General features: G+C 68.3%; 77 protein-coding genes and 1 pseudogene. 35 read left to right on the top strand and 43 right to left on the bottom strand.

Translation table 11 applies throughout. The annotated features are described in order from the left end of the window. The 5 genes and pseudogenes from ACFV2O_RS35315 to ACFV2O_RS35335 form a co-directional block, all read right to left on the bottom strand. Window positions 1-1,796 (bottom strand): annotated as a pseudogene (locus tag ACFV2O_RS35315) (DNA-directed RNA polymerase subunit beta); the annotation flags it as partial. 332 nt (window positions 1,797-2,128) lie between these two features. Beyond that, the gene (locus tag ACFV2O_RS35320; protein WP_379256037.1) at window positions 2,129-3,328 is read right to left on the bottom strand and encodes a Cmx/CmrA family chloramphenicol efflux MFS transporter; all 1,200 of its coding nucleotides are present in this window, start codon (window positions 3,326-3,328) and stop codon (window positions 2,129-2,131) included. A gap of 252 nt (window positions 3,329-3,580) precedes the next feature. Next, window positions 3,581-4,213 (bottom strand): hypothetical protein, encoded by a 633-nt coding sequence (locus ACFV2O_RS35325; protein ID WP_379256038.1) that lies wholly within the window; start codon window positions 4,211-4,213, stop codon window positions 3,581-3,583. 30 nt (window positions 4,214-4,243) lie between these two features. Continuing rightward, window positions 4,244-4,585 carry a hypothetical protein gene (locus ACFV2O_RS35330; RefSeq protein WP_379256039.1) on the bottom strand — a complete coding sequence of 114 codons (342 nt, stop codon included), beginning with the start codon at window positions 4,583-4,585 and terminating at the stop codon, window positions 4,244-4,246. After that, a complete protein-coding gene (locus ACFV2O_RS35335; protein WP_379256041.1) occupies window positions 4,582-5,025 on the bottom strand; it encodes a hypothetical protein in 444 nt (147 codons plus the stop codon). The genes ACFV2O_RS35330 and ACFV2O_RS35335 overlap by 4 nt, the downstream gene beginning before the upstream one ends. Before the next feature lie 161 nt (window positions 5,026-5,186). Between ACFV2O_RS35335 and ACFV2O_RS35340 the strand changes: the two genes are divergently transcribed. Both ACFV2O_RS35340 and ACFV2O_RS35345 read left to right on the top strand, forming a co-directional pair. Beyond that, window positions 5,187-6,059, top strand: a complete 873-nt coding sequence (locus tag ACFV2O_RS35340; RefSeq protein ID WP_379256043.1) for a helix-turn-helix domain-containing protein — start codon at window positions 5,187-5,189, stop codon at window positions 6,057-6,059. Further along, window positions 6,056-6,271, top strand: coding sequence for a DUF397 domain-containing protein (locus ACFV2O_RS35345; RefSeq protein ID WP_379256045.1), 216 nt, complete (start codon window positions 6,056-6,058; stop codon window positions 6,269-6,271). The genes ACFV2O_RS35340 and ACFV2O_RS35345 overlap by 4 nt, the downstream gene beginning before the upstream one ends. Before the next feature lie 98 nt (window positions 6,272-6,369). Here ACFV2O_RS35345 and ACFV2O_RS35350 read toward each other — a convergent pair whose 3' ends face one another. Beyond that, window positions 6,370-6,789: a hypothetical protein gene (locus ACFV2O_RS35350; RefSeq protein ID WP_379256046.1), complete on the bottom strand. Its 420-nt coding sequence runs from the start codon at window positions 6,787-6,789 to the stop codon at window positions 6,370-6,372. A gap of 284 nt (window positions 6,790-7,073) precedes the next feature. On the opposite strand from ACFV2O_RS35350, the gene ACFV2O_RS35355 reads away from it, so the two are divergent. From ACFV2O_RS35355 to ACFV2O_RS35370, 4 genes are read left to right on the top strand one after another with little or no spacing between them, the layout of a single operon-like run. Then, complete coding sequence (locus ACFV2O_RS35355; protein WP_379256048.1) at window positions 7,074-7,586, top strand: DUF3558 domain-containing protein; 513 nt, start codon at window positions 7,074-7,076, stop codon at window positions 7,584-7,586. A 15-nt stretch (window positions 7,587-7,601) separates the two neighbouring features. Next, window positions 7,602-7,985, top strand: coding sequence for a hypothetical protein (locus ACFV2O_RS35360; RefSeq protein ID WP_379256049.1), 384 nt, complete (start codon window positions 7,602-7,604; stop codon window positions 7,983-7,985). Beyond that, window positions 7,985-9,322: a hypothetical protein gene (locus tag ACFV2O_RS35365; protein ID WP_379256050.1), complete on the top strand. Its 1,338-nt coding sequence runs from the start codon at window positions 7,985-7,987 to the stop codon at window positions 9,320-9,322. Before ACFV2O_RS35360 ends, ACFV2O_RS35365 begins: the two co-directional genes overlap by 1 nt. A gap of 11 nt (window positions 9,323-9,333) precedes the next feature. Further along, window positions 9,334-10,107: an ESX secretion-associated protein EspG gene (locus tag ACFV2O_RS35370; protein ID WP_379256052.1), complete on the top strand. Its 774-nt coding sequence runs from the start codon at window positions 9,334-9,336 to the stop codon at window positions 10,105-10,107. A gap of 193 nt (window positions 10,108-10,300) precedes the next feature. Here ACFV2O_RS35370 and ACFV2O_RS35375 read toward each other — a convergent pair whose 3' ends face one another. Next, the gene (locus ACFV2O_RS35375; protein WP_355079817.1) at window positions 10,301-11,782 is read right to left on the bottom strand and encodes a nitrate/nitrite transporter; all 1,482 of its coding nucleotides are present in this window, start codon (window positions 11,780-11,782) and stop codon (window positions 10,301-10,303) included. A 194-nt stretch (window positions 11,783-11,976) separates the two neighbouring features. Then, a complete protein-coding gene (locus ACFV2O_RS35380) occupies window positions 11,977-12,648 on the bottom strand; it encodes a FadR/GntR family transcriptional regulator (protein ID WP_355079815.1) in 672 nt (223 codons plus the stop codon). Between the two features lie 65 nt (window positions 12,649-12,713). On the opposite strand from ACFV2O_RS35380, the gene ACFV2O_RS35385 reads away from it, so the two are divergent. Further along, a complete protein-coding gene (locus tag ACFV2O_RS35385) occupies window positions 12,714-13,970 on the top strand; it encodes an MFS transporter (RefSeq protein ID WP_355079813.1) in 1,257 nt (418 codons plus the stop codon). 105 nt (window positions 13,971-14,075) lie between these two features. On the opposite strand, the gene ACFV2O_RS35390 is transcribed toward ACFV2O_RS35385, so the two are convergent. Beyond that, window positions 14,076-14,234, bottom strand: a complete 159-nt coding sequence (locus ACFV2O_RS35390; RefSeq protein ID WP_355079811.1) for a hypothetical protein — start codon at window positions 14,232-14,234, stop codon at window positions 14,076-14,078. 85 nt (window positions 14,235-14,319) lie between these two features. Between ACFV2O_RS35390 and ACFV2O_RS35395 the strand changes: the two genes are divergently transcribed. The 11 genes from ACFV2O_RS35395 to ACFV2O_RS35445 all read left to right on the top strand — a co-directional run bounded on the left by ACFV2O_RS35395 (window position 14,320) and on the right by ACFV2O_RS35445 (window position 26,516). Further along, window positions 14,320-15,777 (top strand): nitrate/nitrite transporter, encoded by a 1,458-nt coding sequence (locus ACFV2O_RS35395; RefSeq protein ID WP_379256124.1) that lies wholly within the window; start codon window positions 14,320-14,322, stop codon window positions 15,775-15,777. Window positions 15,778-15,806: 29 nt separating this feature from the next. After that, entirely contained in the window at window positions 15,807-18,332 is a 2,526-nt protein-coding gene (nirB, locus tag ACFV2O_RS35400) for a nitrite reductase large subunit NirB (RefSeq protein WP_379256055.1), read from the top strand. 64 nt (window positions 18,333-18,396) lie between these two features. Further along, window positions 18,397-18,798 carry a nitrite reductase small subunit NirD gene (gene nirD, locus ACFV2O_RS35405; RefSeq protein ID WP_379256057.1) on the top strand — a complete coding sequence of 134 codons (402 nt, stop codon included), beginning with the start codon at window positions 18,397-18,399 and terminating at the stop codon, window positions 18,796-18,798. Between the two features lie 5 nt (window positions 18,799-18,803). Further along, complete coding sequence (locus tag ACFV2O_RS35410; protein ID WP_355079805.1) at window positions 18,804-20,045, top strand: uroporphyrinogen-III synthase; 1,242 nt, start codon at window positions 18,804-18,806, stop codon at window positions 20,043-20,045. Next, the gene (locus tag ACFV2O_RS35415; protein ID WP_379256058.1) at window positions 20,042-20,791 is read left to right on the top strand and encodes a sirohydrochlorin chelatase; all 750 of its coding nucleotides are present in this window, start codon (window positions 20,042-20,044) and stop codon (window positions 20,789-20,791) included. The genes ACFV2O_RS35410 and ACFV2O_RS35415 overlap by 4 nt, the downstream gene beginning before the upstream one ends. A 675-nt stretch (window positions 20,792-21,466) precedes the next feature. Further along, complete coding sequence (locus tag ACFV2O_RS35420; RefSeq protein ID WP_379256060.1) at window positions 21,467-21,964, top strand: pyridoxamine 5'-phosphate oxidase family protein; 498 nt, start codon at window positions 21,467-21,469, stop codon at window positions 21,962-21,964. A 45-nt stretch (window positions 21,965-22,009) separates the two neighbouring features. Continuing rightward, window positions 22,010-22,417: a YciI family protein gene (locus tag ACFV2O_RS35425; protein WP_379256061.1), complete on the top strand. Its 408-nt coding sequence runs from the start codon at window positions 22,010-22,012 to the stop codon at window positions 22,415-22,417. After that, window positions 22,414-23,559 (top strand): RNA polymerase sigma factor, encoded by a 1,146-nt coding sequence (locus ACFV2O_RS35430; protein ID WP_379256063.1) that lies wholly within the window; start codon window positions 22,414-22,416, stop codon window positions 23,557-23,559. Before ACFV2O_RS35425 ends, ACFV2O_RS35430 begins: the two co-directional genes overlap by 4 nt. Before the next feature lie 199 nt (window positions 23,560-23,758). Next, window positions 23,759-25,951 carry an MMPL family transporter gene (locus ACFV2O_RS35435; protein ID WP_379256125.1) on the top strand — a complete coding sequence of 731 codons (2,193 nt, stop codon included), beginning with the start codon at window positions 23,759-23,761 and terminating at the stop codon, window positions 25,949-25,951. Between the two features lie 16 nt (window positions 25,952-25,967). Next, window positions 25,968-26,237 carry a metal-sensitive transcriptional regulator gene (locus ACFV2O_RS35440; protein WP_379256065.1) on the top strand — a complete coding sequence of 90 codons (270 nt, stop codon included), beginning with the start codon at window positions 25,968-25,970 and terminating at the stop codon, window positions 26,235-26,237. Between the two features lie 42 nt (window positions 26,238-26,279). Further along, on the top strand, window positions 26,280-26,516 hold the full coding sequence (locus ACFV2O_RS35445) for a DUF2892 domain-containing protein (RefSeq protein ID WP_379256066.1): 237 nt from the start codon (window positions 26,280-26,282) through the stop codon (window positions 26,514-26,516). 171 nt (window positions 26,517-26,687) lie between these two features. Here the strand turns inward: ACFV2O_RS35445 and ACFV2O_RS35450 are convergent, their stop codons facing one another. Continuing rightward, entirely contained in the window at window positions 26,688-27,464 is a 777-nt protein-coding gene (locus ACFV2O_RS35450; RefSeq protein WP_379256068.1) for an SDR family oxidoreductase, read from the bottom strand. A 297-nt stretch (window positions 27,465-27,761) separates the two neighbouring features. Between ACFV2O_RS35450 and ACFV2O_RS35455 the strand changes: the two genes are divergently transcribed. Beyond that, the gene (locus tag ACFV2O_RS35455; protein ID WP_379256070.1) at window positions 27,762-30,641 is read left to right on the top strand and encodes a hypothetical protein; all 2,880 of its coding nucleotides are present in this window, start codon (window positions 27,762-27,764) and stop codon (window positions 30,639-30,641) included. A 50-nt stretch (window positions 30,642-30,691) separates the two neighbouring features. Here ACFV2O_RS35455 and ACFV2O_RS35460 read toward each other — a convergent pair whose 3' ends face one another. Then, window positions 30,692-31,693, bottom strand: coding sequence for a GlxA family transcriptional regulator (locus tag ACFV2O_RS35460; RefSeq protein ID WP_379256071.1), 1,002 nt, complete (start codon window positions 31,691-31,693; stop codon window positions 30,692-30,694). Window positions 31,694-31,834: 141 nt separating this feature from the next. Between ACFV2O_RS35460 and ACFV2O_RS35465 the strand changes: the two genes are divergently transcribed. Continuing rightward, window positions 31,835-32,752: an NAD-dependent epimerase gene (locus tag ACFV2O_RS35465; protein WP_379256072.1), complete on the top strand. Its 918-nt coding sequence runs from the start codon at window positions 31,835-31,837 to the stop codon at window positions 32,750-32,752. A 234-nt stretch (window positions 32,753-32,986) separates the two neighbouring features. Here the strand turns inward: ACFV2O_RS35465 and ACFV2O_RS35470 are convergent, their stop codons facing one another. After that, window positions 32,987-35,212 (bottom strand): hypothetical protein, encoded by a 2,226-nt coding sequence (locus tag ACFV2O_RS35470; protein ID WP_379256074.1) that lies wholly within the window; start codon window positions 35,210-35,212, stop codon window positions 32,987-32,989. Window positions 35,213-35,668: 456 nt separating this feature from the next. On the opposite strand from ACFV2O_RS35470, the gene ACFV2O_RS35475 reads away from it, so the two are divergent. After that, window positions 35,669-36,001 (top strand): TfoX/Sxy family protein, encoded by a 333-nt coding sequence (locus tag ACFV2O_RS35475; RefSeq protein WP_355079783.1) that lies wholly within the window; start codon window positions 35,669-35,671, stop codon window positions 35,999-36,001. Between the two features lie 6 nt (window positions 36,002-36,007). Here the strand turns inward: ACFV2O_RS35475 and ACFV2O_RS35480 are convergent, their stop codons facing one another. Next, a complete protein-coding gene (locus tag ACFV2O_RS35480) occupies window positions 36,008-37,711 on the bottom strand; it encodes a metallophosphoesterase (RefSeq protein ID WP_379256075.1) in 1,704 nt (567 codons plus the stop codon). Between the two features lie 226 nt (window positions 37,712-37,937). After that, window positions 37,938-38,108, bottom strand: coding sequence for a hypothetical protein (locus ACFV2O_RS35485; RefSeq protein ID WP_379256077.1), 171 nt, complete (start codon window positions 38,106-38,108; stop codon window positions 37,938-37,940). 120 nt (window positions 38,109-38,228) lie between these two features. On the opposite strand from ACFV2O_RS35485, the gene ACFV2O_RS35490 reads away from it, so the two are divergent. After that, window positions 38,229-38,675 (top strand): cupin domain-containing protein, encoded by a 447-nt coding sequence (locus ACFV2O_RS35490; RefSeq protein WP_379256079.1) that lies wholly within the window; start codon window positions 38,229-38,231, stop codon window positions 38,673-38,675. 139 nt (window positions 38,676-38,814) lie between these two features. Here ACFV2O_RS35490 and ACFV2O_RS35495 read toward each other — a convergent pair whose 3' ends face one another. The 4 genes from ACFV2O_RS35495 to ACFV2O_RS35510 all read right to left on the bottom strand — a co-directional run bounded on the left by ACFV2O_RS35495 (window position 38,815) and on the right by ACFV2O_RS35510 (window position 41,079). Further along, on the bottom strand, window positions 38,815-39,213 hold the full coding sequence (locus ACFV2O_RS35495; RefSeq protein ID WP_379256081.1) for a hypothetical protein: 399 nt from the start codon (window positions 39,211-39,213) through the stop codon (window positions 38,815-38,817). A gap of 423 nt (window positions 39,214-39,636) precedes the next feature. Next, entirely contained in the window at window positions 39,637-40,359 is a 723-nt protein-coding gene (locus tag ACFV2O_RS35500; protein WP_379256083.1) for a TVP38/TMEM64 family protein, read from the bottom strand. 271 nt (window positions 40,360-40,630) lie between these two features. Further along, window positions 40,631-40,840: a hypothetical protein gene (locus tag ACFV2O_RS35505; RefSeq protein WP_355079772.1), complete on the bottom strand. Its 210-nt coding sequence runs from the start codon at window positions 40,838-40,840 to the stop codon at window positions 40,631-40,633. After that, window positions 40,837-41,079, bottom strand: coding sequence for a hypothetical protein (locus ACFV2O_RS35510; protein ID WP_379256084.1), 243 nt, complete (start codon window positions 41,077-41,079; stop codon window positions 40,837-40,839). The genes ACFV2O_RS35505 and ACFV2O_RS35510 overlap by 4 nt, the downstream gene beginning before the upstream one ends. Window positions 41,080-41,670: 591 nt before the next feature. Between ACFV2O_RS35510 and ACFV2O_RS35515 the strand changes: the two genes are divergently transcribed. Together ACFV2O_RS35515 and ACFV2O_RS35520 are read left to right on the top strand one after the other, a co-directional pair. Then, on the top strand, window positions 41,671-42,690 hold the full coding sequence (locus ACFV2O_RS35515) for a helix-turn-helix domain-containing protein (RefSeq protein WP_379256086.1): 1,020 nt from the start codon (window positions 41,671-41,673) through the stop codon (window positions 42,688-42,690). Next, window positions 42,680-42,886 (top strand): DUF397 domain-containing protein, encoded by a 207-nt coding sequence (locus tag ACFV2O_RS35520; RefSeq protein ID WP_379256088.1) that lies wholly within the window; start codon window positions 42,680-42,682, stop codon window positions 42,884-42,886. Before ACFV2O_RS35515 ends, ACFV2O_RS35520 begins: the two co-directional genes overlap by 11 nt. Window positions 42,887-42,996: 110 nt before the next feature. On the opposite strand, the gene ACFV2O_RS35525 is transcribed toward ACFV2O_RS35520, so the two are convergent. From ACFV2O_RS35525 to ACFV2O_RS35570, 10 genes are read right to left on the bottom strand one after another with little or no spacing between them, the layout of a single operon-like run. Beyond that, entirely contained in the window at window positions 42,997-43,296 is a 300-nt protein-coding gene (locus ACFV2O_RS35525) for a gas vesicle protein K (RefSeq protein WP_355079762.1), read from the bottom strand. Continuing rightward, window positions 43,289-43,504 (bottom strand): gas vesicle protein, encoded by a 216-nt coding sequence (locus ACFV2O_RS35530; RefSeq protein ID WP_379256090.1) that lies wholly within the window; start codon window positions 43,502-43,504, stop codon window positions 43,289-43,291. Before ACFV2O_RS35530 ends, ACFV2O_RS35525 begins: the two co-directional genes overlap by 8 nt. Next, entirely contained in the window at window positions 43,501-44,286 is a 786-nt protein-coding gene (locus ACFV2O_RS35535; protein WP_379256092.1) for a GvpL/GvpF family gas vesicle protein, read from the bottom strand. Before ACFV2O_RS35535 ends, ACFV2O_RS35530 begins: the two co-directional genes overlap by 4 nt. Further along, window positions 44,283-44,669: a gas vesicle protein gene (locus ACFV2O_RS35540; protein ID WP_379256094.1), complete on the bottom strand. Its 387-nt coding sequence runs from the start codon at window positions 44,667-44,669 to the stop codon at window positions 44,283-44,285. The genes ACFV2O_RS35535 and ACFV2O_RS35540 overlap by 4 nt, the downstream gene beginning before the upstream one ends. After that, window positions 44,666-44,989: a gas vesicle protein gene (locus tag ACFV2O_RS35545; RefSeq protein WP_379256095.1), complete on the bottom strand. Its 324-nt coding sequence runs from the start codon at window positions 44,987-44,989 to the stop codon at window positions 44,666-44,668. The genes ACFV2O_RS35540 and ACFV2O_RS35545 overlap by 4 nt, the downstream gene beginning before the upstream one ends. A gap of 19 nt (window positions 44,990-45,008) precedes the next feature. Continuing rightward, window positions 45,009-45,242: a gas vesicle protein GvpG gene (locus ACFV2O_RS35550; RefSeq protein ID WP_355079752.1), complete on the bottom strand. Its 234-nt coding sequence runs from the start codon at window positions 45,240-45,242 to the stop codon at window positions 45,009-45,011. 3 nt (window positions 45,243-45,245) lie between these two features. After that, window positions 45,246-46,007 (bottom strand): GvpL/GvpF family gas vesicle protein, encoded by a 762-nt coding sequence (locus tag ACFV2O_RS35555; RefSeq protein WP_379256097.1) that lies wholly within the window; start codon window positions 46,005-46,007, stop codon window positions 45,246-45,248. Further along, entirely contained in the window at window positions 46,007-46,414 is a 408-nt protein-coding gene (gvpJ, locus tag ACFV2O_RS35560) for a gas vesicle protein GvpJ (RefSeq protein WP_355079748.1), read from the bottom strand. The genes ACFV2O_RS35555 and gvpJ overlap by 1 nt, the downstream gene beginning before the upstream one ends. Next, the gene (locus tag ACFV2O_RS35565) at window positions 46,411-47,613 is read right to left on the bottom strand and encodes an SRPBCC family protein (RefSeq protein WP_355079744.1); all 1,203 of its coding nucleotides are present in this window, start codon (window positions 47,611-47,613) and stop codon (window positions 46,411-46,413) included. The genes gvpJ and ACFV2O_RS35565 overlap by 4 nt, the downstream gene beginning before the upstream one ends. 6 nt (window positions 47,614-47,619) lie before the next feature. Beyond that, window positions 47,620-48,375, bottom strand: coding sequence for a hypothetical protein (locus tag ACFV2O_RS35570; protein WP_379256099.1), 756 nt, complete (start codon window positions 48,373-48,375; stop codon window positions 47,620-47,622). A 311-nt stretch (window positions 48,376-48,686) separates the two neighbouring features. On the opposite strand from ACFV2O_RS35570, the gene ACFV2O_RS35575 reads away from it, so the two are divergent. Further along, entirely contained in the window at window positions 48,687-49,142 is a 456-nt protein-coding gene (locus tag ACFV2O_RS35575; protein WP_379256101.1) for a VOC family protein, read from the top strand. Between the two features lie 71 nt (window positions 49,143-49,213). On the opposite strand, the gene narI is transcribed toward ACFV2O_RS35575, so the two are convergent. The 13 genes from narI to ACFV2O_RS35640 form a co-directional block, all read right to left on the bottom strand. Then, on the bottom strand, window positions 49,214-49,972 hold the full coding sequence (gene narI, locus ACFV2O_RS35580; protein ID WP_355079740.1) for a respiratory nitrate reductase subunit gamma: 759 nt from the start codon (window positions 49,970-49,972) through the stop codon (window positions 49,214-49,216). Beyond that, window positions 49,969-50,649 carry a nitrate reductase molybdenum cofactor assembly chaperone gene (narJ, locus tag ACFV2O_RS35585; RefSeq protein WP_379256102.1) on the bottom strand — a complete coding sequence of 227 codons (681 nt, stop codon included), beginning with the start codon at window positions 50,647-50,649 and terminating at the stop codon, window positions 49,969-49,971. Before narJ ends, narI begins: the two co-directional genes overlap by 4 nt. Further along, window positions 50,646-52,400, bottom strand: coding sequence for a nitrate reductase subunit beta (gene narH / locus ACFV2O_RS35590; RefSeq protein WP_379256127.1), 1,755 nt, complete (start codon window positions 52,398-52,400; stop codon window positions 50,646-50,648). Before narH ends, narJ begins: the two co-directional genes overlap by 4 nt. A 65-nt stretch (window positions 52,401-52,465) precedes the next feature. Then, the gene (locus ACFV2O_RS35595) at window positions 52,466-56,176 is read right to left on the bottom strand and encodes a nitrate reductase subunit alpha (protein ID WP_379256103.1); all 3,711 of its coding nucleotides are present in this window, start codon (window positions 56,174-56,176) and stop codon (window positions 52,466-52,468) included. 688 nt (window positions 56,177-56,864) lie between these two features. Next, the gene (gene mtnC, locus ACFV2O_RS35600; RefSeq protein WP_379256104.1) at window positions 56,865-57,557 is read right to left on the bottom strand and encodes an acireductone synthase; all 693 of its coding nucleotides are present in this window, start codon (window positions 57,555-57,557) and stop codon (window positions 56,865-56,867) included. Next, window positions 57,554-58,129 (bottom strand): acireductone dioxygenase, encoded by a 576-nt coding sequence (locus ACFV2O_RS35605; RefSeq protein ID WP_379256105.1) that lies wholly within the window; start codon window positions 58,127-58,129, stop codon window positions 57,554-57,556. The genes mtnC and ACFV2O_RS35605 overlap by 4 nt, the downstream gene beginning before the upstream one ends. Then, the gene (mtnA, locus tag ACFV2O_RS35610) at window positions 58,126-59,772 is read right to left on the bottom strand and encodes an S-methyl-5-thioribose-1-phosphate isomerase (RefSeq protein WP_379256107.1); all 1,647 of its coding nucleotides are present in this window, start codon (window positions 59,770-59,772) and stop codon (window positions 58,126-58,128) included. Before mtnA ends, ACFV2O_RS35605 begins: the two co-directional genes overlap by 4 nt. 76 nt (window positions 59,773-59,848) lie before the next feature. After that, on the bottom strand, window positions 59,849-60,190 hold the full coding sequence (locus tag ACFV2O_RS35615) for a DUF1330 domain-containing protein (RefSeq protein WP_356960774.1): 342 nt from the start codon (window positions 60,188-60,190) through the stop codon (window positions 59,849-59,851). 170 nt (window positions 60,191-60,360) lie between these two features. Next, window positions 60,361-60,531 (bottom strand): hypothetical protein, encoded by a 171-nt coding sequence (locus ACFV2O_RS35620; RefSeq protein WP_356960775.1) that lies wholly within the window; start codon window positions 60,529-60,531, stop codon window positions 60,361-60,363. A gap of 472 nt (window positions 60,532-61,003) precedes the next feature. Beyond that, window positions 61,004-62,743: an NTP transferase domain-containing protein gene (locus ACFV2O_RS35625; protein WP_379256108.1), complete on the bottom strand. Its 1,740-nt coding sequence runs from the start codon at window positions 62,741-62,743 to the stop codon at window positions 61,004-61,006. 82 nt (window positions 62,744-62,825) lie between these two features. Further along, window positions 62,826-63,581, bottom strand: coding sequence for a VOC family protein (locus ACFV2O_RS35630; protein WP_379256110.1), 756 nt, complete (start codon window positions 63,579-63,581; stop codon window positions 62,826-62,828). A 54-nt stretch (window positions 63,582-63,635) separates the two neighbouring features. Next, entirely contained in the window at window positions 63,636-63,947 is a 312-nt protein-coding gene (locus ACFV2O_RS35635; RefSeq protein WP_355079720.1) for an MGMT family protein, read from the bottom strand. Window positions 63,948-63,951: 4 nt separating this feature from the next. Further along, window positions 63,952-64,728, bottom strand: coding sequence for an alpha/beta hydrolase (locus ACFV2O_RS35640; RefSeq protein WP_379256112.1), 777 nt, complete (start codon window positions 64,726-64,728; stop codon window positions 63,952-63,954). A gap of 72 nt (window positions 64,729-64,800) precedes the next feature. On the opposite strand from ACFV2O_RS35640, the gene ACFV2O_RS35645 reads away from it, so the two are divergent. Both ACFV2O_RS35645 and ACFV2O_RS35650 read left to right on the top strand, forming a co-directional pair. Then, window positions 64,801-68,232, top strand: coding sequence for an ATP-dependent helicase (locus ACFV2O_RS35645; RefSeq protein WP_379256114.1), 3,432 nt, complete (start codon window positions 64,801-64,803; stop codon window positions 68,230-68,232). A gap of 43 nt (window positions 68,233-68,275) precedes the next feature. Next, complete coding sequence (locus ACFV2O_RS35650; RefSeq protein ID WP_379256115.1) at window positions 68,276-72,736, top strand: ATP-dependent helicase; 4,461 nt, start codon at window positions 68,276-68,278, stop codon at window positions 72,734-72,736. Here ACFV2O_RS35650 and ACFV2O_RS35655 read toward each other — a convergent pair. Then, complete coding sequence (locus ACFV2O_RS35655) at window positions 72,693-73,106, bottom strand: hypothetical protein (protein WP_379256116.1); 414 nt, start codon at window positions 73,104-73,106, stop codon at window positions 72,693-72,695. The two genes, ACFV2O_RS35650 and ACFV2O_RS35655, sit on opposite strands and share 44 nt — an antisense overlap. A 647-nt stretch (window positions 73,107-73,753) precedes the next feature. Between ACFV2O_RS35655 and ACFV2O_RS35660 the strand changes: the two genes are divergently transcribed. Next, entirely contained in the window at window positions 73,754-74,809 is a 1,056-nt protein-coding gene (locus ACFV2O_RS35660; RefSeq protein WP_355079967.1) for an NAD-binding protein, read from the top strand. A gap of 45 nt (window positions 74,810-74,854) precedes the next feature. Further along, window positions 74,855-75,760: an NAD(+) diphosphatase gene (gene nudC / locus ACFV2O_RS35665; RefSeq protein ID WP_379256117.1), complete on the top strand. Its 906-nt coding sequence runs from the start codon at window positions 74,855-74,857 to the stop codon at window positions 75,758-75,760. 37 nt (window positions 75,761-75,797) lie between these two features. On the opposite strand, the gene ACFV2O_RS35670 is transcribed toward nudC, so the two are convergent. Beyond that, a complete protein-coding gene (locus tag ACFV2O_RS35670) occupies window positions 75,798-76,028 on the bottom strand; it encodes a mycoredoxin (RefSeq protein WP_379256129.1) in 231 nt (76 codons plus the stop codon). Between the two features lie 117 nt (window positions 76,029-76,145). Here ACFV2O_RS35670 and ACFV2O_RS35675 point away from each other — a divergent pair, with 117 nt between their 5' ends. The 6 genes from ACFV2O_RS35675 (at window position 76,146) to ACFV2O_RS35700 (ending at window position 80,705) form a co-directional block, all read left to right on the top strand. Next, window positions 76,146-76,568: an SRPBCC family protein gene (locus ACFV2O_RS35675; RefSeq protein ID WP_379256118.1), complete on the top strand. Its 423-nt coding sequence runs from the start codon at window positions 76,146-76,148 to the stop codon at window positions 76,566-76,568. Then, on the top strand, window positions 76,565-77,008 hold the full coding sequence (locus tag ACFV2O_RS35680; RefSeq protein ID WP_356960789.1) for an EVE domain-containing protein: 444 nt from the start codon (window positions 76,565-76,567) through the stop codon (window positions 77,006-77,008). The genes ACFV2O_RS35675 and ACFV2O_RS35680 overlap by 4 nt, the downstream gene beginning before the upstream one ends. A gap of 9 nt (window positions 77,009-77,017) precedes the next feature. Continuing rightward, window positions 77,018-77,485, top strand: coding sequence for a MarR family winged helix-turn-helix transcriptional regulator (locus ACFV2O_RS35685; protein WP_379256119.1), 468 nt, complete (start codon window positions 77,018-77,020; stop codon window positions 77,483-77,485). A 160-nt stretch (window positions 77,486-77,645) separates the two neighbouring features. Next, window positions 77,646-79,793, top strand: coding sequence for an ATP-dependent DNA helicase UvrD2 (locus tag ACFV2O_RS35690; protein ID WP_379256120.1), 2,148 nt, complete (start codon window positions 77,646-77,648; stop codon window positions 79,791-79,793). Between the two features lie 113 nt (window positions 79,794-79,906). Beyond that, the gene (locus ACFV2O_RS35695; protein WP_379256122.1) at window positions 79,907-80,245 is read left to right on the top strand and encodes a hypothetical protein; all 339 of its coding nucleotides are present in this window, start codon (window positions 79,907-79,909) and stop codon (window positions 80,243-80,245) included. Window positions 80,246-80,381: 136 nt separating this feature from the next. After that, window positions 80,382-80,705, top strand: coding sequence for a WhiB family transcriptional regulator (locus tag ACFV2O_RS35700; protein ID WP_379256123.1), 324 nt, complete (start codon window positions 80,382-80,384; stop codon window positions 80,703-80,705). Window positions 80,706-80,917 lie beyond the last annotated feature (212 nt).

Raw genomic sequence — 80,917 nt, forward strand, 5'->3', positions numbered from 1 at the left:
TTCGCGCCCATCAGGGCGCGGTTGGCGTCGTCGTGCTCGAGGAACGGGATCATCGCCGTCGCGACCGACACCATCTGGCGCGGCGAGACGTCCATATAGTCGATCTCGGCGGATCCGACGAGCTCTACCTCGGAATTCTTGCGGCGCACCGCGATTCGCGCGTTCACGAAACGCCCCGCGGCATCGAGCGGCTCGTTCGCCTGCGCCACGACATGCAGGTCTTCCTGGTCGGCGGTCAGGTAGTCCACCTCGTCGGTGACCCTGCCGTCGACCACTTTTCGGTACGGCGTCTCGATGAAGCCGAACGGATTCACCCGCGCGTACACCGACATATAGCCGATCAGGCCGATATTCGGCCCTTCCGGAGTCTCGATCGGGCACATGCGGCCGTAATGGCTGTAGTGCACATCGCGGACTTCCAGACCGGCGCGCTCCCGGGACAGACCACCCGGGCCCAGCGCCGAGAGACGGCGTTTCTGGGTCAAGCTCGCCAGCGGGTTGCGCTCATCCAAGAATACGGACAGCTGCGAGGTTCCGAAGAACTCCTTGAGCACCGCGACGACGGGACGAATGTTCATCAGGGTCTGCGGCGTGATCGCCTCGACGTCCTGAGTGGTCATCCGTTCGCGGACCACGCGCTCCATCCGTGACAGCCCCAGCCGGACCTGGGACTGGATCAACTCGCCGACGGTGCGCAGCCGACGGTTGCCGAAATGGTCGATATCGTCGACCTCGACCCGCACCTCGACGCCGCCGGGAGCGGTCATGGTCTTCTCGCCCGCGTGCAGGCGCAGCAGGTATTCGATGATCGTGACGATGTCGTCCTCGGTGAGCGCCGGCGAGCCGCCGCTGCGGATGCCGAGTTTCTTGTCGACCTTGTACCGGCCCACGCGCGCCAAGTCGTAGCGCTTCTCCTTGAAGAACAGGTTCTCCAACAGGGTCTGCGCGGACTCCTTCGTCGGCGGCTCGCCCGGACGCAGCTTGCGATGGATGTCGAGCAGCGCCTCATCGGTGCCCGATGTGCTGTCCTTCTCCAGGGACGTCATCATCACTTCGGAGAAGCCGAAGCGCTCGACGATCCGCTCACTCGTCCAGCCGAGGGCCTTGAGCAGCACCGTCACGGGTTGGCGGCGTTTGCGGTCGATGCGCACACCCACGGTGTCGCGCTTGTCCACATCGAACTCCAGCCACGCGCCACGGCTCGGGATGACCCGCACACTGTGCAAGTCCTTCTCCGTGCCCTTGTCGACACTGTGGTCGAAATAGACACCCGGCGAACGCACCAACTGCGACACCACGACCCGCTCGGTGCCGTTGATGATGAACGTGCCCTTATCGGTCATCATCGGGAAATCACCCATGAAGACCGTCTGGCTCTTGATCTCACCGGTGTTGTTGTTGATGAACTCCGCCGTCACGAACAACGGAGCCGCATACGTCATGTCCTTGTCCTTGCACTCATCGATCGAGGCCTTGACCTCTTCGAAGCGCGGATCGGAGAGCGTCAGCGCCATGGAGCCGGAGAAGTCCTCGATCGGGCTGATCTCCGCGAGCACCTCCGCCAATCCACCGGCGCCGGATTCGCCGCGCGCGGTTGCCCGTTCGCGCCAGGCGGGCGTGCCGATCAACCATTCGAACGAATCGGTCTGGACTTCCAGCAAGCCCGGCACTTCGAGGGGCTCACGGATCTTCGCGAACGAGAGCCGTTTCGGCGAGGGGGAGACTCCGGAATCGGCGGGCGTTGCGGCATAGACGTCGGTCTGACTCGAGACTGTCAAGATGCGTCCTTCCAGCACCTCGTGACGCCCATACGTTCGCGTGGGCGTCACGGTATCTGCTTGTCCTGTGGGCGGTAATTCACATGGCGCACCGTGCTGGACCGTGTCCGAACATGACTCGACAACAACGGGTAGAAGGTGGCACGCAGACTGTGCCACTTTCCACGGTCAATTCGTATTTCGAGAGTTGGACAGCACGCGACCCGGCGCGAAGCCCTAAATTACACCCGATTTCGACCGATGTCGAGAGACAACAAGAAAGAAGACACGCCATTTCCTGTGTCTTCCCATATTTATAGTGACATCTCGATCCTCCGTTCGTCAAGTCTATTAGCGGTAATTCGCCAGCATTACTCGAGCGGGTCGCCTGCCGCGGCGGTCGCCGCCGGTGATGCGACCGGTCGCCTCGTCGCCCGCACGACCGTGGCCGCGGCGAGTGTGAGAACCGTGCCACACCACAACGCCTTCGCGGGCTGACCGGTGTGGTCGACGACCACGGCGGCGGTGAGGGGGCCGAGCACGGCGCCGATATTGAACGCCGTGGTGGCCAGCGCGCCCGCGATCCGGGGCGCGGCGGGCGCCGCGGTCTGCACGATCGTCGTGATCAGTGTCGATCCCACTCCGAACGCGACCGCCCCGGACACTGTCGCCATGATCGCGACGCCGGGCAGTACGTGCGCGGTCAGAGCGGCCAGTAACCACACTCCGACGAGACCACTCGTTCCCACAGTGACGATCCGCTCGCGATGACGGTCGCTGTGGCGGCCGCAGACCGTCACGCCGACGAACGAACCGATGCCGAACAGGGCCAGCACGATCGGAACCCAGCGGCTGTCCGCTGTGGAGAGCCCTGCGGTGATCGAACCGAGGAACGTGAATCCCGCGAACGTCGCAGCGTTGACCAGCACCGCGACCAGCACCGAGGTGAGTACCGGCCGTTCGCCGAGTACCGCCCACTCCCGCAGCAAAGAGGACTCACCTATGGCCGGGCGATCACCGGTGCGAGCCGTACGGGGCACCATCGCCCACACCGGAATCACCGCTGCCCCGCTGACGATCGCGACAGCCCAGAACGCGATACGCCAATCCCAGACCTGCCCCAGCACCGTGCCGGCCGGTACCCCCGCGATACACGCCACGGTCACCCCGGACACCACCACCGAGGTCGCGCGACCCACCATGGACGAGCCGACCAAGTGCGGCAGAGCGGCCAGCGCGATTGCCAGGAATCCCGCGTTGGCGACCGCCGCGACGACCCGCGTCATCAGCAGCACCGTGAACTCGCTGGTCACGGCGCCGACGACATGAGCAGCGCAGAACACCGCCAAGAACGTCGCTATCGAGTGCCGGACCGGCAACCTGCCCGCCGCCATCGCCATCACCGGCGCGCCGAGCACCATGCCCGCCGCGAACAGGGAGGTCAGCAGACCGGCGGTGCCGAGCGTGACTCCGACATCGACGGCGATCGCCTCCAGCAACCCCGACACCATGAACTCGGACGTGCCCTGCGCGAACACCGCGACAGCCAGCACGAACACCACAATGGGCATAAAAGGAACTCCCCGGATACAGGGCGCGACAAAGCGCCCGAGATGGTCGCGGAAATCGGGTGAACCGTCACCCTCCGCGGAGAGACCAGCTTTGTCCGGCGTTGCGAAATAACCACTCGGTCGCGCTACGACCAGCGGTTTCGCATTCACAACGCCGCCCGGCGCGTATGCCGGGCGGCTACCGTCTGGACGACTCCGGGGAATTCACGACCACACCATAACAACGCGTGCAGGCGGGGCCAACGCGATTTTTCAGTGACCCCGTAGGCGGGCTATGGCGGCGTGGTTCGCGGACGGATCGAGCGTTATGGCCGCCGCCCACACATGCGCCGCTACGGCGCGCTGGTCGAAGAGGGCTATCCAGGCGTCGGTGCACTGGCGGGTATCGCCCACCGAGGTGGGCGTCGGTCCGAGTTCGGGCAGGTGGGTGTACGTCAGCGACGTATAGGTGCGTCCTCGGGCGTCGAATATCGTTGCCGCGCAGATGGGATCGGCGGTGGCGCGTTCACTCGATCGGCCCGCGGCCGCGGCCTGCATCGCCTCGTGCGGGCTGGTGAATATCTCGCCCACCGTCAGGTAGGCGAGCCCGAACGCCCACAGGCGGCCGGTGAATCGTCGGATCAGCCATTCGGCCGAATCCAGGACGGGAGAGCGTTCGGCGTCGGGATCGAGGACTATCGGGGTGTGGGCCGCGTCGTGCGCGGTGGCGCTTCCGGTGCGGGCGAATCCCCAGAAATGCACGGTGTCGCTGTCGGCGGCGTCTGCGCGACGCTCGGCCAGCATGGCCGCGAGTAGCGAATCGATCGTGGCGCTGGGCGGGTATCGGATGGCGGAACTCGTCGGCTTGCGCGACTTGTCCTGTGGTCGATTTCGTCGATCGGGCATTTTCGCTCTCTGGAGGGGGCGTGGAATCGGTCAGGCGAACTCACCCGGCTGGGGCGGTCGGGGAGGATCCGTGGTGCGTGCTCCGTGTGCGGGCAGCAGAATGTCCCAGAACTCGATGCGCACCGCGTCCCACAGCCGGAAGTGGCGCGGGAACCATTCGCGGACCTGTGCCAGATCCGGCAGCGCGCGCTCATCGAAGGCGACGAATCCGTTCTCGCCCAGCGGGATCGGCACGGTGTCGCCGTTGTTGCGCAGCCGGTAGGCGGGTGTGGGATCGGCTTCGTCACGCAAGAACGCGATTTCGATGCGACTGCCCACCATCCGCCAGCCGGCCTGTGCGGTTCCCGTTGTGGTCCGATGCAATCGGCTCACCCCCGGAAGGATTCCGGTGGGGCCGCCAACGCCGACAATTGCTCCAGCACAGCCTGAATCGTGCGCACGTCGAGAGCGCGGTCGGCGTTGTCGTGTCCGTCATGGGACGGGAACCGGAGTCCTCGGGCGGCGGCGCGTTCCCGGTGGCTCACCGCCTGCGGTATCAGCCGACCGGTGATGACGAGTGTGCGGTACGCCGCCGCCTTCCACGCACACCGCCCGATCCGGCAAGTCAGGTGCGCCCGCATCTGCTCGTGCGCCAACTGCACATCGGCGCGACGGCAGATTCCGGGCGGAACGAGGAGGCCGTCCGTGGCCTCGTGACGCCCAGGCCGGTGCGGCCCGATGCCGTGACTCGTCGGCTGTTGATCGCACGTAACCGGCGCCGGTGCGCGGGAATTCGTGACGAATTCGAGTTCTGTTCCGTGTTCTTCGGCCATGTGCATATGCTGCGAACGTGCTCACGACGGGGAGCTCGAATCGACCGGTGCCCGGCAATCGGCGCATTCGCGCTGAGCGCTTCCCGAGTGCGCGGATGTCGATTCTCGCCGTGGGAAAAAGCAGGTCACACCGTGGGACAGCAGGGGAGGACGCAACGGAAATGGTCGGTACCAAGTCGGACGTCGGCCGGACGACGCTGCCGCGTCGCCAGTTGGGCCGCGCACTGCGCGACGCACGTCAGGCCAACGGCTATACCCTCGAGCAGGTAGCCGAGGTCCTGGAGATCAGCCGATCCGCGCTCGGACGGCTGGAACTGGGGCAGAACGAGAAGATCAAGGTTCGGGACATCGAGTTCATCTGCGAGTACTACGGGCTGACGGAGGAGCGGACGGAGTACCTGAAATCGCTTGTGGACCAGACCAATACGAAGATCTGGTGGCAAGACTATCGGAGCCTGATCCGGCCGGGGTTCAACACTTATCTTCATCTGGAGGTGGCGGCAGCTGAACTTCACTTTTTCCAGTCGCTTATCGTGCCCGGGCTGTTGCAGACCGCCGATTATGCGCGGAATGTGGAATCGCACCCACCGAGGGTCACCTTGGAAGATGTGGAGAGGCGTGTAGCTCTGCGAATGAAGCGATCCGCGATACTAACGCGCCGCCATATGCCGATGCGAGCGGAGTTCTTACTGCACGAGGCGGTGTTGCATACCGTGGTGGGCTCCAGGCGGACTATGGCGGGACAGCATCGACATATTGCGGATATGAGCGTGCGAGACAATATTTCGATCCGAATCGTGCCCTTCGCCGCAGGCTTGCCTTCGGGAGCGGCGATACCGCCGTACATAATCCTGGACTTCCTGCGCGAGCCATCGGTCGTTTACACCGAAGGAGCCGTAGGAACAATGATTTTCGAGCAGCATGACGATGTAGCGAGATTTCAAACTATCATGGACGCCCTTCGTGGCGCTGCTCTGCACGAGCAGCCTTCGAGAGACCTGTTGCGTACCATGGCGAGGAGATACGATCAGTGACTTCTGAGCTATCCAGTGCGCAATGGTTCAAGTCGAGCTACAGCGATGGTGGCGAAGCGTGTGTGGAGATCGCTTGGTTCGACGCCGGTCGGGTTGGCGTCCGTGATTCGAAGAACCCGACCGGCGCGGCGTTGATCCTCAGGCCGGGACAATGGGACGCCTTCATCGCATGCGTCACGACTGGCGCGTTCGGTCCGCACTCTGATGGGTGAAATCGGAAGAGGCGACAAACAGTCCGGACCTCGGCCCGATGTCCGGGCCGTATCTGTCACGACACTGACGGAAGCAGCACGCTACTGGCCCGTCCGGTTCAACGGCGGTTGAGCCATACTGCTGCCAGCGGGTACGGGGCAACAATCGGAGTCCCGGCGATATTCACCGTTCCGCTCCAAAGCCCCTGTCGGGGGTCGATGTCATGCAGATCGAGCCCAACGGGCACGAAGTCGAACGAAACATACGTCTCGTCCGGGCCGACCGGCATCTGATGCCCTCCCCGGGTGGAGGTCCCGCACACCAGAACCACCGTCCTACCATCCACAAAAACTTGCAGGTCGCAGTTCTCGATCGGCGACCCGATCACATTGGAGGGACCCCGCCCGATGTGATAAGTGCCGGGCGGGATAACACCGTTGCGCGGAAACTCCGGATCGTCAGCGGAGGCGACGGCGGGAGCAACAGAGACTGCGGCGGCAGCGAGCGCAAACCCGGCCACGATCTTGCCAAACTTCATCGTTCCAGCTCCTTGAACAATTCGTCGAACTCAGTCGTATGTCCTAGCTTTCGTCGAACTCGTTACTGCCTTGCCACCATAGATTGGGCCCCAAACTCTGTACGTCCCAACAGGGAGAGGACCCCGCCGCTTCCCGGCACCAGTCTCCCGGCCGCATCACACCTGGCACGCGCAGAACGCCTCTGGACCAGCGCGACCAAGGAGCGCCGCGCTGCTCGTCTGCTACTGTTGGCCAACTTGAGTCGTCACGGGTCGAGAGGGTGGGGATGAGTCATCGAATCCTGTTGGCACTGCTCATCGGAGCGCTGGCGACCGGTGCCGCGGGATGTGAAGACACCACGAGCGGATCGCCTGCGACGGGTTCCAGCACCACAGCGACACAGGCTCTGTTCAATCCCTGCACTGGGATTCCCGACGATGCGCTGCGGGCTGCGGGCGTCGATCCGAAAACCGAGGAGTCCGGTATCGCGGGAGTGCATCAGTCCGGCTGGGAGATCTGTAGTTGGAAGGGTTCGAAGTACTCCATCACGGTGTACTCGACCGGTCGCACTGTGGCGGAATTCGAGCGCAAGCCTGGAAACGTCGATTTCAAGGACGTCACTGTGGCCGGTCGTCAAGGCCGTCAATTCCGGGTCGAGGGCGCCTCGAAGAATTTCGACTGCGATGTGCTTTTTCCGGCAGCTCAGGGCGTCATGCAGGTAGCTACCATGAACAGGGCTGGCCAGGACAACCTCGAAGACCCGTGCGTGGTCCTGAACCGCGTCGGGGAGTCGATCGTACCGGTACTACCGCGTTGATCAGGGAGGGGCGATATGAGCGAGGACAACGCATCGGTTTGGAGTCGACTCGTCAGTCAAGCGCGGGGAGGGGAACTGTATCTCGACGACGAGAATGCTGCATATCTCTGCGCGAAGGCGTGTGACCAGCGAATCGCCGATCTAGAAGGTATTCGCGACCTGTCACGCAGAGTGCAGAATGTCAGCGGTTTCGGTGATTTCGATATGGCCCGGGGTCTTGAAACCAAATTCTTGAAACAGGGTACTGGGGACGGTAATTCGATCGACCAGATCATCCTGGAACACATCGAGACCGTGAAGAACATGCGTGAGGTCATGGCGATCTCGTTCAAGCGCATCACCGGGAAGGACATCGAGAACGCGACGCAGTTCACGAACACCACCGAGCAGGTGCGCTGATGGGCAACCCGTTCGACTCTCTGCGAGTCTTCGATATGGGGGAACTCGGTTCGACGATGCTTCGCAACGTCACCAATTGGATATCGGGTGAGGAGTTGCAGCCGGACGTCGATGTGGCCGGGGTGCAGGACAAGTACAACCGGCAGCGCGACGGTGTGCGAGGCCGGGCCTCCGATGTCGGGTTCCAGGGCGAATTCCGGCCGAGGGAGGTCCTCGACGCGGACGAGTTCGAGCGGCACGATATCGCGACGCTGCGTGGCAAGGTCGATCAGATCGATTTGAAAGCGGTCGGCGACCTGGTGACCGCGTGGAACACCATCGCCGATCGGCACCAAACCTCTTTGGACACCTTTACGAAAGCCATGGCGCGGGCTACCGACGACAGTGTGTGGCGGGGTGAGGCGCGCAATGCCGCAGCGAGTGCGGTCGGTGACTATGCCGCACAAGGTGCCCAGGTTTCGAACGCGGCCCGGCTGACCGGCAACAAGCTGGCCGAATTGCTGACCGGGCTGGAGCCGACCAAGCAATTGGTCCCGCACGCGCCGGAACATCGCAGCGGAATCGGCAACGCTCTCGCCTTCGTCGCCGGGCGGGGATGGCGCAATGACGATGTCGCCGAGTACAACACGAAGACCGAGGCAGTTCGCGTGTTGAGAACCGTCTACGCTCCGGTCGTGATGGAGTCCGATACCAATGTGCCGGTGATTCCCCGTCCGGCGACCACCGCGAATCCAGGTGGCATCGGTGACGGCAGCGGCCCGCGAGGCACGAACACTGGCACCGGTAACCCGTCGGGAACTTCGTCGCCCAGCTCGGATCCCTCCGGTACGAACTCCACCGAGGACCCGACGACTCAGTCGAGCAACCAACCCTCGGACGACGCCTCGAAAACATCGGAGTCGACAAGTACCGACCCGGCGTCGACTACGCAGGACACGACCACACCAGCTTCCACCACGCCCTCTTCGACAACGCCTGCCTCGACGACTCCTACGAGCACATCGCCGAGCAGTCCCGGCAGTCCGCACTCGAGCACACCCGGCAGTCCGGGAAGTCCGACCGGTCCCGGTGCACTCGGTGTCTCGGTGCCGTCGAAAGGCACACCGAACAGCACCAACGCGGTTCCGGCCGCCGCGCGGACCGGCACCTCTCCCGGCCGCGCCGGTGCGAGCGGTATGGGCGGAATGGCTCCGGGTGCGCGCGGCGGCAAGTCGGATGAGGAATCCACCAAGGGCATTCCGGATTACCTGATCACTCAGGAGCACGGCAATGAGCTCATGGGATTGGACGAGTTGCCCGGGACGGTGCCGCCGGTCATCGGGGACAACCCGCGATAAGGACGTCGCTGATGCCCGAGGTGCAGAACTGGCGGTTCACCGCGCTCGAATTCCGGACACTGTGGGAGTCCACCGGCCGGGATGTGCTGCCGTATCCCTTGCAGCACCAGTACATGACGGAATTTCGGTCGGAGAGTCTGCGGTTGCGGCAGGCGGCGGCGCAGTCGCTGCGCCCGCGCATCGATGACGAGTTGTTGCGTGCGGTGGAAGTGCTGCTGGCGCCGGAGGCCCGGGTGGAAGTGGCCGGTTTCGCCGGTAAGCGTCGCAATCGCAGGCTGCGGGCCCATGCGGGGGTGCACTACGAGCACGGCGCGGTCGCGGTGCAGGAACCGGGACCGGACCCCGAACACGGCGGTGACGTGGTGCTGACGTTGTTACCCGCCGGTGCGGTGGCGCGGGCAGTGGTCGACGTTTTCCCCGTCTGCGGCCCGGGGCAGGGGAAACAGTTGCAGGCTTCCGCAGAGGAGTTGGCGCGGCCGAGGCCGCCGGTCCGCGACGCTTGGCGACCGACGCCGCGGGAGGAGTTCGAGCGGTTCTTCACCCGGGCAATGACGTTGATCGGTCACGTCGGCGTTTACGCGATGGGTAGCGTCGACAACCGGCATACCTACGGCCGCAAGGATTTCCAGCTGAACGACGTCGAAAACGACGGTCGCTACGTCACGTTCGGCGCAGATCTGCTGACGATCAAACCCACCACCCCCGAGCGCATCGCCGCCACCCTGCAACAGATGATCACCAGAACGGTCAAGGAAGTGCGCGACGGGGTCCATTTACCGTACTGACCCGAACTCTTCTCGGACATAACCGAACGTCCGCGCGTCGTCCCGGTGCAGGCCGGGACCCGTTGCCGGACCCGGGATCTGGCCCCGGGCGACGAGCGGACGTTCGGTTGTGGGGTGGGCGGCTCCGCCGGAGGGGGCGGCGGATGTGACGCCCGTGTCCCGCGGGGTCCGGACCGCGGGACAGGCGGAGCGGTCAGACGTTCGCGTAGGCCAGCGAGGGGACGCGCTGGATGGCGAACGAGGACCGCAGGTAGAACCACCAGGTGATGGCCGCCATCACCAGGAACGCACCGGCGTAGGCCCAGAACGCGGGGGCCATGCTGTGCAGGTGGGTGTTGGACAACCGCAGCGCCTGCTGCAACAGCCAGCCGCCGGAGGCGCCGACCGCGCCGATGACGCCGATCGCCGCGCCCGCTTGACGTTTGGCCGAGGCCGCGGCTTCGGTGAGGTCGAGGCCGTGCTCGGCGGCGTACTTCTTGGACTCCGCGCTGAAGATGGTCGGGATCATCCGGTAGGTCGAGCCGTTGCCGATGCCGGTGAGCACGAACAGCAGCAGGAACGCGATCAGGTACAGCGGGAAGCTCTTCAGTTCCAGCCCGGCCATGATCAGCGCGACCGCGACCGCCATGCCGCCGAAGACGTACAGGGTGATCTTCGCGCCGCCTACCTTGTCCGACACCCAGCCGCCGAACGGACGGCTGAACGACCCGACCAGTGCGCCGAGGAACGCGAGGTTACCGAGCGTGGTGATCCAGCCGATCTTCGCCAGGTCCGGGAAGTTGGCCTTGATGAGGGTCGGGAAGGCGAAGGAGAAGCCGATGAACGATCCGAAGGTGCCGATGTAGAGGATCGCCATCACCCAGGTGTGCCGGTTGGTGAGCGCCCGCCGGTAGGACTTCCCATCGGACTTGGCGGTGCCGATGCTGTCCATGTAACGCAGCGCGCCGAACGCGGCGGCCAGGATGAACGGCACCCAGACCAGCACCGAGAGCGTGATGCCGAAGCGATAGCCGCCCGGATCCTTGGCCATGATGTGCGTGCCGAGGGTGATCAGCAACGGCAGCACCAGCTGGGTCTGGGCGACGCCCAGGTTGCCGCCCGCCGCGTTGATGCCCAGCGCCGCACCCTTCTTGCCCTCGGGGAAGAAGAAGTTGATGTTGGCCATCGAGGAGGAGAAGTTGCCGCCTCCGACGCCCGCGAGCGCCGCGAGCAGCAGGAACACCCACATCGGAGTGCCCGGCTGGTTGACGAAGTAGGCCAGGCCGAGCGTGGGAAACAGCAGCATCCCCGCACTGAAGACGGTGAACGCCCGGCCGCCGAATCGGGGAACGGCGAAGGTGTACGGAATGCGCAGCGCGGCGCCGACCAGGGTGGGGGTGGAGGTCAGCAGCAGCGCGTTGCTCACCGCGGTGGGGTTGCCCTTGCCGAGCCCGGCGAGGAAGTCGAATCCGGCGGCGCCCATGCTGGTCACCACGGTGCCCCAGATGACCCAGATGCTGAAGCCGAGATTCTCGGCGAACACGGAGAAGATCAGATTCTTCCGCGCGGTTTTCGCACCGCCGGATGCCCAGAACGTCGGATTGTCGGGATCCCAGTGGTCGAGCCACCGGCCACGTTTCTGATATTCGAAAGTCGTTGGCTGCGACTGCTGGCCGGTGGCTGCTACGGCGGTCATCGGCTTCCTCTCGATTCGGCTCGACCGGCCCTCATCGCGGCGCAGTGCCGCCGGCGGCTGTCGAGTGCCTAGCTACGGTCGAGACAAAGGTATGAGCCGCTTGTTGCGTCCCCGTGGCCCTCGATGACGTTCCCGGCAAATCCGACTCACATTGCGCGGCCGGGAATGGTGACCACTTGGTTACCTGACGCCGTTTATCGCGCGTCCGGATATTCCGCGATGAGAGAGTTGAGGAAGCAGCGTGTCGCGGAGGCGGCCCGTTCGGGATCGCCGTCGATCACGGCGTGCACGAGCGCGGCGTGTTCGTCGGTATAGGAGTCATCCGATTTGGCGGTCCGCGCGCGGATGACCTGTTCGATGATGGGCAGCAGCGAATCGTAGAACTCGAGATACACCGCGTTGTGGCTGGCGACGACGATCGCGCGGTGCAACTGGACGTCCGCCTCGATCGCGGAGGCGGGGTCGTCTTCCCATTTCTTGTCGCGTTCGGCCAGCAGGCGCAGCAGGTTCGCGATGTCGGAGTCGTCGCGGCGGCGCGCGGCCAGGCCCGCGGCGGTGACGTCCAGCGCGAGGCGCAGCTCCAGCACGTCGCGTTCCTCGGCGTCGGCGAAATATTTGCCGAGAGTTCCGCCGAGGTCCGATGCGGCGATCACGTACGTTCCGGAACCTTGGCGACGCTCCAGCATGCCGGCGTGCACGAGGGCCTGGACGGCCTCGCGCACCGTGTTGCGGCCGGTGCCGGTGAGCTCGGTGAGCTCCGGCTCCGTGGGAATGCGGGAGCCGATCGGCCAACGGCCGGAACGGATTTCGGCACGCAGCTGCTCGGTGACCTGGGCGATGAGGCTGGTGCGCCGGACGGGTTGCACCTCGACAGAGTACCGCCCATCACAAATCGTTGCCGCACTTCATCCGGTCATCCTATGATTTCTCGGTGTCTGCGACCCTTCCCGAAACCGAGGCTCGCCAGGAATCCGTCCTGGTCGAGCGCCGTCGACGTGCGCTGATCGAGGGCCGGGCGCTGGTCCTGGCAGCCATCGTGATGTCGGCGCTCACCCTACGAGTCGCGGTCACCGCGTTCAGCCCGCTCGCCGAGCGGATCGGCGCCGAAATCGGTTACGGCACCGCCGTTGTCGGCGTCTTCGGGATGCTCCCCACCGCCATGTTCGCGCTGTCCGGGCTGCTCACCCCGGTCTTGGCGGTCCGGCTCGGGCTGGAGCGCACCGCGCTGACGGCCATGCTGATGGCGGGCGCGGGCATGTCGATCCGGGTGCTGATGTCGGGCACCGCCGAACTGCTGGTGTTCTCCGCGCTCGCCCTCGCGGGCATGGGTATCGGCAACGTGGTGATTCCGCCGCTGGTGAAGCGGTACTTCCCGGATCGCCTGGCCGGGATCAGCTCGCTCTACATAGTGATGGTGCAACTCGGCACGGTCGTGCCCGCCGTCACCGCGGTCCCGGTGGCGGACGCGCACGGCTGGCGCGTCTCGCTCGGCGTGTGGGGTCTGCTCGGCTTCGCCGCGGCGGTGCCGTGGGTGGCGGTGCTGCGCGGCCGTCGCGGGCACGACGGCGCGGACCGCACGGCCGTGCCGGTGCGGGAGCCGCACAGCGGGCGGGTGTGGCGTTCGCCGATCGCCTGGGGCATGGCGGGCATGTTCGGCATGACCTCGCTCACCACCTACGCGATGTTCGCCTGGTTGCCGAAGATCCTGAGCGAGGCCGGTGCGAGCGCGGCGTACGGCGGAGCCATGGTCGGTCTGTTCGCCGTGGTCGGCCTGGTCGCCGCGCTCAGCGCGCCGACCGTGGTGGCACGATTCCGCAATCCGTTCCCCGTGGTGGTGGGTTGCGCGGCGCTGTTCTTCATCGCGTTCGCCGGGCTGCTGGTCGCGCCGATGGCGGCACCGATCCTGTGGGTGGTCGTGCTCGGCCTCGGTCCGAGCACCTTCCCGATGGCGCTGACGCTGATCAACCTGCGCACCCGCACGCCTGCCGGGTCGGCCGCGCTGTCCGGCTTCACCCAGGGCGTCGGCTACGCGGTGGCCTGCGTGGGTCCGCTGTTGTTCGGCGTGCTGCACACGGCCACGGGCGGCTGGCTGGCTCCGTTCGCGATGCTCGGCGTCGCCGTGCTGGTGCTGCTGGCCGGTGCGTGGCAGGCATGCAAGCCGCGCGTGCTCGAGGACACCTGGAATTGACGCGCGCGGCCGTCGGCCGGAAATCTCACAGTTCGGGTTGCGCGGCTGTGCGAACAGGGTCAGGATGGGCGCATTCGAATTGCACGGAGTAGCGCGCGTCACACCTCACCGGTCGGCGAATTCGAGATAAGCCTTTTCGTGACGCACGGAAACTGTTGCGTCACATGCCTGAAACATTTGGTCGAAACTCACCTCCCGGAACCGGTAATCGTGAGCAACCGTTGATTTGACGGTCATTTCGCGCAGCATTTCGGCAATACCCATTTCCTACCGTGGGGCCAACCGACTTTGGGAGGCCCCGTTGAGCACGCTGACGCGCAACCGTCTGGAAGCGCTGGGACGGACGAAGATCCGCAGGCCGCATCTCGATCATTGGGATGCGGAGGACGTCGCCGCTTGGGAAGCGGGCGGCAAGGACATCGCCCGCCGCAACCTGATCTGGTCGGTCTTCGCCGAGCACGTCGGCTTCTCGGTCTGGTCGATCTGGTCGGTGATGGTGCTGTTCATGCCGACCGACAAGTTCGGCATCGACCCGGCGGGCAAGTTCTTCCTGGTCGCCATGCCCACGCTGGTCGGCGCGTTCCTGCGGATTCCCTACACCGTGGCGACCGCGCGCTTCGGCGGGCGCAACTGGACCGTCTTCAGCGCGGCGATGCTGCTGGTGCCGACGCTGCTCGCGCTGTACTTCATCAACCAGCCGGGCACCTCGTACACGACGTTCCTGGTGATCGCCGCGTTCGCGGGCTTCGGCGGCGGCAACTTCGCCTCCTCGATGACCAACATCAACGCCTTTTATCCCCAGCGGCTCAAGGGCTGGGCGCTGGGCCTGAACGCGGGCGGCGGCAATATCGGCGTCCCGGTGATCCAGCTGATCGGCCTGCTGGTCATCGCGACCCTCGGCAATGGCTACGCCTCGCTGATCTGCGCGGTCTACCTGGTGCTGATCGCGATCGCCGGCCTGGGCGCCGCACTGTTCATGGACAACCTGCCCAACCAGAAGGCCGACCTGTCCTACATGCTCACGGCGCTGAAGGTGCCGCAGTCCTGGGCCATCGCGTTCCTCTACATCGGCACCTTCGGCTCGTTCATCGGCTACAGCTTCGCCTTCGGCCAGATCCTGCAGATCAGCTTCCGCGCGGGCGGCGACACCGTGGCGCAGGCCACGCTGCACGCCGCGCAGATCGCGTTCATCGGTCCGCTGCTCGGCTCGCTGGCCCGGCCCTACGGCGGCAAGTGGGCCGACCGCATCGGCGGTAGCCGGGTCACCCTCTATGTCTTCGGCGCCATGATGGCGGCGGCCGTGCTGGTCACCGTGGCCAGCACGGCCGCCGACAACAACAACGGCGTGGCGGGCGGCGGTGTGATGACCGCCCTGGTCGTCGGCTTCATCGCCTTGTTCGTGCTCTCCGGCATCGGCAACGGGTCGGTCACCAAGATCATCCCGTCGGTGTTCGAGGCGAAATCAAAAAGCCTGGACGCCACGCCCGCCGCACGGGCGGCCTGGTCGCAGAACACCTCCGGCGCGCTCATCGGTTTCGTCGGCGCCATCGGCGCACTCGGCGGCGTGGGCATCAACCTGGTGCTGCGCACCTCCTACGCGTCCACCAAGTCCGCGACCACCGCGTTCTGGGTGTTCATGGCCTTCTACGTGGTCTGCGCCCTGGTGGTCTGGGCGGTGTTCCTGCGCCGTCCCAGCCTGCGCGGCCTGCCCGCCGATTCCGAGGTCGTGACCGAAGCCGAGACCTTCGTCCTCGAAGCCGAGGCCGGTCAGTCCCAGTCCCCGTCCGCCGGCTCGGCCCGCGCCTGACACCCGATCCAGTCCAGGAGGACCCACAGATGAACCCCACAGTCGCTCCCAAGACCGCGGTGGTCGTCGGCCACGGGATGGTCGGGCACCGGTTCGTCGAGGCGCTGCGCTCGCGCGACACCGAAGGCCAGTGGCAGGTGATCATCCTCAGCGAGGAGCAGCTGCCCGCCTACGACCGCGTCGGCCTCTCGTCCTACGTCGGCGCCTGGGACCCGAGCGCGCTCGCGCTGCCCGGCAACGAGTACGCCGGTGACGAACTGGTCGAGCTGCGGCTGGGCCAGAGCGCCGAGTCCATCGACCGGGCCGCGCGCAAGGTGACCACGTCCTCGGGCGACATCCTCGCCTACGACGCGCTCGTGCTGGCCACCGGTTCCTACCCGTTCGTGCCGCCGGTGCCCGGCCACGACAGCCCCGAGTGCTTCGTCTACCGCACTCTCGACGACCTCGACGGTATCCGCGCGGCCGCCGAAGCCGCCGGTCCCGGCGCGGTGGGCGTGGTGGTCGGCGGCGGCTTGCTCGGCCTGGAGGCCGCGAACGCGCTTCGCCTGCTCGGGCTCACGCCGCACGTGGTCGAATACAACACCCGGCTGATGCCCGCCCAGGTAGACGAGGGCGGCGGCGCCATCCTGGAACGCCTGGTCACCGACCTCGGCTTGCACGTGCACACCGGTGTGGGCACCTCCTCGATCGAGGCGGCCGACAAGGGAGTCAAGGTCACCCTGTCCGACGAGACGGTGATCGACGCCGGGCTGGTCGTGTTCTCCGCCGGTGTCCGCCCGCGCGACCAGATCGCCCGGGACGCGGGCCTGGAGGTTGGTCCCCGCGGCGGCATCGTCACCGACCTGGGCCTGCAGACCTCCGACCCGAACATCTGGGCCATCGGCGAATGCGCCGCGGTGGAGGGCGTGTGCTACGGCCTCGTCGCGCCGGGCTACACCACCGCGGAGATCGTGGCCGACCGCCTGTTGGGCGGCGCGGGCGAGTTCCCCGGTGCGGACATGTCGACCAAGCTCAAGCTGCTCGGTGTCGACGTGGCCAGTTTCGGTGACGCGCACGGCGTCACCGAGGGCGCGCTGTCGGTGGTGCTGCACGACGCGGCCAAGGGCACCTACGCCAAGCTGGTCGTCTCCGATGACGCGAAGACCCTGCTCGGCGGCATCCTGGTCGGCGACGCCACCGCCTACTCGGCGCTGCGTCCGCTGGTCGGCCGCCCGCTGCCCGCCGAACCGGCCGCGCTGATCTCGCCCGCGGGCGCCGAACTCGGGGCCGACGCGCTGCCGGACGACGCGCAGATCTGCTCCTGCAACAACGTGTCGAAGGGCGCGATCTGCGGGGCGATCGCAGAAGGCGCCTGCGACATCCCCGGGATCAAGAGCTGCACCAGCGCCGGAACCTCTTGCGGCGGTTGCGTTCCCATGCTCAAGAAGCTGCTCGAGCAGTCCGGCGTGGAGATGTCCAAGGCGCTGTGTGAGCACTTCGAGCAGTCGCGTGCGGAGTTGTTCCAGATCGTCCAGGTCACCGGCATCCGCACCTTCTCCGGCCTGATCACCAAGTACGGCAAGGGAACCGGCTGCGACATCTGCAAGCCGACCGTGGCGTCCATCCTCGCCTCCACCTCGAGCGACCACATCCTCGACGGCGAGCAGGCCGGGCTGCAGGACACCAACGACCACTTCCTGGCCAACCTGCAGAAGAACGGCACCTACTCGGTGGTGCCAAGGATGCCCGGTGGTGAGGTCACCGCCGAACAGCTGATCACCATCGGCGAGGTGGCCAAGGAATTCGGCCTGTACGTGAAGGTCACCGGCGGTCAGCGCATCGACCTGTTCGGCGCGCGCGTCGAGCAGTTGCCGCTGATCTGGAAGCGGCTGGTCGACGCGGGCATGGAATCCGGTCACGCGTACGGCAAGTCGCTGCGCACGGTGAAGAGCTGCGTCGGCTCCACCTGGTGCCGCTACGGTCAGCAGGACTCGGTCGGCATGGCCGTGCTGCTGGAGAAGCGTTACCGCGGGCTGCGTTCGCCGCACAAGCTGAAGCTGGCGGTCTCCGGTTGCGCCCGCGAATGCGCAGAGGCGCGCGGCAAGGACGTCGGCGTGATCGCCACGGAGAACGGCTGGAACCTCTATGTCGGCGGCAACGGCGGTCTCACCCCGAAGCACGCCGTCCTGCTGGCCGGTGAACTCGACGACGAGACGCTGATCAAGTACATCGACCGGTACCTGATGTTCTACATCCGCACCGCTGATCGTTTGCAGCGCACCGCTCCGTGGCAGGAGGCGCTGGAAGGCGGCATCGATTACCTCAAGCAGGTCGTCTGCGAGGACAGCCTCGGCATCGCCGAGGATTTGGAGGCGGCGATGGCTCAGCACGTCGCCGGCTACCGCGACGAATGGGCCGCGGTGTTGGAAGACGAAGAGAAGCTGTCTCGCTTCGTGTCGTTCGTCAACGCCCCGGAGGAAGCCGATCCGACGATTTCCTTCGACGAATCCGGGGAGCGGAAAGTTCCCGTCCTGCTCGGACTGCCGGAAGTTCCGGTCGCCACGCAGGGGAAATGACCGCTTAACCGCATGGAAACAGAACGTCGGTACCAATGAGTAAGGCGTTTGGAGGATGACACCGATGACCGTGATCGATACCCCCGGCATCGCCGCAGCTACCACCACTGGGTGGACGCAGGCCTGCCGACTCGACTACCTGATTCCCGGCCGCGGCGTTGCGGTGTTGCTCAAAGGTGGCCGACAGGCCGCCCTCTTCCTGCTGGAGAACGGCATGCTGTACGCCGTCGGCAATATCGATCCGATCGGCCGGGCGGCGGTCATGTCGCGCGGGATCGTCGGCGACCGCGGCGGGGCGCCCGTCGTGGCCTCGCCGCTGCTGAAGCAGGCTTTCTCCCTGGTCGACGGGCATTGCCTGGACGACGAATCGGCGATGCTGCCGGTGTACGCGGTGCGCGTGGACGACGGCATCGTCTCGATTTCCAACGAGCCGGTGGCCACCGCGCTCGCGTCCTCGGATGGATGAACCCAATGACAACAGTTGACGCGGGCGCGAGCCTGGCCGGATTCACGGTGGGCATCACGGCGGCCCGCCGGGCGGAGGAATTCGCCACGCTGCTGGAACGCCGGGGCGCGAACATCGTTTCCGCACCGGCCATCCGCATCATCCCGCTCGCCGACGACAACGAGCTGGAGCGGGTGACCCGACAGCTGGTCGCCGATCCACCGCAGATCACCGTGGCCACCACGGGAATCGGCTTCCGCGGGTGGATGGAGGCCGCCGAGGGCTGGGGTCTCGCCGAGGACCTGCGCGCGACGCTGGGGACCACCCGGATGCTCGCCCGCGGCCCGAAGGCCAAGGGCGCCATCCGCGCCGCGGAACTGCGCGAAGAGTGGTCGCCGGCCTCCGAGTCGTCCGCCGAAGTGCTCGATCACCTGCTCGCCGAGGGCGTGGAAGGTGTTCGGATCGCCGTGCAGTTGCACGGGGCTACCACCGAGTGGGAGCCGGTGCCCGACTTCTGCGAGGTATTGCGTTGCGCGGGAGCGGATGTCGTTCCGGTGCCGGTGTACCGCTGGGTGCCGCCGGATGATCAGGGGCCGATGGACCACCTGATCGAGGCCATCGTCACTTCGGGCATGGACTGCGTCACCTTCACCAGCGCCCCCGCCGTGGCGTCGATGTTGATGCGCGCCAAGGAGACCGGGCTGCTGGAAGGGCTGCTGTACGCGCTGCGCGGCCGGGTGCTGCCCGCCTGCGTCGGCCCCATCACGGCCGCCCCGCTGGAGGAACTCGGGGTGCCCACCTCGATGCCGGGCCGAGCCAGGCTGGGCGCGCTGGCCCGCCACGTCGCCGAGGAACTGCCCAGGCGGGCCAACCGGATTCACGCCGCAGGCCACATCATCAGCGTGCGCGGCGCGTGCGTAGTGGTCGACGGTGAGGTGCGTCAGCTGGCGCCAGCGCCGATGGCGTTGATGCGTTCGCTGGCCCGCCAGCCCGGTCGGGTCGTCTCGCGCGAGGACCTGTTGGCCGCGCTGCCCGGCGGCGGGGACGACACGCACGCGGTGGAGACCGCCATCGCCAGGCTGCGCGCCGGACTCGGCACGCCGAAAGCGATCCAGACCGTGGTCAAACGTGGGTATCGGCTCGCGCTGGACCCGGCGGAATGTATCGACAACAACCCACGGCCCACCGCGACAGGAGGACCGCAGGTGCCCGGTGTCGGAATTCCGACCCGGGCACCTCGGTACATCCAGACTGCGGGGAGCTGGTGACCGCGCCCGCCCTGGTGCTCGTGGCCCACGGGACCCGCAGCACCAAGGGCGTGCAGATGATCGCGGCGCTCGCCGAGGCCGTGACGAAGGAGCTCGGTGCCGGGATTTCGGGGCCCGGCACCGAGACGCCCTGGGTGCGTACGGCATTCGTGGACGTCCTCGGTCCTTCGCCTTCGGAAGTGCTGCGCGATCTGGTGACCCCGGCCGGGGAATCCGTGCCCGCCGTGGTGGTTCCGGCGTTCCTGGCCTCGGGTTATCACGTCTACCAGGACGTGCCGCGCGAGGTCGCCGAGAGCGACCATCCCGCGGTGACGGTCACGCCCGCCATGGGGCCGGATCCCGCGCTCGCGCGGATCATGGCGATGCGCCTGCGTGCCGCGGGTTGGCGCCAGGGTGACGCGGTGGTCTTCGCCGCCGCGGGCTCCTCGGACGCCCGGGCCCGCCAGGATGTCCGGCGCGCGGCCGCGCTGCTGGCCGAACGCCTCGGCGTTCCGGTACGTATCGGCTACGTCGCGACCGGTGCGCCGCGAGTGCCGGAGGTCGTCGCGGAACTGCGCGCGGCGGGGGCGGACCGGGTGTTCGTCGCCTCCTATCTGCTGGCGCACGGACTGTTCCAGCAGCGTCTGCACGAGGCGGGCGCGGACGGCGTCGCCGAACCCATCGGCGTGCACCCGGCAGTGGTCCGGTTGATCGCCGAGCGCTACCGGGTCGCCGCTGGCGAGTCGGTGCGGGCGCGGGTTCGCTGAGCATCGGCCTTCCACCGCCGCGGAATCGGTGGCGCGAGGACGCGAACTGGCGCGATCGATGCCGTTCGATCGATTCGAGTACCGGTAGTTGCCGCGCCGAAAAATAGCGATGTTCGGCCTATCTCCTGGTAGCGGGTGATTCGTCGGGTCGGGCCAGCTGGAGTTCGCGGAACTGGACGTTTCCTGCTGGCGCGGGCGGTTCGCCGACGTTTCTGTTCCGGCTGGCGTGTGAGTACCCGAGCGTGGCGCGGGTGATCCGGCCGAGACCGGAGACGGTGGTGCGCCAGGTCGCACACCCATGCCCAGCAGGAACCCGTGACCGTCGGCGCACAAGGTCACGCCGAAGCAATTCGGCGAGCTGAACGCGCTGCCAACCGTTCCTCGCCACGATGGGCTGCCGCGTGAACCGGCAGTTGCCGCCACTCTCCTCCACCGATCCGCAGACCTCGGGCGACCGGATCGGCACCCTGTTCCGCGGCGAGCGCATAGGGCGGGCGCGGCTGCGGATGACGATCGCGCCGGTCAAGCCTAGTTGTGCGGTGTCGTGGCGATCGAGCCCAGAAATTTTCGGAATTGGTGCGCTCCGGATGTCGAGAACGTCCGGTCGGCTCCGTCCCAGGGATACGAGCGGCTACGGACATGTCGCTCGACGACCCCGACGTAGGAGCGATCACCATGCGACCGACCGAGATCACCGAGATCCTGAACCGCCCGATCAGCCAGGAGCTGCTGGCCCGCGACCTGACCCGCCTGGCCTATGTCGCCACGGACGGCACACCGCGCAGCATCCCGATCGCCTTCACTTGGAACGGCTCGGAGATCGTTCTGTGCACCAGCAAGAACGCTCCGAAATTATTCGCACTGCGCAAGAACCCGATGGTTGCCCTGACCATCGACACCGAGGTCCACCCGCCCAAGATGCTGCTCGTCCGCGGGCGCGCCGATCTGGACGTCGTCGACGGCATCCCGGACGAGTATCTCCAGATGAACGGCAGCTACGAGATGACACCCGAGCAGCGCGTCGAGTGGGAGGCCGAGGTCCGCTCGCTCTACGACGGCATGGTCCGGATCGTCGTCACCCCGACTTGGGCGAAACTCATCGACTTCGAAACCACCCTGCCCAGCCCGGTAGAGGAGTTGATCCGGCGACGGGCCGAACGTCAGCACGCCTGAGAGCGACGCGGCAAGAATGGGCACTACCGATCCGAGGAGAAGATGATGGCCAAGTATCTGCTGCTCAAGCACTACCGAGGCGCACCGGCACCGGTCAACGACGTGCGGATGGACCAGTGGACCCCGGAGGAACTCGCGGCCCACGTGCAGTACATGCAGGACTTCGCCGCGCGGCTCGAGGCCACCGGCGAGTTCGTCGACAGTCAAGCGCTTTCCCCGCAGGGCGCGTTCGTCCGCTCGGACGGCGAGGGCCGCCCGCCGGTCACCGATGGACCATTCGCCGAGACGAAGGACCTGATCGCGGGCTGGATGGTCATCGACGTCGAGACCTACGAGCGCGCACTCGAGCTGGCCGCAGAGCTGTCCGCGGCACCCGGTGCGGGCGGTAAGCCGATCCAGGAGTGGCTGGAGGTGCGGCCGTTCCTCACTGCGTTGCCCACGGTGACCGAGTGAACGAGTCTCTGCTGCGGGAGCTCGTGCCCGCGGTGATCGGTGTCCTCGTCCGGCGCGGGGCCGACTTCGCGTCGGCCGAGGATGCCGTGCAGGAGGCTCTGATCCGCGCGCTGCAAAGCTGGCCGGACGATCCACCGCGCGATGCGAAAGCCTGGCTCGTCGCGGCCGCCTGGCACAAGTTCCTCGATGTCGCCCGGGCCGAAACCTCGCGGCGCGGGCGGGAACTCGCCGTGGAGGTCGAGCCGCCGACCGGTCCGGTGCCGGGCACGGACGACTCGCTGTGGCTCTATTTCCTGTGCGCGCACCCGTCGCTGTCGCCCGGCTCGGCCGTCGCGTTGACGCTGCGCGCGGTCGGCGGCCTGACGACGCGGCAGATCGCGACGGCATACCTCGTGCCCGAAGCGACCATGGCACAACGGATCAGCCGGGCAAAGCGGCGTATCGCGGGGCTGCCGCTCGATCGTCCCGGCGATCTGGCGACGGTGCTGCGCGTCCTCTACCTCGTCTTCAACGAGGGCTACAGCGGGGACGTCGATCTGGCAGCCGAAGCGATCCGCCTCACCCGCCAGTTGGCGGGCTCCACCGACGAGCCCGAGGTCGCGGGCCTTTTGGCGCTCATGCTGCTGCACCATGCCCGCCGCGCGTCTCGCCTCGGCCCTGGCGGTCGCCTGGTGCCGCTCGGTGCACAGGACCGAACTCGTTGGGACACCGGCCTGATCGCCGAAGGAGTGACGATTCTGCAAGCCGCGCTGGCTCGTGACCGCTTGGGCGAATACCAAGCGCAGGCCGCGATCGCCGCCCTGCACGCGGATGCGCCGAGCGCCGCCGAGACGGACTGGGTGCAGATCGTGGAGTGGTACGACGAGCTACTGCACCTCACGGGTAGCCCGGTGGTGCGACTCAACCGCGCGGTCGCCGTCGGCGAGGCCGACGGACCGCAAGCCGGCTTGGCAGAGCTGAGCGAGGTGGATTCCGATCTACCCCGGTACACCGCCGTTCGCGCCTATCTCCTCGAACGCGCCGGCGACCTCGAGCAGGCCGCCGAGCTGTACGCCGAGGCATCCCGAGCAGCCACCAGCGCGCCGGAACGCGACCACCTCACCCGTGAGGCGGCGCGGGTGAGGCAGTCACTGCGTTCGTGAGCACGGGTTGCTCACCCACACGGAGTCTGCTCCCCTCGCTGCTGTCATCGGGAATCTCCGAACCCTGTGGGGTAAGCCACTACGCCTTAAATACCCCCATGGGTATAGTCGGATATGCCCCCAGGGGTATGCCAGAGCAGGTTGAGTGCTGCGATTCGTACAGCAGGGAAAGGGAGCGTCGATGCGGCCGACGACATTCATGGGGCAGGACCGGGTCGACGCAGGCAAGGCGGTGCGACCCGGCGGCCTGCTGGCGCGATGGGGCGCGATGATGGCAGGGCGGGCCCGGATCGTGTTCGCGGTGTGGCTGTTGTCGCTGGTGGCGCTCGGGGCGGCGGCGCCCGGCGTGTTCACCTCGCTGGCCGGAGCCGGATGGCAGGCCGATGGTTCGGAGTCGGTGCGGGTCCGTGAGCTGGCCCAGCAACACTTCGGCGGGAATTCGTCGGCGGCGGTGCAGGTAGTGGTGCATTCCGACACCGAGACCGTCGCCGATCCGACGATGCGGCAGACATTGGGCCGGATCTCGGCGATCTTCGCGGACGATTCCCGCTTCGGCGCCGTCGTCCCGCCGCAGCCGGGCATGACGATCAGCCCGGACGGCCACACCGGCATCCTGATCGCGGGTGCGAACGCCTCCACCGACGACATGGTGAAGGCCGTCGACGAGCACAAGGCGGCGCTGACCGCGCTGTCCGGGGACGGAGTCGAGGTCTATCCCACCGGTGCGTCGGCGTTGTGGAGCGATTTCAACAAGGCCAACCACGAGGCGATGCTCGAGGCCGAGCTGTTCTCCTGGCCGGTCACGCTGGCGATCATGGTGCTGGCCTTCGGCTCGCTGGTCGCTGCCGGGCTTCCGCTGCTGCTGACGGTGGCCGGGCTGGTCGCCTCGGCCGGTGGTCTGGTGCTGCTCAACCACCTCACGCCGATCTCGGTGTGGGCGATGAACTTCGCCATGATGTTCGCTCTCGCGTTGGGCATCGACTACGCGCTGTTCTTGGTCGCCCGCTTCCGTGACGCGCTCACCAAGTCCGCCGATTCCCGTTCGGCGGTGGCCGAGACCATGGCCACCGCGGGCAAGGCTGTCGTGCTCTCCGGGTTGACCGTGCTGGTCAGCCTGTCGGCGGTGTTGCTGGTTCCGGCGCCCGCGGTGCGCACCATGGCCGTGGGAATCATGCTCGCGGTGGTGTTCGTGCTCGCCGCCACGCTGACGTTGCTGCCGGCGGCGCTGGGCGCGCTGGGTGGCCGGATCAACGCCGCGGCACTGCCGTACGCGACCCGTCAGCAGCATCGCTCGCCGCGGTTCGCCCGCTGGGGGCAGCTACTGCACGATCACCCGTGGCCGTTCGCGCTCGCGGGGCTCGGTGTGCTGGTGGCGCTGGCGTTGCCTGCCACCGGATTGCAGGTCGCGATGCCCTCGATCCAGGTCGTGCCCGCCGACGCGCCCGTGCGTCAGGGCTACGAACTGGTCCAGCGTCAACTCGGCGAGGGCGCGCCAGGCGCATTGCAGATCGTCGTCCCCGAGGCCGAGGCCGCCCGCAGCGCCGAGTCGGCAGCCACGACCGACGGCATCGCCATAGTCACGCCGCCCGCGCCCGCCGCGGATGATTCCGGCCTGGTCATGATGCAGGCGCTGCCCGCCGTCGATCCTTCCGACGACCGGCTGGGCGGCGTCCTCGACGACCTGCGTGGGCGACTGCCTGCCGATGCCCTCGTCGGCGGCGCACCGGCGGAAAACCTCGACTTGCAACAGGCGCTCGACGACTATCTGCCGATCGTCGTGGGGGTGATCCTCGTCCTGGGCTTCGTCCTGCTGTTGGTGGCGTTGCAAGCGCCGCTCATCGCCGCGCTGGGCACCTTGGTCAGCCTTTTGTCGACCGCGGCCGCGTTCGGTGTGGCGAAGCTGATCTTCCAGGACGGTCACGGCGCGGGCCTGCTCGGCTTCAGTCCGCAGGGATTCCTCGACGGTTGGGGACCGGTGTTCTTCTTCGCGATGATCTTCGCCATCGCCATGGACTACACCGTGTTCCTGTTGGCCACGGCCAAGGAGCACTACGAGCGCTCGCGAGATCCCCGGACGGCGGGCATCGACGGGCTGGCCCACTCCGGCCGGGTCATCTTCGCCGCAGCGGCGGTCATGGTCGCGGTGTTCTTCACCTTCGCGCTGGCCGATCCGCTTCCGCCGAAGGAGATGGGCATCATCCTCGGCGTCGCGGTGCTGCTGGACGCGGTGGTAGTGCGCTTGGTGTTGCTGCCGGTCGCGCTGCGCTTGACCGGTAGGGCCGCGTGGTGGTCCCCGGCTTGGCTGCGCCGGATTCTGCCCACCGTCAGTTTCGCCCACGAGCGGACGGAGTCGGCGGATGATACCCCAAGGGGTATTGTGAAGACTAAGTGAGAGAAGGAGAAACATCATGGTCGGCGACGAAGACGCCATCGCCTCGGTACTCAATCGGCTGCGCCGCGCGCACGGCCAGCTCGCCGGAGTGATCGCGATGATCGAGCAGGGCCGGGACTGCAAAGACGTGGTCACCCAGCTCGCCGCGGTCTCCAGGGCACTGGACCGAGCGGGTTTCAAGATCGTCGCCACCGGGCTGCGGGAATGCCTCGCGAACCCCGACGCCGAGACCGCCGATCCGATGACGGTGGATCAACTGGAGAAACTGTTCCTCGCCCTCGCGTGACGCACGCGTTCCGCGAGGGCGTGATCTGGAGAAGGATGACCGATGATCGAATCCAGCTGGACAGGTGAATGGACCATCGCACGCCTGGTTCCGCTGCTGGCCGGAACGTTCGTGCTGCTCGGCACGGTCCTCGCCGCGACGATCTCGGCGTGGTGGCTGCTGCTTCCCGCCCTGGTCGGGGCCAATCTGCTGCTCTACAGCGCCGTGGGCTGGTGCCCGGCCACCCTGCTCATGCGCCGCGCCGGCATTCCCGCGGGCGCCAGCCCGAATTCGCGCTGACCGACATCGACGCGCTCGGCGGCCGTCGAATCGGCGGCGGCCGACAGAGCCTGAGCGGCGCTGAACCGGCCGCGGTTCGCGGGCGGGCCGGGCGTCGGATCGCGTGCGCCCGGACGATTGGGCCCGCCCCGTTCGCGTCGGCAATGAGTCGGTGCGGTCGAAGTCTCGCGGTCAGGAAGGCTTCTTCCGACCGGTGTAGGGATTCGCCGGATTCGACGCGACGAACTGTGACCAGGTCTGCGTGCCGTCGGGATGATCCGGGCATGTGTTCAGGCCGGCCCGGAACGTGCTCCCGACTCGTCCCGGAACGGGGAGCGGGACGATACGCCGGGGCCGATGTCGGACACCCTGCCAAACCCGCGCCAACTGTGCCATCGTCAGCACCTCCGGACCGCCGAAGTCGGGTGCCCGGCCGAGCGGCTCGCCCACGGCCAACTCGGCCACCCGCCGCGCCACGTCGGCGGCGGCGACCGGCTGGAAACGAAAGGTCGTGGGCAACGGCGCCACCGGCCATTTCTCGACGGTCCGCAACACTGCCGCGATCAGCTCGTGAAACTGCGTCGCCCGCAGGATCGTATGCGGGACGCCGCTGTCGACGACGGCTTGCTCGCAGGCCAGCTTGTTGCGGTAGTACCGGAACGGGATCCGGTCGATCCCGACGATCGACACGTAGAGCAGGTGCCGAACCTCCCGTGCATGCCGCAGCAGGTTCTCGGTTTGCTCGAGGTCCGCGCCACCCGCGCGACGAAAATCCGAAGCCGCGTGCACGATCACTTCGGTTCCCGCCACCGCCTCCGCCACGCCGACACCGGTTCGCAGGTCGCCGACGTGCGTGCCCGCGCCAGGGCGACGGGACAGTACCCGTACGTCATGGCCCGCTTCACGCAATCGATCGACCACTTGCCTGCCCAGCGCGCCGGTTCCGCCCGTGACGAGAATCTTGGTCATGGACCACTTCTACCGCCGATGTCCGCGGGAACGCGCGAGGCCGTCGTCACACGGTGCGTCGCCCAGGACGTTCGCGGCATGACGTGGTGACCGAACGCCGAATCGCCTGTCCTCGTCTCATATCGGCGAAAATGATTGCAGGACTGATCTTCTGGTATCGAGCTCCGAACGCTGACGCGGTGGTTGAATCGATGTCGAGGCGAGTGCAGGAGCCGCTACGATCGGGAGAGGGGACCTGATGTCGGTGGGAGGCATGGCTCGTGGCGGCGCGAACGCGGTAGGACGCGAGGAGCGGTTGTGCGTGCGGCGCTGAGGCGCCGCACCACCCGTGCGGACACCGGATACGGCGCTTTCCTGTCCTATAGCGGCGAGCGGGACCGTGCGGTGCTTCCGCTGGTCCAGAACGCGATCGAAAAGCTGCCACGACCCTGGTACCGCTTCCCGCGAACGCGCATCTTCCTCGACTACAGCGGTGTCCCGATCGGTGCCGAACTGTGGGGCAAGATCGTCGCGGGCCTGTCGCGTTCGGAGTGGCTCGTCGTGGTGGCTTCACCCGAGGCTGCCGGCTCCAAATGGGTGGACCGCGAAATCGAGTGGTGGCTGGCGAATCGGTCTCCCGAGACGATATTGCTGGTCCTCAGTGCCGGGTCCCTGTTCTGGGACGAAGAAGCCGGGGATTGGGACCGGGCGCGCTCCACCGCGCTACCGCCACGCCTGTTCGGTGTTTTCGCGTCCGAACCCGTATACAAAACGCTCAAATGGCGTGCGGACGCGAACGGAGTCCCGCGTCCGGACATCGACGCCATCGCGGTCGGGATCGCCGCGGTGATTCGCGGCGTCTCCGAGGCCGACGTCAAATCCGAGGGTTACCAGCAGACCAAACGGAACTTGCGCTGGGCGAGAACCGCCATCGGCGCGTTGGTCATCTTGCTCGTCGTGGCGCTGATCGCGGCGGTCGTGGCCCGGGTGCAGAGCAATCGCGCCGAGGAGCAGGCCAGGATCGCCACGGCGCGGCTCATGGCCTCCGTCGCCGACACCAAGATGGCCACGGATGTCCGCGCGGCCCTGCTGCTGGCCGTGGCGGCGTACCGTCTCGACCCGAGTCCACGTCACCGAGCCGCCCTGCTGCGCGCGAATCTGGCCAGTCCGAAAGTCGCTCGTTACGTTGCGGCGCCTGCGGAGGTCACGGCCTTGCAGAGCAGTGCCGACGGTCGAACCGTCGTTGCCGGGCTCGCCGATGGACAAGTCGTGACATGGGCGCCGGGAGGCTCGGTGACGACCTCGGTCGCGCGTTTGCCCGGCGAGATCCGCTCGCTGGCCGTCGCCGCGGACGGCCGGACGGTTCTCGCCACGGATGGCGCCTCGATCACACTGTGGGGCAGCAACTCCGGTCGGCCGGACTTCGGCGTGCCCGGCGCGAGCGAAGTCGATGTCGTCGCCGTATCCGCGTCCGGGAAGTTCGGTGCGGTCCATCGCAAGGAGACCGAGGCGGCGGAAGGCACCCCGGGGACGGTCGACATCATCGACAATGCCGCTGGACGGGTTCTCTCGTCACATCCGATCGACCGAGCGGTGACGAGTATGGTGTTCACCGACGACACGGCGTTGCGTCTGCTCGAAACCGGCGGCAAGGTGCGGCAGATCTCGCTTCGCGGCGGCGCCGACCGAGATCTTTCACCTTTCGACACCGACAACGCCTGCGGCGACGGCCAAGACGTCGGGGAATTGTCGCCCGACGGGTCCTCGTTCGCCTGCGCCGTCTTGCCCGGTATTCCGGCGCCGGTTTTCCGGCTGCGTCCGACTCCGAGCGCTGTGCGCCCAGAGCCCGGATATGTGGGCGTCGCGATGCCGAGGCGATCGGCTCCCGCCGTGCTCAGCCGCTCGGCGCGGATAGCGGCGGTGCCCAGTGCCGACGCCGGGTTCTATGTCGGGCCCGTCACCGGCGAGCCGAGGCCTCCGGAACCGCCACCGCTGATCACCGGTACCGCCGTCGATTTCGACCGGAAGCTACTGCGTTTCCTCGGGACCTCCGAAACGCAGCTGGTTTCGGCGTCCGGGCGACTGATCACCCTGTGGGATCTCGCGCAGCGCGACCGGCTGGCGAAATCTTTAGCGGTGCCGATCGTCAAAGGATGCAATTCTTGTGAACCAAGCTTGTCGCTGTCCCCGGACGGGCGCACCGCAGTGATCACCGGTCAGGACAAAGATCCGGGAGAATCGGCGCTCAACAGTGACGTGGTGATCATCCAACAGCTCGGGCCGAACCCCTCCCGGCAGCTCTCCATACCGGGACTATCCGGGAAACTCGCCTGGCGCGCGGATGGCACGATGCTGGCAATCGCCGCGAATCCGGCATCCGGCTACGAGCGACGTGTATTCCCGCCCAAACCCCACGTGGAGACTCCGTTCGAGGTGACGGTCCTGTCCTCGCCACCACCGCAGATCAGCGTCGAGGCGGCCGGTGTGTCGTCCGTATCACCCACCGCTGTTTCTCTCGACAGCAGGGGGCGGGCGTATCTGCATGATCTGGCCACCGGCGGCATCAACTCGGAATTCATCCCGCTGGGCGGCGCGGTCGACACAGACCATGTCGTCGAAGCGGGAATCGACGCGGCCGGAGAGTTCCTGGTCATGCGCGATGCCGAGCACATATCGGTCTATGACTTGGCGCGAGAGCAAAACGCGCACGACATCGACGGCAAGGACGCGCAGTCGGTGTTGTTCGCCGGACGGCATCTGCTGATCCGCCGGAAAGACAGCATAGAGATCTGGGATCGGACCGGCTCGCATCGAGAGCGGACGATCCCGTTCCGCAGTACTCGGAACTCGGCCGCGCAGCTCGCCGCCGCTGCGGACGCGAACGTGGTCGTCGCGAAAGACGAGGCAGGCTATCTGACTGTCTTCGCCGCCGACGGCACGAATCTGGGCGAACTCGAGCCTGATTCCGTCTGGCACGTCCCATCCGCCGTCGCCGTGTCCGCTGATGGACGGTATCTCGTGACGGTGAATCCCGGTCCCGCGTTCTCCGGCGGCGTCGATGGGACGCTGATCGAACGGGACATCTCACCGGACGGCCTGATCCGGGCTGCTTGTGCGCATGCTGGTCCGGATCTCACCGGCGCCGAATGGAACGCCTTGATGGGAGTTGCGCGTCCCGCGCAAGCCCGCTGCCCGTAGGGCGCGTTCGACTGCCGCCGGCGTTTCGCTCGGTCGGCGTGACGGCTCCTTCATGGGCTGGTCGGTCTTCCGGCGCCGACCGCCCTGTCCGTGAAGTCCGGGTGTGCCGGCGACCGGGTGAACGACGCCCGATAGCTGCTCGGTGGCACTCCGACGTGCCGGATCATGTGCTGGCGCAGCGACTCCGCCGAGCCGATGCCGCTGTGCCTGGCCACCTGGTCCATCGGCAGCGTGGTGGATTCCAGTAGCTCCCTGGCGCGTTGCAGGCGCTGGTGCAGCAGCCATTTCTGCGGGCTGAGGCCGGTCTCCTCATGGAAGCGGCGGGTGAGCGTGCGCACGCTGGTGCGGGCGTGGGCGGCCAGGTCGTCCAGCGACAACGGTAGGTCCAGGCGTCGCAGCGCCCAGGCGCGGGTGTCGGCGAGCGTCACGCCGTTCTCGGCGGGCAAGGGCGCGTCCACGAACTGGGCTTGGCCGCCAGGCCGCACCGGGGTGACGACGGCCGTGCGCGCGGCTGCGTTCGCGACGGTCGCGCCGTAGTCGGCGCGGATCAGATGCAGGCACAGGTCGATTCCGGCCGCCGCGCCCGCGGCCGTGGTGATCGGGCCGTCTTCGATGAACAGCGCGTCACTGCGGACCGACACGTCCGGGTGGTTCGCCGCCAGTTCGTCGGCGAGAGCCCAGTGGGTGGTGGCGGTGCGGCCGGACAGCAGGCCCGCTTGCGCCAGAACGAAGGCGCCGCTGCAGATCGAGGTGACGCGCTTGCCCGCGGCCACCGCGCTACGCAGGGCGGTGAGCGTGGCGGCGTCCGCGTCGGCGCGGCTTCCGGTGCTCGGCACGATGACGATGTCCGCCTCCTCGATCGCCGCCAAGCCCCGGGAGACGACCACGTCGAATCCACCCAGCCCTGCGGGCAGCACGCCGGGCACGGCGGTGCACACCACGATGCGGTAGCCGGGCTCACCGTCGACCATCGCCGCGCCCAGCACCGTTTCGGGCATGGCCAGGTCGAAAGCTTTCACCGGAGGAACCGCGACGACGGCGACAGTCTGCATGGCCTGATCCTTGGGATAGTTGGCAATCCAGCCAGTAGCTTACCCGTCGCCGCACCGGCAGGCTGAGTAGCGCACGACCGGCGAACGGAACCCCGAATGCCGCAGGTCGTGTGGAAACACTTGTCGCAGAGAGGAATACGCATGCCTTCGCATGTCATCGTCGGACGTGGCGCCACCGCTTCGGCCACCGCGGCGCTACTGGCCGGGTCCGGCGACCGGGTACGCATGGTCAGCCGCAGCGGCGCGGGGCCCGAGCACCCCAACATCGAACGAATCGCCCTCGACGCCTCGGACGCGGACGCGCTGACCGCTGTCGCCGAAGGCGCCGAAACTCTGTTCAACATGGCCATGCCCGCGTATCACACCTGGCCGGAGACCATCCCGCCGCTGTTCGGGTCCGTTCGCTCCGCCGCCGAGCGGACCGGTGCGAATTACGTGATGCTCGGCAACCTGTACGGCTACGGTCCGGCCGACGGGCCGGTCACCGAACAGTCACCGCTGGCGGCCACCGGGCCGAAAGGGCGGGTTCGCGCCCGCATGTGGCGGGAAGCGGAAGAGGCGCACCTGGCGGGCCGAGTGCGCGTCACCGAGGTCAGGGCGTCCCAATTCATCGGTCCCGGCGCGATCTCGGTGTTCTCGCTCCTCGCACAGCCGAAGATCTCGGCGGGGCAGTTGGCGCTGCTGCCGCAGGAACTCGACCTGCCGCACGCCTACACCGCGGTCGGCGACGCGGCGGCGGCAGCGGTCGCCGTCGCCCGCGACGAGCGCGCGTGGGGCAGGCCGTGGCATGCGCCGAGCATCACCGCGACCGCGCGGGAGCTCGCCGGACGATTCGCCGCGGCGGCCGGCGCGCCCGAGCCGCGGCTGGCGGTCATGAGCGATCGCGAACTGACGCTGCTCGGCCTCACCGACCCGTTCTGGCCGGAGTTGTTCGAGACCTACCACATGTCGCACGCGGCCTTCACGGTCGACGACTCGGCCATTCGCGACACCTTCGGCCTGAAGGCATCCGACCCCGACGAGGTGTTCGCGCAGGTGGTGCACGCGGCTCGAGCGTGATCCGGGACCACGACGTGCTGGGACCGCATATCGTGGCGGCGCGGTGAGGACCCGCGCGCCGGCGCTCGCGCGGACATCGGTCAGGAAGGCGTCGCCTTCCCCGCGAACTGCTGTCGTCGCAGGACAGTTCTGGCCAGTTCGGCCGGGGTGCCCGTGCTGGGGTCGACGATCGTGTCGTAGGCGGCGCCGTGGTCGTGCACCGCGTGAAAATGGCCGCGCGCCGAGCCCGGCTCGCTACGGATTCCAGGGGTCGAGGCCACCGTCGGGATCCAGGTGATCGAGGTTGGCGACGCGCCTGGCCGATCGCATCAGGGCTTCGCGGTTGATGTCGTTCGGGTTCGCGTAGTACTCCCTGGCCGCTTCCTGGTGCATGGTCGCGACTCGGTGGCCGATCGCCCAACGGGTGTCACGGCCCGCGCCGTCCCACTCGTCCGGGGTGATCGCCGCTCGCAGCGCCCGGTCCGAATGCCAATTCTGCTCGACCCGCTGCACGAACGCCTGATCGATGTTCGCGTTGGGGGCGGGCGCGTTGCTGTGCCGGACGAAGCTGTCCGCGGCGATCACCGCCTGGGCGGCGAAGGCATCGTGCGCTTCGTGGCCGACGTGGTTGTCCACCGCCCACGCCGCCGCGATCGCCTTCTGCAACGGCGCGAAGCTGTACGGGTTCTGCGATGCCGTCGACTCCTGGACGGAGTATGCCGTCAGCGCATTGGTGACCCGCTCGTGGCTCGCGCCGGAGGAGAGCAGGACAGCATGGATGCGCGAATCGGGAACCTTGTTGTCGCGCAATACTTTCAAGGCCCGCGACACGCCGATTTGGGTGTGTATGCCCCCGACCTGCTCGGCCGCGTCGACCGCCACACCACGCCAGTTGGTGCGGGACAGCTGATGCTCGACGTACCCCGCTTCGCGGCTGGCCAGGATCCTTCTGGTGGAGCGTTCGATCGTCCGTCGGGTGCTGGAGAGCGGATTGAACGGATTGACCCGCCCGCCCGCCAGCCAGGCCGTCACCGGCGAGGAGTTGATGGTGTTGAGCGTGGAGAGTGGGGTCACCCATCCCATACCGGGCGCGGACTTCCCACCGCCACCGCCGCCCATGCCGAGGGCGGTGCCGCCGCTGCTCCCGGACTTGCTCCCGCTGCCCTGCATCGCGAGCGCGAATCGGTTGGCGATCCAGTCGTTGCCCCGGCTGAAACCGCTGCTGAGGCGTTTGAGCTGGAGGACTGCGACGATCTCGACGGTGCCCGCGATGATGATCACCGCCATGACCTGTCCGCGCGCCTGCGCGAACAGATTGCCCATGAACAAGACGTAGACCCCGAGGAAGATGGTGTACGCCGTCATTCGTGCCGCCGCGACGAAACTGTCGACGACATTGCGCACCAGGAATGTCTGCGTCGGGCCGTATACGAATCCGCCCGCCGCGAAGCCGAATATCGACATGAACCCGTGATAGATCGTGTCCAGCGCGGCCTTGATGACCTTCATACCGAGGTACATCGCGAAGGCCAGCAGGATACCGCCGCAGACCAGCAGCATCAGACCCGTCGCGACCTGCCCCATGGAGGGATTCTCGGCCTTCGCGCGCGCGGCGCTGTCTCCACAGGACTTCAGGCCGCTGATCACCCGGGAGTCGTCACCCGCCGCCACCCCCGACGACCACGCCGATCGGCAGGCGGGCCGCTGGTCCACCGTGTGCCCGAAATTCCACACCTGTAGCGGCTTCCGGGCGAAATTGTCGGCCAGATCGCTCTGCATCGTCGCCACCAACTGGGTCGGATTCGGGTCGGCGTTCCCGTTCAGACCGGCGGCCACCGAGATCCCGAGATCGCGGCCCTGGGCGAGCAACCCGTGCGAGGACAGCACATCCGCGAGAGGCTCGGCGAGGAACAACGGGCCCAGCAGCGCGACGCCCACCATCGTCACCACCTGCACGGTGGCCTTCGCGTGGTAGCCGCGCGCGATGAACCACGCCACGCAGACCGCGCCGATGGTCGCCGCGGTGACCAGCATGATCGGGGTCGCGATCTGACCGGTGAGCGCGTCGGCCACGCCGTGCAACGCCGCACTGAACATGTCCAGCCACCGGAAGCTCAACGCGTAACCGATCAACCAGATCGCCGTCGTCACGATGGCGATGTAGCCGATGAACTCCAAGCCCAGCACGGCCCACAGAATGGTGGCGCGCGGCTTGAACAGGCTCTCGTCGCCGGTCGCGAATCGGTAGTCCGACAGCGGGATGCCAGACGAGTCATGGATGTTCATCCAGCTGAGCCCGTCGATGCCGGAGGTTCCGGAACTGCTGCCCGCCGCGTCTTGGGCGACGGCCAGCGCACCGAGGAAACCCGGGAACACGAAGAGCGCGAAGAGAGTGAGGGTGGTCCAGATCGCCCGCCGCCGCCAAACGCCCGGCCGAGAACCCGGCCACCAGTTCGGCGCACCGGCGAGCAACGCGGTCACGGCTGTGGGAAACTCGCGGGGGACTCCGATCGAATGCCGCTCGGTCGAACTGAGGCGGACAGTGCGTGATCGCACCGCCTGGGGGCAGATGTGCACGAAAGAGTCCTTCGTCCCGTCTCTGGGTGCGCAGTCGACTGCGAATTCCGAAACGGGTTGCACGCGAACGTCGATGGCATCTCGCCCCCGTCTCACGTCCTGTATTACAGACAGGGACGGAAACATCCGCCTGAACGTCCAATGACATCCAGGCGGCTCGGGAGTGTACGTACGCACCTCGGCCGTCTACTTACAAAGCGCGCCAAATCGGCTGGTATACAGAGTGTTTCAGCGCAACCAACTGACTTCGGCGCAAGCCACGTCATCGGTGTACGCGATATTCGCCCCGGACGGCGACCAGGGGAGGACACGCGGTCGTCGATCGCCCGACTTGTCGTACACCAGGTGAACAATGCCGTCATGGCATACGACGAGGAGCTGGCCGAGCGAATCCGGGAACTGATCGCACCCGGCCCCGAACTCACCGAGCGGAAGATGTTCGGCGGCCTGGCCTTCTTGATCGGCGGCAATATGGCGGTGGCCGCCAGCAGGCAGGGCGGTCTGCTGGTGCGGGTCGATCCCGACGAGGGCGAGCGGCTCCTCGGTGACACGGTGGAGCCAATGGTCATGGGCGGGCGCGAAATGGTCGGCTGGCTGCGGGTCACCGCCGTCGACGACGACGAAGTACTGCGGGAATGGGTCGAGCGCGGCGTCGCCTACGCCCGGACCCTCCCACCCAAAACGAAGAAGTAGCCCCGCTCAGGCCCTGACCTGCCGCCGGAACAGCACACGGTCGAATTCGCGTCCGTACTCGTCGACCGCGACCACGTCCATCTCGCTGGCGAACACGCCCGGCCGGACGTCGACGCGCAGGAACGAGTAATTCCGGAAGCGGACCCGCGACCACGGCGCGGCTTCGTCCTGCTTACCGCCGCCCGGGGTCCACACGTAACTGTTGGGCACCGAGGTGTCGGCCAGCTCGCTGCCGCGGAAGGTTTCCCGCGACCCGGGCTGGAATTCGTAGCGCGGGCGTCCGCCGCCGCCCACGGTGTAGTAGACGGTGCCGTCGGTCTCCGGGTAGACGATCGAGTTGTCGCCCGCGACCTTCGTCGCCTGCCCGCCACGCAGCGGATCGGTGCGCTCGTAGACGTGATTGTGACCCTGCAACACCAGGTCGACTTGGTAGCGGTCGAAAAGACCGACCCACGCGTCACGCACACCGCCGTCGCTGGCGTGCGATTCGGTGGTCGAATACGCGCAGTGGTGGAAGAAGCAGACGATGAAATCGATGTCGGGGTCGGCACGGTGGGCGGCCAGGGTGCGTTCCACCCAACTCGTCTGTGCCCCGCCGGAGTAGCCGCTGTTCGCCCGGATCTCGTAGGTGACGTCGTTGGCGTCCAGCGAGAGCACCGCGACATTGCCGTAGGTGAACGTGTACGCCGACGGGCAGCCCGCCGGACCGTTGCCGGGAAAGTCCAGGCGCGCCAGATGCCCGCCGTAGCCGTGGTCGCCGTAGGTCGCCTCCATGTCGTGGTTGCCGGTGGCGAACATCCACGGTGTCTGGGCGGCGCTGGGCTCGATGGCGTTGAAGTAGACGTCCCAGACGTAGGGGTTGTACTTGTCGAAACCGCTCGCCTGCTGCGCTCCGTGCGCTGCGAACTGCCCCGGCTTGCCCGCGCCGGACGGGTCGGCGTAGGCGATGTCGCCTGCGAGGATGTGGAAGTCCGGCCGGGCGGCGGCGATCTGGCGCAGCACGTTGCTCGCGTGCGGCGCGGCCGGATCGTTGTCGGCCTTGTAGTACTTGTCGTCGTAGTCGCCGGGAGCGACGCCCTCCGGCAGCGCGGGCGTTTCGTCGGTGCCCTGGTCGCCCATCATGGTGAACCGGAACGGAAGGACCGCGGGGCGTGCGCTGGGCATCGCGGGTGCGGCGGCGCGGATGTCGCCGACGAATCCGTCGGAGGTCCGCCAGCGGTAGAAGTGCGGCACCCGTCCGGGCAGGCCGTCCACCGGTGCGTGGACGTAGAACTGTTCGGCCGCGAGCACGCCGCCGTCGGCGGTGGGCAGCTGGGTGAGCAGGTTGCGCACCTCGGCTTGGACCGTCGCGCCCAGCGCCGGTGTCGGTCCGTGGTCGAGATACACCGTGGCGCCCGCCGGACGCCGCGAGAGCTGCGCCGCGAAACGCAACTGGCTGGCCGCGTCCGGCCCGAAGGCGACGCGCCGTCCACCCACCGCGAGCTGGGCCTCGTCGGCATAAGCGCGCCTGCCGAACGGCGTCGTGCCGACCGCGGCCACCGCTGCCGCCGCGGCGGCGCCGCGTAGTACGTTGCGCCGCGACACCGGGCGACGGCGCAGGTAGGCGCGGTGCCATTCGTGCTGCTCGGGCATGGTCATGTGGGCAGCGAGATGGCCGGGAATTCCGGTGTCCGGAATGTCGCCTGCTGGATTCAGCGGTGTGGACGGCATACCGCAGATGCTGTACCGGCACGGCGCACGGAGCAACTCGACATCGCACCGCACGCGGGAATACCTCGTGAACAGTCGGTTTCGCCATTCGGGTTTGTTCCATTTGCCGGAAATGTGTGAAATACGTAATGCCCGAACGTATTTCACCGGCGACCCCCCTGGGTTTCGAGTCGGATGGTCGACGGCCAACGGGCCGCGCTTCTCGGCAGGGCCGCGGCCGACGCGTCTACGCCGACGGCCGATCCGTCGCGTCCGACGACTGTTCTGGATCCATGGAGACGTGCGCGCTGCGGGCGACCGCACGCAGTTGGACCGCGTCGTAGCCGTGCGATTCGAGCATCGACAGGACGGCGGCGATGATCTTCGCCGTGGAATCCCCTTCGTCTGTCCCGGCCACGTACGTACGGTAATCCAGGATCCGAGCGCGGACACTCGTCACCACGGCGGCGGGATGCCGATCAGCGAAGGGCGGCGACCGAGTGTTCCGGTGCGCCGCCGCCGTCGCTAAGCTGCCAGGATGACGCTCTTTCTCCGCGTCGCGGTGGCGCCCGTGGTGCTCGCCGGCGCGCTGGTGAGTGCGGCGCACGCCGAGGCGACGCCCGGTAGCGACATCACCGCCGTCACCCTCGGCCAGGCGCAGATTCCCGCCGGGCTGGTGCCATTCGTCGCGGGCACCGATCTGGTCGTTCGCGAGATCACCATCGGCCCCGGCGGCTCCACTGGTTGGCACTACCACCTCGGTCCGGTCTTCGGCTTCGTGCGGTCGGGCACGCTCACCCACCCCGGACCCGACTGCGACGCTCCGGTCTTCCGCACCGGCGAGTTCATCTACGAGCCCGCGGGCGAATGGAACGTGCACATCGGCCGGAACCTCGGCGCGGAGCCGCTCGTCCTCGACGTCGTCTACGCCCCGCCCACGGGCGAACCGCTGTTCGTCGACGCACCCGCCCCGGCCTGCGCGTAGGGCCGTTCGGTCGCATGGGCGGTGGTTGCCGAGCCCGATGGCGTCCGGATGTCGGCGGTCGCGGTCGGGCGATCCGGCAGCGCGGTCACCGTAACGGTATCGGCATCATGCAGGAATTCGACCGGTGTCGGTCCTAGGGTCACCGACCGGCGGGACGGGCCGGTGCCCCGAGTAGCCAGCGCCAACGTGGCAGTTCGGTGATTGCCGTGACGGCCGTCAACGTGGTGACGACGACGGCCGCCCAGGCCGGCCATGTGGCCCAGGATGCGAGTACGGCGGCGGCGAGTTGGAGGACGACGAGACCGATGGTGACTATGCCGGGGACCGGGATGAGGACCTGTCTTTTGTCGCCAGGGGTGGCGAAGAGGGTCGGCAGCCCGATGAGCAGGACCAATGCCGCGACCGCGAGCGCGACCGAGTGATCGGCCAGTGCCCATGGGGTGGCGATCCAGGCAATCAGTTCGGTGGTGAACCGCAGAATCGAGGCAATACGTCCCTGGCCGGTGAGGTTCGGCGAGGTGATGGGCCGAGTGGACATGACGGACAGCGTGTCATACCAGCTGGTCTGGAACGCTCGATGCTCCCAGTGGTGAGCAGACGGCGACGTCAGCTACGCCACACAGCAGTGAACTCATACCACGGGCCACCGAGGTGAGTTGCGGTGAAGTCGTCGAATCCAACCGGTGTGCCATGAGGTGAGTACGCCCACCCACATGCGCAAGCCGCACCCCCGGATCGTCGGCCGGAACGAAACCTTCGCGACAAACGCTAGCAAGTACGCCGACCGCTTCGCAGTGGCACGCGCTTCGAGTCATCGGGGTCGCGTATCCGTAAGCGGCGCTTGCCGTCTCGCGTCAGCGATTGGGCAGGCGGTGATGGGCGTAATCGCGGTGTCCGAGCCGGGTTCGACCGGTACGGCCACATCTAGATCGCACAGTCGGCGCAGGTAGATCAACTTGTCCTAGTCCCCGCAGCGATCCGGCGCAGCTTCTGGCTCGCGGTTCGCGCCGCCACGCCAGCTGCGGTATCCGCGGTGCGCGGCGAAAGTTCCGATGATCGCGGTGGCGCACCAGACCGCGATGGCGGTGTAGGCCAGCGGGGCCGACAGGTCGCCGATCGATGCGCCGAGAGCGGTGTAGACGAATGCCCGTGGAGCCGAGCCGATGAATGCGCCCACGGCCATCTGCCACAACGGGACTCCGAACGCTCCGAATACATACGACGCCAGCGCATCCGAGATGCCAGGGACGAAGCGCTGGCCGACGACGGCCCACAGGCCGCGCCGCTCGATCTGTGCGTCGATACGCTCGGCACGCTCCGGGCCGAGCAACCCGCGCGCGCTTTCGCGGCCCGCCCGCCGCCCGAGGAAGCTGGTGATGATCGCCGTGCCCACCGCCGAGCCAAGCGTCACGAACGTCCCGACCAGCGGCCCGAACAGCAGACCGCTCCCCGCGGCCAGCATCGGGCCGGGCACGAAGATCGCGCCGAGCACCGCCGAGGCCGCCAGATAGGCGAACGGGGCCGCGGGTCCGGTCGCGGCGATCGCGTCGCGCACGCGTTCGACGTCGATCACTCCCGCGACGGCGACCAGATAGAACATCCCGAACAGAAACCCGACGAACAGCGCCAGCCGCGCGATGTGCCGCCGCCGTCCGGTGCGAAAGAAGCCGTCGTTGTCCGTCATGCTGACCGCAATCCTGCCTCGAGCTGGCCGGACGTTCACGTCGAGGGTGCACAGTGCCCGCCGCCGGAGCACGGGACACAATCACGAAGCGGGGCTCTACGGTTTGAGCTATCGGCGGTGGCCGACCGGGGTGTGAATCCCGAATCTCCGCGCTTCTGTGGAAACCCGGTCGCGAACCGGCGGGGTCTGTACCCGGCTCCCTGTGCCTTGTCAGGTGTGCACCGTTCAGCTGTTGGGCGTGCGACTGGTGATCGAAGGAGCCGCCGTCGATTCAGGGTTCTAGGTACAGGCGCTCGTTCGGTAGGCGGCGTAGGCCGCTGGTGTCGGTGATCGCTACGGTTACCGCATCGGTGTAGCGGCGGGTCTGGTGTTCGTGGACGAACAGCAGGGCGGCGGTGAGGCAAGCGACGAAGTCGAAACGCATGCCGTGCAGGAATATCGACAGGCGGACGTCGGGTTCATCGGGCCGTGGGGATGTCACGGCTGCTCCGGTTCGCGGTCGCGGAAGTAGCGGAAGTCGTCACGGCTCACGATCACGGCGGTGACGAAGGTCGAGCAGGTGAGGTAGTCGCAGTCGCGATGCAGGTCTAGGGCTCGAAGTGCGTTCTTGCGGCTGGATACCGGCCAGTGTGGGTTGTCGTGGGCGAATCGGGTCCGCAGTGAATGCGGTCGGCCGTTGGCGTCGCTAGGGAAGAGCCGCACGAGACCGTCATCGGGCACGGGACACCACCCGGAATCCCCGATGGCGGTTCGGCATCTGATCCGCCCACGCTCGAATGGCTTCCAACACAACGCGTCCCGACGGCCGATATGGTCCGCGCGGCGGCACTATCCACTGGCGGATCGCGCCGGAAGAGGCGGTGGGCGAGGGGAGTGCGATCGTCGCTCCGGACCGAGCCACGCTCACGTCCAGCCGGAACAACTCCGCGAACAGCCGGTCGTCGTCCGGCAGATCCGCCACGATGAGGAACGTCCATCGGTCCGAACGTGGATGTGCGACAACGGGTCCGAGGATTTCGCCCCGGCTCTGCATATGGGCTTTCGTTGCTTGCCCCAAACGCGTGGGCATCGTCACCCCGCACACGTACCCGGCACGCAGGATGATCCGCCCCAACTCGGGCGGGTCGATCACAGCGGGTAGATCGCACTCGCGCCGGTAGTAGTAGCACCTGGATCGCGGTGTGTCCCCGAACGATTGCATCACCGTCTGCGCTCCCCTCAGATCTGTTGCTGGTCGTGCGCCCAGGTCGTGAGAGTCCTCCTTGGGCGGGGAGGAAGCACTCTCTGCAAGACGCGCGGCAAGCAGACAAGATGCGTCCGGTGCTGGGCAAAGGAATGTGGGAAGTCAAGAAAGACAGTTCATTTCCCAGCAGGTTGCCCGTCGAAGGTGTCACCATTTCCCGGACAGGGAACTCGGACGACCTCGGGAGGGAAGGCTTGTCAGAGGACGAGACCGGCAGCACGCTGCCGCGTCGCCAACTCGGCCGCCATCTGCGTGACGCGCGAGAAGCGCTCGGCATGACGTTGATCGAATCCGCGAAGCTCATGGAGTGGGGCAAGAGCACGCTGCAACGGCTGGAGAAGGGGCAGACGGAGAAGATCAGGACGCACGACATCCGGCTGCTATGCGAGCAGTATCAGCTAGGTGATGAGCGAACGCGGGACTTGCTGGCGCTGGCCGAGCAGACCGCGGTCAAGTCGTGGTGGCACGAGTACGGCTCACTGATCACGCCAGGGTTCGACGTATACATGGGGCTGGAGTCTTCGGCGCGACAGCTGACGTTCTTTCAGCCGTCCGTCGTGCCGGGATTGCTTCAGACCACTGACTACGCGATGGCGCTGGACAAAATCTACTTCCCGAACGAGCCAGCAGAAGAGATCGACAAACGAGTGCAGCTTCGGCTTCGTCGGCAGGGGTTCATCCTGCGCCGCAGGCGTCCCGCAGACATCGTGGTAATCCTGCATGAATCGGTGCTGCGAACTGTGATCGGCTCACGCAAGGTGATGGCCGCGCAGTTGCGACATCTTGCGGACCTCGGCACCCATCCGCACATCAAGATTTGCGTACTGCCGTTCTGGGCTGGCCTGCCGGTGGGGATGTCTACCGGTCCGTTCTTGATCCTCGATTTCGACGTGGATAAGAAGGGCAAACCCGACGAGCCGAGCGTCGTGTACGTCGAGAGCTTCACCGGCGGAATATTCCTGGAGCGTCTGGCCGACCTGAGCAGGTACCGTGAGGCCCACTGGGTGATCCAGCACGCCGCGCTGGATGTCCAACCCAGTCGAGATCTGTTGCGTGAGGTAGCGAAGGAGCACGAACGTGCACGTTGATCTGTCCGGAGCGAAGTGGTTCAAGAGCACTCATAGCAGCGGAGGACAAGAGTGCGTAGAGATTGCCCACTTGGCAGGCGGAATGGTCGGCGTCCGAGACTCCAAGAACCCGACCGGCCCGGCGTTGGTCTTCACGCCCGGCGAATGGGACGCCTTCACCGCTGGCGTCGTGGGCGGCACCTTCACCCACCCATAGGCCCGAGAAGTCGCGCGGCATCATTCCGGTGTCATCGGACAAGATCAACGGCACATGGCTGTGGCGTTTGCCGAGAAGACCTCTCGCTCATGTGCCGTTGATCTTGATGTTCAGGGTGGGTCGCGGGGGAGGAGGGTGCCGAGGGGGCCCAGGTCGATGTTGAGGTCTTCGGGGGTGAGGCCGAAGTGGTCGCGGAGTTCTTCCATGCGTTGCTCGAGGAGCATGAGGGTGGTGCCGATGCGTTCTATCTGGGTGTCGGTGAGGTCACCCGCGTCTACGCGGCGGAGTGCTTGGCGTTCCATGAGCTGGCGGAGGAGCTCGACCAAAGTGAGGACGAGGCTGACCAGGCCGCGCTCGACGGATTCCGGGTCGGTGTCGATACGCGGTGGGATGCCGCCGAATTCAGTCATCGCCGGGTGCCTCCATCGCGTGCAGCGGTCCGGAGAGGGTGCTGATCGAGGAGATCAGCGCCCGCAACGAGATCTGGACCAGGTCGACGTCCGCGATGGCGAGTTTGATGTCGCCGGAGATCACCACGCCGCCGGCCAGCACCCGATCCAGCAGATCCACCAACGAGACCCGGCGCTCGTCGTCGACCTCCCGTGTGGCGCGGCTCATGCCGGTTCTCGTTCCACGCCCGCGAACGAATACGGCGGCCACGGGCCGGTGAGTTCGAGGCGGATGCCGGGGAATTCGTCGCCGAGCGCCGTGACGATGGTGGCGAAGTCGTCGGTGCGGTCGTCGTCCACGAGGTAGGTCCCGTTGAGGACCAACCAATCACGACGGCCACTCAGTGCCGGGTCGGTCAGCGCCTGACGTCGCCCCGCGGCCGCGTGCTGGAGCAGGCGGGTGTGGATCTCCTCGGCGCGCTGGGCCGCGTCGCGTTCGATTGTTTCCTGCGCGGACAGTTGCGCCCGGCGCCGGGCCAGATACGCGGCTCCCGCGCCCTTGCCTTCGCTCGCGGTGCGGGACTCGGCCACGGCGGCGGTCAGGGCGGCGCGGTCGCCGTAGGCCTTCACGCCCCACTCGGTGCGGCCGCTCACGAGCTCCAACGCGGCGGCGAAATCCGCTCGCCGCTCGGTCAGCAGGTCGCGCACCCGGTCGTCGTCGAGGAAGACGGTAGCCAGCCGCAGTGGGACGGTCGGACCTCGTCGCACCAGGGTCGATACGACGGCGTCGTGCGCACGGGCCGTCCCTTCCAGCCAATCGAGGTCCTCCAGATGCGCCCGCATCGGCTGCTCTCCGAACACCTCGAGCGGCACCGAGCCGACGATCGCCGTCAGCCCGTCCACGACCACCGTTCGCACCGGCTCGCCCGCGACTCCGGTCAGCTCGCCCAGCTCCTCGCCGCCGCAGCCGGGCGTCACCGCGTACAGCCAGACCCCGAGGCCCTCCGTCACGACCGATCTTCCCTCGGTTGGCGGCGACGCTCGATGCGTTGCGGTTGTTCCTTCGCGCTCTCCAGTTCCGCGATCCGGTCGCGGAGCTTCTGATTCTCGAGTTCGAGATCGTGATCCTGCCGCTCCAGCGTGCGGGCCTTGCTGTTGAGCCAGGGATCGGTCTCCCACCAATCGATGCCCACCGACTTGGCGGTCTCCAAGGACGCGATCACCAACCGCAGTTTGATCGTGAGCAGTTCGATGTCGAGTAGGTTCACCTGTATGTCGCCCGCGATCACCAAGCCCTTGTCGAGCACCCGCTCGAGGATGTCGGCGAGGTTGGTCGACGAATGCCCGCCTCCGTACGGCTGCGGTGCGGACGATCCGCCGGGCACCACCGTCATGACCGAGCCCTTCCGATGTCGGTGCTGCCGCGCCCGTAGCGCTTGGTTCTGCGATAGGCCAGCAGGTTCCCGTCGAGATCGATCTCGACCTCGTAGAGCGCGAGGATGTCCGCCGACGACGGGATCCGGCGGTCCTCGAGCACCTCGATCTCCACCTGCCAGCCGTCCTCCGTCGGTTCCATCGACGTGACGCCCTGCACCTCTTTCGACGTCAGCTCGACGAGGTTTTCCACCGCCATGGCGGCGGCCTGCGCCGGGGTGCTGGGAGGTGGTTCGTCGGAGGCCGGGTCGACGTCCTCGGAAGTGGTCTTCCGTGCCACGCGCGTCACTCCTTCCGGATCACGCGCGGCGACCGGTCATGCGATCCAGGACCGCCTGCTGCGCTTGTCTACGCTCCTCTTCGGACAGCTGACCGGCTGCCGCGGCCGCATCGATCTCCTCGAGTTCCCGCCGCATGACGGCGGGATCTCGCATCTTCTGATCCACCTGGTCCTGGATCAATTCGCCCAACCAGATCACGCCGCGGACCGGGGCGACGGGCAGCGTCAGGATCGATGTGAGCACACCGAACATGCCTTACCCCTCGGGTGCGCGCTTCATGACGAAGTCGTAGGCCGCCATCGGGCCGAGCAGGTTCAACTCCACGCGGCCGTCCCAGTCCTCGCCCAGCCTGCGCAGCGTGTCCTCCAGGTCTTTCTGCCGGTCCAGTTCGACCAGCACCGCGATGTGGACGGCCTCCTCCTCATGCGTGGGCTCGCGCTGGTTGACGAGCGGTTCGAACTCCTCGAGCTCGGCGACCACCTTGCGAGTGTCCTCGGCCCGCTTGGACTCGATGGCCTGATTGATCATCTCGCCGAGCGCGATTCGCTCGTTACGGGTGGCGTCCTCCGGTTTGTCGCGGATCTCCCCGGCCAGCCGGGCGGCCTCGGCGTTCTCGTCGAGCAGCTCCCGGAGGATGGTGTTCTCGACGTAACGGCCGCGGACCACGAACTGCGCCCGGCCCTCGAGTTGCTCCAGCGCGGAGCGGAATTCGTCCTCGTTCGCTCCGAGTAGTTCGTTCTCCACCGCCTCGGTGTCGGTCATGACCGCGCCGAAGCGCAGCGGCAGCACCGGAGCGACGGCGGCCGATCCGTCCAGCAGTTCGGCGTGCGCGGTGAGGTCGTCGGGCGTGCCCAGCGGCCGATCCGACTCGAGCATGCTGACCAGCGCGGCGATCTCGCCGTGCCGTATCACCGATACCTCACCCGGTGGGTCGCCGACGCCGCTGGCGTGCGGCTCGGGCTCCACGTCGGCGGGCACGATGCCGTAGACGTAGACAGATGTCGCAGCGGTAGTCATCAGCCCTCCTTACGTTTGGGCCTGTTCGCCGTCTGGCGCTTGTCCTGCACGTCGCCGATGAAGTCCATGACCTTCTCGCCCGCCGCCTCGAGAGCGCCCTGCGTCTTGTGCTTCGCCAGGCCCTGGGTGCCCTCGCCGACGAGGTCGGTCAGTCCCTTCGGCTGGGTGGAGATCTCCAGCCGGTTGACGGCTTCGGCGAAGCGCAGATAGGTGTCCACACTGGCCACCACGACGCGGGCGTCGATGGTCACCAGCTCGATGCCGACCAGCGACACGCGCGCGAACGCGTCGATGACCAGGCCTTTGTCCAAGATCGTATCGATCACGTCGGCCAGGCTGGAGGAGTTCGGGCGCGCCATCGTGCCCGCTCCGCCACCCCCGCCGCCGCCTGCGGGTTCGATGGTCATGCGTTTGCTCCTCGCTTCTCACGCGACCGGCGAGGCGCCGCGCTGCGGCGGCGGGCGGCGGGTCGACGGCGAGGACGCCGATCTTCGTCTTGCTCGTCCTCGTCTCGCTCGTCCGTCTCTTGTTCGTCGGTCTCTTGTTCTTCCTCGTCCGGCTCCTGCTCGTCCGGCTCTCGTTCCGTTTCCTCTTCTCCCTGATCTTCTTCGGACTTCTCCTCTTCCTCGCGGCGCGCGGTCTCGTCGTCCTTGACGACCTTGCTGTCGTGGATTTCGCCGTGCCAGCCGACGATGTCGTCGGGATGCAGTACGGACTCGGTCATCACGTGCCGCTCGAAGTGCTTCAGTTCCAGCCGGCAGCGGCGGCCGGCCGCGCGCCAGATGTTGGCGGTCTTCTCGAAGACTCCCTTGGGGTGGTACTCCAGCACCACGAGGATGCGGGTGTACTGCGGCGTTATCTCGTGGAAGGTGACCGCGCCGTCGATGTAGCCCTTGTGCCCCTTGGAACGCCAGACGATCCGCTCGAACGGCACCTGCTCGAGAATCGTGGATTCCCAGGTACGCCGCGACCAGAACACTTTGCCGGTCCAGCTGAGCTTCTCGTCGGAGACCTGTTCCACTTGCTCGAGCTTCTTGGTGTACTTCGGGAAATCCGCGAACTGGGTCCACTGGTCGTAGGCCAGGTGGATCGGGACGCCGACGTCGATGTGCTCGACGATGTTCGTCAGCTTGATCTTCTTGCTGCCGCCCTTGCCCTTGCCGCCGGTGAGCGATTCCTTCACGTTCTCGAACTGCTCGCGTAGTGAGTGACCGAGCTTGGTTTTGCCCATGCTCATGGCCGTGCTCAACGGCGAAGAGCCACCGGCGAGCTTCTGCACGCCGGTCAGCGCCGCCAGCAGGTTCCCCCCGCCGCCGCCCTCGGCGTACTCGTTCAACCGGCCCGCGGTCTTCGACACCTGGTTCGTGAGCCCGGTCACCGCGCGTTCGGTCAGCGCTCCGGTGAGGTTCTGCAACGACTGCTGCAAAATGCCGGTCGGCGTGGGCGGCGGCGCGTTCTTCTTGGCGGAAGATCCGGCCTTCTTGGCCGAGGCTCCCGCCTTCTTCGCGGATGATCCCGCCCCGGTCGCGGCTTTGGCGGCCCGGCCCGCCGTATCGGCGGCCACCTTGCCGACTCCTTCCGTCGCGTCACGCAAAATCTTCGCCATCGCCGGTCACCTCCTCGTCCGGCGCACGGGGGCCTGGCCGGCCTCGGCGCGAGTACGGCGGCGGCCGGAAGTCCCGGACGGCTTACGATCCGCGGAGTCGGACGAACGGTCGGCGGTCCGCGAGCTCGCTCCGCGCTTGGCGGTGGTGCTCGACCGGCGAGTGCGCGTCCGCGCGGCAGGCCGCTCGGTGTCGTCCTCTTCCTCGCCCCGCTCGGAATCGTCCTCGTCCTCGGGCTCTTGTTCTTCCTCTTCGTACTCGTCCTCAGGCGTTCGATCCTCGTCCTCGTCCTCGTCCTCGTACTCGTCCTCGGGCTCTTGCTCCTGGTCCTCGTCCTCGGGCTCTTGCTCCTGGTCCTCGTACTCGCCCTCTTGCTCCTCGTCCTCGTACTCGTCCTCAGGCTGTTGCTCTTGCTCTTCGTCCTCCTCATCCGCCGCCTGTGAGCCGCGTTGTTCTTCGCCCGCCAGGAGCGTCGTCCCCTGCTGTAACCGGTTGCTGAGCGCGTCCATGCGGTTGCTCGCCGCGGTGACCGCGGCCGAACGCACCGCGCCGAGCAACTCGTCGCGCACGGTGTCGGTGATCTTGGTCAGCTCCGGCGTCGATTTGAGCAGCTCCGTGCCGCGCTCGAGCAGTTCGGCGGGTGTTCCCGCGGATCGTCTCGCCATCGCGGCTCCCGCCAGCGTCATCGCGAAGCGCATTTTCTTCGTGCGGCCGAGCAGGTACCCGAGGCCCACCCCTAACGCGATTCTTGCTCCACCTTTCATTGCTCACTCCTTGCTCGTCTCCGCCGCCACGGCTTTGCTGAGCCGGGGCGGCGAGACTTTGACGTCCCCAGAAGTGGGATAGACCACATGGCAGCGGCCAAACTTCAGCGTATGCCTGGTTACCCGATGGGTCGATGGGTTCTGCCTGCGGAAAGCTGGGAACTCGCAGGCTGGCGAACCTGTTTCAGCGATCACTCGGCGGTAGAGGTCGGAAAAAAAATTTCGAGAAACTTCGCGAACTGTGTCGAAGGCGAGCGAGCGGCTCCGACCAGTGGGTGACAGCAAGTCACGCCACAACACAGGAGCACATCATGTCCGTCAACACGTTCCTCTGGTTAGACAACGCCGCCGAGGAAGCCGCCGCCCTGTACGCCGCGGTGATCCCGAACTCGCGCGTGGTCGAGGTCTCCCGCAACTCCGACGGCTCGGCGTTCATCGTCTCGCTGGACCTGGACGGTCAGGCGGTCACGCTGATGAACGGCGGACCGGACCACCCGCACACCGATGCCGCATCGCTGCAAGTGGTCGTGGACACCCAGGACGAGGTCGACCGCCTGTGGGACGCGCTCACCGCGGACGGCGGCGAGCCCGGCCCGTGCGGCTGGCTGAAGGACCGCTACGGCCTGTCCTGGCAGGTGGTGCCCTCGGCGCTGCCGAAATTGATGAGCGGTGACGATTCCGCGAAGACCATCGCCGTCGGCACCGCCTTGCGGTCGATGTCCAAGCTCGATGTCGCGGCTCTCCAGAACGCCTACGACAACGCCTGATCAGGCGCCGCGAACGCCGAAGACCCCGCCGGGACGCCGTTGTCCGGGCGGGGTCTCGCGCGACGGCGTCGTCAGCGCCAGCGTTCGGGGGTCACGGGCGCGTCCCACGCGCGGGCGTAGCGGCGCTTGTCGGGGGCGTCGTATTCCTTGCTGCGGTAGACCACGTACGGCCGCACCAGGTAGCCGACCGGCGCACTGAACATGTGCACGAGCCGGGTGTAGGGCCACAGCCCGATCAAGGCGAGCACGACCAGCCCGTGCAGTTGGAAGGTCCACGGGGTGTCCACCATGAGCTCGGGTTGCGGGGTGAGCGTGAACAGGCTACGGAACCAGGGCGAGACAGTCTCGCGATAGTTGTAGGTGCCCCACAGCAGGTTGCTGCCCCAGGTGTTGAGCAGGCCGGTGACCAGTGCGGCGGTCAGCAGCCCGTACATCAGCTTGTCGTTGCCCGTGGTCGCCTTGCGGACGGCGGGAACGGTGAATCGCCGGTAGAGCAGGATGCCGACACCGGCCAGCACGGCCAGCCCGGCCAGCGACCCCGCCGCGACGGCGACCACGTGATAGACGTGCTCGGAGATCCCGACCGCCGAGGTCCACGACTCCGGGATGAGCACGCCGAGCACGTGCCCGCCGAACACCCCGAGCATGCCGAAGTGGAACAGCGGACTGCCCAGCCGCAGCAGGCGGCTCTCGTAGATCTGCGAGGAACGGGTGGTCCAGCCGAACTGGTCGTTGCGGTAGCGCCACAGGTGCCCGAGCACGAAGGAGGTGAACGCGACGTACGGCAGGATCAGCCACAGCGCGACCGGCAGATGCGGGGATGCGTTCATCGTCGGCCTTCCGATCCGTCGAACAGGGAGGGGTCCATCGCGAAGGGCTCCAGCCCGACTTCCTCCTCGGGCGGGCCCTGGGCGGCGAGTTCGGCGATGCGCCTGCGGTCGGCGGTGGTGGGCGGCGGCAGCGTCGCCCCGATCGCCGCGAGCACTCCCGCGTAGGGGGAGTTGTTGTCCGACAGCGAAAGTCGCAGCAGCTCCAGCACCGGAACGTGCTCGCCGAGCAGCCGTTCGCCGCCGATCGGGTCGACGGTGGCGGCGAACTCCAGCAGCACCGGCAGATGGTCGGGCAGTTCCTCGTCCCCGAGTTCGACACCGGCGTGCCGGTAGGCGTGCTTGAAACGCAGCAACGCCATTCCGCGCTTGCGGGTGTCGCCGTAGGCGTAGAAGGTCAGGTGCAGGCTGGCGCGGCGGCGCATGTCGAAGGTCGCGACGTAGTCGGCCGCGAGTTCCAGCGGCGGGGTGGTCCGCAGGTAGTCGAGGCATTCGCTCAGGTGTGTGCGCACCTCGTCGGGCAGATCGGCTGCGGCGCTGATCAATTGGTCGATCATGGCCAGTGTCTGCTCGCTGGGGTAGTCCAGCAGCAATGCGGCGATTCGCCACACCAGCTGGCGGTCGCGCTGGGCGAGTTCGACCACCGCTTCCGGGCGGCGGCGCAACTTCAGCAGGCTCATCGCCCCGCTCCGCTCGGCGCGGAGGCCGGATCACCCGCGACGCTGCCGGAGCCGTTGCTCGCGCCGTGCCCGTTGCCTGCGGGCCCGTCGCCTGCCCCGTTCGCGTGGCCGTTACCCGAGTGCCCGTTGCTCGTGCCGTCGGCGTGCCCGTTGCCGTTCGCGGCGCCATCGCTCGGCACCAGGCCCTCGGTGCTCTTGCCATCCCAGTTCAGCAGGTTGATCCGGGACGACTTCTGCTCCGGCGCGGCGTCGTTGGCGTCGGTGAGGTGGAACTTCTCCACCATCTGATCGAACGCCGTCATGCCCGGACCGCCGTCGGTGTCCAGGCTGCACCCGGTGGCGAGCGAATCCAGTTCGTGCGCACGGGCTCCCGCGCCGCTCGGGATGACATAACGGTGCTCGTACTTGGCGATGGCCAGCAGCCGGTACATCGCCTCGATCTCCTCGGGCTCCAGCCGCACCGACGGCGCGATCGAGGGATCGGGCTCCTCACCGAGGTTCACCGACCGCATGAACGAGCGCATCGCCGCGAGGCGCTGCAACGAAGCGCGCACCGGCCCGACCTCGCCCGCGGTGAACAGCTCGGCCAGGTACTCCACCGGAATGCGCAGCGCGTCGATCGCGCCGAACAGGTTGGACACGTTCTCGCCGTCGTGGCCGGTCTCGCTGAGCACGTCGACCACGGGCGACAGCGGCGGCACGTACCAGACCATCGGCATGGTGCGGTACTCCGGATGCAGCGGCAGCGCGATCTGATAGTCCACGATCAGCTTGTAGACCGGCGAATCCTGGGCGGCCTGAATCCATTCCGGCGAGATCCCGGCCCGCTCCGCCTCCGCGATCACCCGCGGGTCATGGGGATTGAGGAACACCCCGAGCTGCGACGGGTAGAGATCCTTGTCGTCGGTGACCGACGCGGCCTCGAGCACCGCGTCGGCGTCGTAGAGCATGACGCCGATGTAGCGCAGCCGCCCGACGCAGGTCTCCGAGCACACCGTCGGAATACCGACCTCCACGCGCGGGTAGCAGAAGGTGCACTTCTCCGCCTTGCCCGTCTTGTGGTTGAAGTAGATCTTCTTGTACGGGCAGCCCGACACGCACTGCCGCCAGCCGCGGCACTTGTCCTGATCCACCAGCACGATGCCGTCCTCTGCGCGCTTGTAGATCGCGCCGGAAGGGCAGGACGCCGCGCAGGAGGGGTTCAGGCAGTGCTCGCAGATGCGCGGCAGGTAGAACATGAAGGTCTCTTCGAACTCCAGTTTCACCTGCTCCGACAGCTTCGCCAGCAGCGGGTCCTTGCCGACCTGCTCGGGGCCGGAGCCGAGGTCGTCGTCCCAGTTGGCGCCCCAGGTGACCTGCGTGTCCTGGCCGGTGATCAGCGATTTGGGCCGCGCGACCGGCGTCGTGTCGACCGGCGGGGAGGACAGCAGGTTGTCGTAGTCGTAGCTCCACGGCTCGTAGTAGTCCTCGACCGTGGGCAGATCCGGGTTGGCGAAGATGTTCAGCAGCCGCTTCAGCCGGGAGCCGGACTTCAGGGTGAGCTTGCCGCGCTTGTTCAGCGTCCAGCCGCCCTTCCACTTCTCCTGATCCTGGTACTGCCTCGGATAACCCTGTCCGGGGCGGGTTTCCACGTTGTTGAACCAGACGTACTCGGTGCCGCCGCGGTTGGTCCACGCCTGCTTGCAGGTGACCGAGCAGGTGTGGCAGCCGATGCATTTGTCCAGGTTCATCACCATGGCCAGCTGTGCCATGACGCGCATGTCAGTACCGCTTTCTCGCGTCGGTGGATGGTGCCCGCGTGCCGCACTCGCCCATGTCAGTACTCCACTTCCTGCGAGCGCCTGCGAATCGTGGTCACCTCGTCGCGTTGATTTCCGGTGGGGCCGTGGTAGTTCAGCGCGAAGGACTGCTGCGCGTAGCCGCCGATGAGATGCGAGGGCTTGATCATGATGCGGGTGAGCGCGTTGTGGATGCCGCCGCGCTTGCCCCGGCCCTTGGTGTCCTCGCCGATGCCCTCGATACGCGGCACGTCCACCGCGCGGTCCTGGGCGTGGTACATGAACACCGTGCCCTCCGGCATCCGGTGGCTGACGATGGCGCGAGCCACCACGATGCCGTTGCGGTTGATCGCCTCGATCCAGTCGTTGTCGGCCACGCCGATCTTCGCCGCGTCGCGATCGGACATCCAGATCGTCTGACCGCCGCGCGAGAGCGTGAGCATGTGCAGGTTGTCCTGGTAGGCGGAGTGGATCGACCATTTCGAGTGCGGCGTCAGGTAACGCACCGTGACGCCCCGCTCGCCGACCTCGCCGATCGAGGGCTCGCGGAACAGCGCGGTCATGTCCAGCGGCGGACGGAAGATCGGCAGCTGCTCGCCGAGCTCGATCATCCAGTCGTGATCGAGGTAGAAGTGCTGCCGCCCGGTGAGCGTGTGCCAGGGCTTGAGCCGCTCGGTGTTGATGGTGAACGGCGAGTACCGGCGTCCGCCGGTCTCGCTGCCCGACCACTCCGGCGAGGTGATCACCGGCACCGGGCGCGCCTGGGTGTCGGCGAAGGTGATCCGCTTGCCCTCGTGCTCGGCGGCCAGGTCGGCCAGTTTCGTTCCGGTGCGGCGTTCCAGCGCGTGGAAACCCTCCACCGCGAGCCTGCCGTTGGTGGTGCCCGACAGCGCGAGGATCGCCTCGGCCGCGTGCGTGTCCTTGGCCAGCGACGGGCGGCCCTGCGCGACACCGGACACGACCGTGCCGTTCACCCCGGCCAGGTACTCCACCTCCTGGTCGGGATAGGTGGTGACGCCCTTGGTGGTGACGCCGAGCGTGTCGACCAGCGGCCCGAGCGCGGCCATCTTCTCCGCGATCTTCGGGTAATCGCGTTCGACCACGACCAGCTTCGGCATGGTCTTGCCCGGAATCGGCTCGCACTCACCGGCTTTCCAGTCCAGCACGCGCCCGCCCGCCTGCGCCGTCGCGTCCGGCGAGTCGTGCTGCAACGGCACGGCGACGATGTCCTTGCGCTTGCCCAAGTGCTTCTCGGCCATCCAGGAGAAGCCGCGCGCGATCCGGTGGAAGGCGTCGAAGTCGGTCTTGGCCTCCCAGGGCGGCGAGATGGCCGGGGAGAACGCGTGCACGAACGGGTGCATGTCGGTGGAGGACAGGTCGTGCTTCTCGTACCAGGTGGCGGCGGGCAGCACGATGTCGGAGAACAGCGTGGTGCTGGTCATCCGGAAGTCCAGCGACAGCAGCAGATCCAGTTTGCCGGTGGCGGCGGTCTCCCGCCAGTTCAGCTCCTGCGGCCGCACGCCGGTGGCTTCGGCGCCCTGCAGGTTGGAGTCGGCGCCGAGCAGGTGGCGCTGGAAGTACTCGTTGCCCTTGCCGGAGGAACCGAGCAGGTTCGCCCGCCACACGGTCAGACAGCGTGGGAAGTTCTCCGGCGCGTCCGGGTCCTCGCAGGCGAATTTCAGGTCGCCGGACTTCAACCCGTCCACCACGTGCTCGGGCGCGGTCTTGCCCGCGGCCTCGGCCTCGTCGACCAGGTCGAGCGGGTTGCGGTCGAAGGTGGGGTAGCTCGGCATCCAGCCCAGCCGGGTGGCCAGCGCGATGTTGTCGGCGGCCGTGCGCCCGGCGAACTTGCCCGTGCCGAGCGGCGAGGCGAACGACTCGGCGGTGAACGGGTCGTAGCGCCACTGGTCGTTGGTCAGGTACCAGAACACGGTGCCCTGCATCTGCCGCGGCGGCCGCTGCCAGTCCAGGCCGAAGGCCAGGGTGGACCAGCCGGTGACCGGGCGGCACTTCTCCTGCCCGACGTAATGCGCCCAGCCGCCGCCGTTCACGCCCTGGCAGCCGGTCAGCAGGGTAAGGGTGAAGAACGCGCGGTAGATCTGATCGGAGTGGAACCAGTGGTTGGTGCCCGCGCCCATCAGGATCATCGAGCGGCCGCCGGACCGATCGGCGTTGTCGGCGAACTCCCGCGCGATGCGCTGGGCCTGCACGGCGGGCACGCCGGTGATGGCTTCCTGCCAGGCCGGGGTGTACGGCTCGGTCGCGTCGTCGTAGCCGCTCGGCCACGTGCCGGGCAGTCCGTCGCGGCCGACGCCGTACTGGGCGAGCAGCAGATCGAAGACCGTGGTGACACGTTTGCCCGCGACGGTCGTGGTCGGCACGCCGCGCACGAGCACGCCGGGAACGTCGCTGTCGAAGCGGGGAATCTGTACGGCCGCAGCATCGTCGGTGCGGCCGTACAGACTCAGAAGGGGATCGACGTCCCCGAGATCGAGGTTCCAGCGGCCGGTTCCCGCTTCGCCGAACCGATGACCGAGCGACCCGTTCGGCACCACCGGCTGCGCCTGCGCGTCCAGCAGCACCGTCTGGAACTCGACGCCCTCGTCGGTGCGGCCCAGGTCGGCCGCGGTGAGGAACTTGCCGGGCAGGTAGGCCCCGTCGCGCTCGTCCAGCGTGATCAGGTACGGCAGATCGGTGTAGCGCTTGATGTAGTCGAGGAATCGCGGCGTCGACTTCTCGACGAAGAACTCCTTCAGCACCACGTGGCCCATCGCCATGGCCAGCGCGGCATCGGTGCCGGGACGCGCGGGCACCCACTCGTCGGCGAACTTGGTGTTGTCGGCGTAGTCGGGGGAGACCACGACCACCTTCTGGCCCCGGTAGCGGGCCTCGGTCATGTAGTGCGCGTCCGGCGTCCGGGTGACCGGCACGTTCGAGCCCCACATGATCAGATAGCCCGCGTCGAACCAGTCCGCGGACTCCGGCACGTCGGTCTGGTCGCCGAACACCTGCGGCGAGGCCACCGGCAAGTCGGCGTACCAGTCGTAGAACGACAGCATGGAGCCGCCGAGCAGCGAGATGAAGCGGGCGCCGACGGCGTGGCTGACCATCGACATGGCCGGGATCGGCGAGAACCCGGCCACCCGGTCCGGGCCGTACTGCTTGATCGTGTAAACATGTGCGGCAGCGGCGATCTCGGCCGCCTCCCACCACTCGGCGCGGACGAATCCGCCCTTGCCCCGCGCGGCCTTGTAGCTGCGCGCCTTCTCGGGGTCTTCGACGATCTCGCCCCAGGCCAGCACAGGGTCCTTGAGCCGGGACTTGGCTTCCCGGTACAGCTCCAGCAACGTGCCGCGCACGTACGGGTAGCGCACCCGGGCGGGCGAATAGGTGTACCAGGAGAACGACGCGCCGCGCGGGCAGCCGCGCGGCTCGTACTCCGGCTTGTCCGAGCCCACTGAGGGGTAGTCGGTCTGCTGTGACTCCCAGGTGATCACACCGTCTTTGACGTAGATCTTCCACGAACAGGACCCGGTGCAGTTCACGCCGTGCGTGGAGCGCACCACTTTGTCGTGCGACCAGCGATCCCGGTAGAACTCGTCGGCGCTGCGACCGCCGACCTTGTGCAGCGTCCGCTGATCGGACGATATCTCGCCCCGGTGGAAATATTTCCCCAGCCGCAGGAGCGCGTCCCCGGCGTCGGTGGCCGGGGCGGAGGGTGTATGACCCTGGGTACGCGAATTAACCACGACGTCCCCTTCGAGCTGTGCGATCGGGTTGATGTTCCGACTGTAAAGAGGCGCGCACGGCTGACCAAACGTCTTTCTCACAGCCCATTCGGAAGCGTGGTGAGTTGTGAGATCGGCGCAACGTCACGGTCACGGTAGCGCCGTGCTATCGGGCGGCATCCGGTGGCCCGACCAGGGGCAAACGGCTCTGAACTGGAGAAAATCGGATCCGAGGGGGCCGCCCACACGCATGTCGGTGATGCTTTGGAAACGGCGGGTTCTCCAGTGCTTTACATTTGTTAACACATTGGATCGATCTTCAGTGGGGCATTTTTCCAGTGTCCCGGCGAGTTTCGCTCGCGGCTCGGTGGCAACGTATTGTAAGCGTAATCACAATTCGCTGTGAATTCGCCCGACGTCGATCAATTGCACTGTGCTCCAGGCTCCGCCCGATCCGCCGTCGCCTCGATCGGGTCCGGGTGGCATCGCCAGTCTGGCTACCACCCGCCGGATGACACTGTCGCTCGTGACAACCGGCGGTGGACGACGGAGGGGCCGTGCGGTGGTGGAACGGCTGCCGACTCGCGGTACGCCGTCCTCGCACAACACGGCCCCAGTGGACGGAAACGGACATCGGCACACGGGCCGACGCGCGGCTCGGTCGATCCGGCCGAAAGTGGTCGCGGTTCCGAGGATGTTATCTGCGCGATCAGACCTGGTCGGCGGGGTTGATGTCGGCGAACGTGTCGACCCAGTGGTGCGGCGGCCGAGGCGGATTGGGCTCGCCGGGTCGGGCCAGCCCGACCACTCGCCACCCAGCGGCGACGGCGGCGTCGAGTTCGTCCGGGTGATCGGACAGGAACAGGATGCGCCCGGCGGGTGCGCCGATGGCGCCCGCGATCTTGTCGTAGGAGGAAGGCTCGCGTTTTCCGCCCGCCGTCGACAGATCGAAGTATCCGCTGATCAGGCCGGACAGACTGCCTCCGCGCGCGAAGGCGAACCAATCCTGCTGATTGCGAACCGATCCCGAGGAGTAGACGTACAGCGCGAGACCCGCGGCGTGCCACGCGGCCAGGGCCGGTGGCACGTCGGGGAAGAATTCGCCGTGCAGTGCGCCGCTGCGGAAACCCTCCGCGCAGATCACACCCTGCGCGGTCTTCAAAGGCTCGGCCTTGACGTCGGTGTCGAGCCACCCGCGCAGGATCGCGGCGACTTCGGCCGGGTCCGCGTACGGCCGCCCGGCCAGCTCCCTGGTCGCGTCCAGCACGGGCGCCGCGGCCGCGGAGCTGTTCTCGGCCAGCCACTCCGGAAGCCGTTCGCGGGTGTAGCCGTACAGGTCTTCGCGGACCGCGGCGGTGGGGCTGGTGGTGCCCTCGATGTCGACGACGACGGCGTCGATCACGGCGCGGTGAGCAGCTCGTCGAGGGTGGGGAAGCCCGCGCTGATCTTGTCGCCGGTGAAGTCGCCGACCCAGCCGTCCTCCTCCTCGAAGAAGCGGATGGCGATGAAGTCGGGGCGTTCGCCCATGTCGAACCAGTGCAGCGTGCCCGCCGGAACCGAGAGCAGATCGCCGCCCTCGCAGACCACCGCGAGAACTTCCTCGCCCAGGTGCAGGTAGAAGCAACCGCGCCCGGCGGCGAAGAAGCGCACCTCGTCTTCGGCGTGGCGGTGCTCGTCGAGGAACTTCCCGCGGGCGCCCTTGGCGATCTCCGGCCACTGCGGGTCGGCGTCGTCGGGGTGGATGCGGGCGATGTCGATGTGCTTGTAGCGCCCGGTCTCGTTCAGTTCGGCGACGTTCGTCGCGTAGTGCGCGAGCAACTCCTCCGACGGCACCGACGCGGCGTTCTCCACCACCGGCCAGCGGCCGAACGTGATGCCGTGCCTGGCGAGTTCGGTGCCGATCATCTCGTCGTCGCTGGTGCGTACGCGCACGTCGGCCGCGTTGTCGGCGGCCATCACCTGCAGCAGGGTCATGTCAGTCCAATCTCGAGAAAATCGTCGCGCGGGCCGAACGCCGCCGGACTACCGGTGCGGCACACCAGCTCACACAATGCTTCCAGGCATTCGGCGCGATCGCGCGCCTGGGCGAGATCATCGCCCCACGCGGTGATCCCGTGCCCGGCGATGACCAGGACCGGAAGTGCGTCGGGGTGGTCGAGGAGATAGCGCTCGATGTCGGACCCGATGCGCGGCACCTCGGGCCAGTTCGGGAAGACCGGGATGTCCGCGACGGCCGGATCGCCGCCACCGAGTCCCTTGATCAACTCGTAGTCGGTGATCCGCAGCGTGCCGAGCATTCCCGGCGTCGCCGAGCGGGTGGCCAGTGCCGTGGCGAACGGCGGATGGATGTGCACGACCGCTTGCGCCGGACGGGCCCGGTAGACGGCGGTGTGGATCGTCGTCTCCGCGGACGGTTTGCGCCCCTGGTCGGTCACGGGCGCGGAGTCCGCGACGCGCACGGTGACCATGTCGCGCTCGGTGAGCTCCCCTTTGGACAGCCCGCTCCCGGTGACCACGGCGGTCGCGCCGGTGCGCACGGAGATATTGCCCGCCGTACCCGGCATCCAGCCGCGCCGGTACAGCTCGCGGGCGAGGTCCGCGATTTCCGCGCCGGGCGACCGATCGGACCGGTGCACCACACCCTCTTCGGTGACCACCGCGGTCACCAAATCGGCGGGCGTGACGTCGAAGGCCGGGTTGAAGACCTCGGTGTGCGCGGGAGCCGTTGCCACACCGCCGAATCCGGTCACCTCGGCCGCCGCGCGTTCCTCCACGACGATCTCCCGGCCGGTGGCCATCGAGAGGTCGCGGGTGGACTCCGGGGCCACCACGACGAACGGGATGCCGTGATGACGGGCGGCGAGCGCGAGACCGTAGGTGCCGATCTTGTTGGCGACGTCGCCGTTGGCGGTGACCCGGTCGGCGCCGACCAGCACGCAGTCGACCTGTCCGGTCGCCATCGCCCAGGCGGCGGCGGAGTCGATGGTCAGCCGGTGCGGGATGCCCGCCTCGGCCAGTTCCCACGTGGTCAGGCGGGCGCCTTGCAGCAGCGGGCGGGTCTCGTCCACCAGCACCTGCTCGATCGCGCCGCGCTCGGACAGCACCCGCAGCGTGCCGATGGCGGTGCCGAACGCGCTGGTCGCCAGCCGTCCGGTGTTGCAATGGGTGAGCACGCGCAGCGGCCGGTCCGGACACAGGCGCTGCACCAGGTCGGCGGCGTTGGTGGCGGCGGCCCGGTTGACCCGGCCGTCTTCGGCCAGCATGTCGAGGGTCTCGGCGAGGACCGCATCGGCGCCCCGGCCCACCTTCGCCCGGACCCGCCGCACCGCCCAGGCCAGATTGACCGCCGTCGGCCGGGCCGCCGCGATCCGGTCCGCTTCGGCCTGCGCCGCGGTCTCGTCCACCACGCCGCCTACGGTGTGCGCGGCGGTGGCGAGGACGACGCCGAACGCGCCCGCGATGCCGATGGCGGGCGCGCCGCGAATGGCCAGCGTCCTGATCGCGTCGATGACCTGGTCGACGGTGCTCAGCCGCAGCTCGCGCACCTCGTGCGGCAGTCCGCGCTGGTCGACGGTGACGAGCGTGCCGTCGTCCCAGACCAGTGAGCTGTCGTCCATCAGGCGCATCCTTCGCGTCGAACCGGGTCGTGCCTGGTCAACGGTATCGGACGCCGGACGGCGAGCCGAAATCGCGTCAGGCCGCCCCGGCGCGCAGTTTGGCGGCGCGTTCGCGCGGGTCGTAGTCGGGGCCGACGCCCTCGATGAGCAGCAGGTCGCCGTCGATGTGATCGGCGCGCAGCGGCAGGATCTCCTGATATGCGGGCGAGTGGTACCACTCCCGCGCCTCGGTCATCCCGGGGAACTCGATCAGCACCATGCTGCCGGGCCAGTCGCCTTCCACGACCTCGGCAGGGGACCCGTGGATGACGAAGCGGCCGCCGAACGGGTCCAAGGTGGCCTGGATGCGCTCCAGGTATTCGAGGATGTCGGGATGCGGCCTGCGACTGCGGAGATGGGCGAAGCCATAGGCGGACATGGCGTGTGGATTCCTTCGTTCGACGACGCCGGAGATGGCGTCGAACCGACGGTAGGTCCGCCTCGCGCGGGGTGGCAATTACCTCCGGGGTAAGCACGGGGGCCTCGAAACGACCGCGGCCGCCGGTCCCGGGAGGAGGTGGGGCCGGCGGCGCGGGTGGCGCAGATCAGCTAGCGGCGGCGCTCCTGCTCGCCGCGCCGGTCGGGCATCTCGGACCGGTTGCCCCGACGGCCTTCCATGTCAGCGCCCTCGCGGATGTCCTGCTCTTGGCGCTGTTGCTGCTGCTGCCTCGGCATCTGCTTCGGCATTTTCTTAGGCGTTTTCTTCGACTTTTCAGTCATCTCCACTCGGTCCTTTCCGGGGGATTGATATTCGCCTAACGAACACACGATAGCGAGCGGGAATGGCCTGTGGAAGAGGAAATGAAAAATATGGCTCCGAGCGGCTCGGTTGTTGTGTTTACGCTGGTAGGAGCGCTTTTGAACCCTGTATTCAGTAATGAATCCAGTTCAGTTCGACTTTTTCTTCCGACCAGGTCGAGGCGGGGTGGACCGGATGAAAATGGCGGTCCTGCGTTCGTTTTATTTGCCTCGTGGATCGCTTCGCCGACGTATATCGCATTCGACTCCACTGCCGAGAAGGAGTGCGCGTGCGGGTTCCCGTGGCAACGAAACCCGCTGCACCGCAGAGACTTCGGATCGACGTCGGCCGAGCATCGGCGCACCCCCGTATTCCGCGCCCACTTGATCTCGCTGAAGCCAAGGCCCGCAACCAGTTTCGTTCGGTCCACGACGCACCCGCGGGCCGAAGGGTTCAGCGCAGCGGCAGGAATTCGACGATCGCGCCGTCCCCGGCATCGGGCGGGACGACCACCAGGCCGTCGCGGTCGATCAGGCCGCCCAGATGTGCCGTCCGGACGACCGGGTCGCCGATCCATCCGCCTTCCTCGGCGGCGCGAGCCGGAACGATGCGCGTCACCTGTCCGGCGATCTCGGCGGCGTTGTGCAGCGGCCCGCGCAGCGGGCGGGCGGGGAGCGCGCCGGTGCGGCCCTCGACGATCGCGGGTGCCAGCGCCATGAGCGTCGCGACGGCGGCGAACGGGTTGCCCGGCAGGCCGAGCACCGTGGTGCCGGAGGTGAGCCGGGCGACGACGGTGGAACCGCCCGGCCGCAGCCGCAGCCGCGGCACCACGATCTCGGCTCCGGCGCGGGTCAGGGCGGCACGGAGCTGGTCGGCCGCCCCGCCGCCGGTCGCGCCGACGATCACCAGCAGGTCGCGATCCGGCGCGACGGTCATGACCTCGTCGAATCCGTGCGGAGTATCACGCAGGTGCACCCGATCGGTGGTGCGAATGCCATACCTGGCCAGCAGTTCCGGCAGGATCGGGCCGATCGAATCGCGGGTCTGCCCTGCCTGCAGCGGACCTTCGCTGCGGATCTCGTCACCGGTCATGACGACGTGCGCGCGGACCGGGCCGCGCACCGGCGCGGCGGTGACCTCGACGCTCGCGGCCGCGGAGACCAGCGCCGCGGTGACCGGTGCACCCTCCGGTGCGACCGGATCACCGGCCGCCCGGTCCTCGCCGCGGCGGCGGATGTCGTCGCGCGGCGGGGTGTCCGGCAGGCGGTACAGCGTTTCGTCGGCGACGTGCACGAACTCGTCGCGCAGCACGCCCGTGGTGCCGTCGGGGACGTGCGCGCCCGTGGCGATGCGCACCGCCTCGCCCGGCAGCAGCCCCACCGGACGCCGTCCGCCCGCGAAGCCGACGTCGCGGCGCAGGCGCCACGGCCCGTCGCCCGCCACGGCGTAACCGTCCATCGCCGAGACGTCGAAGCGAGGCAGCGGCCCGGCGGCCGTCAATGGGCCCGCGAGCGCGGCCCCGATCACCGATGACAGGTCGGCTTCGTACGCGGTAAGCCGGGAAAGTTCGGTGCGCAGCAGATTTCGCGCCTCGCCGAGCTCGAGTGGCGGTTGCTGTCGTGGCGCGTCCACCGCCGCTCTGGCCTGTCGCACCTCCTCCTCGGTGTCGCAGTCGCCGACGCCGGAGAGCGGGATGATCCCGGCGGCTGCGGGCACCAGCGCCTTCATCGGCTGATTGATCAGCGCGTCGAGCTCGTCCAGCGCGGCCGCAAGCGCGGAACGCCGCCACACCCCGATCAGGTATTGCGGGCGACCCGACTCGTCGGCCGCGAACACCGCGTCCGCTCCCGATTCGGTGGCGTGCCGGATGAGTTCGGCGATCGCCGACGGCGACAGGAACGGAAGGTCGGCGGCAAGGACCACGACCAGCGGGGCGGCGGAGCCGAGGGCCCGCAGCCCCGTGTCGATCGCCGCCACCGGCCCCGATCCGGGCGGCACCTCGCGAACCTGCGTGATCTCCGGCGCCAACTCTGGGCGGTGCGGTCCGACCACCACCGTCCGCGCGCACGAGGCGACGGCGGCGAGCGCCACTTCGAGCATGGAACGGCCGCCGATGACGATGGCCGGTTTGTCCACGCCGCCCATCCGGCTGGCCCGGCCGCCCGCGAGCACGATCGCGTCGGCGGCCGTCACACGCCACGACCCGGAGTCAGGTACACCATGGCGGCCATGCTAATTCGTCACCATGGGGAAGCCGGGGAGCGGACGGCGTCGATCAGGCGTTCGACCAGAAGCGGGCCGGCGGCAGCAGCCGGAACTCGTTGAGCTCCGGGTCGGCGAGCACGAGGTCCGTTTCCCGGTCGGGGGCCGGGGCGCTACGGTCGATGGAGGTGGCGCCCGCCGCGTGCAGCCGGGCCACCTCCGCGTCCCGGTCGTCGGCCGGGAACGAGGTGAGATCCAGGCGCAGTCTGGTCCGGCCCGACCCCGCGTCGGGCGTGCGCACGAACTCCAGCCAGGAGCCGAGTCCGGTCGGTGCGCGTAGTCCGGCCAGCCGCTCGCCGCGCCGCATGGACGGCCAGCCGGTGGCGGCCGACCAGAATTCGGCCAGGCGCTGCGGATCGCGCGTGTCGACCACGACCGCCGCGACGGCCCCGGTGTCCACGTACTCCTCCCTCGGTTCGAGCACGCAGAACTCGTTGCCCTCCGGATCGGCGAGCACCGCCCACGGCACCGCGCCCTGCCCGATGTTGATCGAGCGCGCGCCCAAGGCCAGCGCCCGGTCCACCTGGGTGCGCTGGTGGTCCAGCGAGCGGGTGGCCAGATCGAGGTGCAAGCGATTCTTGCCGACCTTGGCCCGCATCGCGGGCAGGAAGGTGAGCGCCAGGTCGCCGCCGTCGGCGTCGGGAGCCGCCACGTTCACCTCGTCGGGGCGGTCGAGGGTGACACTCCAGCCCAGCAGTTCGGCCCAGAAATTCGCGACCGAACGCGGCCGGTCGGCGTCGAACACGACACATGCCAGGCGGGTGGGCATGGATCAACGGTACTGGCCGCCATTCCGGCACGGAGGAATTTCGGAAAGCGGCGCTCAGTCGCCGGGGAGATCGGGCAGCGGGAAGCGTGCGGCGCGCAGGTCGACGCGTCCGTCCCGGATCGGCACGCCCTCTTCGGCCAGCAGACGCAGCTGGCGATGAGCCAGGTGGGCGGCGGGGCGGCCGCTCGCGCCGAGCACCCGGTGCCAGGGCAGATCGGCCGAGTCGGTGCGCATGATCCAGCCCACTGTGCGCGGCGTCGACAAACCGGCGGCCGCCGCGATGTCGCCGTAGGTGACCACCCGGCCGGGCGGAACCGCCGCCACCAGCGCGCGCACCTGCTCGATCTGGGCGTCGGTGGTCGGCATCGGCTCAGAGCACCGAGCGCACGAGTTCGCCGGTCTGGGCCGGATACGCCTGGGCGACCATGTGATCGCAGTTCCATTCGAGCACGGTCAGGCCCGCGCCCATGTGCTCGGTGAGCGCCGCGCGGAATTCCGGCGTGACGAACGGCGGGTGCACCTTCATCGCCTGCACCAGCACGGTCGGCAGGTCGGCGGGCGGAAGCACCCAGTGGCGGGCCAGCTGGCCCCAGTAGGAGTTGATCGCGGGCAGGCTCATCCGCCAGCCGAAGCGCCCGTCGGCGGTGGGCATCAGGTGTTCGTCGAGTTCGGCTTCCAGCAATCGCGGCTCCACATCGCCCCAGCCGGTGTCGAGTTTGTCCTGGCGCGCGTGGTCGACGCTGTCGTAGTCGGCCGAGACCAGAGTGGACAGCGCGATCTCGTTGAGCCATTCCGGCTCCAGCGCGATCGCCGGATCGAGCAGCACCAGTTTGCGCACCAGTTCGGGATGCCGATGGGCCAGGTGCAGCGCGCACGCGCCGCCGAAGGAGTGCGCGACAACCACGACCGGGCCGTCCGCCTCGGCGGTGACCAACTCGACCAGGTCCTCGACGATGGTCTCGAAGTTCCACGGCGGCAGCGAGGTCGAGCGTCCGTGCCCGCGCAGATCCGGTGCGAGCACCCGTACGTCGGGCAGATGCCGGGTCGCCAGGTCTTCCCAGCGTTTGCCGTGACCGGTCACACCGTGCAGGGCGAGCACCACCGGTCCCGTCGTCGGACCGAACCGGTGGACATTCAGAGCAGACACCGGTCCATTCTGACCTGCGCCGTGATCGGCCGCAGCGCCGGTCGGGCGGAGGCGTGTACCGGCGTGTCGGTCGTGTCTGTTGCAATAGCCCGCGTGGTGCGATCGGATGGCGCGGTGCGACTGGTTCGCCGGAACGTGGTGGCGCCCCGGCCGCGAGACTGGGGCGCCGACGTCCGCGCGCTGCTGGACGCCGCGGCCGAGGCCGGTCCCGCGCGCCCGGGATGGCGGCCCTGGCAGGTGCTCGGCGGCCCGGGCACGGGTAAGACCGCCCTGCTGGTCGACCTCGCCGCCGGGCGCATCGCGGCCGGAGCCGACCCGGAATCGGTGCTGGTACTGACCCATTCGAAACAAGCCGCGGGCGCTGTACGAGACGCCATCACCACGCGGCTGAGCGGCCCTGGCCCCGGCGCGGAGGGCGGTGTGCCCGGCGCCACACGAGAACCCCTGGTGCGCACCCTGCACTCGTACGCCTTCTCCGTGCTGCGCAGGCACGCGATGGCGCACGGCAACCCGCCGCCGCGTCTGCTGACCGGAGCCGAACAGGACGCCGTGGTGCGCGAGATGCTGCGCGGCGATCTGGCGGACATGGCCGAGGGCGCGCACGGATTGTGGCCGGAGCGACTGCGGCCCGCGCTCGCGCTCGGCGGGTTCGCCGAACAGTTGCGCGATCTCATGCTCCGGGCCACCGAACGCGGCATCGGGCCGGAGGACCTGGTGCGCCTCGGCCGCGAGCACGCCAAGCCCGAATGGGTGGCGGCGGGCAGGTTCGCCCTCCGCTACGAGCAGACGATGCTGCTGCGCTGGTCGGTGGGCGTCGATGCGCCGGAGGCGACCGCGCCCGCGCTGGACGCCGCCGAACTCGTCGGCGCGGCGCTGGACGCCCTGGCCGCCGACCCGAATCTGCTTGCCGCCGAACGCGCCAGGATCCGATACCTGCTGGTCGACGACGCGCAGCACCTGGACCCGCAGGCGGCGATCCTGGTGCGGGCGATCGGGCACAGTGCCAGGACCACGGTGGTCGCGGGCGATCCCGACCAAGCCGTGTTCGCCTTCCGCGGCGCCGACGCGCGATTCGTCGCCGAACTCGACGTGCCACCCGAGCGGCGAGTCGTGTTGCGCGACAACCATCGGTTCAGCGGTCAGGTGGAGCTGGCGGTCGCCCGGATCGCGGCACGCCTGCCGGGTAGTGCGCCGCAGCGCATCCCCGTGCCGGAAGACACCGGCCCACGGGAGGACGGCACCGAGGTGCGCGTGCGCGTGCTGGCCACGCCGGCGAAAGAGGCCGCGCTCATCGCCGACCACTTGCGCCGCGCGCATCTCACCGGTGGGGTGCCGTGGTCGCGGATGGCGGTGATCGTCCGTTCGGTGCCGCTGTCGCTGGCGCCGCTGCGCCGCGCCCTCCTCGCCGCGGGCGTGCCGGTGCGGCAGCCCGCGCTGGACACGCCGCTGGCGCGCAGGCGCGGCGCGGCCTGGATGCTGCTCTCGCTGCGCGCGGTCCTGGCGGGGGAGCAGGCGCAACGGGGCGCGGAACCGGCGTTCGAGCCGGAGGACGCCCTCGACCTGCTGTCCGGGCCGCTGGGCGGCGCGGACCAGATCGCCTTGCGCCGGCTGCGCCGCGGCATCCGGCGCGCGGTGCTGGAATCGGTGCGCGCCGGGGCGAAAACATCGGACGCGGGCGACGATTCGCCGCCCGACCGCGACTCGGACATCGACCGCCCCTCCGCACTGATGTTGCGCGATCTGCTGATCGGGACCGGCGATCCGGCCATCATGGACCGGCTCACCGAGGTCGAGGCCGCGCCGCTGCGCCGGGTGCTGGACGCGCTGCGCCGGGCGCGCAAGGTACGCGGGCGCGGCGCGGGCCTGGAGGACGTGCTGTGGGCGCTGTGGACCGGTTCTCGGCTGGAACGGCGCTGGGTGGCGCAGTCCGAGCGCGGCGGCGCGGTCGGCATGCAGGCCGATCGCGATCTGGACGCCGCGGTCGCGTTGTTCGACGCGGCCGCCGCCTATGTCGACCGGTTGCCGCGCGCGAGCATCGAAGGGTTCGTCGAATACCTGACGCAGCAGGAGATTCCGCAGGACGCGACGCCTCGTACACTGCCGGGCGAAGCGGTGGCGCTGCTGAGCGCGCACGCCGCCGCGGGGCGGGAATGGGATGTGGTCGCCGTCGCCGCCGTCCAGGAAGGGATCTGGCCCGATCCGCGCACCCGCGGCACCCTCTTGCACACCGAGGACCTGGTCGATCTCACCGCCGGGGTGTCCGATGCCGGGGAGCGGGTGAGCCGTGCGGCGCCGATCCTCGCCGAGGAGCGCAGGTTGCTGCTCGTCGCGTGCAGCCGGGCCCGGCGGTCGCTGCTGGTCACCGCCGTGGAATCGGTCGCGGGCGAACGCGATCTGGTGCCGTCGCGCTTTCTCGCCGAACTGCTCGGACACGACGACGACGGCGAGCCCGGTGCGCTCCCGGTGGCCGACCCAGGCCGCGCCCTGGTGATGCACTCGCTGGTCGCCGAATTGCGCGGCGTGGTCTGCGATCCGGAGGCCGACCCGGAACGCAGGCGCCGCGCCGCGCACCAGCTCGCTCGGCTGGCCGACGCGGGCGTCCGGGGAACCCACCCCGACGACTGGTACGGCACCACCGAACTCAGCTCGCGGCGACCGCTGTGGACCGAGGACGACGGCGCGGTCGCGCTGTCGCCCTCCACCGTCGAATTGCTGCGCACCTGCCCGCTGCGCTGGGCGCTGGAACGCAACGGCGGCACCGACGGCGACAACCCGCACGCCGTCAAGGGCAATCTGGTGCACACGCTCGTGCAGGCGCTGGCGGGCAAAGTGCCAGAGGAACAGGTGCGCGCCGCATTGGATCGCGCTTGGCAAGCGGTGGATCCGGGGACCGGCTGGCATTCCCGGCAGGAATTGCGCCGCACCGAGGCGATGCTGGAGACCTTCTCGGCCTGGGTACGCAACACTCGCGGCGAACTCACCCAGGCCGGGGTCGAGGTGCCGGTGGACTGCGTGCTGCCCGCGCGCACGGAAGACGAACGCGCCGTACGGATCCGGGGCCGTGTCGACCGGCTGGAGCGAGACGCGCAAGGCCGTTTCGTCATCGTCGACGTGAAGACCGGCAAGTCGCCGGTCACCAAGCAGGCCGCCGTCGATCACGCGCAGCTGGCGACTTACCAGGTAGCGGCGGCCGCGGGCGCTCTCGACGCACCGGAGGAATCCGGTTCGGCCGAGCCGGAACCCGCGATCGGCTCGGCGGGCGAACCCGGCGGGGCGCGATTGGTGTACGTCGCCAAGCCGAGCAAGGCTGAGGGCGCCACTCAGCGCATGCAGCCTCCGCTGGACGCCGAGGCGCTCGGGCACTGGCGCGACACGATCCACCAGGCCGCGTCGTCCACTCAGGGCCCCAGCTACCTCGCCATGCGCAACGACGGATGCCGCCACTGCGCGGTCGCGGGCAGCTGCCCCGTGCAGGACAGCGGGAGGCAGGTGACCGACGAGTGAGCGCGCTCTCGGTCCCGCCGCGGCCGGTCGCCGGGGCGCCGCCGTGACGGGCGGGGTGACGCCGCACCAGCTGGCGCAGGCGCTCGGCCTGCCGCCGCCGACCGACGAACAGGCCGCCGTGATCGCGGCGCCGCCGGGCCCCACCCTCGTGGTCGCCGGCGCGGGCGCGGGCAAGACCGAGACGATGGCCGCCCGGGTGGTGTGGATGGTCGCCAACGGGCTCGTGCTGCCGGACGAAGTGCTCGGGCTGACCTTCACACGCAAAGCCGCCCAACAGCTGACCGCCCGGATCCGGACCAGGCTGGCCCGGCTCGCCGGTGCGCCGCTGCTGCGCGAACTGGACCCGAGCGGCCGCCTGCGCGCCCAGCTGACCGGCGCGGAACCGGAGATCAGCACCTACCACTCGTACGCGGGCAGGTTGCTCACCGAACACGGCCTGCTGCTGCCGGTGGAACCGTCGGCGACCCTGCTGACCGCGACCCAGCTCTGGCAGCTCGCCCACCAGGTGGTGCACACCTGGGACGGCGATCTGGAGACCGATCGCACCCCGGTGTCGGTCACCGAGGCGGTGCTCGCGCTGTCCGGGCAGCTGGCGGAGCACCTGGTCGAGCCGGAGGAACTGGCAGAGGCGCACACCGAACTGGCGAAGCTGGTGTACACGCTGCCCCCGGGCCCGCGGCAGCGGGGCGGGCCGAGCCAGACCCTGCTGAACATCGTGCAAGTGCAGCGGGAACGGGTAGCGCTGCTACCGCTGGTGCACGAGCTCGCCGAGGCATTGCGCCGACGGGGCGCACTGGACTTCGGCGCGCAGATGTCCCTCGCCGCACGGTTGGCGGCCGAGCACCCCGAGGTCGCCGCCGCCGAACGCGCCCGTTTCCGCTTGGTCCTGCTCGACGAGTACCAGGACACCGGCCACGCCCAGCGGGTCCTGCTCGCCGCCTTGTTCGGCGGCGCGCCGGAGGAACGGACGCCGCAGCCAGCGACCCCGCCCGACATTCCTCCGGGCGATCGTCGCGGCGACGATGCTTCGTCATCCGCGGGCGTTCACACAGTCGCGCAGAGGGCGGCGCTGCCCGGTGCGCGGGAGAGCGTCGTGGCAGGTTCGGACACACTGCCGGAAACCGGGTCCGGGTCGTCATCGACCACCGACGCGCTTCCCGCTGCCCCCGCGCAGGGCACGCGGTCGCCGGGCGTCGACGCGAACGACGTCGAAGGACAACCGCGGTTCGCCGGCGCACACGACCCGCGCGCCGTGGCGAGGCGTGCGGACCAACCTTCGCGCCGGCACGAAACGCAGCGCCTAGCCGTGACCGCCGTCGGCGACCCGATGCAATCCATCTACGGCTGGCGTGGCGCTTCGGCGGCGAACCTGCCCCGGTTCGCCACCGACTTCCCCAGCGCGCCGGGCTTGCCCGCCCCGACGTTGTCCTTGCTGACCAGCTGGCGTAATCCGCCGGAAGCGCTGGCACTGGCGAATCTGGTCGCGGAACCGTTGCGGCGCAAGGCGACCGAGAGCGGAGGGGTGACGGTCGATGCCTTGCGCGCCAAGCCCGACGCCGGGCCGGGTGTGGTGGCGCTGGCGCTGACCGACACCGTCGCCGACGAACGGGAGTGGGTGGCACAGCGAATCGCCGCGGAGTGGGCTGCCCGGCACGTGGCCCAGCAGCAGCCGCCCACGTCCGCCGTGCTGGTGCGCCGCAATGCCGACGCCGCGCCGCTCGCGGAAGCCCTTCGCGCACAAGGTCTTCCCGTGGAGATCGTCGGGCTCGGCGGCTTGCTCGCCACGCCGGAGGTCGCCGACGTCGTCGCCACCCTGCGGTTGATCGCCGAACCGGGTGCGGGCAGCGCCGCCATGCGTGTGCTGACCGGCGCGCGCTGGCGCGTCGGGGTCGCCGACATCGCCGCGCTCGCCCGCCGCGCCAGGGACCTGTCCATCCGGCGTCCCGGGTCGGAGGGACACACCGAGATCGCCGACGGCGCCGCGCTGGACGAGGCGCTGCGCGAAGTGGCGCCGGAACCCGCCGAACAGGCCGGGCTGGCCGACGCGATCGCCGATCCCGGTCCGCCCGAGCGGTATTCACCCGCCGGGTTCGCCCGCATCGAGGCGCTGGGACGGGAACTGGCCGCGTTGCGCGAACGCAGCGGTCAGCCGTTGGCGGAACTGGTCGCCGATGTCGAGCGCACCATCGGCGTCGGTGTGGAGACCCAGACCCGGCGAGCCATGGCGGGCACCGGGGCCGGACGCGAGCATCTGGACGCGTTCGCCGAGGTGGTGGCCGGGTACGCCGCGGACACCGGCGCCTCGCTCGGCGGACTGCTCGCGTTCCTCGCCGCCGCGGAGGAGGTCGAGAACGGGCTGGAGCCGGGCGAGGTCGAGGTCGCCAAGGACCGGGTGCAGGTGCTGACCGTGCACGCGGCGAAAGGCCTGGAATGGGAGATCGTCGCGGTCCCGCACGTGGTGGAGGGCGTGTTTCCGTCCAAAGTCGGTTCCGGCACGTGGCTGGGCGCGCTCGCCGAGTTGCCCACGTCGCTGCGCGGTGACCGCAGGCAGGACGACGCGGCCGAGGGCGTGCCGGTGCTCGAGCTCACCGACTTGTACGACCGCGCGGACCTCGACCGCGCGATCAAGGCGCACAAGGAGGCGCTGGAGCGCCGCCGGATCGATGAGGAACGGCGCCTGTTCTACGTCGCGCTCACCAGAACCGAACGGGTGCTGCTGGTTTCGGCCCACTACTGGGCGGAGACCGGCAGCACTCCGAAAGGCCCCTCGGATTTCCTGCTGGAGTTGAAGCGCGCGCACCAGGACCCCGGCAGCCCGGCGTGCGACGTCTTGGCGATCGACCGCTGGGACGACCCGCCCGCCGCCGACGCCGTCAACCCGTTCACCGACAATCCCGCGACCGCCGAGTGGCCGCGCGACCCCCTCGGCGCCCGCCGCGAGCCCATCGAACAAGGCGCGGCACTGGTCCGCGCTGCCCTGGCGAATTTGCGCGCCCGTCCCGCCGCCACCGGGCACCACGGCTCGGAGCCGCACGGCGCTGCTGGTTCGATCCGCAGAACCAGGTCTGCCCGTGCCGAGATGCCGTCCGCGCCGGACGTCGACGAGCCGGGTTTCGCGGACCGACCGGGCGACTACGGGCCCGGTGACGAGCCGAGTCTCACCGGCGATTCGGCTTCTCGCCTGCCCGGTGATGAGCTGGAGTTCGAGCATGAGGCGGGCGACTACGGGCCGGGTGACGAGCCGAGTCTCACCGGCGATTCGGCTTCTCGCCTGCCCGGTGATGAGCCGGAGTTCGAGCATGAGCCGGGCGACTACGGGCCCGGCGATGAGCCGAGTCTCACCGGCGATTCGGCTTACTATTCGCCCGGCGATGAGTCGGATTCGCGGATGAATCGACCTACGCCCCGGCCCGCTGACAAGCCGGGGTTCGCGGATGAGTCGGGCTACTACCGGCCCGGTGACGGGCCGGGTTCGCGGATGAGTCGGCCTAATCCTCGTCCCGCTGATGAGCCGGGGTTCGCGGATGAACCGGCCTACTATCCACCCCACGACGAATACCCGCCCGACGATTTCGCGGGGAACTTCGAGGTCGGTTCCATCGAATACGCCGATCCCTACGCGGATATCGAGCCCTATTTCGGTTCGGCGCCGGACCCGGTGGAGGAGTATCTGTCCGCCGACGAACCGGCATTCGCCGCGACCGGCTTCGCTCCGCCCCCGCCGGAGGACCTGTACCGCCCGCACGACGCCCGCCTTGCGCCGGATCCCGCCGATCCGGAAGGCTGGGCCGCCGACGTCGACGCCTTGCTCGCCGAACACCACGCGGCCGCGGCCGCCGACGAAGAGGTGGAACTACCCGGCCAGATCGCGGCGACCGCCCTGGTCGAGCTGCGGGCCGACCCGGCGAAGCTCGCCGCCCGCCTGCGTCGTCCGTTGCCCTACCCGCCGAATCCACTGGCCCGCCGGGGCACCGCGTTCCATGCCTGGGTGCAGCGGTGGTTCGGCTCCACCCGCCTGCTCGGTCTGGACGAACTGCCGGGCGCGGCCGACGGCGGCGCGGCCGACGCGGGCCTGGACGCCGAGCTGAGCGCGATGCAGGAGGCGTTCCTGAACTCGCGCTGGGCCGATCGCAGTCCGATCGAAGTCGAGATCCCGTTCGAGACCTCGATCGCGGGCACCGTGATCCGCGGCCGGATGGACGCGGTATTCGCCGAACCCGGCGGCGGCTGGATCGTGGTCGACTGGAAGACCGGCGCCGAGCCGAGCGCCGCCGAGGAACCGGCGGTCGCCATGCAGCTGGCGGTTTATCGCCTGGCCTGGGCGCGGTTGATGGCCGCCCGCGAGGGACGGCCCGAGCACGAGATGCTGCCCCGGATCGGCGCCGCATTCCACTACGTGCGCACCGGCCGCACCATCGCGCCCCCGAACCTGGCCGGTCCGGACGAACTGGCCGAGCTGATCAGGAACGCCGCGCCCGCCGGCTCACCGCCAGCGACTGAGTGACGAGCGGGATCTGCAGCGGCAGCCGCAGCGCCGAGCCGATCTTCACCAGCCGCGGCGCCTTCTCGCTGGCGAGCATGTCCGCGGCGAACTGCACGTTAGCCGGGAACACCGCGATGAACAGCAGCGCCGCCAGCCGTCCGCCGAAGCCGCGGGTGCGCGGGACCGCGAGGGCGGCGGCGACACCGATCTCGGCCGCGCCGGAGGCGTAGGTGTAGTCGCGGGCGCGTCCTGGCAGGAAGCGCGGCACGATCGAATCGAAGGGCTTCGGCCGGATGAAATGCAGCACCCCGGAGCCGAACAGCAGGGCGGCCAGGGCCAGCGCGGGCCGCCGCCCACCGTCGGACACGGACGTCAGCGTATTTTCTGCCATGCAGGCACCCTTACATCCGCGCCGCCGCGCGTCGACCCCGGGTCACTTGGATGCGGACCCGGCGGTCCGCACCCCCGAACCGCCGCCCCTGCCTCTGGCGCGTCCTTCGCCCTCACCGAGATCGAGCAAGCGTGATCGGCGCGGACGCCGGGCAAAGCGCCGCGAACCCCACCGCGCGACTGCGGAGCCAACACAGCCCGGCTCGCACCGAGCCACCGCCCACGCCGCGCTTGCCTGCGGTGGTCCGCTCGACAGTCTGCCGCTGCGGCCCGTGAACCGAGCCGGGCTCGAATGCGGGTCGGGTGAAACGACACCGATCGTGTGGGCGTCCGCGGCCGAGCTGGCGTCGGTTGGGCCGGCGACGAAGGAGACGGGGCGTGGTGTCCGCGACGAAGGAGCAAGGGGGCAGCGCGGCCGATTCTGTAGCCGACCACTACGAACCGCGTACACCTGATAGCGAGCTTCGATGCCGACGTGCCCAGCGCACCCCCACCACGTCTTTCGAGCGAAGCGAGACCGAGCATCCGCCGCGAACACCTAGCGCCGCAGGCGCTGGAAAAACAAACACAGTAGGCTCCCCGGTGTGCCGGAGGGACAAGGATTACCGGGTATGACCGACACGAGCGACGAAACGACGGGTGTGCCCGGTGTTCGGTGACCGAGCGCGCAGCCTGGGCTTGGCCAGCAGGCCCGATTTCGCCCTGGTCGGTCTGCTGCGCATCCCGGAAGTGCAGACCAGTCCGTGGATTTCGCTGACCAGACGGGTGCTGTTCGCGACGGGGCTGTTGTTCCTGGCCGCGCTGGTGGTCTACCTCGGACGCGACGGGTACCACGACAACTCGGGCAACGAACTGTCGTTCCTGGACGCGTTCTATTACGCGACGGTGTCGCTGTCGACCACCGGATACGGCGACATCCACCCGGTGACGCCCGAGGCGCGGCTGGCGAACATCGTCATCATCACCCCACTGCGCATCCTGTTCCTGATCGTCCTGGTCGGAACCACGCTGGGCGTGCTGACCGAACGTTCCCGGCAGGCTTTCAAGATTCAGCGATGGAGGCACACCGTGCGCAATCACACCGTGGTCGTCGGATACGGCACGAAGGGGCGGACCGCGATCGACGCCATGCTCGGCGACGGGGTGCAGCCCGCCGACATCGTCGTTGTCGACACCGACGTGGTCGCCTTGGAGGCGGCCGCGAACGCCGGGCTGGTCACGGTGCACGGCTCGGCGAGCCAGTCCGACGTGCTGCGGCTGGCCGGTGTGCAGCACGCCGACTCGGTTGTGGTCGCCACCAATCGCGACGACACCGCCGTGCTGGTCACGCTGACCGCCCGGGAGCTGAACAAGGCCGCCAAGATCGTGGTGTCGATCCGGGAGGCGGAGAACACCCACCTGGTCCGCCAGTCCGGCGCGAACTCGGTGGTGGTGTCCTCGGAGACGGCGGGCCGGTTGCTCGGCATCGCGACCACCACGCCCACGGTCGTGGAGATGATGGAAGACCTGCTGACCCCGGAGGAGGGCTTCGCCGTCGCCGAACGCGAGGTGGAGCCGTCCGAGATCGGCGGCTCGCCACGGCATCTGAGCGATATCGTCCTCGGCGTGGTGCGCAACGGGGTGCTCTACCGCGTGGGCGAGCCGGAAGTCGACGCGGTCGAGGCGGGCGACAAGCTGTTGTACATCCGTCGAGCGGGCAAGTGACCCCGGCGCGAACCGGCCGCACAGCTTCGGCGATAGTCTCGAACCGTGTCGGCATTTCAGCTCAATAGCGTTCCGTTGCTCTCCCGTTCTGTCGTCGACCGGGCCGAGCACATCCGAGGTGATGCCCAGGCCCTGAAGGAGGGCTGGGCCGAGGCCAGACTCCTGCGGATCAACGGCCGCGGGCAGGTGCGCCTCGACGAAAGCGCCCTGATCCTGGACCCGGCCGTGGAGTTCTCCGCCGAGCCGAGCCCGGACGCGGTGTTCCTCGGTGTGGAGGAGGGCGTCCATCTGTGGGCGGTGCGTGATCCGGAGCTGGAGGGCGCGCTGACCGACCTGCGCGCGCTGGCCGGCGGCGCCGTCGACGACCGCACCGCCGCGTTGCTCTCGACCGCGATCGCGTTGCTGAACTGGCACGACAAGGCCGGGTTCCACGGCGCGGACGGCACCGTCACCATGTCGGCCAAGGCGGGCTGGTCGCGCGTCACCGAGAGCGGTTACGAAGAGTTCCCGCGCATCGATCCGGCGGTGATCTGCCTGATCCACGACGGCGGGGAGCGGGTGCTGCTCGCCCGCCAGGCCAGCTGGCCGAAGTCGCTGTTCTCGCTGCTGGCCGGGTTCGTCGAGGCGGGCGAGTCGCTGGAGCGCTGCGTGGAGCGCGAGATGCGCGAGGAAGTCGGCCTCGACGTGCGCGAGATCACCTACCTGGGCAGCCAGCCGTGGCCGTTCCCGCGCTCGCTGATGCTCGGGTTCGCCGCGGTGGCCGATCCCACACAGCCGCTGGCCTTCACCGATGGTGAGATCGCCGAGGCCGACTGGTTCACCCGCGCGCAGGTGCGCGAAGCGTTGGCGGTGGGCGACTGGTCGAACCGGGACGGGGGCGCCCGGTTGCTGCTGCCCGGCTCGATCTCCATCGCGCGCACGATCATCGAATCCTGGGCCGCGATCGACTAGCGCGCGCGGGCCGATGCGACCCGCGCGCGGCGGCTGATCAGGACAGACCGGCGAGGACCTGCTTGACCGCCGCCAGCGACGGGTTCGTCGCGGTGGAACCGTCGGCGAACTTCACGGTGGGCACCACGTGGTTGCCCCCGTTCACGCTGCCGACGAATTCGGCCGACGCCGGGTCTTGCTCGATATCGATCTCGACGTAGCCGATGCCCGCCTCGTCCAGCTGCTTCTTGAGCCTGCGGCAGTAGCCGCACCAGGTGGTCGAGTACATCGTCAGGGTGGGGTTCGCGTCAGTCACGGACACTGCAACGCCGGACGTCCGCGCACTGTTCCAACTCGAACCATATGCCGACTTGCGCGGCATTTAGTATGCGCGCATACTAAATGCATGACGATCATCGCCACCGCGCACGCCACCTCCAGTGCGCCGCCGACCGCCTTTTTCGCCCGCTGGGCCGACATGGCCACCTGGCCGGAGTGGAACTCCGACACCGAGTGGGTGCGCTTGGACGGACCGTTCGCCGAGGGCGCCACCGGGACGTTGCGGCCGAAAGGCGGCCCGAAGATCCGGTTCGTCGTCGCGCGTCTGACCGATCGCGAGTTCGTCGACGTCTCGAAGCTGTTCGGCGCGCGGCTCACCTTCGCCCACGAGGTCGCCGTCGCGGAAAACCGCACCACGGTCACCGTCACGGTCTCGATCGACGGACCGCTGCGCTTGTTGTGGACCAAGATCCTGGGCGCCGACCTGGCGAAATCCGTGCAGCCCGACCTGGACGCACTGGTGGCCGTCGCCGAGGGGGTCCCGGCATGAGTGCTACCGGTTCGAGCGCGAAGTACTGGCTGGCCGTCGTGTCCAGGGAACATGTCCGGCGCGGTGTGGAGCTGGGCATCGCCCAGGCGAACCACGGCAAGCGCGCTGCGGTGGAACGCATGCGGCCGGGCGACGGATTGGTGTACTACTCGCCGCGCGAGGGCATGCGGGCCGGAGCGCCGGTGCGCTCGTTCACCGCGATCGGCACCATCGACGACCACCCGGCCTGGCAGGCCGACCCGCAGGACGGCGGCTGCTTCCGGCCGTGGCGCCGTTCGGTCAGCTACCGAGCCGAAGCGCGGGAGGCGCCGATCGATACGCTGCGTGACGAGCTGGACCTCACCAGCGTGCCGAACTGGGGGATGATCCTGCGTCGTGGCCTGATAGAACTCAGCCCGCACGACTACGCGCTGATCGCGCGGGAGATGACCGACGAGTGAGGGAGGCCGATGCACGAGGCGGGGGACGGCAGGCTGCGTTCCAGATTTCGCGCGGCAGAGGAAAGTCCCGGACTGTTGCTGTGGCAAGTGACCAACCGCTGGCAGGCGGCACAGCGGGCGGCGCTCGCTCCCTTCGACCTGACCCACGTGCAATTCGTGCTGCTGGCTTCGCTCACCTACCTCGCCGCCGGCCGCGAGGATCCGGTCCGGCAGCGTGACCTGGCGGAATACGCCGCCACCGATCCGATGATGACCTCTCAGGTGTTGCGCGCCCTGGCGCAGAAGGGCCTGATCGAACGCCGCGACCACCCCAGCGACCGCCGGGCGAAGGCCCTGGTCGCCACCGAAGCGGGCGTGGCGCTGGTGAACCGGGCCATCGTCGCGGTGGAGGAATGCGACGCGGAGTTCTTCGCGCCGCTCGGCTCGCAGGACAGCGCCCCCTTCGCTCGTTCCCTGCGGTTGCTGAGCGACCGCTGAACGCCACGCGCCCGGCCGCCCGAAGCGGCGACGAGGCGTACAACGGGCGGTCGCGCGCGGCGCACGGCTACGGCGCCGATGCCGTCTTTTGCCTCGGTGCCGGTCTGCTCGCGAGCGGCTGCTCCCGACCGCGACCGGTTGTGTGTCGGTGGGCGCTGTCATGATGGATCGCGTGCCCGCTCTCGACCTCGCAGACCTCGATCCCGAGCAGGCCGCCGCCGTGCGAGCACCGCGCGGCCCGGTGTGCGTGCTCGCGGGCGCGGGCACCGGAAAGACCAGGACCATCACCTATCGCATCGCGCATCAGATCGCGCAGGGGCACGTCAAAGCCGATCAGGTGCTCGCGGTGACGTTCACCGCTCGGGCCGCTGGGGAACTGCGGACCCGGCTGCGGGCCCTCGGTCTCGGCGGGGAAGCGACCCAGGTGCAGGCGCGGACGTTCCACGCGGCGGCGTTGCGGCAGCTGAAGTACTTCTGGCCGCAGATCGTCGGCGACGTGCCGTGGCGGCTGATCGATGCGAAGTTCCCGATCGTCGCGCAGGCGGCGCACCAGGCCGGGCTGTCCACGGCCACCGATAGCGTGCGCGACCTGCTGAGCGAAATCGAGTGGGCGAAAGCCTCGCTCATCGCTCCGGAGGATTACACGGCGGCGGTCGCGAAGCAGCGGCGCGAGACGCCCTACGAGGCACTGCGTGTCGCGGACGTCTACGCGGGTTACGAGAAACTCAAGGCGACGCCGGACGGGCTGCTGCTGGATTTCGACGACCTGCTGCTGCATACGGCCGCAGCGCTGGAGGACTATCCGGCGGTGGCCGACGAATTCCGCGGCCGCTACCGCAGTTTCGTCGTCGACGAGTACCAGGACGTCACGCCGCTGCAACAGCGCGTGCTCGACGCTTGGCTCGGCGATCGCGACGACCTGACCGTCGTCGGCGACGCCAACCAGACCATCTATTCGTTCACCGGCGCCACGCCGAGCTACCTGTTGGACTTCTCCCGGCGCTTCCCCGACGCCACCGTGGTCCGGCTGGAACGCGACTATCGGTCGACTCCGCAGGTGGTGTCGCTGGCCAATCGGGTGATCGGAGCGGCGCGCGGGCGCATCGCGGGCACCAGGCTGCAACTGATCGGCCAGCGCGCCGACGGGCCCGAGCCGGTGTTCGCCGAATACGACGACGCGCCGGCGGAGGCCGCGGCGGTGGCCGAGGCGATCGGCCGGCTCGTCGCGGCGGGCACACCGGCCGCCGAGATCGCCGTGCTCTATCGGATCAACGCCCACTCGGAGAGCTACGAGCAGGCGCTCACCGAGCGCGGTATCCCCTACCAGGTGCGCGGCGGCGAGGGCTTCTTCGCGCGCGCCGAGGTCAGGCAGGCCGTGCAGGCACTGCGGCAAGCCGCCGCCCGCGACGACCTGCCCGACCAGGCGCGCAGCGGCAACTCCCTGGTCTCGCTGGTCCGCGCGGTGCTCGCGCCGCTCGGCCTGACCGCCACGGAACCCGCAGGCGCCCAGGCGCGTGAACGTTGGACCTCGCTGGTCGCGCTGGTGCGGCTGACCGAGGAACTCGTCGGCCACGACGACCGGCTCGACCTCACCGGGCTGCTGCGCGAGCTCGCGACTCGCGCCGAGGCCAGGCATCCACCCACGGTGCAGGGCGTCACGCTGGCCTCCCTGCACGCCGCCAAGGGCTTGGAGTGGGACGCGGTGTTCCTCGTCGGGCTGTCGGACGGAACCATGCCGATCGCGCACGTCCTCGCCGACGACGGCTCGGTCGCCGACGAGGCGGCGCTCGAGGAGGAACGGCGGCTGCTCTACGTCGGGGTCACCAGGGCGCGCGAACATCTGCGGCTGTCCTGGGCGCTGGCCAGGAACGAGGGCGGCAGGCGCAGCAGGCGGCGTTCGCGCTTCCTCAACGGTCTCGTGCCGGATGATTCGCCCGCCTCGCGGATCGCGGCACCGCCGTCGGCGCCGAACGGTGTCCGCCCGACCTGCCGGGTCTGCGCGAAACCGCTGATCGGCACCTACGCGACCATGCTCGGCCGCTGCCGCCGTTGCCCGGCCGAGCTGGACGCGGAATTGCTTGCCGCACTGCGGGACTGGCGTGCGGAGAAGGCGGAGGCGCTGCGGGTGCGCGAATTCGTCGTGTTCACCGACACCACGCTCACCGCGATCGCCGAACAACAGCCCGCCGACGACGCCGCGCTGGCCGCGATCGCGGGCATCGGTGCGAAGAAGATCGACCAGTTCGGCGCAGATGTGCTCGCGATCGTGGCGTCCCGGCTTCGATCCACATCACAAAACCGCAGGTAGAAAATAGGTTGTCCCGCTCGACGATCTTGCCTATGGTGGATTTCACGCACCGGGAGGGCATCTCGGCGCGCACAGTTACCGACACACAACGAGTACAGGAGGGAGGCAGAGCAATGGACAACATCATGAACTTCGGCGCCAGTGGCGTTGCGGTCTATGCGCCCATGGCGGCCTCCCGGGGGATCCTCGCCTTGCAGGGGATCGGTCTGTCCGGAATCGGTGCGTTCGGCATGTCCGGCACGCAAGTGAATTGCATTGCCATGCATGCGTCGAACCGCACCCAGATTCAGGGCAAGCCCAGCGCGGGCTGGCACCCGACGGCTGTCGAGGCAGCAGTCGGTGTCTTCGCGGATGAAGTCGGCTTCGAGCCGGCGGATCCGCGGGCAGCACGCCTCCGCACCGCACACCCAGCGACCGTGAACAGGACTCGACACAGATGTCGACCTAGGTAGGGAACTCCTCCCCGACCTCCTGGCCACGGATCGCAAGACAGCGAAACCGTGGCCAGTATTCTCCGGCCCTTCAGCCGACCGGCACCGGTTTCGCCACAACAAACGAACCGCTGCAAACGAGCTGAAGGAGAACGACGTGTTCACCGCACAGAGTTGGCCGCAGGCCACTACTGACGTGACATGCCGAACCGTGGCGTCGCCTACTCGGACCCAGGAGATCACCAAGGTCCTGCCCTGCCGCGCTGGAGACCCGGACCTCTGGTTCGCCGAGAGCCCGGTCCAGTTGGAGCAGGCCAAGGCGCTGTGCGCGACCTGCCCGATCCGCAAAGGCTGCCTGAGCGCCGCCATGGATCGTGGTGAGCCATGGGGTGTTTGGGGCGGTGAGATCTTCGACCAGGGTGTCGTGATCGCCCGCAAGCGTCCCCGTGGTCGTCCGCGCAAGGTCGCGGTCCCGGCATGAGCCGGGGAGTGACTTCCCTCCCTCCGGTCGATGTGCTCGATTCGGTCGGTCCCGGCACGGGCCGAGCCAACGAACGAGAAAGCAGACCAGCCGCCCACCGTTGTCTGGTGGGCGGCTGGTCTGCTTTGCAGCGCCTGCGGCGCTGCGTGTTCGCGGCCCCGGGAAGTCCCGCGGCCGAGCGACCGAGACTCGCGACTGCTGTGTTGGTTTTG

The sequence above is a fragment of the Nocardia sp. NPDC059691 genome, assembly GCF_042733915.1.
GTDB classification, from domain to species: Bacteria; Actinomycetota; Actinomycetes; order Mycobacteriales; family Mycobacteriaceae; genus Nocardia; species Nocardia sichangensis.

What these genes read in the sequence shown, in the direction of transcription:
- ACFV2O_RS35350 (WP_379256046.1), bottom strand. Translation starts at nt 6,789, where the DNA reads ATGAAGTTTGGCAAGATCGTGGCCGGGTTTGCGCTCGCTGCCGCCGCA.
- ACFV2O_RS35340 (WP_379256043.1), top strand. Translation starts at nt 5,187, where the DNA reads ATGGTCGGTACCAAGTCGGACGTCGGCCGGACGACGCTGCCGCGTCGC.
- ACFV2O_RS35575 (WP_379256101.1), top strand. Translation starts at nt 48,687, where the DNA reads ATGTCCGTCAACACGTTCCTCTGGTTAGACAACGCCGCCGAGGAAGCC.
- ACFV2O_RS35605 (WP_379256105.1), bottom strand. Translation starts at nt 58,129, where the DNA reads ATGACCCTGCTGCAGGTGATGGCCGCCGACAACGCGGCCGACGTGCGC.
- ACFV2O_RS35475 (WP_355079783.1), top strand. Translation starts at nt 35,669, where the DNA reads ATGGCATACGACGAGGAGCTGGCCGAGCGAATCCGGGAACTGATCGCA.
- ACFV2O_RS35680 (WP_356960789.1), top strand. Translation starts at nt 76,565, where the DNA reads ATGAGTGCTACCGGTTCGAGCGCGAAGTACTGGCTGGCCGTCGTGTCC.
- ACFV2O_RS35655 (WP_379256116.1), bottom strand. Translation starts at nt 73,106, where the DNA reads ATGGCAGAAAATACGCTGACGTCCGTGTCCGACGGTGGGCGGCGGCCC.
- ACFV2O_RS35420 (WP_379256060.1), top strand. Translation starts at nt 21,467, where the DNA reads ATGCGACCGACCGAGATCACCGAGATCCTGAACCGCCCGATCAGCCAG.
- ACFV2O_RS35525 (WP_355079762.1), bottom strand. Translation starts at nt 43,296, where the DNA reads ATGACTGAATTCGGCGGCATCCCACCGCGTATCGACACCGACCCGGAA.
- ACFV2O_RS35685 (WP_379256119.1), top strand. Translation starts at nt 77,018, where the DNA reads ATGCACGAGGCGGGGGACGGCAGGCTGCGTTCCAGATTTCGCGCGGCA.
- ACFV2O_RS35370 (WP_379256052.1), top strand. Translation starts at nt 9,334, where the DNA reads ATGCCCGAGGTGCAGAACTGGCGGTTCACCGCGCTCGAATTCCGGACA.
- narJ (WP_379256102.1), bottom strand. Translation starts at nt 50,649, where the DNA reads ATGAGCCTGCTGAAGTTGCGCCGCCGCCCGGAAGCGGTGGTCGAACTC.
- ACFV2O_RS35495 (WP_379256081.1), bottom strand. Translation starts at nt 39,213, where the DNA reads ATGTCCACTCGGCCCATCACCTCGCCGAACCTCACCGGCCAGGGACGT.
- narH (WP_379256127.1), bottom strand. Translation starts at nt 52,400, where the DNA reads ATGGCACAGCTGGCCATGGTGATGAACCTGGACAAATGCATCGGCTGC.
- mtnA (WP_379256107.1), bottom strand. Translation starts at nt 59,772, where the DNA reads ATGGACGACAGCTCACTGGTCTGGGACGACGGCACGCTCGTCACCGTC.
- ACFV2O_RS35565 (WP_355079744.1), bottom strand. Translation starts at nt 47,613, where the DNA reads ATGGCGAAGATTTTGCGTGACGCGACGGAAGGAGTCGGCAAGGTGGCC.
- ACFV2O_RS35320 (WP_379256037.1), bottom strand. Translation starts at nt 3,328, where the DNA reads ATGCCCATTGTGGTGTTCGTGCTGGCTGTCGCGGTGTTCGCGCAGGGC.
- ACFV2O_RS35695 (WP_379256122.1), top strand. Translation starts at nt 79,907, where the DNA reads ATGGACAACATCATGAACTTCGGCGCCAGTGGCGTTGCGGTCTATGCG.
- ACFV2O_RS35410 (WP_355079805.1), top strand. Translation starts at nt 18,804, where the DNA reads ATGACAACAGTTGACGCGGGCGCGAGCCTGGCCGGATTCACGGTGGGC.
- narI (WP_355079740.1), bottom strand. Translation starts at nt 49,972, where the DNA reads ATGAACGCATCCCCGCATCTGCCGGTCGCGCTGTGGCTGATCCTGCCG.
- ACFV2O_RS35490 (WP_379256079.1), top strand. Translation starts at nt 38,229, where the DNA reads ATGACGCTCTTTCTCCGCGTCGCGGTGGCGCCCGTGGTGCTCGCCGGC.
- nirB (WP_379256055.1), top strand. Translation starts at nt 15,807, where the DNA reads ATGAACCCCACAGTCGCTCCCAAGACCGCGGTGGTCGTCGGCCACGGG.
- ACFV2O_RS35515 (WP_379256086.1), top strand. Translation starts at nt 41,671, where the DNA reads ATGCGTCCGGTGCTGGGCAAAGGAATGTGGGAAGTCAAGAAAGACAGT.
- ACFV2O_RS35335 (WP_379256041.1), bottom strand. Translation starts at nt 5,025, where the DNA reads ATGGCCGAAGAACACGGAACAGAACTCGAATTCGTCACGAATTCCCGC.
- ACFV2O_RS35550 (WP_355079752.1), bottom strand. Translation starts at nt 45,242, where the DNA reads ATGTTCGGTGTGCTCACATCGATCCTGACGCTGCCCGTCGCCCCGGTC.
- ACFV2O_RS35540 (WP_379256094.1), bottom strand. Translation starts at nt 44,669, where the DNA reads ATGACGGTGGTGCCCGGCGGATCGTCCGCACCGCAGCCGTACGGAGGC.
- ACFV2O_RS35460 (WP_379256071.1), bottom strand. Translation starts at nt 31,693, where the DNA reads ATGCAGACTGTCGCCGTCGTCGCGGTTCCTCCGGTGAAAGCTTTCGAC.
- ACFV2O_RS35445 (WP_379256066.1), top strand. Translation starts at nt 26,280, where the DNA reads ATGATCGAATCCAGCTGGACAGGTGAATGGACCATCGCACGCCTGGTT.
- ACFV2O_RS35440 (WP_379256065.1), top strand. Translation starts at nt 25,968, where the DNA reads ATGGTCGGCGACGAAGACGCCATCGCCTCGGTACTCAATCGGCTGCGC.
- ACFV2O_RS35615 (WP_356960774.1), bottom strand. Translation starts at nt 60,190, where the DNA reads ATGTCCGCCTATGGCTTCGCCCATCTCCGCAGTCGCAGGCCGCATCCC.
- ACFV2O_RS35530 (WP_379256090.1), bottom strand. Translation starts at nt 43,504, where the DNA reads ATGAGCCGCGCCACACGGGAGGTCGACGACGAGCGCCGGGTCTCGTTG.
- ACFV2O_RS35555 (WP_379256097.1), bottom strand. Translation starts at nt 46,007, where the DNA reads ATGACTACCGCTGCGACATCTGTCTACGTCTACGGCATCGTGCCCGCC.
- ACFV2O_RS35325 (WP_379256038.1), bottom strand. Translation starts at nt 4,213, where the DNA reads ATGCCCGATCGACGAAATCGACCACAGGACAAGTCGCGCAAGCCGACG.
- ACFV2O_RS35435 (WP_379256125.1), top strand. Translation starts at nt 23,759, where the DNA reads ATGGGGCAGGACCGGGTCGACGCAGGCAAGGCGGTGCGACCCGGCGGC.
- ACFV2O_RS35570 (WP_379256099.1), bottom strand. Translation starts at nt 48,375, where the DNA reads ATGAAAGGTGGAGCAAGAATCGCGTTAGGGGTGGGCCTCGGGTACCTG.
- ACFV2O_RS35630 (WP_379256110.1), bottom strand. Translation starts at nt 63,581, where the DNA reads ATGCCCACCCGCCTGGCATGTGTCGTGTTCGACGCCGACCGGCCGCGT.
- nirD (WP_379256057.1), top strand. Translation starts at nt 18,397, where the DNA reads ATGACCGTGATCGATACCCCCGGCATCGCCGCAGCTACCACCACTGGG.
- ACFV2O_RS35635 (WP_355079720.1), bottom strand. Translation starts at nt 63,947, where the DNA reads ATGCCGACCACCGACGCCCAGATCGAGCAGGTGCGCGCGCTGGTGGCG.
- ACFV2O_RS35500 (WP_379256083.1), bottom strand. Translation starts at nt 40,359, where the DNA reads ATGACGGACAACGACGGCTTCTTTCGCACCGGACGGCGGCGGCACATC.
- ACFV2O_RS35365 (WP_379256050.1), top strand. Translation starts at nt 7,985, where the DNA reads ATGGGCAACCCGTTCGACTCTCTGCGAGTCTTCGATATGGGGGAACTC.
- ACFV2O_RS35375 (WP_355079817.1), bottom strand. Translation starts at nt 11,782, where the DNA reads ATGACCGCCGTAGCAGCCACCGGCCAGCAGTCGCAGCCAACGACTTTC.
- ACFV2O_RS35670 (WP_379256129.1), bottom strand. Translation starts at nt 76,028, where the DNA reads ATGTACTCGACCACCTGGTGCGGCTACTGCCGCAGGCTCAAGAAGCAG.
- ACFV2O_RS35675 (WP_379256118.1), top strand. Translation starts at nt 76,146, where the DNA reads ATGACGATCATCGCCACCGCGCACGCCACCTCCAGTGCGCCGCCGACC.
- gvpJ (WP_355079748.1), bottom strand. Translation starts at nt 46,414, where the DNA reads ATGACCATCGAACCCGCAGGCGGCGGCGGGGGTGGCGGAGCGGGCACG.
- ACFV2O_RS35690 (WP_379256120.1), top strand. Translation starts at nt 77,646, where the DNA reads ATGATGGATCGCGTGCCCGCTCTCGACCTCGCAGACCTCGATCCCGAG.
- ACFV2O_RS35465 (WP_379256072.1), top strand. Translation starts at nt 31,835, where the DNA reads ATGCCTTCGCATGTCATCGTCGGACGTGGCGCCACCGCTTCGGCCACC.
- ACFV2O_RS35450 (WP_379256068.1), bottom strand. Translation starts at nt 27,464, where the DNA reads ATGACCAAGATTCTCGTCACGGGCGGAACCGGCGCGCTGGGCAGGCAA.
- ACFV2O_RS35425 (WP_379256061.1), top strand. Translation starts at nt 22,010, where the DNA reads ATGGCCAAGTATCTGCTGCTCAAGCACTACCGAGGCGCACCGGCACCG.
- ACFV2O_RS35480 (WP_379256075.1), bottom strand. Translation starts at nt 37,711, where the DNA reads ATGCCGTCCACACCGCTGAATCCAGCAGGCGACATTCCGGACACCGGA.
- ACFV2O_RS35390 (WP_355079811.1), bottom strand. Translation starts at nt 14,234, where the DNA reads ATGGGTATTGCCGAAATGCTGCGCGAAATGACCGTCAAATCAACGGTT.
- ACFV2O_RS35620 (WP_356960775.1), bottom strand. Translation starts at nt 60,531, where the DNA reads ATGACTGAAAAGTCGAAGAAAACGCCTAAGAAAATGCCGAAGCAGATG.
- ACFV2O_RS35360 (WP_379256049.1), top strand. Translation starts at nt 7,602, where the DNA reads ATGAGCGAGGACAACGCATCGGTTTGGAGTCGACTCGTCAGTCAAGCG.